Origin of the sequence: Acinetobacter sp. TUM15064, assembly GCF_008980265.1 — a bacterium.
Taxonomy (GTDB): Bacteria; Pseudomonadota; Gammaproteobacteria; order Pseudomonadales; family Moraxellaceae; genus Acinetobacter.
In genome coordinates, this window is the sequence record NZ_BKFU01000009.1 from 1 (window position 1) to 85,621 (window position 85,621).

Below are 85,621 nucleotides of genomic sequence, written 5' to 3' on the forward strand. Positions count from 1 at the left end.
ATGCATTATGAGAGTTAAAAAATGGAATTAGACCGTTTTGATAAGCAAATTTTAGAAATTTTAAGTAATGAAGATATCAATCTAAACGAATTATCAGAGCGTATTAATTTATCGGTCAGTTCGGTGCATCGTCGTATTAAGCATCTGATTGATAATGCGATTATGACTAAAGTTAAGCGAGATATTAACTATCAAAAACTCGGGTTTAGTTTACATGTTTTACTCCAAGTATCTTTGAGTAAACATGATACCGACACTTTTTCCAAGTTCTTGGAAGAGTTGGAAAGCATTCCTGAAGTGACCAATGCCTTTTTAGTGACAGGGCAGTCAGCAGATTTTATTGTTGAAGTTGTGGCAAGAGATATGGAAAATTACAGTGATATTTTACTCAAACGCATTGGTAAAATTGAGCATGTGGTGGCACTTCATTCAAGCTTTGTGATTAAAGAATATAATGTATTTAACTGTAGCGGTTTGTTGAGTAAGGTTTAGTGTATGCTGAGGTTCTATGCAGCTACTGAGTATCAAGCATCTTGCCATCAAAAATTTGTATACTATCAGCGACAACTTTTAGCTCTCATACCCAAAGCACAGATTGAACATATTGGTTCATCTGCCATTCCTCATGCAGTTTCTAAAGGTGATTTGGATATTTATGTGGCTGTTGATGCTGTAGATTTTGACTCAGCCATCGTTAGTATTTCCAGTTTAGGTTTTGTTGAAAAGCTTGATACTTTAAGAACGCATGAACTGTGTATGCTAGAGTCGCTACAGCAGGATGATGTTGCTATTCAATTGGTTGTGAAAAACTCTCAGTGGCAAAGTTTTTTGATCTTTCGTGATCGCTTGTTGAAAAATCAGAATTTAGTCATGGCTTATAATCAATTAAAACACGACAGCCAGCATTTAAGCATGGATAAATATCGTTGCAAAAAAGCAAAATTTATTGAAAGTGTATTAAATCAGACATAAAAAATGCGCTCCCAAAGTTATGTTTGAGCGCGCATTTTGATCAAGCAAAGATTAGGCGTCTAATTCTGCCAACACCGCATCAGAGAACTCAACGTTGGTATAAACGTTTTGTACATCATCTAAATCTTCCAGCATATCAATCATTTTCATGATCTTTTTCGCTTGGTCGATATCAGAAATTTCAGCTTTTGTTGAAGGGCTCATGACCACTTCAGCATTATCAGATTTTAAGCCAGCAGCAGTTAAAGCATCTTGCACATCACCAAAAGATTCGGGTGTAGTAATGACTAAGATTTCATCTTCATCAACTTCGATATCTTCGGCACCTGCTTCAAGGGCTACGTCCATGATTTGATCTTCTAAAGACACATCTTCAAAAGTGATCTCACCACGCTTTGTGAATAAGAAAGCAACTGAACCATTTGTGCCTAAGTTACCATCTGTTTTTGAGAAACAGTGACGCACATCTGGTACAGTACGGTTTAAGTTGTCAGTCATGGTTTCTACAATAACTGCAACACCACCAACGCCATAACCTTCGTAAGTAATTTCTTTTAAATCGTCGTTATCTTCACCACCAACACCACGTTGGATTGCACGGTTAATGACGTCACGTGTCATATTCACAGAAAGTGCTTTTTCTACAACCGCACGGAGACGTGGGTTGCTTGCAGCATCACCACCGCCAAGCTTTGCAGCAGTTGTTAATTCACGAATAAATTTGGTAAAAAGTTTACCACGGCTAGCATCTTGTTTTGCTTTACGATGCTTAATATTGGCCCACTTGGAATGACCCGCCATGCGAAATATGCTCCTTGTAGATTGGCTTTGTGCCTATCAAATTGTGCAAATTCTACCATAAGCACTTTTTTATGCGAAAGTAGGTGTTTTTCTGAAATGAGTCAGATTAAACAAAAAATAAATAAAATTGTTTGAAATAAAGCCAGTTATTTCAAATTTAGATTGTGAAGCAATTCATTTCAAAAATGAGCCCTTAGACAGAATTAATTTAGACCTAAAAGAGAGGGGCTATTCACATTCTTTTAGGTCATTTAGATGAGCTTATTTGGGATCATTTCTAGGTTCAGGAATTTCGATATCTAAACCAACATGTTCTTTATAAAGTGCTTTAATGAGGGCCAAATCATGATCTAACTCTGTGGGATAGATTTTTCCAAAAATACCCCCTTGTTTGGTTTGCGAATTCGCATACATGAGTACAATAGGGACATTTGCGGCTTTTGCAATATGCCAGAAGCCTGTACGAATCGGTTTACGTGCTTCGCCTGTTTTCGCACGGGTTGCTTCTGGTGCAATCACCAAGTTGAATTTTTCATGTTGAGAAAAGTGTTCAACCATTTGCGATACGATGTCTTTATTTGACTTACGGTCAACTGCAATACCACCAATCGCCTCGAGTAGTGGCTTGATTGGCCCCTTGAATAATTCTTTTTTAATCAGGGTATGGATTTTCATATCGTAGATTTGAAAAATGGCCAGTGATAAAACAGCATCGAGCATAGAGGTATGCTCAAATCCAATGATGACTTGCTTATCTTCTAAAACATTTGGTTCCACATGGTATTTCCAGCCTGCGAGCTTAAATGCAGACTCGCCAATCAGTTTCTTTAACATGAGCATAAATATACAAGTGTTTTTTAAAGTGGCTAATGTCTGCTTGTTTGGCGTTTGAGTCAAGCCCTAACTTAATTTTGATCAGACATTAGAGGTCAGATTTTTCCATTAGTAGGCTAAATAATTATGATTAAAAGGTATGCCATAAGTCTTTATAGATCTTTATTAATAGAAAATAAGTATAATTTTTTTAAAAATACTACTATTCATAATCGAAATGAAAGATTAGACTTTGGTCTAAGAAAAGAGTGTGAACTTTCATACTTTAACTTTGGTGTAACAAAGTTCAGGATTGTTAAAATGACTTATCTTTCGACTTTTTTATGGGCATTTGTCCTTTTCGGTTTGGTTGTTCTGTGGTCGGTTGTTGAATTTTTCATTGAGTCTCGTAAGAAAAAGGAAATCAGTATTTAGTGGTAATAATGTATAAATGCACTGATTTTTGATGCTAGCTATAACTAGCTTGATTGACTTAAAAATTTAATTTTCAATCATCTATAATCGTTAATAGCTCTTATTCTAAATGAGATACTTTGTTAGAGCATCATGTTTAGATGCTTAGAATTTATACTTGCTAGTCATATATAGCGTGTTGGATGTTATGTTCACAGTTATTCAATGCTTAACTTAGCCATATTTTTGTGAGTAGTGAGGCTAAGTGATTACAGTATAGGTTTCTGTAGGAGGGTATAGAAACAATGGGGCACGATCAGTCATGATGGCTTGACTCATATCATTTGAATCTATAGCTGCAAGTTTAGGCAAAGAATTTGTGACAGTTATCATAAAAAATGCCTGAAAATAAGATTTGACAGGAAAATCTAAAGCAAAGATAAATTAGGTCGTGATTCTGAGAATGATGAAGATTAGAAAGGATTGCTTAAATGAAAATTTCGAATCTTTTTTAAATAAGCAGAAACGACTAATACTTGAATTCAAAATGTTTATATAAAAATAGCCAATAAAAAACCACCTAGGATTAATGCACCTAAGTGGTTGTTTTATATGGTGGGCCCACACAGACTTGAACTGTGGACCAACGGATTATGAGTCCGCTGCTCTAACCAACTGAGCTATAGGCCCTAATATCTTGAATTTGTTATATATCAACAAGTTCAAGCGAAATGAATACTAGCGAAGATTTTTTAAAAAAACAAGCTTTTTCATACTTGGTTGTACAGTATCCCAACAATTAGAAGATTTGAATATTAATACGTAAGAAATTTAGAAAATGATGAGTTTTCAATGTTGTTGAATTAATTTATGCATCTAGCAAGTGGTGCTACTAAATTGTTTAGGTCAATACATCAAGTGGAACTAAGTATAGACATTCCTAATTCTGTGCAAATGCAGATTTTATAGGCTCTGACCCGCAATAACTAGCAATAGAAAGGATATAGGGGGCTTTGGCCAAAATCTAATGCACTCAGCCAAAAGGCTCTACTTTCATAATTTTAGACCTTATTTTTTTAGCGGGTGAGAAGTACAGGGTCCTCAATGTTATAACCTGTTTCAAAAGGAATCCCGAGATATTGAACTGTCACCAGTGCTTTTTGTTGATGAGGAACTTTATAAGTTTGCGAAATGCGCAGCCCATTTTTATAGTCCACCGCCTTGTGTATGGGACTTTTCAAATTGATGTATTTCACTTGATATTGATAGCTAAACTTCGGTATTGAGAGTGTAGGGTCATACCAAGAGGGTTCTTTTGAAGTCTTTTTATTGATGACTTGAATTTTAACCTGCTTGGGCGGAATCGGCGCTAAAGCTTTGAGTCGTTTTTTAATTTTTGCAATGTCACGGTCAAACTTCTGACTGTCTTGATCATAGTCAATTTTTTGAGTTTTTGGATTGATATATAAAGATTTTACCTCAATCAGTTTGGAGGGGGTTTGCTGTTGAGTTGATAATAATACAATTGTGGCAAACGACCCCGACCATCTAAATAATGTCGCATCACATAAATTTTCTGATCAGTTTGGTCGAGCCCTAAAACTTCAATATTTTGTGGTCCACCTACAGTTGCAAAACTGTGGCTTGAAAAAAATAAGCTACTGAAAAGTAGTGGATGGATTATTCTCATCACCATGAGGCACCTCATATTTTTTACTGATGATGTTTCACTTTAGCGGTTACAAAATGTAGAAAAGTTAACTTGAGTATAACGCTTTAAGCATTTTGGATACGTTCAATGACCATTTGAGCTACGTTTTTCGTAAGTTGTTCAAGTCGCTCGAGCGCAGTTCCTAGCAACAAATACTGGTAGCTACTTAATGTATTTTGATAATAAATAGCCGTGTAAAAGGTGCCTTCTGGTTTTTCAGGCGTCGCACTTCCTCCAGGTTTCAATAACCCTGTACATGAGACAATGATATCGGCATGACGAAACAGTCGATGACCGTGAATTGCCATAGCTTCAGTGACTTCAATCGACTCTGCTGTATATTGCTGAATCAATGCTGGATCTATTTTTAAAATTTCACATTTGATACTGGGATCGTAACTGACCAGTCCACCGAGTAAAATGTCAGCTCCGCTATGTTTATAAATCGAAAACTGACTGGACAAATAACCAGAACTGGCACTTTCGATAAAGGCAATGGTCAATTTTTTCTGTTCTAGGAGGTTGCAGCATTGTACTAATATTTGCACGTTTTTAACCTCCTGATGTTCATTAGGTTGATCTATTTGGTAGCCTAGTCATAAACACGATACACACCAACAAAACGATTACATGCTTTGTTTTCACTTTTTACAGAAAGAATGGCTTTTTGAAAGTTGAACTGATAATGGCAGTTGTTTTCATTGTCCGTGATGTTTTGTTTCTGATCTGGTGTAGTGTAGGCCAAAAATGAAATGGTTTGAGTCTCTATACGATTATTAGGATTACGGTAGGCGATACCTTCAATCTTAATTTTATCTTTAGACAGTTGATGAACTTGTAGATGTACAGGTTGCTTAGCAATCGTCCCATGTTCAAACTTTAAATAGTGTTGGGTCAAACTTTGATTAAGTGAAGTATAGAAATTCAGATCATCAATTCGAAAGTCCATCTGCTGTTGATAGCAATCTAAGGATTTGCACTGTTGTAGACGGTTCAACCATAGCTGCTGGGTATCGACTAATAAACGCTGTGGGGCATCACTGATTAAAAAAGCAGTCATTGATTGCGTGTCTAATTTGTGCCGAATGTCTTTGAATTGATCACCACAGATCTTTTTAAGACCAGACGATGAAGGAGCGTCACAGTCAATGACTTGAGCATAACTAAAGCTGGTACAAAGACAACTTAGACACACTAAAATACTAAATTTTTTCATAAGTTTTATGTCGGTTTTCAACAGCATGATCGCTTATACTTTCACTATGTTGCGCTGCTTGTAACTATAGCGAAAGAGAAAGCGTGAATACAAGATTTCAATCATTTATTTCTTAAAGGAAACTGAGCATGGTTGCACATATTCGAATAGGACAGGGGCTTGATGTACATGCTTTTGAAGAGGGTGAGTTTGTCACGTTGGCTGGGATTCAGATTCCACATACACACGGTTTGAAAGCACATTCAGATGGTGATGTTGTTTTGCATGCTTTAACAGATGCATTATTGGGTGCGTTGGCTTTGGGGGATATTGGTCAACACTTTCCAGATACAGACCCTCGTTTTAAGGGAGCAGACAGTCGTGTATTGCTTAAACATGTCTATCAACTTATTTTAGACCGTGGCTATCAATTAAATAATGCTGATATTACCGTAGCATGTGAACGTCCGAAGTTAGCGCCGCATAATCTGGCAATGCGTCAAAGTATTGCAGACGTTCTTGATGTCGAAGTTACGCAGATTAGTATCAAAGCAACGACCACAGAGAAACTCGGTTTCACGGGTCGTCAAGAAGGTATTTTATCTACTGCAACAGTGTTGATTTCTCATGCAAAATGATCAGGGTTGATCATCGCAAGTTTTAACTCTTGTGTTGCTTTACGGCCTTGAAGTTGTAAAGCAACAGCATGTGCTAAACCTGTCCATGTGTCATTGGGTTCCCAAATTTGATGCATGGCCTCATGGGCTGTCGGCATATCCATATTCATATAATACTGACGATATAAATACATTAAACTGCTGACGCTGTAGTTCTTCGAACAGTGTACCCAAATGGTTTGTTCTTGAACTAAATGATCAATCATATCTAAGATCAATAAACATTGATCATCAGAAGGCATGTCCGACGAAATAGGTACATGTATATAGTTCAGCCCTAAATCTAAGCAAATTTGATCTTCACTGGGCAAATGATTACTGGCATTACTGAGCGCAAGATTGATCACAGTATTTACACCATACTCTTTAATTTGCTTTAACTGTTCTGCAGTTGGTTGTCCAGAAGTCAGTAAATGCTCGTGGATGAATTGAAAATTCAGGGTTTGGCTTAAGTGAGTTTCAATAGCGTTCATAATTTTTTCTTAATCATAGAATGAAAAACGCCATCCGAAGATGGCGTTTTTTAAACTTATCGGTTTGGTAAAACGTCTTTAAGTGCTTCGTGCATCTCTAGTAATACCTTTTCTGTGGTATCCCAGTCAATACAACCATCGGTTACAGACTTACCATATTCGAGGTCGCATAAGTTTTCAGGAATTTCTTGACGTCCACCTTTAAGGTGACTTTCAACCATAATGCCAATAATAGACTTATTACCATCAATGATTTGTTCTGTAATATTTTTCAGAACAAGCGGTTGGAGGAATGGGTCTTTGTTTGAGTTTGCATGACTGGTGTCAATCATGATTTTCGTACTGACTTTAGCTTTAGCCAATGCTGCTTCAGCATCTGCTACAGAACCTGCGTCGTAGTTTGGCTTGCCGTTACCGCCACGAAGCACTACGTGTGCGTATGGGTTACCTGAAGTACGAATTACAGAAACTTGTCCTTGGTTGTTTAGGCCTAAGAAGTGGTGTCCATGTTTAACAGACTGCATTGCATTCGTTGCAACAGTTAAACCACCGTCTGTACCATTTTTGAAACCTACAGGTGAAGATAAACCTGAAGACATTTCACGGTGTGTTTGGCTTTCAGTGGTACGTGCACCAATTGCTGACCAAGAGATTAAGTCTTGATAGTACTGTGGTGAGTTTGGATCAAGTGCCTCAGTTGCACACGGTAAACCTTTTTCATTTAACTCAACCAGAAGCTTACGACCAATTCGTAACCCTTTTTCAATGTTAAATGAGTCATTCATGTCTGGGTCATTAATGAGACCTTTCCAACCCACAGTGGTACGTGGTTTTTCAAAATAAACACGCATAACGATATAAATGGTGTCTTTAATTTTCTCACTTAACGCTTTTAAACGATCTGCATATTCGTGTGCAGCAATTGGGTCATGAATAGAGCATGGGCCAATAACCATAAAAATGCGTTTATCTTTACCATCTAAAATATTGCGTATTGTTTCACGACCGTGAAGTACAGTTTGATATGCAGACTCAGTGAGAGGCAATTCAGTTTTTAATTCCGCAGGTGTTACAAGCGGATGAATGCTTTGTAAGTTCACGTCATCGATATCGTTTTGGGTAATAGAGTTTGACTGTAGAGTATTCATTGCCGTCACTGGTTCGATCGTATTAAGTTGCTTTATGAGCTGAATATAACACGGTTTAGCTGAGAAAAGGTTATAAAAAAGTCGAATGAATCTTTGAAAAAAAAGTGATGAATCTTGGAGTTATTTTAAATCAGAATGCCTAAACTGAGGCATTCTGATGTGTAGAAATTTGAACGACTTGCGCAGTTTCTGCAGGTTTAACTGGTTTTGCTTTAACAGGATTCAACATAAAGTTTACCCCGAGAGCAAAGAGTGTGATGCCAAGGACTTTGCGAATGATTTTTTCAGGAAGACGCGAGCTAATCAGTGTTCCGACAATAATTGCAGGAATCGAACCCACCAATAACCACATCAGGAGGTGAAAGTCGACATTGCCTGAAGTCATATGACCCAAACCTGCTACAAAAGTAAGGAGGACAGCATGTACTACGTCAGAACCAATAATACGAATCATTGGTAAGTTTGGAAACATAATGACCAAAGCCATAATGCCAAACGCACCAGCGCCAACTGAAGATAGTGTTACGAAGACACCAAGAACCACACCCATTATGACAATGTATTTGCGTTTCTTGCTGGTTTGAAGCTGGACTTTTTCTAAGTCTTCAGTCATGTCTGGGAGTTCATCTTTGCGTAATTTATTGAAAAATTTTTCAATTTGATTACGAAAGACAATCGACAAACCTGTGATGGTTAACATAAAGCCTAAGACCATGGTCAGTACAGCTTTATAATGTGTAGATTGGCTTAAATAGTTGTCGAGTACCCAATGTGTTGCAAAAGAAGCAGGAATACTACCGATTGCAAGCCAAAGTACAATTGGCCATACAATATTTAACTTTTTGGCATGCACAAATGAACCGCAGAACTTAGAGATTGCGGCATAAAGTAAGTCTGTACCAATCGCAATGTGAGGTTCGATTCTAAAAAGACTTATCAGGATAGGGGTCATCAGAGAGCCACCACCGACACCTGTAATTCCCACACAAAAACCGACTAAAACACCTGCGAGAATAAATTCAATTGGACCAAACATTGTTATATGCCAAATATCAAAAACGTGCATATCTTATGACGTTTTAATATAAGCCGTTGTCTTGATTGTTGATTTACTTATTCTAAAAAAAGATATAGCAAAGAATTATGTTTGCTAAGAAGCGGTTTGTGATTTAAACAATATAAGAGTAAATAGCCATAAAAAATTGAGAGCGATCATCCCACGTACAACATAGATGTGACGGGTGATGTGACGTTTCCATTTTTCAAAGTCTGCGAATGTTGAAGTATAGGTCATATCGAAATGCTGCTGACGTGGATCAGGTACAGTGAGCTGATGAATAAAGACCTCTTTTTTGGAATTTTTTAGGTCCCAAAAAACAGGTTGCAAATAATAAATTTCGACCTGCCTTACCGTAAATTGGTGACGATGAACCGATTGGTCACATAGTGTCTGAACAGGTTTTACCACCAATGCGCAGTTTGCGACCCATAAATGATGCTGTTGTTTAAATTTCAACGTACTGATCCTTCCTTTACTGACTTCAATCGTGATTTCATCAAAGATCTTGCTTTGAATCTGAGTAGGAATCCAACTGCTCGGGAAACAAATAAAGACAATCAGGTTTAAAAAGACCGAAATCAGAAGTGTCCAGCCAAAATGATGTTTCGACCAAATCCATAACTGTCGAAGAGGAGTGATGATTTCTTGTTGTGACCAATTTAAAATTGAACGCAAGGTTTTACCCTGTGGAAAGTTGTATAAAGTGCTGATTATTAAACATGTTATAACCAAAAAAGCAGGGTGCTTCAACTTAAATGATTTTGATCAGTCTATAAAATTCTGTTGAGTTTTTTTGTTTATATTGAATCGCACAGCTTTTTATTTAGGTCATGATCTAAATAAGAAGTGTGCGAGTTTAAAATAAATGCTTAGCTAGATTTGGTTGTTTTCTTGGGCTTTAAGTCATTGATGCGCAGAATCAGGATAAAAAGGATAGGGCTTGCAAATATAAAGAAACTAACACTTCCTACACCGCGACCCGTGTATTGAATCAATAAAGTTAATGCTACAGCCAATACAGCAAAAGCAAAATAGCGACAGATTTGATAATGTTCTGCACATTTCGACCAACGTGATTTGTGAGTTTTAGGTCGTTGCTTTTCACTCACCAGAAAAAGGATATAGCAGGATAATGCGATAAGGATCCCAGTAATCATATAGATCATGAATGGGTCTCCTGAGCAGCAGTATTGGCATATTTTTTCTGAATTTTTTGAACTGCTTTTTGTTGAATCGGCTGGATTTTTTGATGTAAGAAAAGAGCCAATATCGCAAGGATGACGATCATAAGATCAACTCGCAAGAACAACCAATATTCATTCAAGTTATGTACATATTGATGGCTGATTAAATAGTAAAGATTGAAAATAGGCAAAGACACACCAAGTAAAATGAATCCCTTTAATTGAGTTTTCCAAAGGTGTTGCTGTGGAGTAAGCAGTGCGATGAATAAACTGAGTAACCAAGTGCCAAAAAAGGCGTAAATCTCATAGTTGGGTTGACCTGCTTCTAACTGAAGTAAACGATTTGTGAACAAATAGCTTAGCATGGCAATTGGCAAGCCAATAATAGCTGCGGTATTGAGACGATTTACCAAATAATGTCCAAAGTGGAAGCTTTGTTTCTTATTTTGTAATTGACGTTTTAAGCTCCATAACAAAAGTCCTGAAGCAATCATGGCGCAACCTAAAAGCCCTGAAAAGAAGAATGCGAAACGTAATAGTGGCTGTGCAAAGTGCGCCATATGTAAGCCATAAACACCATTATTGAGTGTCGCAATCGCACTATTATTGCGTGTATCACCAAGTAGTGCACCAGTTTCAGCATTGAAACTGAGTTGGTCAGGACTACGTGTAATGGTTGAGTCAGTTGACGCAACAAAGTTCACTTGAGCCATGTCCGTATTAGGATGTTTGACCGTGATATTATCAATTTCAGTTTTACTCCAGCGCTGTTCATACTGCTGTATAAAGTAGCCTATGGTTTGCATAGTTGCTGGTGTTGGTTTTATATCTGATGCGATGCTAGTGTTTCGTATTTCATCGAAATATTGAAAGGGTTGTTCCGGGTAGAGTTTTTTCATACCACTCGGCAGAATGAGATAAAAGAAAATGGCTAAACCTGTAAATGTAATAGTGAGAAAAAAAGGCAAAGCAATCACAGAAGTGACATTATGAAAGTCCAAATACGAACGTTGTCCTTTAAATGCCCTTAAGGTAAAGAATTCTGTGAATATTTTTTTATGCGTAATGATGCCTGAAATGAGGATAATCATCATTAAAAACGCTGCGATAGTAACTAGAAGCCTGCCGATAAAATAGGGCACACCGTACAGCTGGTAGTGGAAGCCATAGAAAAATTCACCACCTTGAGTTGCAGATAGGCTGACTTCTTTTGCAGTAGTTGCATCTAAAGTCTTACTTTCATAACCACCATCGGCTTTTTGCCAGTAAATTTTATTGACTGGTGAACTTGTACTTGCCACACCTATATACCAACTTTGTGCATCTGCGGCATTTTGTTGTAAGTATTGATATGCTGACTGTATCGCGGTGTCTTGTTTGACTTGCATGGTGGCAAATTGCGGCTGCATCCACAGATTTATTTCATGACGATAATAGGTTGCAGTACCAGTTAAAAAAATTGCAAACAATAGCCAACCAAATGTCAGACCAAGCCAAGAGTGTAGCCATGCCATTGATTGGCGAACGGATTTTTGCATGGTTTAACCTACGAACTTCAGCATGAGAAAAAAGCATAGACCCAGTGAAAAGGTCACAAGACTTAACTTTTTTAAGGATTGAACACAAAAACTCAAAATAACAAAACAGATAAAAAAAATCAGCGACAAAAAAGCAGCGAGAAAAATGGATTCTGCTTTATCTAAAAGCGGGTAAAAACTGAGAGTCAGTAGTTCAGATAAAATGAATGTGCATAAATAGCCTAAGCCAAATGCAACTAAAAACCGATACAAGACGGATACAGGGTATAGAACTTGATTCATGACTAAACATTTTACTCAGATAATAGCACCTTAGTCTCTAGGCTTTAAAAGCTGAAACCCAGGCGCAATTGAATCAATATTTAAATTTCACAGCAACACTATAATTGGCTGGTGCGCCATAAAAACCCTGTGCATCAGGGAAATTGAATAAATACTTTTCGTCGGTGATGTTGTTCCCATTTGCTTGTAAAGTAATATGGTCATTTAGTTCATAACTTGCCATAACATTTACGAGCGCATAAGCATCTTGTTGTATGGTGCCAGCTTTTTGTGTCACTACACCATTGGTATTTGTTGTCTCAGGAACGTCTAAATAGGTTTTGTCTTGCCACTGTACACCCAAACCTAATTTTAGTTTAGGAATTTGTGGGATTTGATAAGTTGTCAATAAATTAAAAGATTGGGTAGGGTTAAAGGTTCGTGCGTCACCGCCATTGATTAAATCTTTCAAACTTAATATGGTGTAACCAAAGTTTAGGTTTAAGTGGTCGGTAAGTTGCCCAGCTAAGCCAAATTCATAACCCTGCGAGCGTAAGTCGCTGACTTGAGTTTTACGAGTTGTTGGCAGGCCATCAGAGTTGCGTAGGGGATAGTTGCTTTCTTCTGTACGGAAAATTGCCATGGTTGCTGTCAATTTATCATCTAGCCATGAGCTTTTTACACCGATTTCATAACTTTCCCCCTCAATTGGCTTATTAATACCACCATCTAATGCTTTGGTTGTTTGAGGTCTAAAAATTGAAGTGTAGCTCATGTAACCTGTATATTCAGGTGTAAAGTTATAAGTTAAGCCAGCATAAGGTAAAACTTTATTTTCATCATAAATTGTATCTGCACCATAGCTTGTGCCCTTACTTTCAGCTTGTACATAGTTTGCACCTAAAAGAAGCCTTAAATCATCGTTTAAATGCAGACGTGTTGCTGCATAAAAACTTTGATTTTTTTGCTTCATATGCATTTCACCACTAGTTTGTGATAAATCCCAAGTCGGTTCATCTGGTGTCCAGCTGGCTAAATCTGTTGTGTTGTGATTGCTGTAACTACCGCCATAACCCAGTTCATTACTGTCATTCTCAGACCATGAGTACCCGAAAACAGCCTCATGACGTTGTCCCAATAATGGATAGGTTCCTGAAAAATTAAGATTGGCTTGACGAGCTTTATTGTCATCCACATATATACCAGGCCATAGGTATACGCCTGAAGTTCCATCGGCACTTGGGTTGCCAGATAAAAACAGAAGTTTTGAATCTCGTGTTGTATGCTTTTCATCATAAGATAGTTTTGCAACCCAATCACCACCAATTTTTTGCTGTAATTCAGCGAAATAATTTTTGATATTGGTATCCCAATAGGTCCAATCTGGACTGTAATTGTAATTTCTTGAATAACTTAACTGCTCACCTTCTGTATTGATGAGAGGGTTTGCACCCCAGTTATTACCATTTGATTTATTATTGGTTTCAGTATAACCCGCGGTAAATAATGTTGAACTGGTGATATCTGCTTCAATAATTGCACCGAAGCCGTTTTTCTCAAGCTCATAGTTGTCTAAATAACTGTCACCTGTTTGTTCATAACCAAATACACGTCCACGTATTTTTCCGTCTTCTGTTAATGCCGAGGACACATCTGCTTCATAACGTTGTGTATTCCAAGAGCCATAACTTGCATTGAACGATGCCTGTAATTCTTGTGTAGGGCGTTTTCGAATCATATTAATACTTGCGCTTGGATCACCAACACCATTATTCAGTGCGTCAGCACCTTTTACTACTTCTATTCGATCAAATAAAAAACTGTCAGGGTTATCATTGTTATAATTATAGCTTTCGAGTGGAAAGCCCACACCATCAACAAGTACATTTGAAATCTCAAAACCACGAGCAAGATAGGTTGTACGATCAGTTTCTTGGTTGCTGACAATAACACCAGGGACGTTCCGTAAAACATCACGGGTACTATTGAGTGCAAAATCATCAAGCTGTTGCCGTGTAACTACATTCACAGTTTGTGGGGTTTCTTTGAGCGGTATGTTTAGTTTAGTTGCACTCGATGAATTTTTAACAATATACGATTTCGAGCGCTCAGAGTTTTGTTCTGCCTGTTCATCACTTGCTTGCACAGTAATCGTTGCTAAATTTTGCGCATCTTGTGCAAGGCTATATTGAGCACTAAAAATAGCTAAGCTAATAATTGATAACCTAAAGCCATGAGATTGGATGTTCAACATTGATTAATGCTAATGAGAATAATTATTGATAAGTTTATTGTTTGCTGAGATTGTTTACAAGTTCTTCACAATTGAAAAAATAAATCGAAAAATTTTGTTTGATAGATTTGAAGCGCAGTATTTAGTGTATTTAGATTTTCTTTCATTATCGTAGTCTTTGCTATTCCCAGATTGGGCCAACATAGTCGCGCCAATCTAAAAATGGCTATGTTATGATGTATGGGTTGAAAAATAAGGACTAATGCTTTGCAAAACCGGAAACTTAAAATTGGAATCGTAGTGGGTGAGGTATCAGGGGATACTTTAGGTGCTCAACTTATTCGTAGTTTTCGTGAGCAAGGAATTGATGCAGAATTTGAGGGTATTGGTGGCCCACAAATGCTTGCAGAGGGTTTTAATAGCTTTTATCCGATGGATATTTTGTCAGTTATGGGGCTGGTTGAGGTTCTTAAAGATATTAAAAAACTTTTTGCAGTGCGTGATGGGCTGGTAGAGAAGTGGACTGCTCATCCTGTCGATGTATTTATAGGGATTGATGCGCCAGATTTTAATTTGCGTCTTTCAAAAAGTTTAAAGCAAAAACAACTGCCCATAAAAACAGTGCAGTACGTTAGTCCTTCGGTTTGGGCATGGCGTCAGGGACGAGTGCATGGCATCAAAGCCTCAATTGATTTGGTGTTGTGTTTGTTCCCGTTTGAAAAAGCATTTTATAAAAAATGGGATGTTCCCGCTGCATTTGTAGGACACCCCTTGGCCAGCCAATTACCTCTAGAAAACCCAATTTTACAAGCCAAAGAAGAACTGGGTTTAGATCTGAGTCAAAAGCATATTGCTTTACTACCGGGAAGCCGACGTGGTGAAATTGAAAAGCTCGGTCCACTGGTTTTAGATGCTGCAAAATTACTCTACGCCAAATATCCAAACTATCGCTTTGTGATACCGGCAATCAATGATGCGCGTAAGCAACAAATCGAAGCTTTGCTTAAGCAGTATCCAAAAGCACTGGTCGACCAAATTGATTTGCTTGAAAACTCAGGCACCGAGTCTAAAATTGGACGCCAAGTGATGAATGCAGCCAATATTGTGGCATTAGCTTCTGGTACAGCAACCTTAGAAGCTATGTTGTTACACCGACCAATGGTGACCTTCTATAAGTTGAATTGGCTCACCTATCATGTGGTGAAATTCTTGATCAAGATTCAATATTATTCATTGCCGAATATTATTGCAGGCAAGAAAGTGATACAAGAATTGATTCAAAAAGAGGCAACGCCTGAGAAATTGGCGGCTGAAATTGAAAAATTAATGAATATTGAAACGGCGCAGATTCAGGCCATGCAACACATTACGATGCATAAACAGTTACTTGCAGGCAATAGTGAAAATCCTGTTGAGGCGATTTTAAATATTTTAGATTAATTTTCTTTAAGATATAGCGATAGTACAGTGAGAAACAACCCAAACGTATTTGGGTTGTTTCTTTTTACGTTAAGGTTTTAGTCCAATAGCTTTGGCACGAGCAGCGTGTAACTTTTTATAACTGTCGATTAAACGTAAGTGACGGTCTAAACCTTCAAGCTTCATACTGGTTTCTGTTAAACCATAGAAACGAATACGACCTTCAACTGTGCCTATTACCGCATCCATACGTTCATCACCGAACATACGACGGAAGTTGGCTTCATATTCTTCCAGTTTCATGTCGTCATCTAACATCACTTCGAGCACGACATTCATACACTGGTAGAACAGACCACGTTCAACGGTATTGGTGTTGTATTGTAAGAATGCTTCAACCAAGTCTTTTGCTTCCTCAAACTGCTCTAATGCAAGATAGATGAGTAGTTTAAGTTCAAGCAGAGTCAATTGCCCCCATTCGGTATTGTCATCAAATTCAATTCCGATCAACGTCTTGATTTCAGTATAGTCGTCTAGCTCACATTCTTCTAAACGTTCAACCAATGCTTCGAGCTGCCCGTCGTCTAAACGGTGTAAGTTGAGAATGTCTTCACGGTAAAGCAGCGCTTTGTTGGTGTTGTCCCAAACCAAGTCTTCAACCAAGTAGATTTCTGAATAACCTGGTACCAAGATACGGCAGGCTGTTGCACCCAAATGTTGGTAAATGGCCATATAGACTTCTTTGCCCATATTTTCCAAAATACCGAACAGCTCATCAGCTTCATCAGCATTTGAGTTTTGGCCTTGATTGGTAAAGTCCCACTCGACAAAGTCATAGTCCGATTTAGCACTAAAGAAGCGCCATGACACTACACCACTTGAGTCAATAAAGTGCTCAACAAAGTTATTGGGTTCGGTGACTGCATTTGAGCTAAATGTTGGGCGAGGTAAGTCGTTCAGACCTTCAAAACTACGACCTTGCAGTAGCTCAGTTAAGCTACGCTCAAGCGCAACTTCAAAGCTTGGGTGTGCACCGAAAGACGCGAATACACCACCTGTACGTGGATTCATTAACGTCACACACATGACAGGGTATTGACCGCCTAGAGAAGCATCCTTCACCAGTACAGGGAAACCTTGCTCTTCTAAACCTTGAATGCCCGCTAAAATGCTAGGATATTTCGCTAAAACCTCTTGCGGTACATCTGGCAGGGTCAGTTCACCTTCCAAAATCTCACGTTTAACCGCACGCTCAAAAATTTCAGACAAACACTGTACTTGTGCTTCAGCTAAGGTGTTTCCTGCACTCATCCCATTACTGAGGTATAAGTTCTCAATCAAGTTTGATGGGAAGTAAACCACTTCAGCATCAGACTGGCGAACAAAAGGCAAAGCGCAAATACCGCGCTCAGTTTTCCCTGAGTTGGTGTCGTATAAATGCGTACCTAACAGTTCTTCTTCAGGGTCATAAATTTCAAGCGTATATTCATCCAGTACGCCTTCTGGCATTTCACCATTTGGACCTGGCATGAACCATTTTTCATCTGGATAATGCACAAACTCGGCATTAGCAATGTCTTCACCCCAGAACTGGTCGTTATAGAAGAAGTTACAGTTCAGACGTTCAATGAACTCACCCAGCGCAGAAGCTAAAGCACTTTCTTTGCTTGACCCTTTACCGTTGGTAAAACACATTGGCGATTGTGCATCACGAATATGTAAAGACCACACATTCGGCACAATGTTACGCCAAGAAGCGATTTCAATTTTCATGCCTAGACCAGCTAAAATACCTGACATATTGGCAATAGTTTCTTCTAAAGGCAGGTCTTTACCTGCAATGATGGTGCTGTTTTCAGAAGCAAGGCTTGGAATAAGCAGGGCTTGTGCATCGGCATCAATGCTTTCTACTTCTTCAATAATAAACTCAGGACCTGTTTGAATGACTTTCTTAACCGTACAACGGTCGATAGAGCGCAAAATACCTTGGCGATCTTTTTCTGAAATATCCGCTGGGAGCTCAACTTGAATTTTGAAAATTTGTTTATAGCGGTTTTCAGGGTCAACAATGTTGTTTTGCGACAAACGAATGTTGTCGGTTGGGATGTCACGTGCCAAACAGTACACTTTGACAAAGTAAGCCGCGCAAAGCGCAGAAGATGCTAAAAAGTAGTCAAATGGACCGGGTGCAGAGCCATCACCTTTGTAGCGAATCGGTTGATCGGCAATGACTGTAAAATCATCGAACTTCGCTTCTTGGCGAAGATTATCGAGATAGTTAACCTTGATTTCCATGCTGGCACCTAAATTTTCCTATATGTCAGCATGGACATATAAGAGATAAAACATTGAAAAATAAGCCGAATCACGGATGAAAATTGGACTTAAAAAAGTGTGGCTAGAGCGAAAAAGAACAAACAAGCAGTGGTTTGAAGCCATCTCTAGCAAGGATGCGGGATATTATAGTGTGATTTTCACAAGATGCTAATCTTTGTCTGCAAGTTCAAGGTATTTATCTGGGCACAGAAAGACATAAGTAGAGTGAAGATTGCTATTAAATCATTACGGACGAGCATTCTAAGTTGGGTTTGGATGATTTCTATATTGGCTTGGGCTCATTTGATACTGTCGTTTAAAGCTTTGGCTAAAAGCCGTTTCTGAGTTGTATCCGACCCGATGTGCAATTTGTTGAATTGTGCCTTGTCCATTGCGCAGGTATTGGGCGGCTAAACGCAGACGATGTTGTTGCAAATAAGCCAAAGGGCTGGTGCCTAAAATTTGGCTAAACAATGTGGCAAATTTAGATCGTGACATACAACACTGTTCTGCAAGGGACTCAACTGTCCAAGGCTGTGCAGGTTCCGCATGAATTTTAGCAAGGGCATTGGAGAGTTCAGGATGAGATAAAGCACTCAGCCAATTGTTCGAGTCTTGCAGCGCGTCAATATAATCACGTACACATTCAATTAATAAAATACTGACCAAATGATCCAAAATTTTGTCGCGACCCGGGCGTATGCGTTGGACTTCTAGAGCGAGAAACTGCAATCCAATTTGCAACCATTCAGGCACTGTGCTGAGGTCTTGGTGTTGCAGGTGAATAAATGCGGGTAAGGCTTGTACCAACGGACGCGCCATAATAGGGTCCATATGTGCATGTAAGGCCAAGATTACGGTTTTTTGTTGTGTCGCATCACTTCCAAAAGTGACTTCTTTGTGTTGGTTTTGAGCAAATAAGTCAGAAATATCGAATACTTCTAATAGTTGGTCTTTGCTTGACGACCGACATTCATGACTTGGCCCCGAAGGGAGTAAGATCAGATCACCTGCTTCCGCTCGTATGCTTTGTTTGTTTTCTAGGTAAATATTGAAATCACCTTGTAATACCGCATAGGCCATCATTGTGGATTGTTCGCTATAGCGAAAAGCCCACTCACCATACGGTTTAAGGTAGAGGTACTCAGATTGGTTGAGGTGTATATCTTCAAAAATTTTACTTAAAGCATCCATACGTTACGATTTCTATTCTTTATTTTTGGGTCTTGATATTTGATTTAGGGTCAATTTTAGTCATTTGAGGTCAAGGACGATTACGCTGTTTTCTTGGACGTTAGCAACTGTTTTTTATGTCCCATTTCTAGAAATATAAAGGCATAACAAGAAAATTGGAAGAATGGTAATGAATGCATCAGTGAAAATGACGAATTCTAGCGTAGTCGTTAAAAATGCAGCAGGGATGGATAAAAAGCGTTTTGGCTGGCTCTTGAGTCCTGGGCTTCCTGTGATTGGCATGGGCATTTTAGCAGGCTATCATTTTGGTCCAAAACCCACTAAGAAAATATTTGCCTTAGGTGGGCCACTATTATTACATGTCATCATTCCAGCGGTCGATGCTTTGGTTGGTGCAGATGAGAACAATCCTTCAGATGATGAAATTAAGGTCTTGGTGGATGACCCGTACTATGACCGTATTGTGAAATTGTTCATTCCGCTACAAATGGCAGCCAACCTGTTTGCAGGTTATGTGGTGACCCGCCAAAATGTATCAATGCTCGACCAAATATTATTGGGTGTCTCCATGGGGGCAATTAATGGAGTAGCAGTAAATACAGCACATGAGTTGTGCCATCGTCCTAAAAAATCAGATCATTATTGGTCACATATGACTTTAGTGCCGTTGGTCTACAATCATTTCCGTATAGAGCACCCCTATGGACACCATAAACGTGCTGCGACGCCAGAAGATCCTGCTTCATCGAAAATGGGGGAGACTTTTTATGAGTTTTGGCCGCGAACTGTTTTGGGTGGATTGAAGTCGGCGGTTGAAATTGAACATAAACGCCTAAAACGCAAAGGCCTGTCATTCTTTTCCAAAGAAAATGAACTGTTTCATGGATGGGCAATGAGTGCGGGCTTTCATGCAACCATGTTGAAATTGTTTGGTAAAAAAGTAGCGCCATATCTGGTGACACAGGCATTTTATGGGGTGAGCCTGTTTGAAATTATTAATTATATTGAACACTATGGTTTAAAGCGTAGCCAAAAAGAAGATGGCAGCTATGCGCGAACCATGCCTGAACACAGCTGGAATAATAACAACATTGTGACGAATTTATTCTTATATCAGTTACAACGCCATTCAGATCATCATGCCTATCCAACCCGCCCATTTCAGGCATTAAGACATTTTGATGAAGCCCCAGAGCTACCGAGTGGTTATGCCACCATGTTGATTCCAGCGTTAATTCCAAAGCTGTGGTTTAAAATGATGGATCAACGAGTGTTTGATCACTACCAAGGTGATTTGACCAAAGCCAATATCTTGCCTAAGCGCCGTGCTCAAATCTTTAAGAAATTCGGATTAAGTGCTGACTAAACTGCAATATTTCAGCGATAACAAGCTGAATACATAGTTGACATCGAACTTACAGTCATTGCTTTACTGAGTGCTTGTAAGTTCGATGCTCATGAAAGGCCTACCGCTAAACATTCCTTTTTAAAAGGCTTATACTGCGATGTATGTAATGAAAATATTGAACAGTAATGACACCAGCAACCAAACTTTTGAAAGCCAATAAAATCGAATTCTCTATTCATGAATATGAGCATGATGCCAATGCCAAAAGCTTCGGGCTCGAAGCTGCGGAAAAATTAAACTTACGTGTCGAAGAAGTGTTTAAAACACTGTTAGTGACCGATGAAAAAAACTATTTTGTTGCAATTCTTCCTGTACATCATCAGTTGAACTTGAAAAAAGTGGCGCAGGCTGTAGGTGCCAAAAAACTAAAAATGTCCGATCCTAAAGATGCAGAACGACTGACAGGTTATTTGGTCGGAGGGATTAGTCCTGTAGGGCAGAAAAAAAGGTTAAAAACTGTAATTGACCAAAGCGCAGAACAGTTGGAAAAACTATATGTCAGTGGCGGTAAACGTGGATTGGATATCGGTTTAAAGCCTCAGGATTTGGCCAAAGTACTTTCTGCTAGTTTTGCTGATTTGTTGGATGAATAAACAGCGAATCTTGCGTTTACTTTTAGTTTATTTTAGAGCCCATTCAGGTCATCTGAGTGGGCTTTTTTCAATCTAAAATAGAGAAAATTTATAGTTCAGATCAATTATAAATTCATAAACTATCATTTAAAGCTATGGTGTAATTTCGTATACTATATATTTAAAAAACTGATTAACAATTTAAAATAAATATAAAACAATACTTTATGTTGTTTTTTTGGTGTTTTTTTCAAAAGTAAACAAAATTGCAAAGATAAATGATAATAATTATCATTAACATGCTTTACAGCGTTGGCCAACGTGAACACCTTTAAGAAACATAATTACATGAAATGAGCTTGAAATAAGCTTTTATAAGAGGATATGGTCAGATGAAAGAGCAAGCCAATCGCTTGGCGATGCAACATCTAGTCAATGCATACTCACAAGAAACAGGCAATTCTAATTTGCTTGAGAAGTATCAACAAAACTCAACTCAACTCGCGTTTAGCCAAGGTTTGACGCTGTTATCTTTACCACTCAATTTAATCCAAGCGCAGCTTTTTGTTCCGTTAAGCTATGTCAGCCGTGTTGGGCGACATCGTATTGCTGCTTTGCCTCAAATTTTTCAAAAAGGTCAGAAGCTTAACTTTAGCTCAGTTGCAATGGTCAGTCTGCTACTAGAAGAGTTGGTTCAGCAAACCCAAGGTCAAGTAGACGCGGCCTCATTATTAGAGCGTTGGATCCAAAGCCGTGATGCTTTACAACAGTTTTTAAATATTCGAGCAGATGATTTTGATGAGCTTGTTCAGGCTGAGCAAAGTTTTATCGCATCTGAACAAGCTTTGATTTTAGGGCATAGCATGCATCCTGCGCCAAAAAGCAGAACAGGCTTTGTACATGAAGACTGGCAGAAATATTCACCTGAAGCCAGAGGACAAACTCAACTTCACTATTGGCTAGTGGCACCCGAATATATTGCTGAAGGAACAGCACTTGAGAACCCTTTTTCAGAGCAATTGAAGCAAGAAATTCAATGGCATCTCTCAGAAGCCGAAAGTGTCACGCTGTCTACCTATGCACATTATAAATTATTACCCTTACATCCGTGGCAAGCCCGCTATTTACAAAGTAAAGCGTGGTTTAAACATTTAAAAACGAAATTGAAAATTATCGATTTGGGTGAAAAAGCCTGGCTCTTCTCACCAACAACATCTGTTCGCACTCTAGCTAGTTTTAGTGCGCCGTGGATGCTGAAACCTTCGCTTTCAGTGATGATTACCAACTCTATACGTGTCAACTTAGCCAAAGAATGCCATCGCGGTGAAATGACGCATCGGCTTTGGCATAGTGAATTGGGCCGAGATATTTTAAAACAATGCCCAAGCCTAAAAGCGGTCAATGATCCTGCATGGATTGCTCTACAGCTGGATGGTGAAATTATTGATGAAACAATCTGTATCGTGCGTGATCAGCCATTTGATCTAAAACAGCAAGTGACATGTATTGCTTCATTATGTCAGGACCATCCTATAAAAGAACGCAATCGTTTTAACGCATTATTTGAGCAAATCGCAGTTCAACACAGGCGAGATGATAAAATACAAATTGCCCACGACTGGTTTAAGGCTTTCTTAAATATCAGTCTGAGCCCACTCATGTATGTTTATCATCGTTACGGAATGGCCTTTGAGTCGCATCAACAAAATGTCTTGGTTGAGTTAAAAGATGGTTGGCCAGAGTTGCTGTGGCTACGTGATAATCAAGGCTTTTATTATATCGAAGAGTTTGCAACTGAAATTTTACAACAGTTCCCAGAGCTGAATGACAAAGCTCATGCGGTTGGACCAAAGGCATTTGTCGATGAGCGTTTTAGTTATTATTTTTTTGGTAATACCTTATTCGGCATTATTAATGCCATTGGTGCAACAGGCTATGTAAGTGAACACGATTTACTTACAGTGCTTCAGCAACATCTATTGGAGCTTTTAAAACAATATCCAGAGAGTAGTTTAATTCAGAGTTTGTTGTATCAGCAGACTTTACCCTATAAGGGCAACTTGCTGACCCGATTATATGAACTAGATGAATTAATAGCAGCTGTTGAAAATCAGTCGGTCTATATTCAGTTAGCCAATCCGTTATGTATCAAACAAGAGGATGCTCTCTATGCTTGATTTTATTGCGATTGGCCTAGGGCCATTTAACTTAAGCCTTGCCAGTCTGTTGCATGAAAAGACGGAATTAAGCTATCTGTTCTTTGAGAAAAAAGCGCAGTTCGACTGGCATGCAGGTATGCAACTCCCCAATACAGTTTTGCAAGTTCCATTTATGGCAGACTTGGTGTCGATGGTCGATCCGACCAGCCCGTTGAGTTTTTTGAATTATTTAAAAACACAGCAGCGCTTATATAAATTCTACTTTCTTGAACAGCAACACATTCCACGTAGTGAATACAACCATTATTGCCAATGGGTGGCAGATCAACTCAGTCATATTCAATACCAATCAACAGTTAAGGCCATTTATGCTAAAAGTGAAGGTTATGAGGTCGTGGTTGAACAAGGTGGCCGTTTTATCCGTTACTTGTGCCGAAACCTAGTAATTGGTTCAGGTAACTTGCCTTATTTACCTGATTGTTTACATAAGTTACAGCAGCAAGTTCCTGAGAAATGTATTCATTCATCAGACTATTTGACACATCAAAAAGAAAAACTAAAAGGTAATGTCGTGGTCTTAGGTTCTGGCCAGTCTTCTGCTGAGGTTTTCTTGGATTTGTTCGATCAGCAGTATCAACATGATCGTACCAAAATAGCAGACTTCAAGTTGCACTGGCTGACGCGTTCCAATGGCTTTTTCCCGATGGAATATGCCCCTTTGGGGTTGGAACATTTTAGCCCGAACTATACCCAGCATTTTTACACGCTTTCGGAGTCACAAAAAGCTGCGCAGTTAAAAGATCAAGCGTTGTTGTACAAAGGTATTAGTGCCAAAACCATACGAGATATTTACCAAAGGCTCTATCACCGTAGTATTGCATCTACCCCGCAAAAAACACATTTGCATGCTCAAATTCAGTTGCTTGATGCTGAGTTGATGGAAAGTCAGCACATCAGATTAAGTCTTGAACATACGGTAACTCAACAGCGCTTCTATATGGATGTTGACTTTGTGGTTGCATCCACAGGTTATTACAGCCCTGAGTTTCCATTTTTGAAATATTTAAAACCTTTGATTGCAACCGATCAAATGGGGCGCTGGAAAGTCAGTCAAGATTATCGTTTACAGCATAGTGCAATGGGCGAAATTTTTGTGCAAAACCAAGAGATGCATAGTCATGGTGTTGGTACACCAGACTTAGGACTTGGTGCATTTCGAGCAGCGATGATTGCCAATCAATTGCTCGGTTATCAGCTCTATGAAATAGGAAGTAATGAGCAGACTTTCCAGCACTTTAAACCTGAGTTAAACCCCGAAGTGTATGTGCAGCATGGCATATCCACTCAGAGGGTATCAGTTTCAGTTCATTCTTTATCCAAGTCCAAAAATACTGAACAGCAAAAAATACAAACAGGTCTACATCCATCTATGACGGCCTATACATTCGAGAAAATAATATGAACTTTGCACAACTTCAAGTGAATCAGAAACAGTGGCGTTCAGCAGGACAGCGTTTAATCGAAATGGCGATTGCTGAATTTTTATATGAAGAAATTATTCAAGTGACTCATTTAAGAGACCACAGCTATCAACTTCTTTTGGATGATCAAAGCTATACCTTTAAAGCTCAGAACTATTTATTGGGACATTGGCAAATTGAGGAGGGTTCGGTACGCGAGTTGGGTGCGGTTGAGGATATTCCTGCATGGAACTTACATACTTTTATTCGCGCCTTTTCAAATCAAACTGAAGTTAAGCCTTTTACTAAGGCGTATTTGATCAAAGAAATGAACAATACATGGTTAGCTGAAGCGCATTTATTTGATGAAAGTCGTTTAAGCAGTGCAGCGGTATTGACCGCATCTCATCATGAAATTGAAGGCATGTTGCGTGGTCATCCGTGGTTGATTATGAGTAAAGGTCGGATGGGTTTTGGTTATGATGATTATTTAAGTGCTGCGCCAGAACTTTCTCCAACTGTAAAAGTACTGTGGCTAGCAGTCCATCGTGATCTAGCGGAATTTCGCTCTACCAAAGAGTGGCAAGCGGGGACACTCTATCAACATGAGTTAAGTGCAGAACAACTCACAAATTTTGAACAACAATTACATGACAGAGGCTGCTCTTGTCGTGACTATTTCCTCATTCCCGTACATGCATGGCAGTGGCACCAATGGTTAATGCCAACGTATGCTAATGAAATTGTAGATCAGCGTATTATCGAGTTGGGTATTGGAGACGATGACTACGTGCCGATGCAGTCGATTCGTACGCTTTGCAACATTAGTCAGCCTGAGCGGCATTATGTCAAATTACCAGTCAGTATTTTCAATACCGCAGTGTATCGAGGATTGCCATCTAAACGGAACATCGCAGCCCCAGCCGTCACAGCTTGGCTAAAGCAGATTCAATCTCAAGATCCAGACTTAAAACAGTCAGGTGTTGCATTCTTAGGTGAAGTCGCAACATTGACCATCCATCAGCCATGCTTTGATGAGATTGAAGGCGCGCCGTATCAGTTTAAAGAACTGTTTGGATGCTTATGGCGTGAAAGTATAGACCCAGTGATTGGAACTGGTGAACAGGCACTTTCGCAAGCAGCTTTGTTACATCGAGACATCAACGGACAGTCAATATTAGCTGTGTTGATTCAGGCCTCAGGTTTGAGCCCATTACAGTGGTTAAAACGCTTTGCTGAAGTATCTATTACTCCACTCTTAATTTGTTTGTACAAATATGGCTTGGCTTTTTCTCCACATGGGGAAAATACCATGCTGATTCACACCAATGGCGTACCGCAGAAAATGGTGCTGAAAGACTTTATTGATGATGTCAACTTGGTCGATGAAGACTTCCCAGAGTTGGCAGGTTTACCTATTGAGGGACAAATTTTACTGCGACATCCTGCGCAGGAACTCAGTCATTTTATTTTCACTGGGCTGTTTATGGTGCATTACCGCTATATCTGTAATGTATTCCTACAAGACTACCCTGAGCATAGTGAAGTTGAGTTTTGGCAGACTATTTCATCAGTGATTGAGACGTTTCATCAGTCGCATCCAGAGTTGGCAGAACGTATTGAAAAATTTGCCATGTTTAGAGCAGAGTTTGAAAAGATTTGTTTAAACCGTGTGCGCTTATTTACCACCAGTTATAACGATGAGGCAGAACGTCCTGTCCCTGTATTTTTAGATCCAATTGCTAATCCTGTCAGCCCTGAAACCTTAAAACGCTGGTCAGAACAGGTGGCGAAATCAACTGATGATACAACTACAAAGCGTATCGCATCGTAAAACACTAAAAAATTAGAAGGCTTCCCCATGAAAACACTGTCACAGCAACTTCCCGATTTTTATGAATACTATGAGAATGAGACGCAATTTTACCTACGTCAAGTGCAGTATCCAGAGGATTTAGCATTGTTACATAAATGGATGCATGAGCCCCACGTTATACCGCAGTGGCAGCTGAATAAGTCTGAAATCGACCTTGCTGTTTATTTTGAAAAAATGCTGGCTGATGATCACCATCGGTTGTTGATCGTAGGGGTAGATGGTCAGGATGTGGGTTATACCGAAATCTATGAAGGCAAGCGTGACCGCCTTGGGCGTTATTACGATGGCGATGCTTTAGACCTTGGTTGGCACTTACTGTTTGGTGAAAAGTCAGCTTTCGGCAAGGGCTACTTGCGCCCAGTAATGCGCTTGTTGGGTTTTTACATTTTTGAGAATGCGCCATCCGAAAAAATTGTTGGTGAGCCTGACCATACTGTTAAACCTTATGCAGCAGTAGTGGAAGAAATGTGCTATGAGGCACAGCGCCTAATTCCGATGCCTGAAAAAACAGCCATGTTGTATTACTGCTTTAAACATAAATTCTATGAAAAATTTGGAGGGTATTTAACTCATTCAACTGCATTTATGCAAAACCACAACCCACTCAATAGGACTGAGGAATTTACATGAGCTATAGCTCAGAACATATACACATCATGAATATGCGATTTTCGGAGGATGTTACAGTCGCCGAATTTGAACAATGGCTCAGCCAAATTGAACGTTTTTTCTTAAAGAAACAAAACTTTGCTTTGGTCATGCAAACCGACGTTGGCACGGAATTTCCGGAAGAATACCGTCAATTGCAAGCGGCTTGGTACAAAACATACAAACAGCTTTTTTTTCAATATTGCTTGGGTTTAGTCCGAATTGCACAAGACCCGGCAGATCAACAACGACTGAATACACCCGCACTGCATGCTGCGTGGCGGGTGCCTTATTACGTCACGCTTGATCATTCTGATGCACTGCAATGGGCAGTGCAGAGGTGGATATGCAAAACCTAAATTCACAAAGAGCAACACGCCAAATCTCTGCTTTGAGCCTAGCCGTTGTTATTGTTTTATATCTGGCGCATGCCTTGCCTTTGTATTTTTACAATGTGGCATTACCCGCTATTTTGCGACATCAGGGGGTGGATTTACGTTGGATTGGAATGTTGTCACTGCTTTATATTCCATGGGCTTTTAAATTTTTATGGGCACCACTGATTGACCGACTCTATATCAAGAAGTTAGGGAAACGAAAAACATGGTTGCTTTTTACTCAAATAGCATTGGTTCTTGGCGTTCTGGCCTTGGCTTTTACCCAGTTCTCTTACGGATTGATCGTATTTGTTGTGATTGGTTTATGGATCTCAAGCTTTGCTGCGACTCAAGATATTGCTATTGATGGCTATACCGTTGAAGCTTTTTCAGAGTCTGAATACCGTCTAGGCAGTATGGCACAAAGTATTGGGGTCGCTTTGGGGAGTATGTTAGGTGGTGCGGCAACATTATGGTTGTACCAATATTACGGCTGGGAAAGCGCATTGGTGTGTTTAGCACTTATGACAGCATTGACCATGTTTGCTGTTTTTTACATTCAAGAGAATGCAAGTGAACAGACGAATATCGCTAAACAAGCTCCAAGCTTAATCCGTGCTTTTAAACGGCCAGAGATTTTATCGGCCTTAGCACTGATTTTGTGCTATCGCGTGGTTGAAGCACCTGCAATGGCGATGCTCAATCCGATGCTCATTGACCAAAAATGGACGCTTGCTCAAATTGGGGTGCTGATGTCTGTGATTGGTGCAGGCGTGGGTTTGCTCGCTGCCGTTACGGCAGCATTTCTTCTGAAAAAGTTGCAAGCTACTCAGTTGCTTATTTGGGCGGGGTGGTGTCGAACGGTGTTGTATGGAGTGATTGGCGCAGCCATTGTTTTGGGCTGGTTAAACCAGTGGCATTTACTCTTGGGGGGATTTGTGATTGTCATGCTTGCGATTCGTTATGTAGCAATGACTTCACTCTATGCCTATTTCATGCAGAGCAGTTCTAAAGAACAGGCAGGCACGGACTTCACCATTTTGGTGTGTTTTGAGCTACTGGTTTATTTCATTGGGGGAGCTACATCGGGATTTTTAGCCAAATCACTCGGATATGGCAATTTTTATATGGTATTGGCGGTTGCGTCTGTGGTCAGTGTACTACTGAGCCAATACATCATTTCACGTCATCAAAAAACTCAACAAAACTTTTGAATCAAGAAATTTAATAAAAGGAAAAAGATATGAGCCGTTTTATGTTACCTATGCAGTTGACTTGTTTAACACTTGCTGTATGTACACAATTGTATGCACAAGATGATGTCACTACAACATTAGATAGCCAAACAAGCCGTGTTGAAGCTAAACAAAAAGAGGCTACACAACTGGCACCGATTGTGGTGACAGCAACTCGTTCTGCAAAGAGCATTGCGGATATTGCGGGGACAGTTTATAGCATTGATCAAGCTGAAATTGAAAAACAGGCCAATGCAGGAAAGAGTATTGCAGATATCTTGGGAATGTTAGTTCCATCTCTGACACCGAGTAGTGGAACGACCTCAAACTATGGTATGACCATGCGTGGTCGTGTAGTGCAATACATGATTGATGGTGTACCGCAAACAGGTTATCGCGATGGTTCACGTCAGTTAAATAGCATTCAACCGTCTATGATTGAGCGTATTGAAGTGGTTTCAGGGGCAACCAGTATTTATGGCTCGGGCGCAACAGGCGGGATTATTAATATTATTACCAAACGTGGTGGCCAAGACCCGATTAGCTTTGAAACTAAAGTTGGGATGACTGCGGGAAATAACTTTAAATCAGATGCTATGGCCTATGAAGCATCACAAAATATTTTGTTTAACCAAGGTGCGCTACAAGGGGCTTTCGGTGCCAGTTATACCACTCGTGGTGAAATTCAGGACAGCCATGGTAACCGTATTGGGCCTGAAGTTGCGCAAACAGACCGTCAAGATACGGATACATTAGATATCAATGGTCGTTTGACTTGGAATATTTCAGATAGTCAAAGTTTGAGTTTTGGTGCTCAATATTTTAATGACGAACAAGATAGTGAATATGGTCCTGACTATGGTCCGAGTTTAGCCTATTTAAGACGTGACCCAACCTATACTGCCAGTCTTGCTGCGGTCAAAGGCATGCAGTTAGAGACCCAACCGCAAACCGAACGCTACGCATTTAATACGCAATATGAAAATCAAAATGTATTGGGGCATACCTTAAATGCTGAAGCGTACTATCGGAATGAGCAAGCACGCTGGTTCCCTTCTGCTCAGGCTATGGGAGGCGGTTTATATCTTGTTTATCAGTCGGAAACAGATATTGATGTTTATGGTGCGCGAGTTGCCTTGCAGAAACAATTTGACTTAAATGGTCGGAAGTTGGGGCTCAGCTATGGTATTGACTATGAAAATGAACAAGATGAACAAAATATTCAAATGTACGATAGTGCTGCATTTGTGGCTAGTAACGGTCTAAATTATAAGCCTTTTAATTATTATGCTTTTGGGCCAGATGTCGAAACAGAAAAGTTGGGTACCTTCATTCAAACAGACTTTGATGTGACAGATCGCTTAGGCTTAAAAGCAGGGGTACGTTATGAACGTGTAGAAAGCCAAGTGGATGAATCAACGCCTTATTTAGAGGCAATTACCGCTGACTTGCAACCAGGCTACCAAGCCAAGACTTTAAATGGCGGTAAAGTAAAGCATGACGCGACATTGTTTAATGTGGGTGCAGTTTATCACTTAAGCGATGCTCAACAAATTTTTGCAAACTTTTCCCAAGGCTCAAATTTACCTGATATTCAACGTATGCTTCGTGATGTGCCTGCAAGTTTTACAGTCAACAGCCAAACCATTGACCCAATTAAAGTGAATAACTACGAGTTGGGTTGGCGTGTGCAAGCTACAAATGGTCTAAATGCGGGCGTGACCACTTTTTATAATGACTCAGATAAAAGTTTAAAGTTTGGCCGTCCAAACTATACCATTGAAGTCTTAGATACAGATGAGCGCGTTTATGGTGTAGAAGGAAATGCGTCATATCGACTACAGCCAAATTGGACAGTGGGTGGAACCATGGCGTATACCCGTGGACAGTTCAAAAATACTGCTGGGAAATGGCAAGAACTAGATGCAATCAGAGTTGCGCCACTGAAAGGCACAGCATTTTCTGAGTGGCAGTTTAACAATGACATGAGTCTACGTGTTCAAGCCTTAGCTATTGGTGGTACGGATAAAGCAAAAAAAGACGCTGAAAAGTACGGTTCGACTGTTCCTGCTGAAATCAAAGGCTTTGCAACGATGGATGTGATTGCCAATGCAAAAGCAGGTCCTGGTACGATCGGCTTTGGAGTGTATAACGTGTGGAATACAGACTACAAATCGGTCTATAGTCAATCGGTTGAGTCGGTTTATGGGGCTATTTCAAGCTTAGCTGCTCAAGGTCGAACCTATGGTCTGAGCTATACATTGAAATACTAACTGTATGTCTAGAGGTAGCGTTCAGCTACCTCTTTACTTTGTAATCTCGCCTTAAAATATGGTTCAAATAATAAAATGAATAGCAATAACAATATTTTTATTGCAGGTAGTCTTGCCAATGGCGCCTGTTTCTCAATGATTTTACCTTTGCTTGCGCCCTTTATTCGGCAACTAGGGCTGACTGAGCTGCAAGGTGGTGCATTGGTGTCGGCTGGGGCATTAGTCATGGCAGTTTCTGCTATTTATATCGCGAAGCAAACCCAAAAATTCAGCATTTATCAACTATTAAGTATTGGTTTCACTGGTATGGCGCTGACATGGGGCTTATTTGCAGGTGTTCTTAGTTACGGGCTGAGTTATTCCATGTCGTTTATTGTTTTGTTTAGCTTACTCATATTGACCCGTGCCAGTACGGGCTTTTTTATGGCAATGCCACAAATTGCGCTGCAAAGTTATGTCATGACGGCTTTTCAAAGTGAGCAGGATCGTAGTCAGAACATGGCAAAGTTTGGCGCACTAAACAGTATAGGGGTTGTCATTGGGCCTTTGGTGACGACCATGTTATTGACATGGAGCATGTTGACACCACTTTGGGGTGCCGTGGCTATTTTAACGGGTATGGCGGTTTGGATTGTACTTAGTTTTCAAGCAAAGCAAGCGCCACAGGTACAGGAACAAGCGGATACTGCGGCGAAATTAGACACTCTGCCGACAGAAAAATTGCAATGGTCAAAATTAGGGATTTGGTTATTGTTAGGTTTTAGTTTATATGTTGCGATTGTTACCTTAAATTTAACTGCTGGTTTTTATATTCAAGATCGCTTCCATTTCGATACCTATCAAAGTGCAATTTATTTTTCTCAGTGTTCATTGATTGTGGGGATCGCACTGGTTTTAATGCAATTGGCGATTTCAAAACGACTCAATTGGTCAATTAAACAATTATTATGGTTCGGTCTAGCGACAATGGTCTTGGGGTTAATACTTTCAGTCAGCGCTAGCCAGATTTGGGTTTTTCAAGCCGCTTATCTTTTTTATGGTATTGCTGTAGCTTGTTTAATGCCCGCTTTTACCACAGGGGCAGCCCAAACAGCGTCAACCACGCTACAAACTAAAATAGCCAGTTTATGTACGGCAACACAGGCTTTAAGTTTTGTTTTCGCGCCGTTGCTGAGTACTGGACTCTATCAGGTGAACCAACATTTGCCCTATTATTTTTTATTGGCACTAATGATGGGCTTAATGCTGTATTTTGCTTTTAAAGGCATTAAAGAGCAGAATTTTAGCCGTATTAGCTAAAGCTATTATTGTGCCTTAGCTGAGTAGATAAACTACTGTTTTAATTAAACTTGGACCAAAAAGAACCATAAAGATACCTGCTAAAACCATACTGAGGCAGGCTGCTACGCCTTCTTCTTTATGGCGTTTGAACGCAGTGCTGGTACCAAAACCATGTGCTGCATTGCCCAAAGATGCTCCTTGAGCGAATTTGGAATCTAGTTTTAGGACTAACAATACAGAATTGGCCAAAAGTCCGCCGACTATACCAGTGATCACAGTGAATAAAATCACCAGATCTACAGAACCACCAACGGCCTTACTGAGCTCCATGGCAAAAGGGGTAGAGATAGAACGACTCATCAAACTGTAACTGGTTACAGCATCAAAATGAAACAAACGTGCCAAGTAAAAAGAGCTAAGTACTCCAACCATCATGCCGATGATAATACCTAATGCTATAGAGAAAGCATGTTGTTGAATGACTTTGCGATACTCAAAGATTGGAATGGCGAAAGCAACTGTCGTAGGGCCTAACATCCATACGAGCCACTTACTGTAATACATATAGTTGTCATACTGAATATGGAACATCATCATACATAGGATGATGAGACAAGGGATTAGAATGGTTGGTGAGAATAACAGATAGGGATATTTCTGATAAAAATTTTTACCCCAAATATATGCCAGTATGGTCCCGATAAAACAGATTAAGGCTACAAAATGAATATGCATGGTGGTTCCTTAAACTTGTGTATTGAGCTGATGGGGTCGTTTGGTCTTTTTTTGAAACTTTTCTTCAAGCTTAAAGCCTAAGGAGACACAGTAGGCCGTGCAGGTCATTACGCAAATGGTACCAACAACAATAGATAAAACCAGTTGCCAGCCTTGAGTAAGAAAGAGATGTTTATATTTAATTAACCCGATGACACAGGGGATAAAAAATAATAATAGCTCAGTGAGGAGTAGATCAGAGCCTGACTTAATCCATTCTAGTTTGAATAATCCTGTTAACAGTGCAATAAGCAAAAGTGTTAAGCCGACGACTCCACCAGATACAGGCAAGGACAGCGTAGCTTGTACAAACGTACCGATATACCAAATGGCCATTAGCAGGCCGACTTGAAGAATTGAACGATAAACCAGTTTGAACGGACGCATCTGATGTCCACCATGTTTGGATTGTTAGTGTTATTTTAAGTTTGACCTAGGGTGGTAATTATGAATAATAAAATAATAATTATGCTTATCTGGAATAATTTTGGATTTTAAGACCCTTAAAATATTTGTGCAGCTAGTGAAAAGCCAAAGTTTTAGTGTAGCTGCTGAGGAACTTTATTTAACTCAACCCACTATCAGCAAAGTATTAAGGCAACTAGAAGATGAAATTGGCTTACCCCTATTTCATAAAGGGCAAGCAGGACGAAAGCGAGAAGTTAAATTGACCTATATGGGGGAACAGCTGTATCAGCATGCATTGCAGATTTTACAACAGCAACAGCAAATTTTTGAAACTGCTGATCAGATTCGAGGGGTAAAGCAAGGTGTGCTGAGACTCGGTCTGCCACCTTTAGGTTCAGTCCTTTTAAGCTCATTGATTGCTAAATTTCATAAACTTTATCCCAATATTGAGTTGAATTTTTTAGAAGTCGGTGCAACAGGAATTGAAGAAGCAATTTTAGCGAAAAATATTGATGTGGGTATCTTACTGGGAGAATTAAAGCCTAGTATTCAGGGGATACAAATTATTGATTCGCCGCTGTGTTTGCTTTCCAACCATGACTCACAATGGAGAAAGCGTGACGTGGTGCAATTTGCCGAGCTCAAAGAAGAATCGTTTCTGCTGTATGCAGATACCTTTACATTGAACCATGTGATATTGGAAGCAGCTATGGCAGCAGGCTTTGAACCCAAAGTATTATGTAAAAGTAGTCAGTGGGACTTTATTGCCAAAATGGTCGAGTCTGGTGTCGGTATTGCTTTATTACCACAAATTTATTGTGAGCAATTAGATCGCGCAAAATTCAGTGTCAGTTTAGTGGAACAACCAAGTTTGCGCTGGAACTTAAATATGGCATGGAATTCCACCGTAGTCATGAATCCTGCTACTCGTGCATGGTTGTCGATCATTGATGAATATAAAGATCAAATTCATTTTTAGATGGCTCATCTCCAGATAGAATTTGTTAAAAAAATGATCGCTATGGTTACGGTTCGATTACCTAAGATTACCTTGCGTTTACAAAAAAATGCTTAAACCCCAATCTATTGATCAATAAGTAAACAAAAATGTTTCAGGAAATCTGAGGATCAAATTTGTGCCCGGTTTTTGTATAGTCTAAGTGCAAACATAAAAACGGAGGCTAAATGTTTAAATTTAAAAATGATATTGTGCATGGTGCGCTTTTTGACATGGATGGAACAATGTTTGATACCGAACGTTTACGGTTTCAAACCTTGAAACAGGCATCCAAAGAGCAGATTGGGGTCGAGTTTTCAGATGCCTACCTCATGGCTTGTTTAGGTTTAAGTGCACGTAGTTCTGAAGTGCTAGCTCAAAAGCAATATGGTCAAGAAGTTCCTTACGGGGACATTCGTAAGCGAGCTGATGAATTAGAATTAGAAACAGTGCGCCAATATGGTGTTCCGATTAAAAAAGGATTGGTACAAGTTCTAGAACGCCTACGTAAAGCAGGATTACGTATGGCCGTGGCGACCTCTAGTCGAAGAGCGATTGCTGAAGAGTATTTAATCAATGCCAATGTTTATAAGTTTTTTGATGTCTTGGTCTGTGGTGATGAAGTTGAACAGGGGAAGCCACATCCTGAAATTTTCCTAAGTGCAGCGCAAAAACTGAACCTTGAACCTGCACAGTGTTTCATGTTTGAAGACTCTGAAAATGGTATCCGTTCGGCACATGATGCTGGGGGCATCTGTGTACTGTTCAAAGATATTAAAGAACCGAATGAAAGTATGTTGGCTCATGCTAATTATTATTTTGAAAATATGTATGACTATCTAATGGAATTAGATATCTACAGCTCACATTTGGAAATGCCCAATTTACAAGAAAGCTTTCCTCAAACTTTAAATCAACTCACTGTTGGAATTCACGGCTTTGGTGCGATTGGTGGCGGTTATATCGCACAAATTTTATCGCATTGGGATGGTTATACGCGTCCTAAAAAAATCTATGCGTCTACACGGAATAGCTTATATCGCTCAGCCGTTAACGCATTTGGGGCATATTGTATTCGCTATGGGCAAGTGTCTTATGATGAACGTATTGAAAATATGCATATTATTGATGCTGAAGACTTACAGCAGATGCATGCCATGTACGTCGAGTCGAGTTTAATTGCGATTTGTTTAGCTGAAAATGCTCTAGTCAGTGAAGCAGCAACCATTGCACAGGGCCTCTATGCACGCTATTTGGCACAAGATGAGCAAGTTCAAACTCCACTGACGCTGTTAATTATCTTAAATAAAATAGGCGCCAAGCAGTTGGTTCTTGAGCAGGTACGTAAAGCCTTGGTGGAATTAACAGACCATGCTGTTGCCGATTTTATTTTAGAGCAGCACTATTTCTGCGATACGGTAGTCAACCGTATGGTGTCTAAGCTAAGCGATAAAAATCTATATCGTCAACTGTGCATTAAATACAATATTTTTAAGCAATATCAACTTGATGACGAGAGTAATCAAATTGAAGTTGAAGATGTCAGTAAACTCAGCGTAGATCAAGAACGCCGTGCCAGTGAATATGTTGAGGATTTGAGACAAAACTTTCAACCGAGCCATATTTTACAGCATATGGATTTAATTCTATTCAATGCTGAAATGGATATGCCAATCTATGTAGAAAACAAAAGTCCCTTACTCAGTAAAATGCGTCAAATGATCTTGGTCGATCAAATTTCAGATATTCAGCTCATTAAAAACCGCTTATGGAATGGCGTACATGCCATGACTGCATGGTATGCCAGCCTACTCGGGCATCAGACCATTGGAGTAGCGATGGGCGATCCGCGAGTGCAGTATTATGTTGAAAAACTGCTTGCAGAAGTGACGCAAGGTCTGACGCATTACCTGCCAAAACGCAAAAATGATTTAATACGATTGGCAAAAAGTTTTGATCAGTCATGCCAGTATGCTTATAAAGACCCATGTAGCCGTGTTGCGCGTGACCCACTTCGAAAACTAAGCGCATTTGAACGTGTTTTTTCATCGGTTGCTTACAATGTCTCGCATGGATTTTCTTTTGAAGCCTTATTAAGTGGTGCAATTTTTGGCTATGCATACCTGATGATAGAAGATGATCAGCCAATAGAAAGCCTTTTGGTTCATTTGAAACAACAGCTTCAACAGATGTCGCTGTCTAAAGAACATAAAAAAGCTTTGTATTACGTCATGGAAAAACGTCTCAATGAGCTACAAAACGGTGAAATTGAAATAGTAGACTTTATGTTCCAGACGCAGCAAAAGGCTTTAAAAGCCAGTTGTGTGTAATGGAGTAGTTCATAGCTACAATTAGATGTTTAAAGAGAAGTCCAGGTAAAAGGGCTTTTCTTCTGTCTTTAAATCTTTTAACGTTACGGGAACAATCAACATGGTTCTTTTGTAATGAAATGGGATGAGATCGGGGAGCAGCCTTGTTCAATTGCACGAACACTATCGGTAATTGGTGACCGCTGGACTGTGCTGATTTTACGAAATGCATTTTTAGGAACGCGCCGATTTGAAAGCTTCCAAGAAAATTTAGGTATGACTCGGCACCTGTTGTCTGCTCGATTAAAGCGCTTGGTTGAACATGAAATTTTGGAGAAAAGACCCTACACGGATCGTCAAGCAAGATTTGAGTACTGTCTAACTGAAAAAGGCTTGGCTTTATATCCAGTGCTGATGTCGATGGCAACATGGGCCGATCAATGGATGGACGAGGGGCAAGGTCGTCCCGTGCAATTTATCCATAAAACCTGTGGGCATAGCATTCAGCCACATTTGGTTTGTAACGAATGTGGTGATGCCATACATGCCAAAGACATCAAAGCGATACCGACACAGGTTTATGTTGATGCTTTAGCAGCTCAATCAGACATTAAAGAAGCTTAGGCTTATAAACAGTTTGCAGGTTTTGGTACACCAGCCAAACGGCTCAGATGGCGCGCTACAAGCCCAGTATTAAACTTTTCTTGCAGTATGGCATTATTGATGTCTGCGTTGACTGTTTTCATTAAAAACTTAATCAGTGGACGTGTTGCAGGTGAGTGTCCAAACTGTTGGTAAAACTGACGCACTGCCATGAGGATTTCAAAGTGCCAATCGGTCAATTCAAGCTCTAAAGATTTTGCTAACTCTTTTGCAACCTCTTGATTCCAAATGGTGTAATCGACTAAATGACCATCTTGGTCTAATTCTAAATTCATCTAAACACTCAAAATTATTTTAAACTGATACAACGACTATGGCTTAAGCATAGCTCAGCAAACCTAACATAGCTGATGGTTTCTAGGTTGCTCGGATGGGCAGCAGCGATATTTTCAGCATCCTGCTCAAGCACAAAGATACAAGGCAACTGCTGAATAAAAGGATGCTGTATATAAAGGACCGCATCTCCCATTAAAACCACATCATCCCCTGATTGATACAGGTTTTGTAATTTACTCAGCGCTAGCTCTGTCGCGGCAAATGGAGACTGCACGAGATAAAGTGTTTTGCTCATAACTGTCTCCTTACCAATACAGCACATGGTCAAACTGTTGTATTAAATTGGCATTGAGTTCAACACATTCTATTTCTTGCTCGGTTTGTTGAACAAAGGCAGAAGCTTGATTTTTGGTTTCAATCCAAATCGGGCTTAAGTCATAAAACTCAAAGCTATCAACCATGTTTGACGCCAGTTTAAAAGCATGCTTTAAGGGTTCAAATGACTGAGCATCGTTTAATAAGCTGAGCGCAGCATCTTGTAGTAATACTTTGACTTCACAGCCAAAAGTTGCAAGAACCATCGTTGCAGAGAGGCTTTCATGCACCTGCAAAGAGTTCAAATTGGCTTGGGTTAAAATAACCAGTACAGATTTCACACAATATACCTTTTAAAAGCAACAAATTCTTGAAAACTTAGCACTTAGAATTGAATTAAGCGCTCTGCAGACTGAACGGCATCGGCCAGTTCCCCTAAGCCGACCAAGTCAAAACCTGTAGCAAGATTATGCTGTGCTAACTGATGACGCTGTGCATTTTCGGCATCGGTAATTCCTCGAGCCAAGGCTGCACTAACACAAACTGGCAGACGAATGGCGAGTTTTTGCCACTCAGAACATAGATTCCGTTGGTCGTCAGGTACCCATTGTAGGGTATTGGCAACTTGAACAGCATCTTGGTAGAAAAACACTCGAAAGAGTTCATTTTTCGCATGCAGTGCTTGTGCTAAACCCAGCGCATGCCATGCATGAATCGAACTCGGTGCGGAGGTAATTAGTAATAAAGTACTCATCAAACTTCACTAGAGGAATGTCCAAAACTTGCTTGGTACATTCGGACTTCATAATAAAAAGGTAGTATACAATGATTTTAGGTGGTATCTATAAATTTTCGCATCAAATACAAAAACAAATTAATAATAAGTAATTAAAAAACAGTATCTTATGAATAGATTAAAACATACGTTAGCTGGAATCACATTTTAAAAATGCACAAAATACCCCGTATTTTCTTTCCTTTTGCTACATTCTCGATAGAATAAAAGGCAATCTGCACCAAATCTGCACCAAGAAAAATGAAGCTTCCGAAACCAATACAACGTGGGTCAACTTGGCGTATCACTGTTACTTTTGACAAGCAGCGATACTCAGTGACCAGAGATACAGCAAAAGAGTGCGAGCACTGGGCATCAATCAAGCTACTGGAACTTAAAACAGGTAAGGCTGATTTAGAACAAGGAATAAAGCCAGCATACCCATTTCGTCAATTGTGCGATAAGTACTATCAAGAGCATGGCAGACACATGCGATCTGCTAGAACAATTATGCTCAAGATTAAAAACCTTGATCGCATTGCACCCAATGTTGCCGATAAGTCTATCTATGATTTTAAGCCCAGTGACATTGTTGAGTGGCGAAATAAACGGAAAAAGGAAGTCAAAGTCTCAACTTTAAGAAATGAGCATGCTATCTATTCGGCTGTTTTCACTTATGCCTTGAAAGAGCTTTTTTTAATTGAGTCGAATGTTTGGCAAACTGTGCCGATGCCAAGTAAGGAAAAATCACGAAATCAGCGGATTATGCCTGAACAGCAGGAAGTGTTGCTTAAAGCGTTGGATTGGGATGGTGAATCTACACCTGAGAAGTCAAAGCACTATGTGGCATGGGCATTTCTATTTGCTCTTGAAACTGCAATGCGACAAGGTGAAATACTGGCAATGCGTAGGTCTGACCTGAGAGATGGTTTTGTACATCTGCCGATGACTAAAAATGGAGAGTCTCGAAACGTACCGTTATCGAAAGAAGCAAAGCGTCTGCTTTCATTGTTACCTTTGGATAATGACGTTCTGGTGCCGATCGACAAGGATATATGTTGCGCAACGTGGGTGAGAGCTAAAAAAAGAGCGAGTCTACCTCACATTAATTTCCACGATTCACGACATGAAGCAATCACAAGAATGGTTAAAGTTCGGAAATTACCAGTTGAGGTTTTAGCAAAGATCACCGGGCATAAGACAATTGGGATATTAATTAACACTTACTACAATCCAGACGCTCAGGACCTAGTTGAAATGTTCAATGACAGTGAGAGCTAATTAGCTCTCGGTCTGCCTCTTTTATTTTTTGTTGTGAGTATGCCGTGCGCTAGGCGAGGGTTGTACAAGCATTTGCCTTGTGTACCCTGATTAATAGATGCAAGACGCTCACGGATGGTTGTCGTTGATAGATTGTATTTTTCTGCTAATTTAGCAGCAGATACTAGTTCCATCTCAACTTCTTTCAGTTCTTTGACAATACCACCACCAATGTTCTGCCCAAGCATGACTTGTGGTGGGGAGTCAGCCTCAACCGTGATTGTATATTTTGATAATCCCATCATTTCACCTCCAATCTTTTACCTGCTGCGATTTCTGCGTCTGTGGCGTGTCTTGCTTCTGCAGTATCGCTATCAGAAAACAGAGCATTAAAATAAAATATTCCATTTCCGCGACTAGGGATAATCATTGGGTCCCCAACCTCAAAAATATTGTGCTGGCGGCGGTATTCGAGAAGGGCTTTATCTATAGATTCAAGTCTTTCATATAAGCCTTCTCTAGCATCACCACCACCCAAAAGTTCGCTATTGTCGAGAGTGTGGCAAATGTCATCCATTTTTTCTTTCGCCTTCTCATACCCGCCCAACTGCTCAATTAGATTCACGACACCTCTCCCAAACTCTCCACCACGCCAAACTTGTCATGCTCTGCGATATAACTACTCAGCATGTGGTAATACAGGTCAACATTTGAATCACTCACTTCCAAAATAACGCCCGTGCCATTGTTCACGCGCTGTCTTAAGGTTGCTTCCAGTTTCCGCACAAAGTTACTGTGCAGGTGATGTGACTCGCTCGCAATGTGGTACAAAGCGCCTGTTTCACCAGCATCCAAAACCAAGTTGAAAGGCTTATCCTTGTGCAACTCACCAATAATGAAGTTAGCCACAGCAATGTTTGTTTGTTGAATTTCAGTCATTGGCTGGCTCCATTTCAATATCTTCATCGGTAAATTCACGAGATCCTGGAGTCGCAAACTTTTCTGTTGCTCCATATTCCTCCTGCAGGTAAGCATTAAAGAATTCAGATTTATCCATTACACGAAAGCCTTCAGGTAGAGCATCTTGAGCTTGCTTAAAGATAGACTCTAATGTTGTTCGAGTAGGATATTGGCCCAAAGGAAGCGACATGGTTAAAACTGCTTGCTGCCCAGACTCTTCTTCAACCGCATAAACCTTCATTTCAATTTTAATTGGTGCATTCATTTTCATTTAGCTGGCTCCTGTGCTTCGATCATGGCTTCAATAGCGCAGACGTGATTTTCAATTTCGTAATAATAATTTTCCTCACTACCATTGCTAAACATGCGTATGCTTTGGGCGTGAAGTGATAAAGACTCTGCATTTACCAAAACAAACCCTTCAGGCACCGCTTGGGATTTGGTTGCTTGCCATGCCATCCAAGCCATATTTATTGACTCAGTATCTTCACCAATATCATTTTCATAACACTGAGTTTGTTCGTCGAAATAAGTCTGCTCATGACGCTCAAAATCAAAGTTTTCTTCACAAAACTTCTGGAACGCTTCTCTTTCTTTCTGAATTTCCATCACACTCTCCTGAGCAAACATCTGCGCAAAAACCTGGTTTATTGTTTAAATTGCGCAAATAATTGCTCGAAATATTTATTTAACCACTGGCACAATCGTCAATTGACCGCCTGTTGTTGATTCAACCAATTTAGTGAAATAACCAATTGCATTACCTAATGTTGTTTCATCAGCTTGAGCAGGGCGCTTTACCAAAATCTCAATAGCCTCAAGTAAAATTCGTTTCTCATGCACTTCCATCACGCCACCTTCTTATATTTTCTATAATATTTTGCAAAACACCATGCGAACCGCTTTCTACCAAACCCTAACATCTGCTCACCATTCTGAATTTTGATGTGTCGAATCTGGTGTGTTGTGCCTTCATCAATATTTACTGCAAGTTGGCCGACCTTAAACATCACGCCACCTCAAAAGGGTCATGCCCCTTAAATTCTTCAAACAAGCGAACAGCAATCTTATTTAGCTTCCCGTTCGCCATAATGACCACACCGCGAGGAAAGTTCTTATTCACCACCTCACAATAAAAATGCGTGTCACCTGAGCTATGACGCACACCCCGGTAGCCAATGCGGACAAGCCAGATAATGAAGGCTTCGCTCATAAGGGGATGGACGCGAGTTAATTTTTTCATGCTGCCACCTCAACTGGATTTAACTCAGCAATGATCTGATCAATTTTTTGATTAAATCGAATCACTGACTGCTCAATACCTGCAATATCTAAATCTTCTGCATTCACCCGAATAACTACCAGTCGCAAATGCTCAGGCAGGCGAGGGTCATAACTCACAAAGTCGCACCACTTGCGGCGCGTACAAGCTAATTGCCAAGTAATCTGTGGCACATATTCAGCAGGTACTTCTTTGGTTAGAATGGTATTTAAATGAGTCTGCGAGCTTGGGCATTTAGCCTCAATTTGACCATCTTTGCCCACTAGCCCGTCAGGACTAGCGCCACTCATTTTGATAGCTGGGTGATCAATCAGACCTGTGCCAATTACAAAATTACCAGTCTCATTTTCATACGCAGCAATTGCATAAGGTTCCTGATCAATACCCCATTGCATCAGACTATTGGTTTTGGTTTCCTCCTGAACGCCAGTAAGGCGCTCAGTCAGAATAGTTAGGGTTAAAGCATTATGTGCTTTGCCTTTAATTGGCTTTGCATCCACATCCTTAATGCGACTTGCGGTTACTTTTCCGCATCGATCTGCATGCCAATCTTCACTACGCTGGAGAAGCGAACCAAGGTAGGCAATCAGTACGCTTATGTTGGTGGTATCTGGGATGCGGCCAAGGTTGAGATTGAACGAACTGTTAGGACTGCCCGAAGTCATGTGGCGAATATCTCATATGACGATACGTGGAAGGCACTTGGATTCACTCATGTGAAATTCGTCAGCACTTTGGATGGTCGCACCTCCAAGCAATGCGCCTCACTGGATGCCAATGTGTACGACATCAATAAGGCCTATCCAAAACCACCACTTCATTATAACTGCAGGTCTGTACTGGTTGGCTGTGATGAAGATGGCGATATTGCCGGCAAACGTCCTTTTGTGATGGATGAGCGTAAGGTCAAAGACATTCCAAAAGATGAACGTAAAGACCTGATTGGCCAACTGGATGCCAATACATCGTTTAAGAAGTTTTTCGACCAGACCGATGAGTTTTTTCAGAAAGAATGGCTCGGCCCATCGCGTTACAAGCTCTACAAAGAAGGCAATTACAACATTGATAAGTTTGTTGATCCGCAGGGCGCTATGTACACGCTTGATGAGTTGAAGGCGCTGGATGCTAAAACGTTTAAGGAGTTGGGGCTATGAGAGTAACTGTTGACGACCTAACAGATGATCCTGAGCTTCAGCGCAAGTTTCAAGGTGTGCGTGTTCTGGTGGATGGTATTCAGCATAATCATGTGATTGTGGCTGACCAAGAGCGAGGTTATATCGAAAAGCACAAACAAAATGCAGATGGTAGTTTTGCTTTAAATGAGAAAAGAGATGAAATCTTGACTGAGATTATTAAAGGCAAGGTTGAGTTTATGTTTCGGGAGCAATCATGACCACACCAGAACAACAAATCATTTATGACTTAATTTTAAAGGCTTGGACGAGACCTAGATGAAATATAAAAAGAAACCTGTAGTTGTGGATGCCATCAAGTGGGATGGCTCAAGAAAATCAACCAAAGAAGTTTTAGAATTTATGGGGCAGAAGGTAGATACTCGATTACAAATATCTTGCGATAAATTCGATGAGTATGTGGATCATGTTAATCAAAACGGCTTAACAATTTATACGCTAGAAGATGGCTCAGATGGTCGCGCAAAGCATGTCGCCTCATTAGGTGATTACGTCATCAAAGGCATTCAAGGTGAGTTCTACCCATGTAAGCCAGATATATTTTTAGCAACTTATGAAGAAGCTGAATAAATAAACCAATTTTAACCTAGACCCAAACGGGTCTTTTTTTATGCCCGCAGTTTGTGACTGCACAATCGCTCGGAGAGCAAAATGCTGAAGTATGAATTAGAAAATCTCGATGGTGTCGAGGAATCTGTCAAATCACTCTATGAAGAAAAAGACGGTAAATACGTCCTGAAAATCGAAGGTATTCCCCAGCCACAAAACGATGATGGCCTACGCAAAAAGGTTGATGAACTGCTCGCTGAAAAGAAAGCAGAACAGCAAAAACGCAAAGAAGCTGAAGAACAGGCCCGAAAAGAAGCTGAAGAAAATGCCCGCAAGAACGGCAATATCGAAGCCTTGGAAAAGTCATGGGGTGAAAAATTCACAGCACGCGAAACCGAGCTGTTAAACGAAAAACAGTCACTTGAAGCACAAGTCTACAAATTAACAGTAGGAAGTAAAGCTACTGAACTGGCAGCAAAGTTAGCTGTACCAGGTAGTGATTCAGTTTTACTTCCACATATTAGCAATCGCCTACAGGTCGAAACTGTAGATGGTGAAATCAAAATCCGTGTTCTTGATTTGCAGGGCAAGCCAAGTGCATTGAGCATTGAAGATTTAGAAAAAGAATTTCGTGCGAATGAGGCATTCAAGCCTTTGATTCGTGCGTCAGGTGCTCAGGTTGATTATTACGATGGTGGCAAACACTGCATTGTACAGTTGGGTGATTGCGGTGAAAGAACATTGATTGAAGTGCATGGGCTTTTATTACATGAAGCTGTTCATATCTGGCAGCGAATCAAAAAGCTGATGGGTAAAAAAAAGCCTAGCACTGAATTTGAAGCTTATTCAATACAGCGCATAGCTCAGGATCTTTTTGCAATGTTTCAGGAGAGTGAAGCTGATGATTTACATTGATGATTCAAACCTAATTCAACGTGCAGTTGATTCAGATCAGGCGTTTCATGTTGATGTTCGCGCTACTAACATTAAATCGGTGTTTTTAAATGGTGAGCAGATTCGAGGTGCCTTTTATGTGGATTTGGAAAAAGGCTTCTTAATTCGAATCAAGACTGATATTGAATGTCGGCCAGTTATGATTAGTGGTGAATTAGCGCATGAAATTTTATTTGGTGATGTGACTGTTGAATATCGAGAATAGCCATGGCCTGGAAAAACAAACCGACTAATTTTGCGCTTGAAGTGGTGAAGAATGCAGACGACCATCTCAAAAAGATTGTAGGTGAAACACTTCAGCGAGTCGTTGTGCTTTCACCGGTTCAAGATGGTGAATTTCGGGCATCGCATAAAGTTACGATTGACGCACCGCAAAGCACGTATGAGAAAGGCTTTGACCTATCGGGTGGTGCAACACTATCGGAAGGCTTAAAAGTAGCGTCTACAGCGAAAATAGGCGGCCTTGTGTATGTCCAAACATTAAGCCCGTATGGCCTAGCTTTGGAAGATGGTCACAGTCAACAAGCACCTAATGGCGTCTACGCACTTTCATTTAGATACGTCAGCGAGAAATATAAATGATGACCAATACTCAAGCCTTACAAGCGATTCTTGCGCGTGTTGGTACATTCACTGGCATGCCTAAAGCGAATATTCAAATTGCAAACAATCCACAAGCTGGCGGCAAGCCATTTGAGCCGCCAAAGAAAGAGATCTGGGCAAAAGTCACAGTGAAAAATGCTGGAACTTTTATTGCAAGTATTGGTGATCAGCCTTGCACACGAACACCGGGCATTGTTTTTATCCAGTTATTTGCACCGCTTCACTCTGGCACTCTGGAACTATCTAAACTTGCAGACAAGTGGGCTGAACATATGCAGTTTTATAAGGTGGGTAATTTGGAGATGCTTCAGGTTGATATTCTGGATGCAGGACATTTATCAGTGATTGGCGATCCTTCAGCCATGAGCTTTTATCAATACAACGTAAACGTAAGTTATCGAATTAACTAAAACAGAATTTATTTATCGCCACCGAAAGGTGGTTTTTTTATGCCTTGAATAGGAGAAAACCATGAGTTCGGGCGCAAAACAATTAGTGCAGATTGCAAAAGAAACTGTTATTGGAACAGTGCCTTCGCCATTTGCACGTCAAACCTTGGCATTTACTGATATTTCATTAAACCAAAGTGTCGAAAAAACAGAGTCAGCATCAATTACGGATAACCGATTGCAGCAATCATCCATGATTACCTCAGCCGAGTATTCAGGCGAGTTGAGCGCAGAAGCTCAGTATGGTGCGTATGATGATCTAATGGCAGCAGCAGCTTTTAATGCTTGGGCGACCAATGTTCTGACTTTTGGTGGCATCAATCGCCAGACATTTAGCGTATTGCTTGGTTATACCGACATTGCGAACTATCACACCTTTTCAGGCTTGCATGTAAATACATTCGGGATTGATATTCCCGAGTCTGGGCTGATTGGCTTAACTTTCGGCTTTATGGGTACCAAGCGAACCCCAGCAGCAGCAGCACCCGCTGGAACGATTACGCCTGCATCGACCAATCCACGTATGTCAAATATCTCTGTTGGTGATTTACTTGTCGATGGGGCATCGGTTAAAGGTACAGCCTGCATTACTGCGTTCTCATTCAATTGGGATAACTCGATGCAAGTGCAAAAATGCTTGGGTGCTGGTCTTGAAGTTGGTGCAATTCTTGAAATGTCAGCCAAAGGTACAGGTAGCTTTACTATGGCTTGGTCTACTAAGGCGGCTGAGCTTTATGAGGGCCAATTTACAAACGCAACGATTTCGCTATCAATTCCAATCACGGATACTGCTGGGAATAAATACGTTTTAAATATTCCTAAAGTTGAGCTTACAGCATCGCTTGCAACTGGTGGTAAAGACGACATCCTGAGCACCACATTTGAATACACGGTTGTGGATCAGGCGCCAACACTTACACGCACACCTAAAGTTTAATCAATAGCCGCCTTCGGGCGGTTTCTTCTGGAAGATCAAACATGGCTTTAAAAGTAGCAATCCAACAAAGTAAAGAAGTCGCACTCTGGAAAGAATATAAAGATGGCGAAGGGAATGTATTAGCCGAATTCAAGATTCGCGGTTCTGATTACAAGGCATATCGGGTGGCGGTTGAACGCGCTAATAATCAAGTCACATCTAAGGGTTATAACGTATCTACAGCAAACAATGATGATAAGCTTTACCATGAACTTTTATTAGAAGCTGCTGCATGTCATTTGGTGGCTGACTGGAAGGGCGTAGTGTTTGTTGAGAATGACAAGGAAATTGAACCAGAATGCTCGCCCGAGAACGCAACCAAACTTTTCAATATGGGTGATATTGGTGTCGCAATCTGGGCCTTTGTAAAAGCACAAGCCGACCAAATTCAAACTGAAGCAAACAGCTATCGAGATGAAGTCTTGGGAAAGTCCGAGAACTCTACGAATACATCCAATTCGCCAGTGAAGAAGAAGCGAGTGAGCACAACCAAAAGCAGCGAGCAATAGCTGAAGCATTAGGTAGACAACCACCCAAAGAGGTGAAAAAGCCTGAGTATAGCTATACAGCAAACGCACTAATTGAAGCCTACAATGTTATTTCACGCTCACGCAGATATGAGCAAGGCACACCGTTAGCATTGGGCATTACCGATCTAAATGCCTACTGTGAGCAATACGAGTTACCCGTAGAGCGTTATATTTTTAATGCTGCTATTTTTGATCTGGATAATCGGTTCATTGATGAGGCTTATAAGAAGATGAGCAAGAAATCAGTCTAGGTTGGTTTCTTTTCCCCCTGAAAATTAGTATCTTATATTTACTTATAAGAGGGTAATCACGTGAAAAAACTATTAATTGCAGGGGTTTTGGGTTTTGGGTTGGTTTTGAGTGGGTGCTCAACAACAATGCCCATTAATTATGTTGCATCACCAACAATCAAAGGCCAAGGGGATGTAGGGGTTGGGGTGTTTAAATACCTTCCCGCCGAAAAAGGACTAGTTAAGTCAAATGAATTTCAGAAGCCATCAGCAGCGATTGGAACTATGTACATGTCTGATAAAGCAGATGTGTTACTAAAGTCCTCACTAACAAAGGAGTTAATCGCAGCAGGTTTTAATCCTGATCGGAATGCAGACATTCAGATATCAGGTGATATTCAGCGATTCGAATACGACTGGATTGGCTTTATAGAGGTTGATTTTTATCTAGATATTGATTATATCGTCACGAAAAACGGTGAGCAGATTTATAAAAATACAATCAAAACACACAAAGCTTCACCGAAAGCGATGGGAGGTACTGACTCAGAGGCTGTTCGTTCTGCGATATCTTCTAATATTGGTGATCTAATGCAGGATTTGAGATCTAAAAAAGTCTTATAAGCATCTTCAGTAAGCTCGGGTGAGATTTTATTTAGTAAAGCTAAGCCTCCTCCGGGAGGTTTCTTTTTGAGTGAAGAGTTAGTATCTTGTGATTACTTATAAGAGGGTTTTCACATGAAAAAATTATTATTTATGGGTATTTTAAGTATTCTTTTTGTGGGTTGCTCAACCAGTCCTGTAAATAGCAATCAAACCGCAATGGTTCCTGAAAGTCGAATGGTTGATTCTGATTATTTTACAAGAAAATCGGAAGATCAGACTAAGGTGACTTTTTTGCGAGATAAAGGTTTTTTAGGCTCCGGCTGTACTCATGATATTTACGCTAATAATATAAAAATTTTCTCAATACGATCTAATGAAAAGGCTGTTGTATACCTAAGACCTGATTATTATATCTTTAGACTGGAAACAGGCGGGGGAATGTGCCCAAATGTTGCAACTTCACAAGAGGCAGAGATGAAGCCTAACGCAGAAGTTGAATACCGCATACTTGTACCATCAGACTTTAATTTACGCCTAACAAGGATCAAATAATGAAAAATATATTAATTGCAGGGAGTTTGATTTGCTTGTCCTTGGGTGCTTATGCAAAAAACACAAGCAATGCTAACCATGAAGAGAATTGTCGGATGTACATGGAAATGGCAAATACAATCATGAAGCAAAAACAAAATGGTATGCCTTTAATTAAAGCTTTGGAGGCAAACGATTCAGCCCTTAAGCAAAATCCAGATAAAAATATGCATAAGATTGTTGGTCTAATCATCCGTGATGCTTATGAGCAGCCAAACTATTCAACTCCATCAATAAAGGAGGAGCAGCTAAATGAATTTTCAGCAAAATATTATTTGGGCTGCATAAGTATGTATGATTAAAAATCACTCTAATGTGCTTTTTTAATACCTAACCATAGCTCGCATTCTGCGGGCTTTTTTATTGCCCGCAGGAAAGTGAAATGGCTCAAGAATCTGTATTGCGAATTACTATTGATTCGAGAAACGCTGAAAGAAATGCACGAAATGTAGCAAATGAACTCCAAAATATTGAGCGCAATGGCGACTATGCGTCACGATCTATGGATTCCATGTCTGTAGCGACTCGCCAACTTGCAGGCTATATGGCGGGTGTTGTGACTGTTGGTGCTGCCATATCTAAAATGGATGCCTACACAGGGATGCAAAACCGCTTAAAGCTTGTCACAGACTCACAGGTCGAACTCAATACAGCAATGAGCGACACCTTTAGCATTGCGCAAAAAACACGCTCAAGTTGGGAAAATGTCATACAGGTTTATCAGCGATTTCAAGATAATGCAAAAACATTAAATATTGACATGGCTAAAACAGCCGAGCTTACAGAAACAGTATCAAAAGCTGTGGCAATTAGTGGGGCTTCAGCTGAAGGCGCAAATGCAGCACTGGTTCAGTTTGGGCAATCTTTAGCATCAGGTGTATTTCGCGGCGAGGAATTTAACTCTGTCGCAGAACAGGCTCCCGGATTATTGAAAGCTATTGCCACAGGTCTTGGTGTAAATATTGGTCAATTAAGAGCCATGGCTAATGATGGTAAATTGACCAGCGACATTCTCGTTGATGCATTAACAAAATCAAAAAAATCAGTAGATGAATTATTTGCAAAAACCGATGTGACAATTGGCCAATCCCTTCAACTATTAAGCAATGAAGTCACCAAATTTACAGGCGAAGCAGGCAAGGCTTCAGGTGTTGCAACAACCTTAGCTAGTAGCATCCAAGTATTAGCCAACAACCTTGATGCTATTGCTGGTATTGCAGTAGTTGGTGGTGTGGCTTTACTAACCAAAACTATTGCTGCTCAAACAGTGGCGATTCACGGTTCGATCACCGCAGTAGTGGCACGACGAGCAGCAGATACCACCGCATTACAGTCACAAGTACAGCTTGCAGCAGTGGAGGTGCAACGCACTCGTCAAGTTACAGCTTTGGCAGCACAAGAAATCCATCTTGCACGCCAAGAGTTAAATAGCGCAACAACACGCCAAGCACGTGCAGCCGCAACTATGCGACTCACTCAAGCAGAGATTGCACACAGCATTGCATTAAAGCAAAGTGCATCCGCCGTAGTTGCTCAAACTACAGTTGAGAATGCACTCAATGCTAGCCGTTCGCGTTCAGCAATGTTGCTTGGTTTGGTTGGTGGTCCAATTGGTGCACTAACGATAGGTGTGACTGCTTTAGCTGCTGGCTATATGTACTTAAAAAGCCGTACAGCCGAAGCCAATGCAAAACTTGAAGAACAAGCCGCTGTAGCGAAAAAAGCAAAAGATGAATTACTGGCTTTAAAAGGTCTTGAGAGAGATAACGCTGTTAATGATATGGCGGCAGCTTTCGAGCGTCAGAACGCAGCCTTGTCTGAATCTAGCAGCAAGATCAACATGCAGTTGAATGCAATTGAGCAACTTTACAAAGGAAATAAGGAAGTTGTGCAGGTTGTGCAAGATGCCCGCAACGGCACGATTAGCATGACTGAGGCAGTACAGCGATTTAATGAGCTTCGCATCAGTAAAGAAGTTTATGAGTCGATCAAAGCAAATACTGTTGAGTTTGAAAAGAATGCAAAAGAGGCAACCAACACAAAATCAAAGCTGAATTTATTTGGCATTGAAGTTGAGTTATCTGGTCGCAAAGCACAGACCGCAGCAGTTGGTGTGGATGAAAATTCCAAATCTCTTGATAAAAACGCAACGGCAGCGGAAAAAGCAGCCAAGGCTCAAGCTGAATTTAAGAAGTCTTTGTTTGATCGTGAGTTTAATGCAAGCTTAACCAAAGTAATGTTGGATCAGGGCTATAACGCAGAACAAATTAACTTAATCTCGGAATATGCACTAAAACTTCAAAAAGAAGGCAAGTCGATTACTGTAGAGCAAGTTCAATATTTGCTGAAAATCAATAGCATTGAGGAGCAAAACAAAAAGGTTATTGAATCCAGAAAAGGTAAGAATATTGGCAAGTACAATAATGATTACTGGCAGAAGTTTAAGGGCTACACCGCTGGAACAAATGGATTTACAGCGGGCGATGTAGGTTCTAAAGACTGGGAGAAGCTGCTTGAAGAAGCTGCAAAAATGGCTGAGCAGCAAGCAGAGCTTCGCAAAAATTTAGAACTCAATGTCGCTGATGAAGTAACTCGTATTCGCTCTAAGTTGGCAGATGATTTATATCCCATTACCAGGTAAAGTGATTGAGGTTGCAGATGAGTTGTTAGCTGGTCGTGCAAATGGCGGGCGTATTTCTGCTGTCAGCGCTGATCTAAAAACCATTACGATTGATCGTGATGACGTGGTGTGTCGTGCGGGTGATCGACTGGTTGTAAATGGTGAAGATGGCAAGGCGCAAGCTCGAATCGTGTCATCCGTAAATGGTCGCAATATCACAGTCACAGTGGCGTTTGATTCTGTTGCAGTGGAAAATGTTTGGGTCGTTGATGCTCAAGATTTAAAAACGATGAAGTTTCGCGTGATGAGCATCACTCAAGATGACAAACATCAGTTTTCAATTACTGCTTTGCAATATGAATCATCAAAATATGATGCGATTGATTTTGGCGCATTCATTGATGACCGTCCGATTTCCATTATTAATCCAACAACTCAAGCGCCTGTCACCAATGTTTTAATTTCATCTGAAACCATGGTTCAGCAAGGCTTATCTATTGAAACAATGGTGATTGCTTGGGATCAGGCTGAAGGCGCTACAAAGTATCAAGTTGAATGGCGCAAGGATGATGGCACATGGATTAAGTTGCCGACTTCTGGCAGTAATTCAGTTGAGGTTCAAGGGATTTATGCGGGTAATTATGAAGCTCGTGTCACTGCGATTTCTGCATTTGATATTGCTTCTTTGCCAACATATTCAAATCTGACAGCACTGACAGGCAAGCAAGGTTTACCGCCTGCTTTAGCCAATATTGCAGCAACAGGCATCTTATTTGGCTACCGTTTAAATTGGAGCTTTCCTGCGGTTGGTGCGCTTGATACTGCGTATACGGAAATTGAGATTGCAACTACAGCCAACGGTGCTAATGCTGCGCAACTTGGGCTTTTCGCATACCCAACAAACAGCCACGTCATTCAAGGAATGCAACCAAACCTGACTCGTTATTTCCGTGGGCGTTTGATTGATCGAATCGGGAATATTGGTCCGTGGTCGCAATATGCGAATGCAACAACTACAGCAGACGCAAGTGCGGTACTTGATATTTTGTTAGGTAAGATTTCTGAAACCCAGTTAAGTCAAAATCTGCAAACCAAGATTGATAAGATCGATACGATTGCTGGTCTTGATGGTGACATTGGAAATTTGATTGACAACATCACGGCAGTGCAGACTGAGGTTGATCAAATTAGCAATGAGCTTGATACTGAAACTGCTGCGCGTATTTTGGCTGTAAGCAATCTGAATGACGGTTTAACTCAGGAGATTCAAGATCGTCAAAGCGGTGATGCTGCTAATCTTAACGCCTTGAACAACTACAAGAGCAGCAATGATCAGGCGCTTGCCAATGTTCAACAGCAAGTCAGCACAGCAGTCACAGCAACATCTGCAAATACGCAGGCTGTTCAAGCTTTAGATAGTCGCGTGACCGTGGCAGAGGGTAATGCGGCTACCGCAAAAACCAATGCTGCCAGCGCAATAACCAAAGCTGAAACAGCAACAACTCAGGCAGGATCAGCAGCAAGCTTGGCAAATCAAGCAAGTGCGATTGCAAATCAGGCAGCAAATACAGCAGATGCAGCAAATCAAACCGCTGCAACTGCTTTATCTACTGCGAATGTTGCTGCAACTCAATCAGGTGCCAATGCAACTCGACTTGATGCTATTACATTGGAGTTAGGCGATAAGGCAACCACAGGCGCTCTATCGCAAACCAACGCCAAAGTAGCTGAGCATGAAGGAAAGATCAGCGCCAACACCACAAAGATTGACGGTGTATATGCACAGGTTAATCCGAAGTTAATTGGCTCAACTGATGACCTAATAGGCTCAACCGAAGGCTTTGCCGGTGTTTGGTCGTTACAGTCAGCAATGATTGAAGGTGATATGGCACAAGCCGAACGCACTGATCAGGTTGTTGCCACGATTAACGAAAATGATGCTTTGTATAAGCAACAAATTAAAGCGAATGCTGATGCTGTTTCTGCAAGCGTGCAAGCAACAACCACGCTTCAAACAACTGTAGGCCAAAACACTGCATCAATTCAGGAGGTGAGCGAATCAATCAACGGCTTGTATGCGCAAAAGTACATCAAGTTGGATGTAAACGGCAAGGTGGCAGGATGGGGTGGTGCTAACGATGGCAAAGAGTCAAATTTCATTCTGAACTTTGATTCATTTGCGATTGGTAGCGGGGACAGTGTGGGGTATTACCCATTTATTTTCCGTACCACCCCTTACACTGATCCAGAAACAGACACAGTTTTCCCTGTGGGTGCTTATATGAAGTCTGCGTTTATAGATTATGCATCTATAGATACGGCTCATATCAAGCAATTGGCAGTGAAGTCTGCGCAGATTGATAATGCTGCTGTGACTACTGCGAAGATTGGTGATTTGCAGGTGGATACACTGAAGATTCAAGACAATGCTGTAACCGTTCCAGTCTCGGCCTTTGCTGAAATCTCCATGGCTGTTGATGGTGAATACACTACCATTCAAACCTTGAATGTGCCCTCTGATATGGGGCATACCATTTTGACTTTTGGTGCTGTATTTAGCTTTAACAGTTATACGTCACAGCAACGATTGCTTTGTCGTGTGTTGAAAAATGGCAATGTGGTCTTTGAAGATTTGGAGGTTCATTTCATTGATTATGCTTCTGTCGGTGTGACTTCAAGTAACAGCGGCCAGCACCAACATGGTATGACAATGAATTTGACAGGCAGTACAAGCAGTGCTGGTGGTCACAACCACTCGTTCAGTGGATCAACAGGCAATACATCAATTAGCGGTGTTTCAAATTCATCACACAGTCATAACTACAGTGGCAGTACTGGATCTACAGGAGCACACACGCATAGCTTAAATTTAGATGGCTCTGTAACGATGGGGCTTGATGGTATCCATAGACATGATGTTGAAATTCGGGGCAGCGCACGAAGTGCGGGAACCTTGAATATTTCACGTCATGACTCAACAGGAATCGCAGGCGCATTCCAGTTGCAGTTGAAATCAACTTCAGGTGGCAGCGTCAATGTTTCACAGCGTTATATTCATGCAATGACAATGAGGAAGTGATGGCTTATTTTGCAGTGTTTGATGTGGCAACAGGGAAAATTGAGAATATTGTTGAATGTCCTGAGTTCCTAGCGAAGACGATTCACCTGGAAACAACTCAAGACGTGATACGGGTTGAATCTCAAGTTTCTGCCGCGCAGTACCATGTTATAGATCGACAACTTTATAAACTGTTTTAACAGCTTGATCGATTAATAGCACCTTGCGAAACAGTGTTTCTCAGGGTGCTTTTTTTATTACCAAAATTTAGGGGGCGCAATGCCAAATGACTACTCATCCGACCCACCAGTAGCGACAGCAGGGCAGCTTCTTGCCATCTCTGACAAGATTAATGACATATCCAAAAACATGGATAAGTTAGCTGAAATGCCCCAAAAGCTCGACCGTATGAATATGCAGTTGGAGCAGCTCAACAAAGAGCATCAGCAGACACGTAATGACTTAACTCAGACTCGTGACAATCTGCAAGAAGATTTAGACCGAGCAAAGTCAAACTTCAAAAGTGAGATTAAGCAGCTTAGAAATGAAGTTGAGCCAAGATTTAAAGAGGTGGATTCACAGATCAGAGTGCTACATGAAAGTAAAACCAAAATCGACAGTATTACTAATCTTGTGCGCTTTGGCGGAATTTTCTTAGCAGGTCTATTCGTCGTCGCTTGGAATACTCAGACGAGCAAAACAGACACAGTAAATACTCAAGCCATGACCAACGCCCAGAGTATTCAGGTTCTTGAAAAACAATCTGATCAGCTTTTAAGAACGGTTGAAGAAGTCCGAAACAAACTTTATGAACGAAACATGAGAGAGTAAAAATGAAATTGATTGATAACTGGAAACAGGCTTGGAAACTCAAGTCAGTACAAGTAGGCGCAGTAAGCGCCTTTTTTTATGCCCTGATTTTATTCTCAGAACAGTTTTTAAGTGTCTGGGAGGTGATTCCACAAGAGTTGAAAAACAAGATTCCTGAAAACGTTGCTGAATGGGTGGGGATTTTTGTCGGTGTAGCAATGGTGCTTGCTCGACTTAAAAAGCAGCCCGAATTACACACTGATATTCAACCCTTTGTCACGGTCACAGCAGGGCATAGCAATACTGATCCTGGCGCAGTAAATGGCAAATATAAAGAAGCCGATCTGGTGGTCAACTTCCGCAATGCAGTAGCTTTTTATTTACGTGAGGCAGGCATTCAATATAAAACTGATGGGGTAGGCGCAACCAACCAGAACTTAAATGCGGCAATCAAAATCATTAAAGGTTCAAGTGTTGCTGTTGAATTCCATATGAATGCAGCGGCTTCAAAACAAGCCAATGGTGTTGAAACTATCGCATTGCCGAAAGATAAGAAATTGGCTCAGGAGCTATCCAAAGCCGTAGCAGATGCTTTTGGCAGCCGATTACGCGGTGACAATGGTTGGATTGATCAAAGCCAATCTGCACGAGGAAAACTAGGTTTTGTGAATGCTGGTGGCTTGATCGTGGAACTGGGTTTCATCTCTAATGATGAAGAATTATTTCAATTCAATGCTCAATATTGGTCAGCTGCTAAGGCTGTGGCCAAAGTTCTGATTGAATATGAAAAGTGCAATTAAGGTTTTATTGCTGTGCCTCCTCTTATCAGGTTGCACAGCTCATTCAATTACAACGAATGTAAATGTGGGGATATGTGTTGGGATGGTTTAAATTGATTTATGATAGCCCTATATTATTAAAATATGGTCCAAAAGTAACTAAAAGAAGAGGGCCATATTCCTTTGAAAAATTAACAACCCTTTCAGCAATAGATGTAAATTGATCTACTTTAGAAAGCACACTTTCTTCTAGTATCTCTACACGCTTCTCAGCTGGACTGGCATCTAATTTCTCAAATAAATTTCGTAATTCATTTAAATCAACATTTTCTGGTATACCAAAATAACCATAAGGGTCGCACTGGCTTACCCGAATAGCTTCTTTTCTCGCATTTTGTATATGATTGTGAGCTATTTCACCCTCAAAAACTTCATCAATATCAATGCCAACATCCACATTGTTCATCCTATTTCCATATATTTGCCCATCAATCAGACCTCTAGTTTGTATCCCAGTGCCACAATTTAGAAGGGTGTTTCCATAAATTTTTGGTCCTTTACTCATTTCGCTACCACCTAAATATATGTATCTTAAATAATAAGTAATTATATTAAGCCTAAAAGTATTACCAATCATATTATTTAAAGACATTATTTTCACCTTTTAAGTCCAAACCCCACCCAGACTCCTTCCTAAAAATCCCTCCATTCTTAATCATGTGCTCTATATAAAAGTAGGTCCATGTTTTCATTATTGCTCCTTCCACCCATCCACAATATCAGCCCAGTCTTGCATTATGTTTTACCTACTAACAACCTTAGCACCTTTCCAAAACTCCCCACGTCTACGCACCAGAAAGGAACTGGCGATACTTTCAGCGTGAAATACCTTAGCATCATCCTTATCATCGACCCAAAACCATTCAGGTTGATAGACCTGTTGGACATCTGAAAAATCATCGTATTCCAGTATTTCTTGTGTCGCATCTCGATAGACAAGCCACTTGCCGTCTTTAGTTATGTAGGCCATTGAATACCCCCCTCAAATTACAAACTTCACAATTTATTCAATAAGTTTTTGCTTTTCATAAACGATATACAGTACATAGCTATAACTGTAACACATGCAATATTCCGAACCTTTAAAATGATGATATAGTGCTCTTGCAGATTGACCGACTCAAGAGAATTTTGAGTCGGTTTTTGCGTTTAATATCTGTGGATAAGTCATTTGAAACACCATAAATACACCAATAAAACGCAACTTGCTGATTATTATAAGGAGTATGTATACAATGATTTTAGTGACTGGTGGTTTAGGCTTTATAGGCTCACATATTGCTTTGAGCTTTATGGCGCATGGGCAAGAGGTCATTATTGTAGACAATTTATCCAATGCGAATTTACAAACTCTTGAACGATTAGAATTTATTAGTGGCATGTACGTGCCTTTTGTCAAAATTGATATCCGAAATACGCCTGCTTTGAACAAAGTTTTTGAGCAGTATTCCATTGATGCAGTGGTACATGCCGCAAGCTTTAAATCGCTTGAAGAGTCTGTGTTGAAGCCTTTGGAATATTATAATGACAATGTTAGTTGTATTATGAGTTTACTGCGTGCTATGCAACGCACAGGTGTTCGAACTTTGGTGCATCTTTCCAGTCTTGCAGTTTATGGTGAGTCGAGTCTACATCTAGAGGAAGACTTGGAACTGAATTTCGGCTACCCAAACCCGTATATCAAGTCGCAACAAATGGTCGAAGAAATTATTCGAGATACAGCAAAAACAGATAATGAATGGAAAATTGCCATTTTAAGAATGGGCAATGTCGCAGGCGCATTTGAAAATGCAATGCTCGGAGAGCTGTTTCCGCCTTTACCGAAAAATATTATCCCACTGTTGATGCAAGTCGCTGCCAAACAGCGTGATCATATTGAACTGAGAAAAAAAGCACAAACAGCAGACCATACGGTCGAACGTAGTTTTTTACATATTCTGGATGCCTGTGATGCGATTGCTGCTTCGTTACAATGGTTAAGCAATCAACAGTTTGCTTGTGAAGCGTTTAATATCGCAGGCCAAAGTGTGTCGATACAGCAGTTGGTTGAAAAAGTGGAAAGTGTGACGCAAAGTGATATTGCTACAGTCGATGTGGTGGATTCGAACATTGTGGAATTAGATCAGGTCGCGGCAGAGTGTAGTAAAGCGAAAAATGTTTTACATTGGGAAGCGAAGCGCAGTTTACAACAAACCCTTGAGGATGGATGGCGTTTCTACCGACAAAGTTTAGAGGGTCTTTAATTAATTTACTGATAACAATTATCATTTACATGCTTTTACTTAATCATTAAGATAAGGAAAACAAGCGCAAAATAATCATTTTGCAATTCACTTAAAAAGAAAGAGGTTAAAATGCAAACACGTATTGAACACGACACGATGGGCGAAGTTGAAGTACCAAGCGAAGCACTTTGGGGTGCCCAAACTCAGCGTAGTTTGCAAAACTTTAAAATTGGCAGTGAACGTCTACCGCGACCAATGATTCGTGCTATGGGCTTAGTGAAAAAAGCAGCAGCGCAGACCAATGCTGAACTTAACCAAATTCCACAAGAATTGGCGCAATACATCGTCGGCGCTGCGGATGAAGTGATTGCAGGGCAGTGGGATAGTCAGTTTCCATTGGTGGTATGGCAAACTGGTTCAGGTACGCAAAGCAATATGAACTGTAATGAAGTGATTGCGAATATTGCTAATCAGAAACTCGGCAATCCTTTAGGCGCACAAAAACCTGTACACCCGAACGATCACGTCAATCGTGCTCAGTCAACCAATGACTCGTTCCCAACAGCGATTCATGTTGCTGCAAGTATTCAGATCAATGAATTACTGATTCCTGCGGTTACCCAGCTTCGAGATACTTTAGATGCAAAGTCTCAAGCATTTTCAGACATCGTCAAAATTGGGCGAACTCATTTACAAGATGCAACACCATTAACGTTGGGCCAAGAGTTTAGCGGTTATGTTTCTCAGCTCGATCATGGCTTAAAGCGTTTACAACAGGCACTCTCAGGCTTGTATGAGCTGCCTTTAGGTGGAACGGCTGTAGGTACAGGGCTGAATGCGCATCCTGATTATGCGGAAAAATCGGCGGAGCAACTGGCACAGTTGACTGGACTACCTTTTGTGACTGCGCCAAATAAATTTGAAGCATTGGCTGGGCGCGATGCAGCCGTGTTTGCCTCAGGTGCATTAAAAACGCTTGCGGTAAGCTTGAATAAGATTGCCAATGACATTCGCTGGTTGGCTAGTGGCCCGCGTTGTGGTTTTGGTGAATTACGTATTCCAGAAAATGAACCAGGTTCAAGTATTATGCCGGGGAAAGTGAACCCGACTCAAAGTGAAGCGATGACGATGGTGGTGGCTCAAGTCTTGGGCAATGACACCACGATTAATGTTGCGGGCGCATCGGGTAACTTTGAATTGAATGTGTTCATGCCTGTGATTGCGTTTAATTTGTTGCAGTCGATTCAGCTTTTGGGTGACGCATGTAATAGCTTCAATGATCACTGTGCAGTGGGCATTGAGCCGAACCGTGAAAAAATTGACCACTTCTTACATGACTCATTGATGTTAGTTACGGCTTTAAATCCAGTGATTGGCTATGAAAATGCAGCAAAAGTTGCCAAAACAGCTTATAAAGAAGGAAAAACACTAAAACAAGTGGCTGTAGAGTTGAACTTAGTCACTGCTGAGCAGTTTGATGAAGTGGTCCGTCCAGAACAAATGATTTCACCAAATGTAAAATAAATTTTCTTCAATTGCTCAATGAAAGAGCAAATGAACATCAGCAGTTTTTATCTTTGGGCGAAGTCGGTACAATGGTCGACTAAAGATAAACTGCTGATGAGTTACCATGCTTGATATTTATTTGACAGATGTTCAGAAAAACGTGCAATTTAACGATTATCCGGGTGAGCATCCTGTTAAATTTGTTTTAAATTTCAAAAAGATTTTCCCAAGTGTTATGGAATTATTGCTTCCTGTTCTACCTGAAAATGAAAATCTTGAAGAAATGACATGGGAATCAACCACGGCTGACTTTGAACTTTTCAAACTGTTATTGAGTGGTTGGGGCGTGATTGAGTTACGCTTAAACGCGATTAAGCAGTTTAAAGATAAAGATTTTGCAGATGCTCTAGTGAAACGTGCACAACAAAAGCGCAAAGACTTTGCCAAAACACAGCAACAGTTGAAAACGGTTGAACTTGATTATTTATTTATGCATGAAATACATGCGTTAATTGATGCAGAACTAGTTGAATTGGGTGAAAAATTCTATTTACCTGTGCTACGGGACTTATGGAAAAATAAAATTCCCACTCAAGTCTTAGAAGCCAAATTCTAAACAAATTTAAAATCCTCCATTTGGAGGATTTTTTATATGGATAGCAGAACTATGTATTTGTGGTAAACACAAAGCATTTAAACTACATCTAAAGCATTAAATTTTATTATTTGGTCAAATATTGGAATTAATTTTGCTTGATACATTAGGTCATCATTCATGGCAGACTAATGTTTAAATTTGCTATGAATTTTTTTGAATAGAACCACAAGGATTTTAATACATGTCAAATCAGTTCATCGACTTAATTACAAAACGTCGTACTATTTATGCTATTGGTAAAAATGTTGAGCACAGTCCTGAATTTTTAACTGATTTGATCCAAACAGCTATTAAACAAAGCCCATCATCTTTTAACTCGCAGTCATCTCGAGCTGTGATTTTGTTCAATGCGGAGCATGAAAAATTCTGGACTTTTGTGGCTGAAAAACTGAAGTCTTATGCTAAAGACGAAGAAAGTGCAGCTAAAACAACGGCAAAAATGGCTAGTTTTGCAGCAGGTGCGGGAACAGTTTTATTTTTTGAAGATCTAGATGTCATTCAGAGCTTACAAGAGCAATTTCCATCTTATGCTGAGAACTTTCCTATTTGGGCAGAGCATTCTACAGCTATGGCTCAGTTTTCAACGTGGACTGCGTTACATACCTTGGGTCTAGGTGCATCTTTACAACATTATAATCCAATTGTGGATGAAGAAGTCCATGCTGAATGGGATGTGCCTGCTAGCTGGAAACTACGTGCGCAACTGGTCTTCGGTTCAGTTGAGGGTGAAGCTAAAGAAAAAAGCTTTGTGGATGATACGGTGCGCTTCAAGGTATTTAAATAATGAATCAAAAAGCCGTATTCAAATAATACGGCTTTTTTTCTATGTCATTTTCTTTTTAGCAATAGAGCGGATTACTGACCAACCAAGCCTAAAAGTGAATTTTGAGTACTACACATCCGCGTTGCTTCTTCTTCGTTCATTGTTTTGATTTCCTCTTCAAATTTCTTCTTTTGTTCTTTGAGTTGTTCTTCAGCTAAACCCATTTGCTTTCCAAGTTTTTCCATCTTTTCCCATGACTCAATACAGGCCTTCGGCATTTTGCTGCACGCGGTCAAAGACAAAAGGATGATACTTGCACTAATCATGAGTAATTTTTTCATTGCTTAAACCTTTAATTTTGAAACATTATTGATTTTTATATTGAGCCTGTAAGGTAGCAAAAATTTAAGGCTTTGTGTGATTTTTAGTCGCAAAAGTGAATTGTTTTGCACTTGTTCAATCTTCTTAGGGGGGGAGTTATATGTGTCGGCATTAAAAAAGGCATTTAGATTAATCTAAATGCCTTCTTGGTGAATATTCAGAAACTCTACTATTGTAGAGGTCGATGCTGAAGTTCATTTAACTCCCTACGGCTATAGCCACGCGAAGCCAAAACTTTTTTAATACCAACAATCACATCTTCATCTGTTGCTACTTTCAGCTTTTCGAGAAGTTGTTCGTTGGTTTTACAAGAGCAGTCATTTTCAACACAAGCAATTTGATTTTTATGCTCGTTTTGCTGTTCATCTGAAAACAGCTTTTGCCAAAAACTCATAGACACTTCATTAACAACCTAACATAGGGTGAAATATAACCAATCTAGAGAATAATGCAAGATGGGCAAAGAGATAAAAGCAACAATCAGTATCCAAAAATTCCGATTATAGTTTCATAAGTTAACGTTATTATGACAGGGAAAACTCTTGTATTTTATGTAAATTACTATTTTCTAATAATAAGTAAAAATGAAGCCTGTGACGGCTTCATTTTTGAAGTTGCATATTTTGCAACAAATTGTTTAGATTTTTTCCAGCAAAACCCCAGACTCGACATGGTGGGTATAGGGGAATTGGTCAAACATCGCAAACTTTGAAATTTTATGGGTTTGGCTGAGTGTTTTTAAGTTGTCATACAAGCTGTCAGGGTTACACGAAATATAAATGATGCGCTCAAAACGTTGAATCAACTTTAATGTTTCATCATCAATACCCGCACGTGGTGGGTCAACAAACACAGTATCGAACTCATAACTACTCATGTCGATATTTGCTTCTTGTAAGCGACGGAATTCACGTTCACCGTTATAAGCTTGGGTGAAGTCTTCTGCTGACAAGCGTGCGACTTGGATATTGTCGATTTTATTTTGTTCGATATTCCACTGTGCGGCATACACTGAGGACTTAGCCAGTTCAGTGGCTAAGACACGGTTGAAACGGGTTGAAAGCGGTAGGGTGAAGTTACCATTGCCACAGTAAAGTTCTAACAAATCTTTGTGCGACTGTTGTGCAGCATTACAGGCCCATTCGAGCATTTTTTGGCAGACTTGCGCATTGGGCTGGGTAAAACTGCTTTCAATTTGTTTGTACTGATATTTACGCTCAAAAACTTGCAGTTCTTCCACCACAAATTCATCGCTAAGTACCACTTTTTGACCACGGCTACGACCAATCAACTTAATATTTAATTTTTCTGAAAGTTGTTTGGCTAAAACCTGCCATTGTTCATCGAGTGGGCAGCGATAAATCAGCGAAACCAGCATTTCACCTTTTAAGGTCGCTAAGAAATGTACTTCAAATAAGCGTTTTGATAGGAGATCATTGCTTTTTAATTCTGCCAATAAAATAGGCATGAGCTGATTAATACTGGTATCAGCGATTGGGAAGTCATCAATACGAATGACTTTTTTCTGATTGTCTTCATTGCGTTCAAACATGGCATAAAACATATCATCTTCGGTATGCCAAATACGGAATTCTGCACGCATGCGAAAGTTTTTTTCAGGAGATTGAAAAACTTCAAGCGAAGGTGGAGTGAATTCAGCAAATTGAGCTGTAATTCGTTCAATTTTGGCGTCAAGTTGTTGTTGATAAGAAGAAGTCATATGCAGTAAAAATCGCAAACATATTGAAAAAAGAGATGGTAACAAAGTTTGCCGAATTAGCCTAAAGATATTCAGCAAAAGCGTGGAGTTTATTCATGCTACAGGTGGATTGATGTATTGTTATATCGGAAATTTTCGAGCAGATTGAGTCAAACGAAGTCACATAAAAAATGCCAAGTAAACAGACCAGGAGATGTTGACTTGGCAATAGAGGAAACACAGTAATAAACCTGCTGTCCCGATGAGGATTACAGGTTTAAATTGGGTTTAGTTCAAAGTCATCAGACTTGCATTTCCACCAGCAGCTGCAGTGTTAACACTGATCGCGCGCTCAATCACAAAACGTTCCAAAGGAATGGCAGTTTGTGATGGGCTAAGGTGGGTAATACCGACAATCGCACCTTGACGTTCAGCTATCTGTTGTTGCAGAGCTAAAAGTTGTGCTGTCGTACCATGGTGCAATACCGCATCAAATGCATCAGTTTTGATGTCTTTGATGACATGGAACGCTTGAGCCAAAGCTTTAGGCATGCTTGGCATGTGTTTTAACACAAAGCTATTATCTGCGAGTACTGCTGGACGGCTACCGACTGCAAAAATCGCATTCAACTGTTGTAGTTGATCCGCTTCTTGTTCAGCTAATGACAAGACTGCATGACGTGGGATCACCATGTATTGGTTACTTTCACCTGTTGGGCCTTGCAACTCGTAATGATGGCCTGAACAGAAGTTCTCAATTTTTGCCAATTTTACTGCAGGGAATGTTTTAGCTGCCCACTCAAGGAATAATGCAGAGTTGCTGAACTCGACCTGAGGGTTCAAATCAGCACCTGTTGCAAATGGCTTATTCAACTTTTTCGCAGAACAGTTTTGCATTAGGCGATATAGATAAATTGGACCACCCGCTTTAGGGCCTGTACCCGATAAACCTTCACCACCAAACGGTTGTACACCAACAACTGCTCCTACGATGTTACGGTTGATGTAGAGGTTACCTACTTCAGCATGCGTCATCACAGTTTGGATGGTTTCATCAATACGGGTATGTAGACCCATAGTCAGGCCATAACCTTTACTGTTGATGTGCTCAAGTAACTGTTTGAGTGAACCTTGGTTAAAGCGAATCACGTGCAGTACAGGACCAAACACTTCACGCTCTAAATCATTGAGATTTGGCAGTTCGATGAGTGTTGGTGTAATGAACGTGCCTGCATTTAGTTCAGAGTCTTGAGCATCATTACGCATCAACTGGTGTACGCGATGACCTTTTTGACGCATTTTTTCGATGTGCTTTTGGATATTTTCTTGCGCTTCAGCATCAATCACAGGGCCAATATCAGTTTTGAGTAGATATGGATTGCCTACTTGAAGTTGCTGCATTGCACCTTTAAGCATTTGAATCACTGCATCGGCGTTGTCTTCTTGTACGCACAGTACGCGAAGGGCAGAACAACGTTGACCTGCGCTGTCATAAGCTGAGCTAACGACATCAAGTACAACTTGCTCAGTCAGTGCTGATGAGTCAACGATCATAGCATTTTGACCACCTGTTTCAGCAATCAGTGGAATGCTTTCACCATTTTTGCTCAAACGCTTCGCCACAGTTTTTTGCAAAATTTTGGCAACTTCAGTCGAGCCTGTGAACATGATGCCTTGAACCTGTTCAGCTGCGCTGAGCTGTGCACCTACAGTTTCACCACGACCCGGCATCAACTGTACAGCCGCTTGAGGCACACCTGCTTGCCATAAGATTTGAATCGCTTGAGCCGCAATTAGCGGTGTTTGTTCCGCTGGTTTAGCAATCACGGTATTCCCCGCAACCAATGCGGCAGCGACTTGACCTGTGAAGATGGCCAATGGGAAGTTCCATGGGCTAATACACAGCATCGTGCCTAAAGGCTCAACCTCTGCATTCGCATCTAGATCAATCATTTGCGTTGCGTAGTAGCGTAAGAAATCTACAGCTTCACGAACTTCTGCAATGGCATTGGCATAGGTTTTACCACTTTCACGGCACAGTAAAATCATCAGTTCTTCTAGGCGAGCTTCCATTAAGTCAGCAGCGCGAAGAAGGTAACTTGCACGGGTGTCTTTAGCCGTACGTGCCCAAATGTCTTGAACAGCCTGTGCATTATTTAATGCTTGCTCAACTTGTTCAGTTGTTGCTTCTTGTACATAACCGACAACATCTGAGTGACGTGCTGGGTTAACAATACTTTGCTTTACAGCCGTTTCATCTGTCTGGATTTGCTCACCCATAGGTGCAGCAAACCATTGCTGTTGTGAAAACTGTTGAGCTGTTTGATTGAGCTGGGTTAACTCCGTGTCATTTGCAAGGTCTAAACCTTTAGAGTTTGCACGCAGTTGACCATAAAGCTCAGCAGGCAGTGGAATCGAAAGGTGTTTTTGACCGACAACATTTTCACGTTTTGCACTGCTTAGAATGGTTTGCGTTGGATTTTCAATCAAATCATCAATCGCGAGTGACTTGTCTGCAATACGATTTACAAAAGAGGTGTTTGCACCATTCTCAAGTAAACGACGGACAAGATAAGCCAATAGTGTTTCATGGTTGCCGACAGGTGCATAAATACGACATGGGACACCCAGTTTTTTATCTAGCTTTTCACCGACGACTTGTTCATAAAGGGGTTCACCCATGCCATGTAAGCATTGGAACTCATACTGACCTACATAATATTGCTCAGGATTCGCCATTTCATAAATGGTTGCTAAAGTCTGAGCATTATGCGTTGCAAACTGTGGGTAGATTTGTTCTGGCGCAGCCAATAATTTCTTTGCGCAGGCAATGTAAGATAAGTCTGTATGTACTTTACGGGTAAATACAGGATAGTCGGTCATCCCTTCGATTTGTGCTTTCTTAATTTCGCTGTCCCAGTACGCACCTTTCACTAAACGGATCATTAAGCGTTTTTCGCTACGTTTAGCCAAATCTACGATGTAGTCAACCACGTAGAAACAACGTTTTTGGTAGGCTTGGATAACGAAACCAATGCCTTTCCAGTCTTTGAGCTCTGGTTCAAAGCATAGGCGTTCGAGCATTTCTAAAGAAATTTCTAAACGCTCAGACTCCTCTGCATCAATATTTAAACCGATGTTATAACCGCGTGCCAATTTAGCAAGAGTAAAGACTTTGCCATAAAGTTCGTCATGCACACGTGCAATTTGGGCACGTTGGTAACGCGGGTGTAGAGCAGATAATTTAATTGAAATACCTGGGCCGTCATAGACATCTTTGTCTTTTGACGCTTGACCAATGGCATGAATGGCATCGGTATAGTCTTTCATATAACGATCAGCATCGTGGTCGGTCAGTGCCGCTTCACCCAGCATGTCGTATGAATAGCGAAAACCTTTTTCTTCAAGATGTTCAGCATGTTGCAATGCTTCACCAATGGTTTCGCCAGTGACAAACTGTTCGCCCATCATGCGCATTGCCACATCAACTGCTTTACGGATGATGCCACGACCACTACGTGCCAATAAGCCTGTTAAAGTGCCTGATAAGCTATTTTGCTTTGGTGTTTCCATCAACTTGCCAGTGAGCATCAAGCCCCATGCTGCTGCATTGACAAACATTAAGTTACTTTGACCAACGTGCTCTTTCCAGTTGCCTTGGTTGATTTTGTCCTTAATCAACAAGTCACGTGTTGCCATGTCTGGAATACGAAGTAATGCTTCAGCTAAACACATCAGTGCGATGCCTTCTTGAGAAGACAGTGCAAATTCTTGTAAGAGTCCTTGCACAATACCCGCTTTACCGCTGCCGCTTTTACGTTCACGTAAAGTATGAGCCAAATCAAACGCAAGTTCGTGAATGCGTTGATTCATTTCATCAGAAATTTTGCTGTGGTCTAATAAGTTTTGAACACACTCAGTTTCGGCACGTCGCCAAGCGGTGTTGATTTCAACCTCAAACTCATTTTTTTCTTTGAATTCGGTAATATATTCAAATGGTGTTTGAGATTCGTTGAAATGCGCGTTGCTTTCCATCATATTCATGCCTACATCCTGTGCATACAATAATGTGTTGAGAGATCTATAGTAATTAATTTATGATTACAGAAAGAATGCCGAATAACTCACTATAATTTGTATGCTATTTAGAGATTAATTCAGATGACGAGCCCAATTATTGGTTTGGACCGAACAGATATCAAAATATTGGATATTCTTCAGAGAGATGGAAAGATATCGAACATTAAACTTGCCGAGGAGGTGAACCTATCTGCCACGGCGGCTTTGGCTCGGGTGCAAAAATTAACTAAGGAAGGTTTTATTTTAAGTTATGAAGCGCGTTTAAATCCAAACATGCTGAATGCCAGTTTTGTGGTGTTTGTTGAAATTCTTTTGGATAAGACGACACCGAATGTTTTAGATGATTTTCGCCATGCAGTATTACAACACGATGAAATTGTGGAATGTCACATGACCAGTGGCGGTTTTGACTTTGTGGTGAAGATTCGCTGTGCCAGTATGGACGAATTTCGTAAAATATCAGGTCAAGTGTTATGGCAGTTGCCGGGCGTGAAAGAAACGCGCAGTTATCCAGTCATGGAAGTCATCAAAGAAAGTTCACGTATTCAGCTGAAATATAAACCGCAGTCGAAATGATTGAGTGTGCGAAATGTAAAAAAGGGGCTTAAAAGCCCCTTAATTTTTGCCATTCCAAGCGTTACATTAACGTTGTGCAGACTCTTCTTTCATTTCAGCCATTGCTTGTTTGTAGAGTGCATCTGCTTTTTCAAAGCGTTGAACCATTTCAGCTTCAGGCGCTTTGCCCAACAAGCTTACAACCACAATACTGATCCAAGAGAAGATGAAGCCTGGGATGATTTCATATAGGCCAAGATGCCCCATAGTATTTTTCCACAGAATAACAGTCACGGCACCTACAAGAATACCTGCAATAGCACCATTCAAGGTCATGCGCTTCCAGAATAAAGACAAGATAATGAGTGGACCAAATGCTGCGCCAAAACCTGCCCATGCATAAGCCACAAGGCCTAGAACTTTACTGTCAGGGTTGCTTGCTAAACAAATTGCAAGAACTGCAACAGCAAGCACCATGAAACGACCCACCCAAACTAGCTCCTTTTGAGATGCTGTTTTGCGGATAAATGCTTTGTATAAATCTTCAGTCAATGTGGTAGAACATACCAGTAACTGACAGCTTAATGTACTCATTACTGCGGCTAAAATTGCGGCCAGAACAATACCTGCAACCCATGGATTGAATAAGATTTTAGTTAGTTCCATGAACACAGTTTCAGGGTTTTGAGAAACCACTGCGGCGAGTTCAGGGTGTTGTTGGAAGTACGCAATGGCAATAAAACCTGCTCCTACCGCACCACCTAGACATAAAATCATCCACGTCATACCAATACGACGTGCAGCTGGAATTGTTTTCACAGAATCTGCTGCCATGAAGCGGACAAGAATGTGTGGCTGACCGAAATAGCCTAAGCCCCAAGCTAAGGATGATAGAACTGCAACCGTACTCAACTCAGAGAAAATATGCATCGCTTGTGGACGAGCAGTTTCGAGTAAAATCGTGAATTCAGCTGCATTACCATCAATCGCAAGGTAAGTCATGATTGGGGTCAATAGTAACGCAAAAATCATTAAACCTGCTTGGAATGTGTCTGTCCAGCTGATTGCGAGGAAGCCACCAATACAAACATAACTGATAGTCGCGATTGCGCTAATCCAAAGTGCAGTGGTGTAATCCCAACCAAAGATACTTTCAAACAGGCGAGAGCCAGCAACCATACCTGAAGCACAGTAAATGGCGAAGAAAACTAAAATTACAACCGCAGAAATCATACGTAAGATACGTTTACGGTCTGCAAAACGACCAGTAAAGTAATCGGGTAGTGTAAGTGCATTATTCTGGATTTCAGTGTGCACACGTAAACGTCCTGCAACCAATAACCAGTTCAGCCAGGCACCAATAATCAGACCGACTGCAATCCATGCCTCAGATAAACCTGATAGATAAATTGCACCAGGTAAGCCCATGAGTAACCAACCACTCATGTCTGATGCACCAGCAGAAAGGGCAGTAACGACACTTCCTAAACTACGACCACCTAAGATGTAGTCATCAAAGTTGCTGGTAGATTTGTATGCATAGAGGCCAATAGCAACCATGGCAAAGATATAAACTAAAAACGTGACGAGGGTGGGGTTAATTTGACTCATAGGCATTCCTTGGCAAAAAATCCGAGATGGGAGATTTTTTAATCGCTTTGTTTGAGAGGGCGATTCAATCATGAAAATAAAATTACACTCTGTAACAGTTGTGAGATATTTTTGTGTATTTTATGTAAATATTAATTGTTTTTTAAAATTGTCTTATAACTTATTGAAAATATTTTATTTGTTTGTTGCTTAGTTTTAGTTTGTGCAAGTTGTACAAAATTTATATTTTTCATTTTATGAAATCATTGGCTTAATTATCATTTAAAGCTTATTTTAATTACGAGATGTTACAATTAATACATAAAGCAAACATTCAAATATAAAATATTTCATTTATGAAATATATTTACAGCAATGAAACATATCGAAAAGACTAGTATTTCATTATTGCACTAATTCTGTGCATCTAAGTGAGTACTAGGCAGTGACTACGGTTCAAGTCGATCAAACAAGAATAGAACGTGATTTATTGGGAGCGAAGGAAGTTCCAATGGATTGCTACTATGGCATTCATACTTTACGTGCTTTAGAAAACTTTCAAATTTCTAATCAGAAAGTAGGAACTCAACTTCATTTTATCCGTGCTTTGGCGCAAGTTAAAAAAGCCTCAGCGCAAAGCAACTGTAAATTTGGCAAAATCTCTCCCGAAATTGCTCAGGCCATTGATATTGCATGTGATCAATTAATCCAAACTCCTGAAAGCTGGACGCATGCTTTTCCTTTAGATGTTTATCAAGGTGGAGCAGGCACGTCGATTAATATGAATACCAACGAAGTGTTGGCCAATCTCGCATTGGAGCATTTATCACTTCCTAAAGGTAAATACGACGTTATTCATCCAAATGACCATGTAAATAAATCACAATCGACCAATGATGTGTACCCAACGGCGCTACGTTTAGCAACGTATTATAGTTTGGATGACTTATTTACACAGATCCAAAATTTAATTCATTCTTTGCAAGGCAAAGCAGTTGAGTTTCAATATGTCTTAAAGATGGGGCGTACCCAGTTGCAAGATGCTGTGCCGATGACTTTGGGGCAAGAGTTTCGTGCCTTTGCAACTTTATTAAAGGAAGACTTACGTTTAATTGAACGTACACGTGAGCTTTTATTAGAAGTGAACTTGGGTGCAACTGCAATTGGTACCGGGGTGAATACACCACAGGGTTATGCAGTTGAAGTGGTTCAGGCCTTGAAAGAGCTGACGGGTCTTAACTTAATTGGTGCGGAAGATTATGTTGAAGCAACCAGTGACTGTGGTGTGTTTATTATCTTATCGAGCACCTTAAAACGTTTGGCGGTGAAGCTCTCGAAAATCTGTAATGACTTACGCTTACTCAGTTCTGGTCCATGTACCGGTTTGGCTGAAATTCGTTTACCAGAACTACAGGCTGGTTCATCTATCATGCCTGCAAAAGTCAATCCTGTGATTCCTGAAGTGGTGAACCAAATCGCGTTTAAAGTGATTGGTAATGATTTAACTGTGACCATGGCAGCAGAAGCAGGTCAGTTACAGTTGAATGTAATGGAGCCTGTTATTTCGCAGAGTATTCATGAGTCAATTGAATTGCTTAAAAATGGTATTGCTGCATTAGACACTAAATGTATTCAAGGCATTCAAGCCAATGAACAAGTATGCTATGACGCAGTTATGCGTAGTGTTGGTATTGTGACTTTACTTGATCCAATTTTAGGTCATGCGAAATGTGACGAAATTGGGAAACAGTGTATTGCTGAAAATAAAACCATTCAACAGGTAGTATTGGAGCAAGAGCTACTGACACAAGACCAGTTGGATCAAATCTTCTCATTTGAAAACTTGGTGACTGAAGTGACGCCTACAGTCGTTCCTTTGGCACAAGTCAGTTAAACATTTATAGCCTTAGAAATGTATAAAAGCAGCCAATCGGTTGCTTTTATACATTTAAGCTAAGACTGGCTAACAATCTAGCCTGGTTAGAACTACAATAATATGCAGAGAGAAAGATGATTAGATTGATATGCTCACTAAACTAACCAATTTGTTGAAACGAAAGAAAGATGCACCAGAACAACTGTTTTTGCAGCAGCATCAGATTGAATATGATGAACAGAATGGATTTATTATTGAGGGTGTTGTGATCAATGATATACATGCTGAACGCTTAGCGTATTTCTCAAATCGTCGAATCAGTCAGTTTGATGACCTTAATGCACTTTTTTATAGTGCGATGTTGATGAATGAAAAAATTGATTTGGAAATAGCCAGTGGGCGCTTTGTTGCTCGTTTGGGTAATAATCTTGAAAACTTAACCGAGTTAAAGCACATCATTAAACTCCTGAGCGACTATTATTATCAGTTTATTCGCGATAAAAAATAGAACATTTAAATGGCATAAAATTGAGTGATGAAAGGGGCTTGGCTACGTGTAAGCGGGTGTTTTGTAGCGAAAAATAACGTGCGGCTTTAGGACATCGTGCTAGTATATGACGCATGTTTTTAGGTGCTTAAGCAATGCCCATGTTCCAAGAAGAAATCTCCCAACTGAATGTGCAACAACTAAAAGCGGGCGAAAAAAGATGGCTCGGAAATCTGCTCGGCTCATCTGTTGCGCTATTTATTCAAACGCTCAGTACACAGAATAAAAAACTTTTTGTGGTTGTTGCAAAAAATAACCAACATTTGGCGCAACTCGAAAGTGAGTTTGAGTTTTACGGCATCCGACCGACGATTTTTCCTGATTGGGAAATTCTGCCTTATGACCGGTTATCTCCTCATCAAGATATCGTGTCTGAGCGTCTCGCGATTTTATCCAATATGCCACAAACGGGTGTCTTATTGATTTCGGCTTCGACCTTGGCACAACGTGTGGCACCGACTTCGTGGGTTTTAGGTGAGCATTTTGATATCCGGGTCGGTCAAAAGTTTGAATTGGAACAGCAAAAGAAACGTTTGATTCAAGCAGGCTATCATTTGGTCGACACAGTATACGACCATGGTGAATTTGCAGTTCGCGGTAGCATTATGGATATCTATGCTTCAGGTCAAGCGGCGCCAATTCGCATAGATTTATTTGATGATGAAATTGAAACTCTTAAATTTTTTGATCCGGAAACACAGAGAACAACACAAAACCTGCAACAGTTTTCTGTTTTGCCAGCCAAAGAATTTCCTCTGAAAGAGGCACGTAGTGTATTCCGTGATCGTTATGCGGAGATGTTTCCAACGGCGAACCCTAAGAAGAACCCAATTTATCAAGATGTGTTAGAAGGGATTGCATCACCAGGGATTGAGTTCTATTTGCCACTTTTTTTTAGTGTGGAGCAGATGCAAGCTCAAAGTACACTACTTTCATACTTACCTAGTCATTCTATTGTCATTACAGATAAACAGGTTGATGATGGTTTAGATAGTTTTTGGAAAGAGGTTGATCGTCGCTATCAGGACCGTAGACACAATATTGATCAGCCCATTTTGCCACCTGAACAACTTTTTATTTCAACCAATCAAATTTTAGAACAGCTCAATACCTTTCCACGCATTATTGCCTCAGGCGATATTTTCGACTTAAAAGCGGGGGTGGTGAATTTAAAGACTGAACTTCCACCTCGTTTACCCGTCGACCCAAAAAGTGAAAAACCTTTTCATGCGGTGAAACAGTATATTGATACAGCAAATCATCCCGTATTACTGGTTGCTGAAAGCGCGGGGCGTCGTGAAACTTTGAAAGATGCATTGCGCGCAACATTGGGAGAAATTCCTAATGTCGAAAATTTTGCTGAGTTTCAAAAGTCTTTACATGCTATTGCCATTACCAATGCACCATTAGAACGTGGTTTGGTCTTAAAAAATACGCTGAGTGTTATCTCAGAAAACCAGTTGTATGAACACCGTGTGGTGCAACGTCGGCGTAAGCGTCAACAAGAGGTTTCTGAAGAGTTTCTCATTCGCAGTTTGACTGAGTTGAGCATGGGTGCGCCAGTTGTACATATTGACTATGGTGTAGGACGTTATGCAGATTTAGTCACTTTAAGTATTGATGATCAGGACTATGAGTTCTTGCAGCTTGACTATGCCGATGCTGCCAAAGTTTATGTTCCTGTGACTAATCTGCATTTGATTAGTCGCTATAGTGGTGGTGACCCAGACTTGGCACCCTTACATAAGTTGGGTACAGATGCTTGGAGCAAAGCGAAGCGTAAAGCACTCGAGCAAATTCATGATGTGGCGGCAGAATTGTTACATATTCAAGCACGTCGTCAAGCCAAACCTGGTTTTGGCTTTGAGCTAGAGCATGGCCAATATATGCAGTTTTCCAGTGGCTTTGCCTATGAAGAAACGCTAGATCAGGCTAATGCGATTGAGGCGACTTTATATGACATGCAACAGGCGAAACCAATGGATCGTTTGGTCTGTGGTGATGTAGGCTTTGGTAAAACTGAAGTGGCAATGCGGGCTGCTTTTTTAGCAGTACAAAACAATAAGCAAGTTGCGGTTTTGGTTCCAACAACTTTGTTGGCTCAACAGCATTATGAGTCGTTTAAAGACCGTTTTGCGGATTGGCCTATTCGTATAGAAGTTTTATCTCGTTTTGGTACCAGTAAGAGCCATACTAAAACGATCGAAGATCTGGCAGAAGGCAAAGTCGATATTGTGATTGGTACGCATAAAATCTTGCAAGAAAGCGTCCAGTTTAAAGATTTAGGTCTTATGATTGTGGATGAAGAGCATCGGTTTGGGGTGCGTGATAAAGAACGGATCAAGGCGATGCGTGCCGATGTGGATATGTTAACCCTTACCGCAACACCAATTCCGCGTACTTTAAACATGGCGTTTAGTGGTATGCGAGATCTTTCAATTATTGCAACGCCACCTGCACGACGTTTAGCGGTCAAAACTTTTGTACAAGAGCATACGGGTGATGCCGTCAAAGAAGCTATCTTGCGTGAATTACTGCGTGGTGGGCAGGTTTACTTCTTGCACAATGAAGTAGAAACCATTGAGCGCGCGGCTGAAAGTCTCCGAGAGTTGGTGCCTGAAGCACGTGTTGCTGTTGCACATGGGCAAATGCGCGAACGCGAGTTAGAGCAAGTCATGCAGCAGTTCTATCATAAAGAATATAATGTATTGGTTTGCTCAACCATTATTGAAACAGGGATTGATGTCCCAAATGCCAATACTATCTTGATTGAACGTGCTGATAAACTGGGGCTTGCACAGTTGCATCAACTGCGTGGACGTGTTGGGCGCTCGCACCATCAAGCCTATGCATATTTACTGGTGCCATCCATTAAAGGGTTGAAAGGCGATGCTGAAAAGCGTTTAGATGCTATTCAGCGGGCCTCAACCCTTGGAGCAGGTTTCATGTTGGCGACGGAAGATTTAGAAATTCGTGGGGCTGGTGAGTTACTCGGTGAGCAACAAAGTGGATCAATGCAAGCCATTGGTTATAGCTTGTATATGGAAATGCTTGAGAAGGCGACTAAAGCTATTCAAAAAGGGAAAACGCCAAATTTCGATGCGCCACTATCACTGACCGCAGAAATCAATTTACATATGCCAGCCTTGATTCCAGATGAATATTTAGGAGATGTGCATCAGCGTTTATTGTTTTATAAGCGGATTAGTAATACAGATCGTCAGGAAAAGCTTGATAATATTCGCATGGAGCTGATTGATCGTTTTGGTATGCCGCCACAGCCTGTGAAGCAACTCTTTGCTGTTCATCAGATTCGCCTAAAAGCTGAAACATTAGGAATCACGAAAGTTGATATTTCGGGCAATGGAGGAGCTATTGAATTTTCACCTGATACACCTGTACAGGCCATCAGTATTATTCAAATGATGCAAAAACACCCTACCTTTTTTAGAATGGAGGGCGGTCAGCGCTTAAAGGTTATGGTGATGTTAGAAGAGTATGAAAAGCGAATTCAGTTTATCAATGACTTATTAGCAAATTTACTTAAAGAATTGCATTAATTAGTAGCTCTAATTTGCTGTTATTTCATACAGATATCAGGTATTTCGTAGGTGTTTGCACGACAAAAAGAAATACTTGATTTTTTGATGAAATTTATTAAAGTGATAAATGTGATGTAGTTCAAAGTAAAACGTATTTTATTTGTATTGAAACACATTGCTTATAATATTCACCTCCGATTGGATGTGATAGTATTAGCCATTATTCTAATTTGCATCATTTATAAAGATATGTTTAGTTTGCATCCACAACTTGCTCAAGATACGTTTTTTGTAGGCGACTTTCCACTTTCAACATGTCGCTTAATGAATGATATGCAATTTCCGTGGCTAATTTTAATTCCACGCGTGCCAGGTATCACTGAGTTATATGAACTCAGCCAAGCCGACCAAGAACAGTTTTTACGTGAGTCAAGTTGGTTGTCAAGCCAATTAGCTCGCGTATTCCGAGCTGATAAAATGAATGTTGCTGCTTTGGGTAACATGGTGCCACAGCTTCATTTCCACCATGTGGTTCGTTATCAAAACGATGTTGCATGGCCAAAACCAGTTTGGGGTACTCCAGCTGTTCCTTATAGCAATGAAGTCCTTGCACATATGCGCCAGACTTTAATGCTTGCATTACGTGGACAAGGTGATATGCCGTTTGATTGGCGTATGGACTAATTCACGTGGAAATCAAATCAGGGATGATTTGATCGTGCGCATCATGGGGAACAATCAGTGCCATTAGACGATTGGATATCTAAAGAACCCAAACAATTTGAATACTTCCATCGAGTGATGGGGTATAGCATGTTGTCGCTATTGACTATCGTTTATCACTACACGATGGCGGATACGCATTATCAAATTTATGTCCCATTATTGTTATTGGTTGTATTATTGTTTGCACCACCATTTTCAAGGTGGTTAGGCTATCGCTTCAACACTAATGTACGACGTAGTGTGATGTTTGTGATTGATATTGTTGTCACTTCAATTATTTTGGCAGCAATTCATCTGAATATCGTACTCACTTTTTTGTCTATTTTTGCACTGCTTTATACCGCCATTAGCAACAAAGTTTCATTTCTCATGATTTCTTTGGCGAGTCTGATTGGTGTTGTTGTTTTTTATTTATCTCTGATCTTTATCTTTGGTTTTGGTGAATATTTTGAAGCGACTAGTACCGAGCTGACCGTATTGGGTTTTTTGTGTCTGATTACTTATTTTGGTGTGGGTAGTTATTATCAGCGCAACCAAATGCAGGATATATATCGCCGCAAGAATCATTATTACGATCAAATGAATCGCTACATGGAATTTGCGAATCAGTTGAGCCGCTATGCTCCAGTGCAACTGTGGCAGTCAATTATGAAAGGTGAGTCTGAAGCGAAAATTGAATATAAACGTAAAAAACTCACGGTTTTCTTTTCAGATATTCAAGGTTTTACAGAGTTGTCTGAAAGCTTAATTCCCGATGATTTGGCATTCCTGCTTAATGACTATTTAAGACACATGACCGAGATTGCGAAGCAATACGAGGGTACTGTTGATAAATTCATGGGGGATGCCATTTTAGTCTTTTTTGGTGATCCGAATTCTGAGGGAGTAGAGCGGGATGCGCAGAATTGCCTAGAAATGGCAATGGCAATGCGCCAGCAAATGAAAATTTTGCGTGAGCGTTGGGTGAAAATGGGTTATCCGCCTTTGCACATTCGTATGGGTATTTCTACGGGTTATTGTCACGTTGGAAACTATGGTGCATCACATCGGATGGCTTATACCATTGTTGGGCGTGATGCAAACCTTGCAGCGCGTTTACAGAGTGCAGCTCAAGTGGATGAAATCTTAATTTCAGATGATACGCATAATTTAGTAAAAAATGACTATCTTTGTGCACCGAAAGCACCAATTTTCCTTAAAGGGATAAAAGGGGCTGTGAAGACTTGGCAAGTCGTTGAAAAATATACATCTCAGAAATCAGACTACCAACGCTGGTTTGATTATGAATATAAGGGATTTCATTTACTGCTGAATTTGGATGAGGTGCAGAATTTTGAATACCCGCAGTTGATTCAAGTTTTAGAAAAAATGATTCAACGTATTCAAACGCAGCAAAAAATGACGAATTCTCAAGGTATTGTGAAATTAAATCTTGAAGATGAGGTCGTTGAAACCGTTAAAAGAAACGAATACCATTAATGATGATACGCTTGTAAAAACAAAAAGCATTAAAAAAGCCACTACAAATGAGTGGCTTTTTTAATGCTTGAAAAATTAGTGATTTTCAGACGCATGGTTAATGGTGTATTTCGGGATTTCAACTTCTAAGTCTTCATCTATTAACTTCACTTGGCAAGATAAGCGAGAATCAGGCTCTAAGCCCCAAGCACGATCTAGTAAATCAGCTTCAATATCATTCATTTCTTCTAAGCTGTCAAAACCTTTTCGCACCACCACATGACACGTTGTACATGCAGCAGACATATCACATGCATGTTCAATTTTGATTCCATTTTTGAGTAAGCTTTCACAAAGATTTGCATTTTGCTCGACTTCAAACTCAGCACCTTCTGGGCAGATTTGCGCATGTGGAAGAACTTTAATACGTGGCATAGTCTTTACCTATAAATTAGTTTGAGTTTGACCAGTCGTCGAGTTTTGTGCCTTTCAGCGCAGCATCGATATGCTGATTCATGCGTGCTGCTGCAAAAGCATCACTGTGTATTTTAAGCTGTTCAACAGCAGATTCAATGGCTTTGATTTCTGTTGTTTCAAGTGTTGCTTCTAATGAAGTTTTGGCTGCATTTAATGCAACTTGCTGCTCACTTGTGAGTAGGTGTGCATCTATTTTTAGTGCTTGTTCTAAAGCTTCAAGTTCACGTTTGGCTTCCACTTTGGTTTCTTGTAAGTGGCGAAGATTTTTATCTTCTTCAGCAAACTTGTAACCATCAAGCAGTAAGCGTTCCATATCGCTATCAGCCAAACCATAAGATGGTTTGATGTCGATTTGCGCATGTACGCCAGAGGTTGTTTCTTTGGCAGAAACCGTCAGTAAGCCATCTGCATCTACTTGGAAAGTCACTTCAATACGTGCTTGACCTGCAGTCATAGGTGGAATGCCACGAAGAACGAAGCGACCTAAGCTGCGACAATGTTCAACCAAATCACGTTCGCCTTGAACCACGTGGATTAGCATCGCAGTCTGACCATCTTGGTAAGTCGTGAACTCTTGACGACGTGCAACGGGAATGGCTGTATTGCGTGAAATAAGCCGCTCAACCAAGCCCCCCATGGTTTCAAGACCGAGAGATAGTGGGGTGACATCAAGTAGTAATGCCCCATCTGCTGTATTGCCAATCAACTGGTTAGCAGTAATTGATGCACCAATTGCGACAACTTCATCTGGATTGATCGTACACAATGGTTCTTGAGCAAACACTTCACGAACAGCATTTTGTACAGCGTAAGAACGTGTTGAACCACCAACCAAGACTACGTTTTGAATGTCACTGAGTTCAAGCTTGGCATCGCGGAGCACACGTTTGCACACGCTAATCGTCTTATCTAAAGCAACTTTGATAATGCTTTCAAATGTCGCACGATCAAGAGTCAGGCTATGCTCTAGCACCTGCAAATGTACGCTTTCTGCGTTTGTTAAAGCTTCTTTGGCTTTACGCGCAGCAACCAAAACATGTGCATATTCAGTATCGTCGAACTGCTCAATGTTGAGTTCTTTTTTCGCCCATTTTACGATTAAACGATCAAGATCATCACCACCTAATGCGGTATGGCCACCTGTTGCTAAGACCTCAAACACGCCTTGTGAAAAGCGTAGAATGGAAACATCAAACGTACCACCACCTAAGTCATAAATTACATAGTTATGATCATGTGCAAGATTGGTGTCTTGGTCGAGACCATACGCAACTGCAGCAGCAGTAGGCTCATTTAAAAGACGCAATACGTTTAAACCTGCAAGTTGTGCGGCATCACGTGTTGCTTGACGCTGGGCTTCATCGAAGTATGCAGGAACGGTAATCACTGCACCATTGACTTCATTTTTTAAGCTTGCTTCAGCACGATCTTTCAATTGCTTTAAAATTTCAGCGGACACTTCGACAGGGGTTTTGCGGCCCTGTGAGGTTTCAAAAGCGGGCATTTGATTATCTTCACCCACTAAAGTGTATGGGTGTTGAAACTTAATGTCGGCTTTAGAACGGCCCATAAAACGTTTGACCGAAACAATGGTATTTTTAGGATCGGAAGTCAAAAAGGGTTTTGCTTCATCGCCATACTGAATTTGGTTTGTACCATAATGTGCGATCGAAGGAAGCAAGACACGACCTTGTTCGTCGTGTAAAACTTTGGCTTTGCCTGAAAGGACAGTGGCAACAAGAGAGTGAGTTGTACCTAAGTCGATACCAATGGCAATACGGTGTTCATGTGGCGCACTTGATTGTCCAGGTTCTGCAATTTGCAAGAGAGCCATGAGTTACATCCTTTGAGCGTCAAAAATTAAAAATAGGTTAAAATTCATCATCTAAATCAAAGTTATCGTCATCTTCAAAACGATCTTCAGCTTTGTCTATATCATGCATGACTTTGACAAAGAAACGAAGTTTGCGGACATCATCACGTGCTTCGGCCCAATCTTCAGCTTCAAAATCAATTTTGAATTCACGAACTAAACCGTCAATCCATTGTTGAACGTCAATTTTGAGTGATTGTAATTCATCTGCTGAATGTGCTTCATCGAGTTGTTCGCGAATTTCTAATGCGGATTGAAGAAATTCAAAGTCGTTGATGGATTGATCAAGATGGTAGTCTTGTTTTTTTAAACCTAATAAATATCCTGCGCGGCTATCGACCTGAGATAAAACTTTAAATGCTTGATTGATCTCGCTTGATTTAATCAGGGCTTGATCTTTATCGAGGGCTTTATCTGGGTGATATTGTTGCTGCAACTTTAAAAACTCTGCTTTTAAAGCTGCTAAATCAATATCGAGTGCTACTGGGAGGTTAAACAACTCAAAATGATTCATAGGAAGGGGGTTCCGCGCTAAATTTGGAGTGCTTGCAAAAGCAAAAACACGCTATGTAAATGCAATTAAAACAGTGTAATACACACTGTTTTAATGTCTAAAAGGCAAACCTGTGGTTTGATTTATACAGTGAAAGATTCACCACAACCACATTCACCTTTTTTGTTTGGGTTATTAAACTCAAAGCCTTCGTTTAAACCGTTTTTCACATAGTCCATCTCCATACCATCGAGATAAACCAAGCTTTTTGGATCGACAAAAACCTTTACCCCAAACTGCTCAAAAGTGGTGTCATGTGCATCAATTGAATCAACAAATTCGAGCACATAAGCTAAACCAGAACAGCCTGAAGTTTTCACGCCAACGCGAATACCTTCACCCTTACCGCGATTCTTTAAATAATTGCTGATATGAGTTGCAGCATTTTCAGTTAAATGGATCATGAAAACTCCGTTAATCGTTCTTTAAAATGCAAAGCAATTAAGCTTTAGATTTTTTGCTGCGGTAGTCTTCAACCGCTGCTTTAATCGCGTCTTCAGCCAGCACAGAGCAGTGTACTTTTACTGGAGGAAGAGCAAGCTCAGTTGCGATATCAATATTTTTGATCGCTTGAGCTTCATCTAAGGTTTTGCCTTTTAGCCATTCAGTCACTAAAGAGCTTGATGCAATAGCAGAACCACATCCATAAGTTTTGAAACGTGCTTCTTCAATCACACCGTTGTCATCCACTTGGATCTGTAAGCGCATTACGTCACCACATGCAGGTGCACCGACCATACCGGTACCAACGTTTTCCGCATTTTTATCTAATACACCAACATTACGAGGGTTTTCGTAATGATCAATTACTTTTTCGCTATAAGCCATGATGCGTCTCCAAACCTCGGGGTCAGCGTTAATATTTAATATGGGGTTAAAACTTGATTTTTCAATGAAGTCATCCAGTATGTGAATGACTTCAAAGGATAAAATTAGTGTTCAGCCCACTCAACTGTAGAAAGGTCGATACCTTCTTTGTACATGTCCCAAAGTGGAGAAAGTTCACGAAGTTTCTCAACCGCAGAGCGTGTTACTGTAAGTACGTGGTCAATGTCTGCTTCAGTGGTGTATTTACCAAAACTGAAACGAATTGAGCTGTGCGCAAGTTCGTCAGACAAGCCTAATGCACGTAATACATAAGAAGGTTCTAATGTTGCTGAAGTACATGCTGAACCAGAAGATACAGCAGCGTCTTTCAACGACATCATTAACGATTCACCCTCAACAAAGTTGAAACTGACATTTAAGTAGTTTGCAACGTTTTGTGTTGGATGGCCGTTTAAGAAAATTTGTTCTAAGTCTTGTAAGCCATTCCAAAGCTTGTCACGAAGTACGCGAATGCGTGCTTGTTCCGAAGCTAAGTTCTTACCTGCAAGTTCAAATGCTTCACCCATACCAACGATTTGGTGTGTTGCAAGTGTACCAGAACGCATACCGCGTTCATGACCGCCACCATGCATTTGTGCTTTTAAGCGAACGCGTGGAGTACGACGTACATAGAGTGCGCCAATACCTTTAGGGCCATAAATTTTGTGAGCCGAGAAGCTCATTAGGTCTACTTTCATAGTTGAAAGGTCAATTTCAACTTTACCCGCGGCTTGAGCTGCATCGACATGGAAGAAGATCTTGTGCGCACGTGTGATTTCACCAATTGCCGCAACATCAGTCACAGTACCAATTTCGTTGTTCACCATCATTAGGGAAACAAGAATGGTATCTGGACGAATAGCTGCTTCAACCATTTCAGGGGTAATTAAACCCGTGTTTGGTAGTGGCTCAAGGTAAGTGATTTCAAAACCTTCAGACTCAAGCTCACGGCAAGTATCTAAAATAGCTTTGTGTTCAATTTTACTGGTAATAATGTGCTTGCCTTTAGACGCATAGAATTGTGCTACGCCTTTAAGTGCAAGGTTATCAGATTCAGTAGCACCAGAAGTCCAAACGATTTCGCGTGGATCTGCTTTGATCAAGTTCGCAACTTGTTCACGTGCATATTCTACTTTTTCTTCTGCCTGCCAACCGTAAGCATGCGAGCGAGATGCTGGGTTGCCAAATGTGCCGTCAAATGTCAGACATTCCATCATGCGTTCAGCGACTTGAGGGTCTACAGGAGTTGTTGCTGCATAATCAAGATAAATTGGACGTTTCATGTCAAATACCTGTTACCGATAAAAGGGCTGAATCTGAAGGTGCTGTGTTTTGGCGAATGGCAACTTTTTGGACGTTGTCACGTGCTACAAGGTCAGCAAGAGTGATTTTAGCGAGATAGTCGGCAATGTGATGGGAGAGTTCTTGCCATAAATCGTGAGTTAAGCACATTGCACCATTTTGGCAGTTGCCTTTATGGTCACAGCGAGTGGCATCAACTGTTTCGTTTACAGCTTCAATAACTGCTAATACTGTAATTTCATCAGCGCGACGAGCTAAATGGTAGCCACCATTGGCACCACGAATGCTAGAAACTAAGCCGTGGCGCTTTAATTTCGCAAATAACTGCTCAAGATAAGCAACAGAGATAGTTTGACGAGCTGCAATTTCAGCAAGCGTGATCGTTTGTTCAGTTGGCTGCAAAGCTAAATCAAGTAGAGCAGTCACTGCGTAGCGTCCGCGAGTTGTTAAGCGCATGATTCGATACACATGATTAGACTAGATGTGCCGATTTTAAGAATCCTGACTAAAATAGTCAAGTTTTTTTAATAATGATTATGCGTATTTAATTTGCTTGAAATATTATGTAGTTATGCAAGCCAAATATTATATACCAATAAGCTAATCAAAAGTATAGAAAACAGTAAAAATGTGACATTTATACGTTTTTGGCGTTGCTCCATGCGACGAATACGGTTTTTGTATTGTTTCACTTCAACTTGTAGGGTGTTGATTTTAGAGCGTTGCTCATCAATTTTTTCTAAAAGTGGCGCAATACGTTTTTTTGATGCAACCACATTTTGTGGATCAGTTGGTTCAGTTAACCAATTTTTCCAGTCGGCTAAAACTTTAGGGGCACTAAAGTGTAAAATTAAATCTCTGAACTCATCTTTGAGTATGATGTCGCCATCAATACGCATGGTTTTAATACTGCGACGGTTTCCAAAAACGAAAATTTTAATTAAATCCATTAGGGTAGTGCGCACATCGAGATCGACAGGTTTTTCAGGCGCTTTCGCATCAAATAAAATACCTTGTTCACTAAAGGTAATATAGATGTCGAAGTAAGGTAAATAGCTGTTAATTTTAATCGCAATATTTTGCTCAACAAACTTTTTTGAATGTAGAGCAACCACACGGTCATGTTTTAAAATAAGAGAAAAGATCGTCTCAAGAACAATCATTAGCATAGTGAGTAGCATATGTGTTTGATTGTGTTCTTTTTGAGAATCACTCATAAGTAGTAACCTAAATCCTGACCTGAAATGAGCATCCTGCTCGCAAAAACTTCAGACTTAAAATAAAAAATGTAATAAAGATGCTTTGTAGAACAGTTTTGCAAAACGATCAAGTCCAATATTTGCTAGTATAGTGCAATCTATAAGATTTTTTGGAAGTTTTTGCACATAAATCATGCAGGAGATGGTGCTAATGGAAAAAGCAGATAGAGCGTTGGATGATATTTTGCAAGAAGATGAAACATTAAAAAAAACAAGAACTAAGCATCATTTTCACCGTAAAAGTAGTTTAGATTTTAGAAAGTACACTAAGCAAATTTGGTTGGCTGGTTTAGGTGCTTTCTCACGTGCGGAAGAGGAAGGCAATAAATTGTTTGACTCACTCGTCCAAGTAGGCGAGGAGCTAGAATCAAAAACCACTGAAATTGCAGATCAAACAGTTGAAAAAGTATCTGAAAAGGCACGTGAATCGGTTACGGATACTAAAGATAAGGTTGAGAAAATCGTAGACCGGAGTGTAAATCATTCTTTGAACCGTATTGGTTTAGTTACGGTCAAAGATATCCAGTACTTGGAAAACTTAATTCTTCAGCTTAACGAAAAAATAGATGTTTTGATTGAAGAAAATAAGAAGTTAAACGAAAAAGTGAATAAAAAGTGATCTGGTTGTGCTTTTGTAGCAATTTCAAGGTTTTTTTGTGATTTATTTTCCAAAAAAGCCTATACAGAGTATTGCGTTTTCACCTAAAGCATTGCTATAAAGGCGTTACGGTAATTTATACTAAACTCTTGGACCTTAAATAAACGATATTAAGAGGACGCGATCCACATGAATAAATCAGAATTAATTGATGCAATTGCAGAAAAAGGGGGTTTGTCTAAGACTGATGCTGGTAAGGCCTTAGACGCTACAATTGCTTCAATCACTGAAGCGCTTAAGTCTGGTGATACAGTTACACTTGTTGGTTTTGGTACTTTCAATGTGAAAGAACGTGCTGCAC

Annotated in this window: 87 protein-coding genes, 1 tRNA gene and 4 pseudogenes; 48 read left to right on the forward strand and 44 right to left on the reverse strand. The window is 40.4% G+C overall.

The window, feature by feature from the left end:
- The first annotated feature begins 21 nt into the window (after window positions 1-21).
- Both GBI16_RS04435 and GBI16_RS04440 read left to right on the forward strand, forming a co-directional pair.
- Entirely contained in the window at window positions 22-492 is a 471-nt protein-coding gene (locus GBI16_RS04435) for an Lrp/AsnC family transcriptional regulator (protein WP_086209319.1), read from the forward strand.
- Window positions 493-498: 6 nt separating this feature from the next.
- Complete coding sequence (locus tag GBI16_RS04440; protein ID WP_086209593.1) at window positions 499-972, forward strand: GrpB family protein; 474 nt, start codon at window positions 499-501, stop codon at window positions 970-972.
- Between the two features lie 51 nt (window positions 973-1,023).
- Here GBI16_RS04440 and GBI16_RS04445 read toward each other — a convergent pair whose 3' ends face one another.
- The 6 genes and pseudogenes from GBI16_RS04445 to GBI16_RS04470 all read right to left on the reverse strand — a co-directional run bounded on the left by GBI16_RS04445 (window position 1,024) and on the right by GBI16_RS04470 (window position 5,954).
- Entirely contained in the window at window positions 1,024-1,773 is a 750-nt protein-coding gene (locus GBI16_RS04445; RefSeq protein WP_086209318.1) for a YebC/PmpR family DNA-binding transcriptional regulator, read from the reverse strand.
- Between the two features lie 261 nt (window positions 1,774-2,034).
- Window positions 2,035-2,607, reverse strand: a complete 573-nt coding sequence (locus GBI16_RS04450) for a 1-acyl-sn-glycerol-3-phosphate acyltransferase (protein ID WP_086209592.1) — start codon at window positions 2,605-2,607, stop codon at window positions 2,035-2,037.
- 1,006 nt (window positions 2,608-3,613) lie between these two features.
- Window positions 3,614-3,690 (reverse strand) — tRNA-Ile (locus GBI16_RS04455).
- Window positions 3,691-4,068: 378 nt separating this feature from the next.
- Window positions 4,069-4,690: pseudogene (locus GBI16_RS04460) on the reverse strand (aminotransferase).
- Between the two features lie 86 nt (window positions 4,691-4,776).
- Window positions 4,777-5,259, reverse strand: coding sequence for a CinA family protein (locus GBI16_RS04465; protein ID WP_151706587.1), 483 nt, complete (start codon window positions 5,257-5,259; stop codon window positions 4,777-4,779).
- Between the two features lie 44 nt (window positions 5,260-5,303).
- Window positions 5,304-5,954 (reverse strand): hypothetical protein, encoded by a 651-nt coding sequence (locus GBI16_RS04470; protein ID WP_162900276.1) that lies wholly within the window; start codon window positions 5,952-5,954, stop codon window positions 5,304-5,306.
- Between the two features lie 101 nt (window positions 5,955-6,055).
- Here GBI16_RS04470 and ispF point away from each other — a divergent pair, with 101 nt between their 5' ends.
- Window positions 6,056-6,544, forward strand: a complete 489-nt coding sequence (ispF, locus tag GBI16_RS04475; RefSeq protein ID WP_151706588.1) for a 2-C-methyl-D-erythritol 2,4-cyclodiphosphate synthase — start codon at window positions 6,056-6,058, stop codon at window positions 6,542-6,544.
- Here the strand turns inward: ispF and GBI16_RS04480 are convergent.
- The 7 genes from GBI16_RS04480 to GBI16_RS04515 all read right to left on the reverse strand — a co-directional run bounded on the left by GBI16_RS04480 (window position 6,532) and on the right by GBI16_RS04515 (window position 14,501).
- Window positions 6,532-7,056: a protein tyrosine phosphatase family protein gene (locus tag GBI16_RS04480; protein ID WP_086209253.1), complete on the reverse strand. Its 525-nt coding sequence runs from the start codon at window positions 7,054-7,056 to the stop codon at window positions 6,532-6,534. The two genes, ispF and GBI16_RS04480, sit on opposite strands and share 13 nt — an antisense overlap.
- A gap of 56 nt (window positions 7,057-7,112) precedes the next feature.
- On the reverse strand, window positions 7,113-8,204 hold the full coding sequence (locus GBI16_RS04485; RefSeq protein WP_110974899.1) for a 3-deoxy-7-phosphoheptulonate synthase: 1,092 nt from the start codon (window positions 8,202-8,204) through the stop codon (window positions 7,113-7,115).
- 139 nt (window positions 8,205-8,343) lie between these two features.
- The gene (locus tag GBI16_RS04490; protein WP_086209251.1) at window positions 8,344-9,240 is read right to left on the reverse strand and encodes a sulfite exporter TauE/SafE family protein; all 897 of its coding nucleotides are present in this window, start codon (window positions 9,238-9,240) and stop codon (window positions 8,344-8,346) included.
- A 114-nt stretch (window positions 9,241-9,354) separates the two neighbouring features.
- The gene (locus GBI16_RS04495; protein ID WP_151706589.1) at window positions 9,355-9,939 is read right to left on the reverse strand and encodes a hypothetical protein; all 585 of its coding nucleotides are present in this window, start codon (window positions 9,937-9,939) and stop codon (window positions 9,355-9,357) included.
- Window positions 9,940-10,133: 194 nt separating this feature from the next.
- Complete coding sequence (locus GBI16_RS04500) at window positions 10,134-10,430, reverse strand: hypothetical protein (protein WP_151706590.1); 297 nt, start codon at window positions 10,428-10,430, stop codon at window positions 10,134-10,136.
- Window positions 10,427-11,986: a PepSY domain-containing protein gene (locus tag GBI16_RS04505; protein ID WP_151706591.1), complete on the reverse strand. Its 1,560-nt coding sequence runs from the start codon at window positions 11,984-11,986 to the stop codon at window positions 10,427-10,429. Before GBI16_RS04505 ends, GBI16_RS04500 begins: the two co-directional genes overlap by 4 nt.
- 355 nt (window positions 11,987-12,341) lie before the next feature.
- Window positions 12,342-14,501, reverse strand: a complete 2,160-nt coding sequence (locus GBI16_RS04515) for a TonB-dependent siderophore receptor (RefSeq protein ID WP_151706592.1) — start codon at window positions 14,499-14,501, stop codon at window positions 12,342-12,344.
- A gap of 246 nt (window positions 14,502-14,747) precedes the next feature.
- On the opposite strand from GBI16_RS04515, the gene lpxB reads away from it, so the two are divergent.
- On the forward strand, window positions 14,748-15,920 hold the full coding sequence (lpxB, locus tag GBI16_RS04520) for a lipid-A-disaccharide synthase (protein ID WP_151706593.1): 1,173 nt from the start codon (window positions 14,748-14,750) through the stop codon (window positions 15,918-15,920).
- A gap of 69 nt (window positions 15,921-15,989) precedes the next feature.
- On the opposite strand, the gene GBI16_RS04525 is transcribed toward lpxB, so the two are convergent.
- Window positions 15,990-18,194, reverse strand: coding sequence for an OsmC domain/YcaO domain-containing protein (locus tag GBI16_RS04525; RefSeq protein ID WP_151706594.1), 2,205 nt, complete (start codon window positions 18,192-18,194; stop codon window positions 15,990-15,992).
- A gap of 282 nt (window positions 18,195-18,476) precedes the next feature.
- Window positions 18,477-19,409, reverse strand: a complete 933-nt coding sequence (locus GBI16_RS04530) for an AraC family transcriptional regulator (protein WP_086209243.1) — start codon at window positions 19,407-19,409, stop codon at window positions 18,477-18,479.
- A 169-nt stretch (window positions 19,410-19,578) separates the two neighbouring features.
- On the opposite strand from GBI16_RS04530, the gene GBI16_RS04535 reads away from it, so the two are divergent.
- The 10 genes from GBI16_RS04535 to GBI16_RS04580 all read left to right on the forward strand — a co-directional run bounded on the left by GBI16_RS04535 (window position 19,579) and on the right by GBI16_RS04580 (window position 32,716).
- On the forward strand, window positions 19,579-20,775 hold the full coding sequence (locus GBI16_RS04535; RefSeq protein ID WP_086209242.1) for an alkane 1-monooxygenase: 1,197 nt from the start codon (window positions 19,579-19,581) through the stop codon (window positions 20,773-20,775).
- Between the two features lie 167 nt (window positions 20,776-20,942).
- Entirely contained in the window at window positions 20,943-21,410 is a 468-nt protein-coding gene (gene ybaK / locus GBI16_RS04540) for a Cys-tRNA(Pro) deacylase (RefSeq protein ID WP_086209241.1), read from the forward strand.
- A gap of 371 nt (window positions 21,411-21,781) precedes the next feature.
- The gene (locus GBI16_RS04545; RefSeq protein ID WP_086209240.1) at window positions 21,782-23,566 is read left to right on the forward strand and encodes an IucA/IucC family siderophore biosynthesis protein; all 1,785 of its coding nucleotides are present in this window, start codon (window positions 21,782-21,784) and stop codon (window positions 23,564-23,566) included.
- A complete protein-coding gene (locus tag GBI16_RS04550; RefSeq protein ID WP_086209239.1) occupies window positions 23,559-25,010 on the forward strand; it encodes a lysine N(6)-hydroxylase/L-ornithine N(5)-oxygenase family protein in 1,452 nt (483 codons plus the stop codon). Before GBI16_RS04545 ends, GBI16_RS04550 begins: the two co-directional genes overlap by 8 nt.
- Window positions 25,007-26,842 carry an IucA/IucC family siderophore biosynthesis protein gene (locus tag GBI16_RS04555; protein WP_086209238.1) on the forward strand — a complete coding sequence of 612 codons (1,836 nt, stop codon included), beginning with the start codon at window positions 25,007-25,009 and terminating at the stop codon, window positions 26,840-26,842. Before GBI16_RS04550 ends, GBI16_RS04555 begins: the two co-directional genes overlap by 4 nt.
- A 27-nt stretch (window positions 26,843-26,869) precedes the next feature.
- Window positions 26,870-27,514, forward strand: coding sequence for a GNAT family N-acetyltransferase (locus GBI16_RS04560; protein WP_086209237.1), 645 nt, complete (start codon window positions 26,870-26,872; stop codon window positions 27,512-27,514).
- On the forward strand, window positions 27,511-27,891 hold the full coding sequence (locus tag GBI16_RS04565; RefSeq protein ID WP_086209236.1) for a hypothetical protein: 381 nt from the start codon (window positions 27,511-27,513) through the stop codon (window positions 27,889-27,891). Before GBI16_RS04560 ends, GBI16_RS04565 begins: the two co-directional genes overlap by 4 nt.
- On the forward strand, window positions 27,879-29,123 hold the full coding sequence (locus tag GBI16_RS04570) for an MFS transporter (RefSeq protein WP_308463946.1): 1,245 nt from the start codon (window positions 27,879-27,881) through the stop codon (window positions 29,121-29,123). The genes GBI16_RS04565 and GBI16_RS04570 overlap by 13 nt, the downstream gene beginning before the upstream one ends.
- A 29-nt stretch (window positions 29,124-29,152) precedes the next feature.
- Window positions 29,153-31,417, forward strand: coding sequence for a TonB-dependent receptor (locus tag GBI16_RS04575; RefSeq protein ID WP_086209235.1), 2,265 nt, complete (start codon window positions 29,153-29,155; stop codon window positions 31,415-31,417).
- 75 nt (window positions 31,418-31,492) lie between these two features.
- Window positions 31,493-32,716, forward strand: coding sequence for an MFS transporter (locus GBI16_RS04580; RefSeq protein WP_086209234.1), 1,224 nt, complete (start codon window positions 31,493-31,495; stop codon window positions 32,714-32,716).
- Between the two features lie 15 nt (window positions 32,717-32,731).
- On the opposite strand, the gene GBI16_RS04585 is transcribed toward GBI16_RS04580, so the two are convergent.
- Window positions 32,732-33,433 carry an LrgB family protein gene (locus GBI16_RS04585; RefSeq protein ID WP_086209233.1) on the reverse strand — a complete coding sequence of 234 codons (702 nt, stop codon included), beginning with the start codon at window positions 33,431-33,433 and terminating at the stop codon, window positions 32,732-32,734.
- Between the two features lie 9 nt (window positions 33,434-33,442).
- A complete protein-coding gene (locus tag GBI16_RS04590) occupies window positions 33,443-33,859 on the reverse strand; it encodes a CidA/LrgA family protein (protein WP_086209232.1) in 417 nt (138 codons plus the stop codon).
- Window positions 33,860-33,959: 100 nt separating this feature from the next.
- On the opposite strand from GBI16_RS04590, the gene GBI16_RS04595 reads away from it, so the two are divergent.
- From GBI16_RS04595 to GBI16_RS04605, 3 genes are all read left to right on the forward strand, one after another.
- A complete protein-coding gene (locus GBI16_RS04595; RefSeq protein WP_086209231.1) occupies window positions 33,960-34,859 on the forward strand; it encodes a LysR family transcriptional regulator in 900 nt (299 codons plus the stop codon).
- A gap of 206 nt (window positions 34,860-35,065) precedes the next feature.
- The gene (gene mtlD / locus GBI16_RS04600) at window positions 35,066-37,207 is read left to right on the forward strand and encodes a bifunctional mannitol-1-phosphate dehydrogenase/phosphatase (RefSeq protein WP_151706595.1); all 2,142 of its coding nucleotides are present in this window, start codon (window positions 35,066-35,068) and stop codon (window positions 37,205-37,207) included.
- A gap of 114 nt (window positions 37,208-37,321) precedes the next feature.
- The gene (locus tag GBI16_RS04605) at window positions 37,322-37,810 is read left to right on the forward strand and encodes a helix-turn-helix domain-containing protein (protein ID WP_151706596.1); all 489 of its coding nucleotides are present in this window, start codon (window positions 37,322-37,324) and stop codon (window positions 37,808-37,810) included.
- A gap of 2 nt (window positions 37,811-37,812) precedes the next feature.
- Here the strand turns inward: GBI16_RS04605 and GBI16_RS04610 are convergent, their stop codons facing one another.
- The 4 genes from GBI16_RS04610 to tusD are packed head-to-tail and all read right to left on the reverse strand — an operon-like array spanning window position 37,813 to window position 39,194.
- The gene (locus GBI16_RS04610; protein WP_086209228.1) at window positions 37,813-38,124 is read right to left on the reverse strand and encodes a TusE/DsrC/DsvC family sulfur relay protein; all 312 of its coding nucleotides are present in this window, start codon (window positions 38,122-38,124) and stop codon (window positions 37,813-37,815) included.
- A 14-nt stretch (window positions 38,125-38,138) separates the two neighbouring features.
- A complete protein-coding gene (locus GBI16_RS04615) occupies window positions 38,139-38,420 on the reverse strand; it encodes a DsrH/TusB family sulfur metabolism protein (RefSeq protein WP_151706597.1) in 282 nt (93 codons plus the stop codon).
- 10 nt (window positions 38,421-38,430) lie between these two features.
- Window positions 38,431-38,781, reverse strand: a complete 351-nt coding sequence (locus tag GBI16_RS04620; protein WP_086209226.1) for a hypothetical protein — start codon at window positions 38,779-38,781, stop codon at window positions 38,431-38,433.
- A gap of 44 nt (window positions 38,782-38,825) precedes the next feature.
- On the reverse strand, window positions 38,826-39,194 hold the full coding sequence (gene tusD, locus GBI16_RS04625; protein WP_151706598.1) for a sulfurtransferase complex subunit TusD: 369 nt from the start codon (window positions 39,192-39,194) through the stop codon (window positions 38,826-38,828).
- A 282-nt stretch (window positions 39,195-39,476) separates the two neighbouring features.
- Between tusD and GBI16_RS04630 the strand changes: the two genes are divergently transcribed.
- Window positions 39,477-40,496, forward strand: coding sequence for a site-specific integrase (locus tag GBI16_RS04630; RefSeq protein WP_151706599.1), 1,020 nt, complete (start codon window positions 39,477-39,479; stop codon window positions 40,494-40,496).
- Here GBI16_RS04630 and GBI16_RS04635 read toward each other — a convergent pair.
- The 8 genes from GBI16_RS04635 to GBI16_RS04665 form a co-directional block, all read right to left on the reverse strand.
- Window positions 40,493-40,777 (reverse strand): HTH domain-containing protein, encoded by a 285-nt coding sequence (locus tag GBI16_RS04635; protein ID WP_063454287.1) that lies wholly within the window; start codon window positions 40,775-40,777, stop codon window positions 40,493-40,495. The genes GBI16_RS04630 and GBI16_RS04635 overlap by 4 nt on opposite strands.
- Complete coding sequence (locus GBI16_RS04640) at window positions 40,777-41,100, reverse strand: hypothetical protein (RefSeq protein ID WP_151706600.1); 324 nt, start codon at window positions 41,098-41,100, stop codon at window positions 40,777-40,779. The genes GBI16_RS04635 and GBI16_RS04640 overlap by 1 nt, the downstream gene beginning before the upstream one ends.
- Window positions 41,097-41,414, reverse strand: coding sequence for a hypothetical protein (locus tag GBI16_RS04645; RefSeq protein WP_151706601.1), 318 nt, complete (start codon window positions 41,412-41,414; stop codon window positions 41,097-41,099). Before GBI16_RS04645 ends, GBI16_RS04640 begins: the two co-directional genes overlap by 4 nt.
- Window positions 41,407-41,706, reverse strand: a complete 300-nt coding sequence (locus GBI16_RS04650; RefSeq protein ID WP_151706602.1) for a hypothetical protein — start codon at window positions 41,704-41,706, stop codon at window positions 41,407-41,409. Before GBI16_RS04650 ends, GBI16_RS04645 begins: the two co-directional genes overlap by 8 nt.
- On the reverse strand, window positions 41,703-42,044 hold the full coding sequence (locus GBI16_RS04655) for a hypothetical protein (protein ID WP_151706603.1): 342 nt from the start codon (window positions 42,042-42,044) through the stop codon (window positions 41,703-41,705). Before GBI16_RS04655 ends, GBI16_RS04650 begins: the two co-directional genes overlap by 4 nt.
- Window positions 42,045-42,119: 75 nt before the next feature.
- On the reverse strand, window positions 42,120-42,284 hold the full coding sequence (locus GBI16_RS18635; RefSeq protein WP_171293161.1) for a hypothetical protein: 165 nt from the start codon (window positions 42,282-42,284) through the stop codon (window positions 42,120-42,122).
- Between the two features lie 160 nt (window positions 42,285-42,444).
- Window positions 42,445-42,678 (reverse strand): hypothetical protein, encoded by a 234-nt coding sequence (locus tag GBI16_RS04660; RefSeq protein ID WP_130235205.1) that lies wholly within the window; start codon window positions 42,676-42,678, stop codon window positions 42,445-42,447.
- Window positions 42,675-43,382, reverse strand: a complete 708-nt coding sequence (locus GBI16_RS04665) for a lambda exonuclease family protein (RefSeq protein ID WP_228267807.1) — start codon at window positions 43,380-43,382, stop codon at window positions 42,675-42,677. The genes GBI16_RS04660 and GBI16_RS04665 overlap by 4 nt, the downstream gene beginning before the upstream one ends.
- Here GBI16_RS04665 and GBI16_RS04670 point away from each other — a divergent pair.
- From GBI16_RS04670 to GBI16_RS04755, 18 genes and pseudogenes are all read left to right on the forward strand, one after another.
- Window positions 43,314-43,871, forward strand: a pseudogene (locus tag GBI16_RS04670) (phage head morphogenesis protein); the annotation flags it as partial. The gene GBI16_RS04665 and the pseudogene GBI16_RS04670 sit on opposite strands and share 69 nt — an antisense overlap.
- A complete protein-coding gene (locus GBI16_RS04675; protein ID WP_151706604.1) occupies window positions 43,868-44,110 on the forward strand; it encodes a hypothetical protein in 243 nt (80 codons plus the stop codon). The pseudogene GBI16_RS04670 and the gene GBI16_RS04675, both read left to right, overlap by 4 nt.
- A 58-nt stretch (window positions 44,111-44,168) precedes the next feature.
- Window positions 44,169-44,480 (forward strand): hypothetical protein, encoded by a 312-nt coding sequence (locus GBI16_RS04680; RefSeq protein ID WP_151706605.1) that lies wholly within the window; start codon window positions 44,169-44,171, stop codon window positions 44,478-44,480.
- A 648-nt stretch (window positions 44,481-45,128) separates the two neighbouring features.
- Window positions 45,129-45,374: pseudogene (locus tag GBI16_RS18795) on the forward strand (hypothetical protein); the annotation flags it as partial.
- The gene (locus GBI16_RS04690) at window positions 45,361-45,618 is read left to right on the forward strand and encodes a hypothetical protein (protein WP_151706607.1); all 258 of its coding nucleotides are present in this window, start codon (window positions 45,361-45,363) and stop codon (window positions 45,616-45,618) included. The pseudogene GBI16_RS18795 and the gene GBI16_RS04690, both read left to right, overlap by 14 nt.
- Window positions 45,619-45,620: 2 nt before the next feature.
- Window positions 45,621-45,995, forward strand: coding sequence for a hypothetical protein (locus GBI16_RS04695; RefSeq protein ID WP_151706608.1), 375 nt, complete (start codon window positions 45,621-45,623; stop codon window positions 45,993-45,995).
- Window positions 45,992-46,426, forward strand: coding sequence for a phage tail terminator-like protein (locus GBI16_RS04700; RefSeq protein WP_151706609.1), 435 nt, complete (start codon window positions 45,992-45,994; stop codon window positions 46,424-46,426). The genes GBI16_RS04695 and GBI16_RS04700 overlap by 4 nt, the downstream gene beginning before the upstream one ends.
- 61 nt (window positions 46,427-46,487) lie before the next feature.
- On the forward strand, window positions 46,488-47,402 hold the full coding sequence (locus GBI16_RS04705) for a phage tail tube protein (protein ID WP_151706610.1): 915 nt from the start codon (window positions 46,488-46,490) through the stop codon (window positions 47,400-47,402).
- Between the two features lie 41 nt (window positions 47,403-47,443).
- Complete coding sequence (locus GBI16_RS04710; protein WP_151706611.1) at window positions 47,444-47,950, forward strand: hypothetical protein; 507 nt, start codon at window positions 47,444-47,446, stop codon at window positions 47,948-47,950.
- A gap of 32 nt (window positions 47,951-47,982) precedes the next feature.
- A complete protein-coding gene (locus GBI16_RS04715) occupies window positions 47,983-48,222 on the forward strand; it encodes a hypothetical protein (RefSeq protein WP_151706612.1) in 240 nt (79 codons plus the stop codon).
- Between the two features lie 60 nt (window positions 48,223-48,282).
- Window positions 48,283-48,825 (forward strand): hypothetical protein, encoded by a 543-nt coding sequence (locus GBI16_RS04720; protein WP_094148367.1) that lies wholly within the window; start codon window positions 48,283-48,285, stop codon window positions 48,823-48,825.
- Window positions 48,826-48,939: 114 nt separating this feature from the next.
- A complete protein-coding gene (locus tag GBI16_RS04725; RefSeq protein WP_151706613.1) occupies window positions 48,940-49,359 on the forward strand; it encodes a hypothetical protein in 420 nt (139 codons plus the stop codon).
- Window positions 49,359-49,700 (forward strand): hypothetical protein, encoded by a 342-nt coding sequence (locus GBI16_RS04730; protein WP_171494529.1) that lies wholly within the window; start codon window positions 49,359-49,361, stop codon window positions 49,698-49,700. The genes GBI16_RS04725 and GBI16_RS04730 overlap by 1 nt, the downstream gene beginning before the upstream one ends.
- A gap of 80 nt (window positions 49,701-49,780) precedes the next feature.
- The gene (locus GBI16_RS04735; RefSeq protein ID WP_151706614.1) at window positions 49,781-52,039 is read left to right on the forward strand and encodes a tape measure protein; all 2,259 of its coding nucleotides are present in this window, start codon (window positions 49,781-49,783) and stop codon (window positions 52,037-52,039) included.
- Window positions 52,020-55,097, forward strand: a pseudogene (locus tag GBI16_RS04740) (host specificity protein J); the annotation flags it as partial. The gene GBI16_RS04735 and the pseudogene GBI16_RS04740, both read left to right, overlap by 20 nt.
- Window positions 55,097-55,276 (forward strand): hypothetical protein, encoded by a 180-nt coding sequence (locus GBI16_RS04745; protein WP_151706615.1) that lies wholly within the window; start codon window positions 55,097-55,099, stop codon window positions 55,274-55,276. The pseudogene GBI16_RS04740 and the gene GBI16_RS04745, both read left to right, overlap by 1 nt.
- 79 nt (window positions 55,277-55,355) lie before the next feature.
- Entirely contained in the window at window positions 55,356-55,907 is a 552-nt protein-coding gene (locus GBI16_RS04750; RefSeq protein ID WP_151706616.1) for a hypothetical protein, read from the forward strand.
- A gap of 2 nt (window positions 55,908-55,909) precedes the next feature.
- Window positions 55,910-56,686, forward strand: coding sequence for an N-acetylmuramoyl-L-alanine amidase (locus GBI16_RS04755; protein ID WP_151706617.1), 777 nt, complete (start codon window positions 55,910-55,912; stop codon window positions 56,684-56,686).
- A gap of 97 nt (window positions 56,687-56,783) precedes the next feature.
- On the opposite strand, the gene GBI16_RS04760 is transcribed toward GBI16_RS04755, so the two are convergent.
- Window positions 56,784-57,317, reverse strand: coding sequence for a NosD domain-containing protein (locus tag GBI16_RS04760; RefSeq protein WP_151706618.1), 534 nt, complete (start codon window positions 57,315-57,317; stop codon window positions 56,784-56,786).
- Between the two features lie 150 nt (window positions 57,318-57,467).
- The gene (locus GBI16_RS04765) at window positions 57,468-57,695 is read right to left on the reverse strand and encodes a hypothetical protein (RefSeq protein ID WP_151706619.1); all 228 of its coding nucleotides are present in this window, start codon (window positions 57,693-57,695) and stop codon (window positions 57,468-57,470) included.
- 265 nt (window positions 57,696-57,960) lie between these two features.
- Here GBI16_RS04765 and GBI16_RS04770 point away from each other — a divergent pair, with 265 nt between their 5' ends.
- The 4 genes from GBI16_RS04770 to GBI16_RS04785 all read left to right on the forward strand — a co-directional run bounded on the left by GBI16_RS04770 (window position 57,961) and on the right by GBI16_RS04785 (window position 61,898).
- A complete protein-coding gene (locus GBI16_RS04770) occupies window positions 57,961-58,968 on the forward strand; it encodes an NAD-dependent epimerase/dehydratase family protein (protein ID WP_151706620.1) in 1,008 nt (335 codons plus the stop codon).
- Window positions 58,969-59,079: 111 nt separating this feature from the next.
- On the forward strand, window positions 59,080-60,474 hold the full coding sequence (gene fumC / locus GBI16_RS04775; RefSeq protein WP_110974919.1) for a class II fumarate hydratase: 1,395 nt from the start codon (window positions 59,080-59,082) through the stop codon (window positions 60,472-60,474).
- A gap of 106 nt (window positions 60,475-60,580) precedes the next feature.
- Window positions 60,581-61,072, forward strand: a complete 492-nt coding sequence (locus GBI16_RS04780; RefSeq protein WP_119063919.1) for a hypothetical protein — start codon at window positions 60,581-60,583, stop codon at window positions 61,070-61,072.
- Between the two features lie 223 nt (window positions 61,073-61,295).
- The gene (locus GBI16_RS04785) at window positions 61,296-61,898 is read left to right on the forward strand and encodes a nitroreductase family protein (protein ID WP_151706621.1); all 603 of its coding nucleotides are present in this window, start codon (window positions 61,296-61,298) and stop codon (window positions 61,896-61,898) included.
- A gap of 71 nt (window positions 61,899-61,969) precedes the next feature.
- Here GBI16_RS04785 and GBI16_RS04790 read toward each other — a convergent pair whose 3' ends face one another.
- The 4 genes from GBI16_RS04790 to putA all read right to left on the reverse strand — a co-directional run bounded on the left by GBI16_RS04790 (window position 61,970) and on the right by putA (window position 68,001).
- Window positions 61,970-62,218 (reverse strand): hypothetical protein, encoded by a 249-nt coding sequence (locus tag GBI16_RS04790; protein WP_151706622.1) that lies wholly within the window; start codon window positions 62,216-62,218, stop codon window positions 61,970-61,972.
- 209 nt (window positions 62,219-62,427) lie between these two features.
- Window positions 62,428-62,652, reverse strand: coding sequence for a hypothetical protein (locus GBI16_RS04795; protein ID WP_151706623.1), 225 nt, complete (start codon window positions 62,650-62,652; stop codon window positions 62,428-62,430).
- Between the two features lie 243 nt (window positions 62,653-62,895).
- Entirely contained in the window at window positions 62,896-63,978 is a 1,083-nt protein-coding gene (gene trmA, locus GBI16_RS04800) for a tRNA (uridine(54)-C5)-methyltransferase TrmA (RefSeq protein ID WP_151706624.1), read from the reverse strand.
- Between the two features lie 267 nt (window positions 63,979-64,245).
- The gene (putA, locus tag GBI16_RS04805; protein WP_151706625.1) at window positions 64,246-68,001 is read right to left on the reverse strand and encodes a trifunctional transcriptional regulator/proline dehydrogenase/L-glutamate gamma-semialdehyde dehydrogenase; all 3,756 of its coding nucleotides are present in this window, start codon (window positions 67,999-68,001) and stop codon (window positions 64,246-64,248) included.
- 117 nt (window positions 68,002-68,118) lie between these two features.
- Between putA and GBI16_RS04810 the strand changes: the two genes are divergently transcribed.
- Window positions 68,119-68,613, forward strand: a complete 495-nt coding sequence (locus GBI16_RS04810; RefSeq protein WP_151706626.1) for an Lrp/AsnC ligand binding domain-containing protein — start codon at window positions 68,119-68,121, stop codon at window positions 68,611-68,613.
- A gap of 66 nt (window positions 68,614-68,679) precedes the next feature.
- Here the strand turns inward: GBI16_RS04810 and putP are convergent, their stop codons facing one another.
- Window positions 68,680-70,203, reverse strand: a complete 1,524-nt coding sequence (gene putP / locus GBI16_RS04815) for a sodium/proline symporter PutP (protein ID WP_086209215.1) — start codon at window positions 70,201-70,203, stop codon at window positions 68,680-68,682.
- Window positions 70,204-70,627: 424 nt separating this feature from the next.
- On the opposite strand from putP, the gene aspA reads away from it, so the two are divergent.
- From aspA to GBI16_RS04840, 5 genes are all read left to right on the forward strand, one after another.
- Window positions 70,628-72,076, forward strand: coding sequence for an aspartate ammonia-lyase (gene aspA / locus GBI16_RS04820; protein ID WP_151706627.1), 1,449 nt, complete (start codon window positions 70,628-70,630; stop codon window positions 72,074-72,076).
- 130 nt (window positions 72,077-72,206) lie between these two features.
- Window positions 72,207-72,566 carry a hypothetical protein gene (locus tag GBI16_RS04825; RefSeq protein WP_171494530.1) on the forward strand — a complete coding sequence of 120 codons (360 nt, stop codon included), beginning with the start codon at window positions 72,207-72,209 and terminating at the stop codon, window positions 72,564-72,566.
- Between the two features lie 140 nt (window positions 72,567-72,706).
- On the forward strand, window positions 72,707-76,165 hold the full coding sequence (gene mfd / locus GBI16_RS04830; protein ID WP_151706635.1) for a transcription-repair coupling factor: 3,459 nt from the start codon (window positions 72,707-72,709) through the stop codon (window positions 76,163-76,165).
- A 231-nt stretch (window positions 76,166-76,396) separates the two neighbouring features.
- A complete protein-coding gene (locus GBI16_RS04835) occupies window positions 76,397-76,831 on the forward strand; it encodes an HIT domain-containing protein (RefSeq protein WP_004696995.1) in 435 nt (144 codons plus the stop codon).
- A gap of 57 nt (window positions 76,832-76,888) precedes the next feature.
- On the forward strand, window positions 76,889-78,352 hold the full coding sequence (locus tag GBI16_RS04840) for an adenylate/guanylate cyclase domain-containing protein (protein WP_086209212.1): 1,464 nt from the start codon (window positions 76,889-76,891) through the stop codon (window positions 78,350-78,352).
- 75 nt (window positions 78,353-78,427) lie between these two features.
- On the opposite strand, the gene fdx is transcribed toward GBI16_RS04840, so the two are convergent.
- From fdx to GBI16_RS04880, 8 genes are all read right to left on the reverse strand, one after another.
- Entirely contained in the window at window positions 78,428-78,766 is a 339-nt protein-coding gene (gene fdx / locus GBI16_RS04845; RefSeq protein WP_151706629.1) for an ISC system 2Fe-2S type ferredoxin, read from the reverse strand.
- A gap of 16 nt (window positions 78,767-78,782) precedes the next feature.
- The gene (gene hscA, locus GBI16_RS04850; RefSeq protein ID WP_151706630.1) at window positions 78,783-80,642 is read right to left on the reverse strand and encodes a Fe-S protein assembly chaperone HscA; all 1,860 of its coding nucleotides are present in this window, start codon (window positions 80,640-80,642) and stop codon (window positions 78,783-78,785) included.
- Between the two features lie 37 nt (window positions 80,643-80,679).
- Window positions 80,680-81,195 (reverse strand): Fe-S protein assembly co-chaperone HscB, encoded by a 516-nt coding sequence (gene hscB / locus GBI16_RS04855; RefSeq protein WP_151706631.1) that lies wholly within the window; start codon window positions 81,193-81,195, stop codon window positions 80,680-80,682.
- A gap of 122 nt (window positions 81,196-81,317) precedes the next feature.
- Window positions 81,318-81,638: an iron-sulfur cluster assembly protein IscA gene (iscA, locus tag GBI16_RS04860; protein WP_086209208.1), complete on the reverse strand. Its 321-nt coding sequence runs from the start codon at window positions 81,636-81,638 to the stop codon at window positions 81,318-81,320.
- 37 nt (window positions 81,639-81,675) lie between these two features.
- The gene (iscU, locus tag GBI16_RS04865) at window positions 81,676-82,062 is read right to left on the reverse strand and encodes a Fe-S cluster assembly scaffold IscU (RefSeq protein WP_086209207.1); all 387 of its coding nucleotides are present in this window, start codon (window positions 82,060-82,062) and stop codon (window positions 81,676-81,678) included.
- A gap of 104 nt (window positions 82,063-82,166) precedes the next feature.
- Window positions 82,167-83,384 carry an IscS subfamily cysteine desulfurase gene (locus GBI16_RS04870; RefSeq protein ID WP_086209206.1) on the reverse strand — a complete coding sequence of 406 codons (1,218 nt, stop codon included), beginning with the start codon at window positions 83,382-83,384 and terminating at the stop codon, window positions 82,167-82,169.
- 1 nt (window position 83,385) lies between these two features.
- Window positions 83,386-83,859, reverse strand: coding sequence for an Rrf2 family transcriptional regulator (locus GBI16_RS04875; protein ID WP_004697011.1), 474 nt, complete (start codon window positions 83,857-83,859; stop codon window positions 83,386-83,388).
- A gap of 113 nt (window positions 83,860-83,972) precedes the next feature.
- On the reverse strand, window positions 83,973-84,620 hold the full coding sequence (locus GBI16_RS04880; protein WP_151706632.1) for a hypothetical protein: 648 nt from the start codon (window positions 84,618-84,620) through the stop codon (window positions 83,973-83,975).
- 193 nt (window positions 84,621-84,813) lie between these two features.
- On the opposite strand from GBI16_RS04880, the gene GBI16_RS04885 reads away from it, so the two are divergent.
- Both GBI16_RS04885 and GBI16_RS04890 read left to right on the forward strand, forming a co-directional pair.
- Window positions 84,814-85,281 carry a phasin family protein gene (locus GBI16_RS04885; RefSeq protein WP_086209204.1) on the forward strand — a complete coding sequence of 156 codons (468 nt, stop codon included), beginning with the start codon at window positions 84,814-84,816 and terminating at the stop codon, window positions 85,279-85,281.
- 168 nt (window positions 85,282-85,449) lie between these two features.
- Window positions 85,450-85,621, forward strand: a 172-nt coding sequence (locus tag GBI16_RS04890; protein ID WP_171494531.1) for an HU family DNA-binding protein, incomplete at its 3' end; no start/stop codon positions are given.

Bases quoted from the DNA above. Each gene is read 5' to 3' on its own strand.
- GBI16_RS04435 (WP_086209319.1), top strand. From the start codon at position 22: ATGGAATTAGACCGTTTTGATAAGCAAATTTTAGAAATTTTAAGTAAT.
- GBI16_RS04445 (WP_086209318.1), bottom strand. From the start codon at position 1,773: ATGGCGGGTCATTCCAAGTGGGCCAATATTAAGCATCGTAAAGCAAAA.
- GBI16_RS04450 (WP_086209592.1), bottom strand. From the start codon at position 2,607: ATGTTAAAGAAACTGATTGGCGAGTCTGCATTTAAGCTCGCAGGCTGG.
- GBI16_RS04470 (WP_162900276.1), bottom strand. From the start codon at position 5,954: ATGCTGTTGAAAACCGACATAAAACTTATGAAAAAATTTAGTATTTTA.
- ispF (WP_151706588.1), top strand. From the start codon at position 6,056: ATGGTTGCACATATTCGAATAGGACAGGGGCTTGATGTACATGCTTTT.
- GBI16_RS04480 (WP_086209253.1), bottom strand. From the start codon at position 7,056: ATGAACGCTATTGAAACTCACTTAAGCCAAACCCTGAATTTTCAATTC.
- GBI16_RS04485 (WP_110974899.1), bottom strand. From the start codon at position 8,204: ATGAATACTCTACAGTCAAACTCTATTACCCAAAACGATATCGATGAC.
- GBI16_RS04490 (WP_086209251.1), bottom strand. From the start codon at position 9,240: ATGTTTGGTCCAATTGAATTTATTCTCGCAGGTGTTTTAGTCGGTTTT.
- GBI16_RS04500 (WP_151706590.1), bottom strand. From the start codon at position 10,430: ATGATCTATATGATTACTGGGATCCTTATCGCATTATCCTGCTATATC.
- GBI16_RS04505 (WP_151706591.1), bottom strand. From the start codon at position 11,986: ATGCAAAAATCCGTTCGCCAATCAATGGCATGGCTACACTCTTGGCTT.
- GBI16_RS04515 (WP_151706592.1), bottom strand. From the start codon at position 14,501: ATGTTGAACATCCAATCTCATGGCTTTAGGTTATCAATTATTAGCTTA.
- GBI16_RS04525 (WP_151706594.1), bottom strand. From the start codon at position 18,194: ATGGAAATCAAGGTTAACTATCTCGATAATCTTCGCCAAGAAGCGAAG.
- GBI16_RS04530 (WP_086209243.1), bottom strand. From the start codon at position 19,409: ATGGATGCTTTAAGTAAAATTTTTGAAGATATACACCTCAACCAATCT.
- GBI16_RS04535 (WP_086209242.1), top strand. From the start codon at position 19,579: ATGAATGCATCAGTGAAAATGACGAATTCTAGCGTAGTCGTTAAAAAT.
- ybaK (WP_086209241.1), top strand. From the start codon at position 20,943: ATGACACCAGCAACCAAACTTTTGAAAGCCAATAAAATCGAATTCTCT.
- GBI16_RS04545 (WP_086209240.1), top strand. From the start codon at position 21,782: ATGAAAGAGCAAGCCAATCGCTTGGCGATGCAACATCTAGTCAATGCA.
- GBI16_RS04550 (WP_086209239.1), top strand. From the start codon at position 23,559: ATGCTTGATTTTATTGCGATTGGCCTAGGGCCATTTAACTTAAGCCTT.
- GBI16_RS04555 (WP_086209238.1), top strand. From the start codon at position 25,007: ATGAACTTTGCACAACTTCAAGTGAATCAGAAACAGTGGCGTTCAGCA.
- GBI16_RS04560 (WP_086209237.1), top strand. From the start codon at position 26,870: ATGAAAACACTGTCACAGCAACTTCCCGATTTTTATGAATACTATGAG.
- GBI16_RS04565 (WP_086209236.1), top strand. From the start codon at position 27,511: ATGAGCTATAGCTCAGAACATATACACATCATGAATATGCGATTTTCG.
- GBI16_RS04570 (WP_308463946.1), top strand. From the start codon at position 27,879: ATGCAAAACCTAAATTCACAAAGAGCAACACGCCAAATCTCTGCTTTG.
- GBI16_RS04575 (WP_086209235.1), top strand. From the start codon at position 29,153: ATGAGCCGTTTTATGTTACCTATGCAGTTGACTTGTTTAACACTTGCT.
- GBI16_RS04580 (WP_086209234.1), top strand. From the start codon at position 31,493: ATGAATAGCAATAACAATATTTTTATTGCAGGTAGTCTTGCCAATGGC.
- GBI16_RS04585 (WP_086209233.1), bottom strand. From the start codon at position 33,433: ATGCATATTCATTTTGTAGCCTTAATCTGTTTTATCGGGACCATACTG.
- GBI16_RS04590 (WP_086209232.1), bottom strand. From the start codon at position 33,859: ATGCGTCCGTTCAAACTGGTTTATCGTTCAATTCTTCAAGTCGGCCTG.
- mtlD (WP_151706595.1), top strand. From the start codon at position 35,066: ATGTTTAAATTTAAAAATGATATTGTGCATGGTGCGCTTTTTGACATG.
- GBI16_RS04605 (WP_151706596.1), top strand. From the start codon at position 37,322: ATGAAATGGGATGAGATCGGGGAGCAGCCTTGTTCAATTGCACGAACA.
- GBI16_RS04610 (WP_086209228.1), bottom strand. From the start codon at position 38,124: ATGAATTTAGAATTAGACCAAGATGGTCATTTAGTCGATTACACCATT.
- GBI16_RS04615 (WP_151706597.1), bottom strand. From the start codon at position 38,420: ATGAGCAAAACACTTTATCTCGTGCAGTCTCCATTTGCCGCGACAGAG.
- tusD (WP_151706598.1), bottom strand. From the start codon at position 39,194: ATGAGTACTTTATTACTAATTACCTCCGCACCGAGTTCGATTCATGCA.
- GBI16_RS04630 (WP_151706599.1), top strand. From the start codon at position 39,477: ATGAAGCTTCCGAAACCAATACAACGTGGGTCAACTTGGCGTATCACT.
- GBI16_RS04635 (WP_063454287.1), bottom strand. From the start codon at position 40,777: ATGGGATTATCAAAATATACAATCACGGTTGAGGCTGACTCCCCACCA.
- GBI16_RS04645 (WP_151706601.1), bottom strand. From the start codon at position 41,414: ATGACTGAAATTCAACAAACAAACATTGCTGTGGCTAACTTCATTATT.
- GBI16_RS04650 (WP_151706602.1), bottom strand. From the start codon at position 41,706: ATGAAAATGAATGCACCAATTAAAATTGAAATGAAGGTTTATGCGGTT.
- GBI16_RS04655 (WP_151706603.1), bottom strand. From the start codon at position 42,044: ATGGAAATTCAGAAAGAAAGAGAAGCGTTCCAGAAGTTTTGTGAAGAA.
- GBI16_RS18635 (WP_171293161.1), bottom strand. From the start codon at position 42,284: ATGGAAGTGCATGAGAAACGAATTTTACTTGAGGCTATTGAGATTTTG.
- GBI16_RS04660 (WP_130235205.1), bottom strand. From the start codon at position 42,678: ATGAAAAAATTAACTCGCGTCCATCCCCTTATGAGCGAAGCCTTCATT.
- GBI16_RS04665 (WP_228267807.1), bottom strand. From the start codon at position 43,382: ATGACTTCGGGCAGTCCTAACAGTTCGTTCAATCTCAACCTTGGCCGC.
- GBI16_RS04675 (WP_151706604.1), top strand. From the start codon at position 43,868: ATGAGAGTAACTGTTGACGACCTAACAGATGATCCTGAGCTTCAGCGC.
- GBI16_RS04680 (WP_151706605.1), top strand. From the start codon at position 44,169: ATGAAATATAAAAAGAAACCTGTAGTTGTGGATGCCATCAAGTGGGAT.
- GBI16_RS04690 (WP_151706607.1), top strand. From the start codon at position 45,361: ATGATTTACATTGATGATTCAAACCTAATTCAACGTGCAGTTGATTCA.
- GBI16_RS04695 (WP_151706608.1), top strand. From the start codon at position 45,621: ATGGCCTGGAAAAACAAACCGACTAATTTTGCGCTTGAAGTGGTGAAG.
- GBI16_RS04700 (WP_151706609.1), top strand. From the start codon at position 45,992: ATGATGACCAATACTCAAGCCTTACAAGCGATTCTTGCGCGTGTTGGT.
- GBI16_RS04705 (WP_151706610.1), top strand. From the start codon at position 46,488: ATGAGTTCGGGCGCAAAACAATTAGTGCAGATTGCAAAAGAAACTGTT.
- GBI16_RS04710 (WP_151706611.1), top strand. From the start codon at position 47,444: ATGGCTTTAAAAGTAGCAATCCAACAAAGTAAAGAAGTCGCACTCTGG.
- GBI16_RS04725 (WP_151706613.1), top strand. From the start codon at position 48,940: ATGAAAAAATTATTATTTATGGGTATTTTAAGTATTCTTTTTGTGGGT.
- GBI16_RS04730 (WP_171494529.1), top strand. From the start codon at position 49,359: ATGAAAAATATATTAATTGCAGGGAGTTTGATTTGCTTGTCCTTGGGT.
- GBI16_RS04735 (WP_151706614.1), top strand. From the start codon at position 49,781: ATGGCTCAAGAATCTGTATTGCGAATTACTATTGATTCGAGAAACGCT.
- GBI16_RS04745 (WP_151706615.1), top strand. From the start codon at position 55,097: ATGGCTTATTTTGCAGTGTTTGATGTGGCAACAGGGAAAATTGAGAAT.
- GBI16_RS04750 (WP_151706616.1), top strand. From the start codon at position 55,356: ATGCCAAATGACTACTCATCCGACCCACCAGTAGCGACAGCAGGGCAG.
- GBI16_RS04755 (WP_151706617.1), top strand. From the start codon at position 55,910: ATGAAATTGATTGATAACTGGAAACAGGCTTGGAAACTCAAGTCAGTA.
- GBI16_RS04760 (WP_151706618.1), bottom strand. From the start codon at position 57,317: ATGTCTTTAAATAATATGATTGGTAATACTTTTAGGCTTAATATAATT.
- GBI16_RS04765 (WP_151706619.1), bottom strand. From the start codon at position 57,695: ATGGCCTACATAACTAAAGACGGCAAGTGGCTTGTCTATCGAGATGCG.
- GBI16_RS04770 (WP_151706620.1), top strand. From the start codon at position 57,961: ATGATTTTAGTGACTGGTGGTTTAGGCTTTATAGGCTCACATATTGCT.
- fumC (WP_110974919.1), top strand. From the start codon at position 59,080: ATGCAAACACGTATTGAACACGACACGATGGGCGAAGTTGAAGTACCA.
- GBI16_RS04780 (WP_119063919.1), top strand. From the start codon at position 60,581: ATGCTTGATATTTATTTGACAGATGTTCAGAAAAACGTGCAATTTAAC.
- GBI16_RS04785 (WP_151706621.1), top strand. From the start codon at position 61,296: ATGTCAAATCAGTTCATCGACTTAATTACAAAACGTCGTACTATTTAT.
- GBI16_RS04790 (WP_151706622.1), bottom strand. From the start codon at position 62,218: ATGAAAAAATTACTCATGATTAGTGCAAGTATCATCCTTTTGTCTTTG.
- GBI16_RS04795 (WP_151706623.1), bottom strand. From the start codon at position 62,652: ATGAGTTTTTGGCAAAAGCTGTTTTCAGATGAACAGCAAAACGAGCAT.
- trmA (WP_151706624.1), bottom strand. From the start codon at position 63,978: ATGACTTCTTCTTATCAACAACAACTTGACGCCAAAATTGAACGAATT.
- putA (WP_151706625.1), bottom strand. From the start codon at position 68,001: ATGAATATGATGGAAAGCAACGCGCATTTCAACGAATCTCAAACACCA.
- GBI16_RS04810 (WP_151706626.1), top strand. From the start codon at position 68,119: ATGACGAGCCCAATTATTGGTTTGGACCGAACAGATATCAAAATATTG.
- putP (WP_086209215.1), bottom strand. From the start codon at position 70,203: ATGAGTCAAATTAACCCCACCCTCGTCACGTTTTTAGTTTATATCTTT.
- GBI16_RS04825 (WP_171494530.1), top strand. From the start codon at position 72,207: ATGCTCACTAAACTAACCAATTTGTTGAAACGAAAGAAAGATGCACCA.
- mfd (WP_151706635.1), top strand. From the start codon at position 72,707: ATGTTCCAAGAAGAAATCTCCCAACTGAATGTGCAACAACTAAAAGCG.
- GBI16_RS04835 (WP_004696995.1), top strand. From the start codon at position 76,397: ATGTTTAGTTTGCATCCACAACTTGCTCAAGATACGTTTTTTGTAGGC.
- fdx (WP_151706629.1), bottom strand. From the start codon at position 78,766: ATGCCACGTATTAAAGTTCTTCCACATGCGCAAATCTGCCCAGAAGGT.
- hscA (WP_151706630.1), bottom strand. From the start codon at position 80,642: ATGGCTCTCTTGCAAATTGCAGAACCTGGACAATCAAGTGCGCCACAT.
- hscB (WP_151706631.1), bottom strand. From the start codon at position 81,195: ATGAATCATTTTGAGTTGTTTAACCTCCCAGTAGCACTCGATATTGAT.
- iscA (WP_086209208.1), bottom strand. From the start codon at position 81,638: ATGATCCATTTAACTGAAAATGCTGCAACTCATATCAGCAATTATTTA.
- iscU (WP_086209207.1), bottom strand. From the start codon at position 82,062: ATGGCTTATAGCGAAAAAGTAATTGATCATTACGAAAACCCTCGTAAT.
- GBI16_RS04870 (WP_086209206.1), bottom strand. From the start codon at position 83,384: ATGAAACGTCCAATTTATCTTGATTATGCAGCAACAACTCCTGTAGAC.
- GBI16_RS04875 (WP_004697011.1), bottom strand. From the start codon at position 83,859: ATGCGCTTAACAACTCGCGGACGCTACGCAGTGACTGCTCTACTTGAT.
- GBI16_RS04880 (WP_151706632.1), bottom strand. From the start codon at position 84,620: ATGAGTGATTCTCAAAAAGAACACAATCAAACACATATGCTACTCACT.
- GBI16_RS04885 (WP_086209204.1), top strand. From the start codon at position 84,814: ATGGAAAAAGCAGATAGAGCGTTGGATGATATTTTGCAAGAAGATGAA.